At 64.4% G+C, this 113589-nt stretch carries 102 protein-coding genes (2 of these 102 running past the window's edge); 40 read left to right on the top strand and 62 right to left on the bottom strand.

The genetic code is table 11. The features are described 5' to 3' along the window. Both H5P29_RS03290 and H5P29_RS03285 read right to left on the bottom strand, forming a co-directional pair. A protein-coding gene (locus H5P29_RS03290; protein ID WP_246341065.1) for an ABC transporter substrate-binding protein crosses the window boundary here: on the bottom strand, positions 1-183 show its start. 780 nt of this gene lie to the left of the window's left edge; the window shows 183 of its 963 coding nt (coding positions 1-183); its start codon is at positions 181-183; its stop codon lies beyond the left edge, outside the window. Between the two features lie 30 nt (positions 184-213). Further along, positions 214-1212, bottom strand: coding sequence for a dipeptidase (locus tag H5P29_RS03285; RefSeq protein ID WP_067955435.1), 999 nt, complete (start codon positions 1210-1212; stop codon positions 214-216). A 119-nt stretch (positions 1213-1331) separates the two neighbouring features. Here H5P29_RS03285 and H5P29_RS03280 point away from each other — a divergent pair, with 119 nt between their 5' ends. Next, entirely contained in the window at positions 1332-2264 is a 933-nt protein-coding gene (locus H5P29_RS03280; protein ID WP_154385856.1) for a LysR family transcriptional regulator, read from the top strand. A gap of 264 nt (positions 2265-2528) precedes the next feature. Here the strand turns inward: H5P29_RS03280 and H5P29_RS03275 are convergent, their stop codons facing one another. Next, positions 2529-3410 carry an EamA family transporter gene (locus H5P29_RS03275; protein WP_083948717.1) on the bottom strand — a complete coding sequence of 294 codons (882 nt, stop codon included), beginning with the start codon at positions 3408-3410 and terminating at the stop codon, positions 2529-2531. 88 nt (positions 3411-3498) lie between these two features. On the opposite strand from H5P29_RS03275, the gene H5P29_RS03270 reads away from it, so the two are divergent. After that, positions 3499-3987 carry a MarR family winged helix-turn-helix transcriptional regulator gene (locus tag H5P29_RS03270; RefSeq protein ID WP_067955430.1) on the top strand — a complete coding sequence of 163 codons (489 nt, stop codon included), beginning with the start codon at positions 3499-3501 and terminating at the stop codon, positions 3985-3987. A 99-nt stretch (positions 3988-4086) separates the two neighbouring features. Here H5P29_RS03270 and H5P29_RS03265 read toward each other — a convergent pair whose 3' ends face one another. Beyond that, complete coding sequence (locus H5P29_RS03265; protein WP_154385858.1) at positions 4087-5253, bottom strand: cystathionine gamma-synthase; 1167 nt, start codon at positions 5251-5253, stop codon at positions 4087-4089. Then, positions 5250-6638, bottom strand: a complete 1389-nt coding sequence (locus H5P29_RS03260) for a pyridoxal-phosphate dependent enzyme (protein WP_154385859.1) — start codon at positions 6636-6638, stop codon at positions 5250-5252. The genes H5P29_RS03265 and H5P29_RS03260 overlap by 4 nt, the downstream gene beginning before the upstream one ends. 271 nt (positions 6639-6909) lie before the next feature. Between H5P29_RS03260 and H5P29_RS03255 the strand changes: the two genes are divergently transcribed. Continuing rightward, entirely contained in the window at positions 6910-7833 is a 924-nt protein-coding gene (locus H5P29_RS03255) for a MerR family transcriptional regulator (RefSeq protein ID WP_154385860.1), read from the top strand. 86 nt (positions 7834-7919) lie between these two features. Here the strand turns inward: H5P29_RS03255 and ilvD are convergent, their stop codons facing one another. Continuing rightward, complete coding sequence (gene ilvD / locus H5P29_RS03250; protein ID WP_154385862.1) at positions 7920-9761, bottom strand: dihydroxy-acid dehydratase; 1842 nt, start codon at positions 9759-9761, stop codon at positions 7920-7922. A gap of 141 nt (positions 9762-9902) precedes the next feature. Then, entirely contained in the window at positions 9903-10781 is an 879-nt protein-coding gene (locus H5P29_RS03245; RefSeq protein ID WP_154385863.1) for a MurR/RpiR family transcriptional regulator, read from the bottom strand. Positions 10782-11013: 232 nt separating this feature from the next. Here H5P29_RS03245 and H5P29_RS03240 point away from each other — a divergent pair, with 232 nt between their 5' ends. After that, positions 11014-12090, top strand: coding sequence for a Gfo/Idh/MocA family protein (locus H5P29_RS03240; RefSeq protein ID WP_154385901.1), 1077 nt, complete (start codon positions 11014-11016; stop codon positions 12088-12090). An 82-nt stretch (positions 12091-12172) separates the two neighbouring features. On the opposite strand, the gene H5P29_RS03235 is transcribed toward H5P29_RS03240, so the two are convergent. Next, positions 12173-12895 (bottom strand): hypothetical protein, encoded by a 723-nt coding sequence (locus tag H5P29_RS03235; protein ID WP_154385864.1) that lies wholly within the window; start codon positions 12893-12895, stop codon positions 12173-12175. Positions 12896-13131: 236 nt separating this feature from the next. Between H5P29_RS03235 and hrpB the strand changes: the two genes are divergently transcribed. The 3 genes from hrpB (at position 13132) to H5P29_RS03220 (ending at position 17822) form a co-directional block, all read left to right on the top strand. Beyond that, positions 13132-15594, top strand: coding sequence for an ATP-dependent helicase HrpB (hrpB, locus tag H5P29_RS03230; RefSeq protein WP_185910235.1), 2463 nt, complete (start codon positions 13132-13134; stop codon positions 15592-15594). 178 nt (positions 15595-15772) lie between these two features. Continuing rightward, positions 15773-17098, top strand: a complete 1326-nt coding sequence (locus H5P29_RS03225; protein WP_067955412.1) for an ActS/PrrB/RegB family redox-sensitive histidine kinase — start codon at positions 15773-15775, stop codon at positions 17096-17098. A 163-nt stretch (positions 17099-17261) separates the two neighbouring features. Continuing rightward, positions 17262-17822 (top strand): ActR/PrrA/RegA family redox response regulator transcription factor, encoded by a 561-nt coding sequence (locus H5P29_RS03220; RefSeq protein ID WP_067955409.1) that lies wholly within the window; start codon positions 17262-17264, stop codon positions 17820-17822. Between the two features lie 71 nt (positions 17823-17893). On the opposite strand, the gene H5P29_RS03215 is transcribed toward H5P29_RS03220, so the two are convergent. After that, positions 17894-18394: an MmcB family DNA repair protein gene (locus H5P29_RS03215; protein ID WP_067955407.1), complete on the bottom strand. Its 501-nt coding sequence runs from the start codon at positions 18392-18394 to the stop codon at positions 17894-17896. 296 nt (positions 18395-18690) lie between these two features. Here H5P29_RS03215 and H5P29_RS03210 point away from each other — a divergent pair, with 296 nt between their 5' ends. After that, entirely contained in the window at positions 18691-19311 is a 621-nt protein-coding gene (locus tag H5P29_RS03210) for a L,D-transpeptidase (protein WP_067955405.1), read from the top strand. A gap of 113 nt (positions 19312-19424) precedes the next feature. Here H5P29_RS03210 and H5P29_RS03205 read toward each other — a convergent pair whose 3' ends face one another. The 9 genes from H5P29_RS03205 to H5P29_RS03165 all read right to left on the bottom strand — a co-directional run bounded on the left by H5P29_RS03205 (position 19425) and on the right by H5P29_RS03165 (position 30039). After that, on the bottom strand, positions 19425-20000 hold the full coding sequence (locus tag H5P29_RS03205) for a NifU family protein (RefSeq protein WP_067955404.1): 576 nt from the start codon (positions 19998-20000) through the stop codon (positions 19425-19427). Between the two features lie 167 nt (positions 20001-20167). Next, entirely contained in the window at positions 20168-20659 is a 492-nt protein-coding gene (locus tag H5P29_RS03200; protein WP_067955402.1) for a universal stress protein, read from the bottom strand. 173 nt (positions 20660-20832) lie between these two features. After that, positions 20833-21900, bottom strand: coding sequence for a tryptophan--tRNA ligase (gene trpS / locus H5P29_RS03195; RefSeq protein ID WP_067955400.1), 1068 nt, complete (start codon positions 21898-21900; stop codon positions 20833-20835). A gap of 98 nt (positions 21901-21998) precedes the next feature. Further along, positions 21999-22859 carry a glycosyltransferase family A protein gene (locus tag H5P29_RS03190; protein WP_067955398.1) on the bottom strand — a complete coding sequence of 287 codons (861 nt, stop codon included), beginning with the start codon at positions 22857-22859 and terminating at the stop codon, positions 21999-22001. After that, complete coding sequence (locus H5P29_RS03185) at positions 22856-23779, bottom strand: Gfo/Idh/MocA family protein (protein WP_067955395.1); 924 nt, start codon at positions 23777-23779, stop codon at positions 22856-22858. Before H5P29_RS03185 ends, H5P29_RS03190 begins: the two co-directional genes overlap by 4 nt. Next, positions 23772-24317 carry a dTDP-4-dehydrorhamnose 3,5-epimerase family protein gene (locus H5P29_RS03180; RefSeq protein ID WP_067955393.1) on the bottom strand — a complete coding sequence of 182 codons (546 nt, stop codon included), beginning with the start codon at positions 24315-24317 and terminating at the stop codon, positions 23772-23774. The genes H5P29_RS03185 and H5P29_RS03180 overlap by 8 nt, the downstream gene beginning before the upstream one ends. 131 nt (positions 24318-24448) lie before the next feature. After that, on the bottom strand, positions 24449-26047 hold the full coding sequence (gene murJ / locus H5P29_RS03175; RefSeq protein WP_067955390.1) for a murein biosynthesis integral membrane protein MurJ: 1599 nt from the start codon (positions 26045-26047) through the stop codon (positions 24449-24451). Positions 26048-26093: 46 nt separating this feature from the next. Then, on the bottom strand, positions 26094-28889 hold the full coding sequence (locus H5P29_RS03170; protein WP_067955388.1) for a [protein-PII] uridylyltransferase: 2796 nt from the start codon (positions 28887-28889) through the stop codon (positions 26094-26096). A gap of 82 nt (positions 28890-28971) precedes the next feature. Next, positions 28972-30039 carry a glycosyltransferase family 10 domain-containing protein gene (locus tag H5P29_RS03165; RefSeq protein WP_083948315.1) on the bottom strand — a complete coding sequence of 356 codons (1068 nt, stop codon included), beginning with the start codon at positions 30037-30039 and terminating at the stop codon, positions 28972-28974. Positions 30040-30178: 139 nt separating this feature from the next. Here H5P29_RS03165 and H5P29_RS03160 point away from each other — a divergent pair, with 139 nt between their 5' ends. Next, the gene (locus H5P29_RS03160; RefSeq protein WP_067955384.1) at positions 30179-32671 is read left to right on the top strand and encodes a heavy metal translocating P-type ATPase; all 2493 of its coding nucleotides are present in this window, start codon (positions 30179-30181) and stop codon (positions 32669-32671) included. 204 nt (positions 32672-32875) lie between these two features. On the opposite strand, the gene H5P29_RS03155 is transcribed toward H5P29_RS03160, so the two are convergent. Then, complete coding sequence (locus H5P29_RS03155; protein ID WP_182575567.1) at positions 32876-35026, bottom strand: TonB-dependent receptor domain-containing protein; 2151 nt, start codon at positions 35024-35026, stop codon at positions 32876-32878. A gap of 517 nt (positions 35027-35543) precedes the next feature. On the opposite strand from H5P29_RS03155, the gene H5P29_RS03150 reads away from it, so the two are divergent. Then, entirely contained in the window at positions 35544-36389 is an 846-nt protein-coding gene (locus tag H5P29_RS03150) for an aldo/keto reductase (protein WP_067955381.1), read from the top strand. A gap of 19 nt (positions 36390-36408) precedes the next feature. Here H5P29_RS03150 and H5P29_RS03145 read toward each other — a convergent pair whose 3' ends face one another. Both H5P29_RS03145 and H5P29_RS03140 read right to left on the bottom strand, forming a co-directional pair. Continuing rightward, positions 36409-36714, bottom strand: coding sequence for a hypothetical protein (locus tag H5P29_RS03145; RefSeq protein ID WP_154385869.1), 306 nt, complete (start codon positions 36712-36714; stop codon positions 36409-36411). A gap of 72 nt (positions 36715-36786) precedes the next feature. Beyond that, a complete protein-coding gene (locus H5P29_RS03140; RefSeq protein ID WP_312870993.1) occupies positions 36787-39246 on the bottom strand; it encodes an EAL domain-containing protein in 2460 nt (819 codons plus the stop codon). Between the two features lie 218 nt (positions 39247-39464). Between H5P29_RS03140 and H5P29_RS03135 the strand changes: the two genes are divergently transcribed. Continuing rightward, positions 39465-39683: a hypothetical protein gene (locus H5P29_RS03135; RefSeq protein ID WP_067955378.1), complete on the top strand. Its 219-nt coding sequence runs from the start codon at positions 39465-39467 to the stop codon at positions 39681-39683. Positions 39684-39692: 9 nt separating this feature from the next. Then, the gene (locus tag H5P29_RS03130; protein ID WP_067955375.1) at positions 39693-40205 is read left to right on the top strand and encodes a Clp protease N-terminal domain-containing protein; all 513 of its coding nucleotides are present in this window, start codon (positions 39693-39695) and stop codon (positions 40203-40205) included. A 12-nt stretch (positions 40206-40217) separates the two neighbouring features. Here H5P29_RS03130 and H5P29_RS03125 read toward each other — a convergent pair whose 3' ends face one another. Both H5P29_RS03125 and H5P29_RS03120 read right to left on the bottom strand, forming a co-directional pair. Then, entirely contained in the window at positions 40218-40520 is a 303-nt protein-coding gene (locus H5P29_RS03125; RefSeq protein WP_067955372.1) for a hypothetical protein, read from the bottom strand. After that, a complete protein-coding gene (locus H5P29_RS03120; protein ID WP_210252524.1) occupies positions 40504-41052 on the bottom strand; it encodes a GFA family protein in 549 nt (182 codons plus the stop codon). Before H5P29_RS03120 ends, H5P29_RS03125 begins: the two co-directional genes overlap by 17 nt. A gap of 110 nt (positions 41053-41162) precedes the next feature. Here H5P29_RS03120 and H5P29_RS03115 point away from each other — a divergent pair, with 110 nt between their 5' ends. Then, complete coding sequence (locus H5P29_RS03115) at positions 41163-41804, top strand: TetR/AcrR family transcriptional regulator (RefSeq protein ID WP_067955371.1); 642 nt, start codon at positions 41163-41165, stop codon at positions 41802-41804. 29 nt (positions 41805-41833) lie between these two features. Here H5P29_RS03115 and H5P29_RS03110 read toward each other — a convergent pair whose 3' ends face one another. Beyond that, positions 41834-42892 (bottom strand): alpha/beta fold hydrolase, encoded by a 1059-nt coding sequence (locus tag H5P29_RS03110; protein WP_067955369.1) that lies wholly within the window; start codon positions 42890-42892, stop codon positions 41834-41836. 150 nt (positions 42893-43042) lie between these two features. On the opposite strand from H5P29_RS03110, the gene H5P29_RS03105 reads away from it, so the two are divergent. After that, complete coding sequence (locus H5P29_RS03105) at positions 43043-44065, top strand: AraC family transcriptional regulator (protein ID WP_246787044.1); 1023 nt, start codon at positions 43043-43045, stop codon at positions 44063-44065. 13 nt (positions 44066-44078) lie between these two features. Here the strand turns inward: H5P29_RS03105 and H5P29_RS32415 are convergent, their stop codons facing one another. The 4 genes from H5P29_RS32415 to H5P29_RS03090 all read right to left on the bottom strand — a co-directional run bounded on the left by H5P29_RS32415 (position 44079) and on the right by H5P29_RS03090 (position 46712). Next, entirely contained in the window at positions 44079-44462 is a 384-nt protein-coding gene (locus H5P29_RS32415; protein ID WP_246670802.1) for a dihydrofolate reductase family protein, read from the bottom strand. Continuing rightward, the gene (locus H5P29_RS32410) at positions 44459-44674 is read right to left on the bottom strand and encodes a dihydrofolate reductase family protein (protein WP_246670803.1); all 216 of its coding nucleotides are present in this window, start codon (positions 44672-44674) and stop codon (positions 44459-44461) included. Before H5P29_RS32410 ends, H5P29_RS32415 begins: the two co-directional genes overlap by 4 nt. A gap of 112 nt (positions 44675-44786) precedes the next feature. After that, positions 44787-45911, bottom strand: a complete 1125-nt coding sequence (locus H5P29_RS03095) for an epoxide hydrolase family protein (protein ID WP_083948311.1) — start codon at positions 45909-45911, stop codon at positions 44787-44789. Positions 45912-46046: 135 nt separating this feature from the next. Further along, positions 46047-46712: an AraC family transcriptional regulator gene (locus H5P29_RS03090; RefSeq protein ID WP_154385872.1), complete on the bottom strand. Its 666-nt coding sequence runs from the start codon at positions 46710-46712 to the stop codon at positions 46047-46049. 393 nt (positions 46713-47105) lie between these two features. Between H5P29_RS03090 and H5P29_RS03085 the strand changes: the two genes are divergently transcribed. After that, entirely contained in the window at positions 47106-48284 is a 1179-nt protein-coding gene (locus tag H5P29_RS03085; RefSeq protein WP_185910234.1) for an MFS transporter, read from the top strand. A gap of 65 nt (positions 48285-48349) precedes the next feature. Here H5P29_RS03085 and H5P29_RS03080 read toward each other — a convergent pair whose 3' ends face one another. From H5P29_RS03080 to mutS, 4 genes are all read right to left on the bottom strand, one after another. Then, the gene (locus H5P29_RS03080; RefSeq protein ID WP_067955360.1) at positions 48350-48571 is read right to left on the bottom strand and encodes a hypothetical protein; all 222 of its coding nucleotides are present in this window, start codon (positions 48569-48571) and stop codon (positions 48350-48352) included. An 89-nt stretch (positions 48572-48660) separates the two neighbouring features. After that, positions 48661-48978, bottom strand: a complete 318-nt coding sequence (locus H5P29_RS03075) for a hypothetical protein (protein ID WP_067955357.1) — start codon at positions 48976-48978, stop codon at positions 48661-48663. 74 nt (positions 48979-49052) lie between these two features. Continuing rightward, positions 49053-49451, bottom strand: coding sequence for a VOC family protein (locus H5P29_RS03070; RefSeq protein WP_067955355.1), 399 nt, complete (start codon positions 49449-49451; stop codon positions 49053-49055). Positions 49452-49475: 24 nt separating this feature from the next. After that, positions 49476-52124: a DNA mismatch repair protein MutS gene (mutS, locus tag H5P29_RS03065; protein ID WP_195763190.1), complete on the bottom strand. Its 2649-nt coding sequence runs from the start codon at positions 52122-52124 to the stop codon at positions 49476-49478. A gap of 216 nt (positions 52125-52340) precedes the next feature. On the opposite strand from mutS, the gene H5P29_RS03060 reads away from it, so the two are divergent. Then, a complete protein-coding gene (locus tag H5P29_RS03060) occupies positions 52341-54629 on the top strand; it encodes an NADP-dependent malic enzyme (RefSeq protein WP_154385874.1) in 2289 nt (762 codons plus the stop codon). Positions 54630-54931: 302 nt separating this feature from the next. On the opposite strand, the gene H5P29_RS03055 is transcribed toward H5P29_RS03060, so the two are convergent. Together H5P29_RS03055 and H5P29_RS03050 are read right to left on the bottom strand one after the other, a co-directional pair. Next, positions 54932-56851: an ATP-binding protein gene (locus H5P29_RS03055; protein WP_154385876.1), complete on the bottom strand. Its 1920-nt coding sequence runs from the start codon at positions 56849-56851 to the stop codon at positions 54932-54934. An 832-nt stretch (positions 56852-57683) separates the two neighbouring features. Continuing rightward, the gene (locus H5P29_RS03050) at positions 57684-58691 is read right to left on the bottom strand and encodes an adenosine kinase (RefSeq protein WP_154385877.1); all 1008 of its coding nucleotides are present in this window, start codon (positions 58689-58691) and stop codon (positions 57684-57686) included. Positions 58692-58860: 169 nt separating this feature from the next. On the opposite strand from H5P29_RS03050, the gene H5P29_RS03045 reads away from it, so the two are divergent. Then, complete coding sequence (locus H5P29_RS03045; RefSeq protein ID WP_154385878.1) at positions 58861-59583, top strand: sulfate transporter family protein; 723 nt, start codon at positions 58861-58863, stop codon at positions 59581-59583. 16 nt (positions 59584-59599) lie between these two features. Here H5P29_RS03045 and H5P29_RS03040 read toward each other — a convergent pair whose 3' ends face one another. The 4 genes from H5P29_RS03040 to H5P29_RS03025 form a co-directional block, all read right to left on the bottom strand. Beyond that, a complete protein-coding gene (locus H5P29_RS03040; RefSeq protein WP_154385880.1) occupies positions 59600-60406 on the bottom strand; it encodes an isocitrate lyase/phosphoenolpyruvate mutase family protein in 807 nt (268 codons plus the stop codon). A gap of 67 nt (positions 60407-60473) precedes the next feature. Next, on the bottom strand, positions 60474-61130 hold the full coding sequence (locus H5P29_RS03035) for an HAD family phosphatase (protein WP_182575581.1): 657 nt from the start codon (positions 61128-61130) through the stop codon (positions 60474-60476). Beyond that, a complete protein-coding gene (gene dut, locus H5P29_RS03030) occupies positions 61127-61606 on the bottom strand; it encodes a dUTP diphosphatase (protein WP_154385882.1) in 480 nt (159 codons plus the stop codon). The genes H5P29_RS03035 and dut overlap by 4 nt, the downstream gene beginning before the upstream one ends. A gap of 55 nt (positions 61607-61661) precedes the next feature. Next, positions 61662-62132: an Lrp/AsnC family transcriptional regulator gene (locus H5P29_RS03025; RefSeq protein WP_154385884.1), complete on the bottom strand. Its 471-nt coding sequence runs from the start codon at positions 62130-62132 to the stop codon at positions 61662-61664. A gap of 101 nt (positions 62133-62233) precedes the next feature. On the opposite strand from H5P29_RS03025, the gene H5P29_RS03020 reads away from it, so the two are divergent. From H5P29_RS03020 to H5P29_RS03005, 4 genes are all read left to right on the top strand, one after another. Next, a complete protein-coding gene (locus H5P29_RS03020; protein WP_067965826.1) occupies positions 62234-62449 on the top strand; it encodes a DUF6356 family protein in 216 nt (71 codons plus the stop codon). 5 nt (positions 62450-62454) lie between these two features. Then, a complete protein-coding gene (locus tag H5P29_RS03015) occupies positions 62455-63249 on the top strand; it encodes a class II glutamine amidotransferase (RefSeq protein ID WP_154385886.1) in 795 nt (264 codons plus the stop codon). 289 nt (positions 63250-63538) lie between these two features. After that, positions 63539-63949, top strand: coding sequence for a VOC family protein (locus H5P29_RS03010; protein ID WP_154385887.1), 411 nt, complete (start codon positions 63539-63541; stop codon positions 63947-63949). Next, positions 63939-64295: a DUF1801 domain-containing protein gene (locus H5P29_RS03005; protein WP_154385888.1), complete on the top strand. Its 357-nt coding sequence runs from the start codon at positions 63939-63941 to the stop codon at positions 64293-64295. Before H5P29_RS03010 ends, H5P29_RS03005 begins: the two co-directional genes overlap by 11 nt. 21 nt (positions 64296-64316) lie before the next feature. On the opposite strand, the gene H5P29_RS03000 is transcribed toward H5P29_RS03005, so the two are convergent. Beyond that, entirely contained in the window at positions 64317-64706 is a 390-nt protein-coding gene (locus H5P29_RS03000; RefSeq protein WP_067955332.1) for an SRPBCC domain-containing protein, read from the bottom strand. Positions 64707-64944: 238 nt separating this feature from the next. Here H5P29_RS03000 and H5P29_RS02995 point away from each other — a divergent pair, with 238 nt between their 5' ends. The 3 genes from H5P29_RS02995 to phnN all read left to right on the top strand — a co-directional run bounded on the left by H5P29_RS02995 (position 64945) and on the right by phnN (position 68716). Next, positions 64945-66051, top strand: coding sequence for a DNA alkylation repair protein (locus H5P29_RS02995; protein WP_067955330.1), 1107 nt, complete (start codon positions 64945-64947; stop codon positions 66049-66051). A gap of 126 nt (positions 66052-66177) precedes the next feature. Beyond that, the gene (locus H5P29_RS02990) at positions 66178-67770 is read left to right on the top strand and encodes a peptide chain release factor 3 (RefSeq protein WP_067955329.1); all 1593 of its coding nucleotides are present in this window, start codon (positions 66178-66180) and stop codon (positions 67768-67770) included. Between the two features lie 316 nt (positions 67771-68086). Beyond that, entirely contained in the window at positions 68087-68716 is a 630-nt protein-coding gene (gene phnN / locus H5P29_RS02985; RefSeq protein WP_067955327.1) for a phosphonate metabolism protein/1,5-bisphosphokinase (PRPP-forming) PhnN, read from the top strand. A 12-nt stretch (positions 68717-68728) separates the two neighbouring features. Here the strand turns inward: phnN and H5P29_RS02980 are convergent, their stop codons facing one another. The 7 genes from H5P29_RS02980 to H5P29_RS02950 form a co-directional block, all read right to left on the bottom strand. Further along, complete coding sequence (locus H5P29_RS02980; protein WP_154385889.1) at positions 68729-69838, bottom strand: DUF1513 domain-containing protein; 1110 nt, start codon at positions 69836-69838, stop codon at positions 68729-68731. A 12-nt stretch (positions 69839-69850) separates the two neighbouring features. Beyond that, complete coding sequence (locus H5P29_RS02975; RefSeq protein ID WP_067955324.1) at positions 69851-70930, bottom strand: imelysin family protein; 1080 nt, start codon at positions 70928-70930, stop codon at positions 69851-69853. After that, positions 70930-72540 (bottom strand): di-heme oxidoredictase family protein, encoded by a 1611-nt coding sequence (locus H5P29_RS02970; protein ID WP_154385890.1) that lies wholly within the window; start codon positions 72538-72540, stop codon positions 70930-70932. The genes H5P29_RS02975 and H5P29_RS02970 overlap by 1 nt, the downstream gene beginning before the upstream one ends. A gap of 11 nt (positions 72541-72551) precedes the next feature. Next, entirely contained in the window at positions 72552-73037 is a 486-nt protein-coding gene (gene bfr, locus H5P29_RS02965; RefSeq protein WP_154385891.1) for a bacterioferritin, read from the bottom strand. Next, positions 73003-73314, bottom strand: a complete 312-nt coding sequence (locus H5P29_RS02960) for a (2Fe-2S)-binding protein (RefSeq protein ID WP_083948303.1) — start codon at positions 73312-73314, stop codon at positions 73003-73005. The genes bfr and H5P29_RS02960 overlap by 35 nt, the downstream gene beginning before the upstream one ends. Before the next feature lie 78 nt (positions 73315-73392). Then, a complete protein-coding gene (locus tag H5P29_RS02955; protein ID WP_067955320.1) occupies positions 73393-74697 on the bottom strand; it encodes an imelysin family protein in 1305 nt (434 codons plus the stop codon). Positions 74698-74972: 275 nt separating this feature from the next. Continuing rightward, on the bottom strand, positions 74973-75158 hold the full coding sequence (locus H5P29_RS02950) for a hypothetical protein (protein ID WP_154385892.1): 186 nt from the start codon (positions 75156-75158) through the stop codon (positions 74973-74975). A 169-nt stretch (positions 75159-75327) separates the two neighbouring features. Here H5P29_RS02950 and H5P29_RS02945 point away from each other — a divergent pair, with 169 nt between their 5' ends. Then, positions 75328-76560, top strand: coding sequence for an NAD(P)/FAD-dependent oxidoreductase (locus H5P29_RS02945; protein WP_067955317.1), 1233 nt, complete (start codon positions 75328-75330; stop codon positions 76558-76560). Between the two features lie 54 nt (positions 76561-76614). On the opposite strand, the gene H5P29_RS02940 is transcribed toward H5P29_RS02945, so the two are convergent. Then, positions 76615-77160: a DinB family protein gene (locus tag H5P29_RS02940; protein ID WP_067955315.1), complete on the bottom strand. Its 546-nt coding sequence runs from the start codon at positions 77158-77160 to the stop codon at positions 76615-76617. Between the two features lie 66 nt (positions 77161-77226). Between H5P29_RS02940 and H5P29_RS02935 the strand changes: the two genes are divergently transcribed. Beyond that, positions 77227-77850, top strand: a complete 624-nt coding sequence (locus H5P29_RS02935; protein WP_312870997.1) for a TetR/AcrR family transcriptional regulator — start codon at positions 77227-77229, stop codon at positions 77848-77850. Between the two features lie 60 nt (positions 77851-77910). Here H5P29_RS02935 and H5P29_RS02930 read toward each other — a convergent pair whose 3' ends face one another. After that, entirely contained in the window at positions 77911-79185 is a 1275-nt protein-coding gene (locus H5P29_RS02930) for a 4-aminobutyrate--2-oxoglutarate transaminase (protein ID WP_067965823.1), read from the bottom strand. A gap of 188 nt (positions 79186-79373) precedes the next feature. Between H5P29_RS02930 and H5P29_RS02925 the strand changes: the two genes are divergently transcribed. Continuing rightward, positions 79374-79748 (top strand): YciI family protein, encoded by a 375-nt coding sequence (locus tag H5P29_RS02925; RefSeq protein WP_067955311.1) that lies wholly within the window; start codon positions 79374-79376, stop codon positions 79746-79748. Next, positions 79745-81034 carry an RNA polymerase sigma factor gene (locus H5P29_RS02920; RefSeq protein WP_067955310.1) on the top strand — a complete coding sequence of 430 codons (1290 nt, stop codon included), beginning with the start codon at positions 79745-79747 and terminating at the stop codon, positions 81032-81034. The genes H5P29_RS02925 and H5P29_RS02920 overlap by 4 nt, the downstream gene beginning before the upstream one ends. 115 nt (positions 81035-81149) lie before the next feature. Here the strand turns inward: H5P29_RS02920 and H5P29_RS02915 are convergent, their stop codons facing one another. The 8 genes from H5P29_RS02915 to H5P29_RS02880 form a co-directional block, all read right to left on the bottom strand. Further along, a complete protein-coding gene (locus tag H5P29_RS02915) occupies positions 81150-82025 on the bottom strand; it encodes a DUF2189 domain-containing protein (RefSeq protein WP_067955308.1) in 876 nt (291 codons plus the stop codon). A gap of 214 nt (positions 82026-82239) precedes the next feature. Then, the gene (locus tag H5P29_RS02910) at positions 82240-83145 is read right to left on the bottom strand and encodes a carbohydrate kinase family protein (protein WP_154385893.1); all 906 of its coding nucleotides are present in this window, start codon (positions 83143-83145) and stop codon (positions 82240-82242) included. A gap of 60 nt (positions 83146-83205) precedes the next feature. Next, complete coding sequence (locus tag H5P29_RS02905; RefSeq protein ID WP_067955306.1) at positions 83206-84450, bottom strand: Gfo/Idh/MocA family protein; 1245 nt, start codon at positions 84448-84450, stop codon at positions 83206-83208. Between the two features lie 21 nt (positions 84451-84471). Then, positions 84472-85488 carry a LacI family DNA-binding transcriptional regulator gene (locus H5P29_RS02900; RefSeq protein ID WP_067955304.1) on the bottom strand — a complete coding sequence of 339 codons (1017 nt, stop codon included), beginning with the start codon at positions 85486-85488 and terminating at the stop codon, positions 84472-84474. Continuing rightward, positions 85485-86474 (bottom strand): ABC transporter permease, encoded by a 990-nt coding sequence (locus H5P29_RS02895; protein ID WP_154385894.1) that lies wholly within the window; start codon positions 86472-86474, stop codon positions 85485-85487. Before H5P29_RS02895 ends, H5P29_RS02900 begins: the two co-directional genes overlap by 4 nt. Further along, positions 86471-87457: an ABC transporter permease gene (locus H5P29_RS02890; protein ID WP_067955300.1), complete on the bottom strand. Its 987-nt coding sequence runs from the start codon at positions 87455-87457 to the stop codon at positions 86471-86473. Before H5P29_RS02890 ends, H5P29_RS02895 begins: the two co-directional genes overlap by 4 nt. Beyond that, positions 87457-88956 carry a sugar ABC transporter ATP-binding protein gene (locus H5P29_RS02885; protein ID WP_067955297.1) on the bottom strand — a complete coding sequence of 500 codons (1500 nt, stop codon included), beginning with the start codon at positions 88954-88956 and terminating at the stop codon, positions 87457-87459. The genes H5P29_RS02890 and H5P29_RS02885 overlap by 1 nt, the downstream gene beginning before the upstream one ends. Before the next feature lie 82 nt (positions 88957-89038). Continuing rightward, on the bottom strand, positions 89039-90064 hold the full coding sequence (locus H5P29_RS02880; RefSeq protein ID WP_067965821.1) for an ABC transporter substrate-binding protein: 1026 nt from the start codon (positions 90062-90064) through the stop codon (positions 89039-89041). A gap of 211 nt (positions 90065-90275) precedes the next feature. On the opposite strand from H5P29_RS02880, the gene H5P29_RS02875 reads away from it, so the two are divergent. The 4 genes from H5P29_RS02875 (at position 90276) to rpe (ending at position 97658) form a co-directional block, all read left to right on the top strand. Continuing rightward, positions 90276-91115 (top strand): DMT family transporter, encoded by an 840-nt coding sequence (locus tag H5P29_RS02875; RefSeq protein WP_246787015.1) that lies wholly within the window; start codon positions 90276-90278, stop codon positions 91113-91115. Between the two features lie 345 nt (positions 91116-91460). After that, on the top strand, positions 91461-93446 hold the full coding sequence (locus H5P29_RS02870; RefSeq protein WP_371818602.1) for a hypothetical protein: 1986 nt from the start codon (positions 91461-91463) through the stop codon (positions 93444-93446). A gap of 11 nt (positions 93447-93457) precedes the next feature. Next, a complete protein-coding gene (locus tag H5P29_RS02865; RefSeq protein WP_067955271.1) occupies positions 93458-96736 on the top strand; it encodes an EB domain-containing protein in 3279 nt (1092 codons plus the stop codon). 247 nt (positions 96737-96983) lie between these two features. Beyond that, positions 96984-97658 (top strand): ribulose-phosphate 3-epimerase, encoded by a 675-nt coding sequence (rpe, locus tag H5P29_RS02860; RefSeq protein WP_067955269.1) that lies wholly within the window; start codon positions 96984-96986, stop codon positions 97656-97658. Between the two features lie 78 nt (positions 97659-97736). Here rpe and nagA read toward each other — a convergent pair whose 3' ends face one another. From nagA to H5P29_RS02840, 4 genes are read right to left on the bottom strand one after another with little or no spacing between them, the layout of a single operon-like run. Continuing rightward, a complete protein-coding gene (gene nagA / locus H5P29_RS02855) occupies positions 97737-98894 on the bottom strand; it encodes an N-acetylglucosamine-6-phosphate deacetylase (protein ID WP_154385896.1) in 1158 nt (385 codons plus the stop codon). Then, positions 98891-99901: an SIS domain-containing protein gene (locus H5P29_RS02850; protein ID WP_067955265.1), complete on the bottom strand. Its 1011-nt coding sequence runs from the start codon at positions 99899-99901 to the stop codon at positions 98891-98893. Before H5P29_RS02850 ends, nagA begins: the two co-directional genes overlap by 4 nt. 14 nt (positions 99902-99915) lie before the next feature. Then, positions 99916-100704 (bottom strand): GntR family transcriptional regulator, encoded by a 789-nt coding sequence (locus tag H5P29_RS02845; RefSeq protein WP_067955263.1) that lies wholly within the window; start codon positions 100702-100704, stop codon positions 99916-99918. Continuing rightward, positions 100697-101578, bottom strand: coding sequence for an N-acetylglucosamine kinase (locus H5P29_RS02840; protein WP_067955260.1), 882 nt, complete (start codon positions 101576-101578; stop codon positions 100697-100699). The genes H5P29_RS02845 and H5P29_RS02840 overlap by 8 nt, the downstream gene beginning before the upstream one ends. A gap of 197 nt (positions 101579-101775) precedes the next feature. Here H5P29_RS02840 and H5P29_RS02835 point away from each other — a divergent pair, with 197 nt between their 5' ends. The 6 genes from H5P29_RS02835 to H5P29_RS02810 all read left to right on the top strand — a co-directional run bounded on the left by H5P29_RS02835 (position 101776) and on the right by H5P29_RS02810 (position 108069). Continuing rightward, entirely contained in the window at positions 101776-102690 is a 915-nt protein-coding gene (locus H5P29_RS02835; protein ID WP_067955259.1) for an N-acetylmuramic acid 6-phosphate etherase, read from the top strand. A 36-nt stretch (positions 102691-102726) separates the two neighbouring features. Continuing rightward, positions 102727-103986, top strand: a complete 1260-nt coding sequence (locus tag H5P29_RS02830; protein ID WP_067955257.1) for an ABC transporter substrate-binding protein — start codon at positions 102727-102729, stop codon at positions 103984-103986. Positions 103987-104205: 219 nt separating this feature from the next. Continuing rightward, entirely contained in the window at positions 104206-105147 is a 942-nt protein-coding gene (locus H5P29_RS02825; protein WP_067955255.1) for a carbohydrate ABC transporter permease, read from the top strand. 7 nt (positions 105148-105154) lie between these two features. Continuing rightward, positions 105155-105994, top strand: coding sequence for a carbohydrate ABC transporter permease (locus tag H5P29_RS02820; RefSeq protein ID WP_067955253.1), 840 nt, complete (start codon positions 105155-105157; stop codon positions 105992-105994). After that, a complete protein-coding gene (locus tag H5P29_RS02815; RefSeq protein ID WP_067955252.1) occupies positions 105991-107055 on the top strand; it encodes a Gfo/Idh/MocA family protein in 1065 nt (354 codons plus the stop codon). The genes H5P29_RS02820 and H5P29_RS02815 overlap by 4 nt, the downstream gene beginning before the upstream one ends. 15 nt (positions 107056-107070) lie before the next feature. Further along, the gene (locus H5P29_RS02810; RefSeq protein ID WP_067955250.1) at positions 107071-108069 is read left to right on the top strand and encodes an ABC transporter ATP-binding protein; all 999 of its coding nucleotides are present in this window, start codon (positions 107071-107073) and stop codon (positions 108067-108069) included. A gap of 150 nt (positions 108070-108219) precedes the next feature. On the opposite strand, the gene H5P29_RS02805 is transcribed toward H5P29_RS02810, so the two are convergent. Next, a complete protein-coding gene (locus H5P29_RS02805) occupies positions 108220-109953 on the bottom strand; it encodes a hydantoinase B/oxoprolinase family protein (protein WP_154385897.1) in 1734 nt (577 codons plus the stop codon). Between the two features lie 226 nt (positions 109954-110179). Continuing rightward, positions 110180-112249, bottom strand: a complete 2070-nt coding sequence (locus H5P29_RS02800; RefSeq protein WP_154385898.1) for a hydantoinase/oxoprolinase family protein — start codon at positions 112247-112249, stop codon at positions 110180-110182. A gap of 186 nt (positions 112250-112435) precedes the next feature. Between H5P29_RS02800 and H5P29_RS02795 the strand changes: the two genes are divergently transcribed. Together H5P29_RS02795 and deoC are read left to right on the top strand one after the other, a co-directional pair. Next, positions 112436-113263, top strand: a complete 828-nt coding sequence (locus H5P29_RS02795) for a ferredoxin--NADP reductase (RefSeq protein WP_067955244.1) — start codon at positions 112436-112438, stop codon at positions 113261-113263. Positions 113264-113484: 221 nt separating this feature from the next. Further along, on the top strand, positions 113485-113589 hold the beginning of the coding sequence (gene deoC / locus H5P29_RS02790) for a deoxyribose-phosphate aldolase (protein ID WP_154385899.1). Its footprint extends 942 nt past the window's final position; 105 of the gene's 1047 nt are visible here — the first part of the coding sequence; the start codon lies at positions 113485-113487; its stop codon lies off the right edge, out of view.

The following is a 113589-nucleotide window of genomic DNA, read 5'->3' as shown; positions in this document are numbered from 1 at the left end:
GAAGCCGTAGGTGACGTCCTTGCCTTCGACGTAGCCCAATTCGCTCATCCGGGCCTTGAAGCCTTCGGCGACCTGGTTGAGCGCCGGGTGCTCGCCGAAGCTGGCGATCTCGACCAGTTTCGGGTCAGCCAGGGCTGCGCCATTCGCGGCGGTGAGCAAGGCTGCAGCGAGCAGCCACTTCATCAATTTCACGACACGCTCCTAAGGTTGGGATTACACGATGGAGGGGCGCCAGTTCTGTTCGGCGACCCGCAGGAAATTCTCGCCCAGCACGCCAAGTATGGCCGTCTCCGAATAACCATGGCGTTCCAGCGCTTCGACCAGTTCGGGCAGGACTTCGGGTTTGACATCGGCCCACGGCGGGCGCGGATAGCCGCGCAACGCCATCATCGGACCGGAGTCGTAGAGCTTGGTCATGAAGGGCTGGTAGAAAACGGTGTCGAGGCCGAGGCCGACATATTCGGGCCCGACGAGCTGGGCGACGTAATCGATATGGCGCATCAGCGCCGGAACGTCGGAACGGTTGTCGTCGGTCAGGAAGGCGCCGATGGAGTTGATGCCGACCACGCCGCCTCGGCGGGCGAGCGCCTTGATCTGGACGTCGTCGATGTTGCGCTCGTGGTTCTTCAGCGCACGTACGCTCGAATGCGAGAACACCACCGGCTTTTCCGATAGCTCGATGATGTCGAGCGACGTGTTGATGCCGGCATGGCTTGCGTCGAGCATCATGCCGACGCGGTTGGCCTCGGTCACGAAGGCACGGCCCAGCATGGAAAGCCCGGCATCCGAGGGCTCATGGCAGCCGTCGCCAAGCGGGTTGCGGGTGTTGTAGGCGACGATCATCCAGCGGATTCCAAGCCGGTACCAGCTGTCGATCATCGCTGGCTCGTGCGCGGCCGGGCCGGCCCCTTGCAGATGCAGGCCGATCGCCATCTTGCCTGACTGCTTGGCCGCGCGGATGTCGGCCACGGTTTCGATGAGCTGGTAATCGTGAGCGCGTTGCTCGAACCAGCGCCTTTGTTGGGAGAGATGCCGGAACGTCGGCTCCGGTCGGTCCCAGTCGGCGCCGATTGTGAGCGAGAGGAAGGAGAACCCCGCGTCGCGATAGCGGACCAGCATGTCGGGTCCTTCATCGAGACATTCGGGAGTCCAGCCCACGGCACTTTCCCAGACGACAGCCTTGGCGATGAGGTTGTTGGCTGAAACAGTCACGTCGTCTGCACCCGCTGAGCAATGAAATCCAAGCGGTCAGCTAATCGGCAATCTCGTCGTTGCGCTATTGCCCGGAATGGGTTTGATTGTTTCATACTTGAACCAATCAAGGCTCCGTCATGCCGACAACGCCCGATCCGTTCGACCTGATGATCTTTGCGCGCGTTGCGGAAACGGGCAGCTTCAGCGCCGCGGCCGAACGGCTTGGTCTGCCGAAGTCGACGGTGTCGCGGCGCATCACCGTCCTCGAAGCGCAGTTGGGCGAGCGCCTGCTCCAGCGCAGCACGCGGCGCAATTTCCTGACCGAGATGGGCCAGCGCATTCTCATTCCCGCCGAACAGATCATCCACGAGGTGGATGCCGTCATGGCCGTCGCCGAACACCGGCAGGTGACCCCGTCGGGGCGGCTGCGTGTCTCCGTCCCCGGCGACCTTGCCGCAATCTCGCTCGCACCGATGCTGGCTGAATTCAGCAAGGCATATGGCGAAATCCTGCTCGAACTGGATCTGTCGCCTCGTTATGTCGACGTCATTGCCGACGGTTTCGATCTCGCCATACGGATCGGTGGCGAAGCGCAGGACCTGAGGTTGACCACCCGGCATCTGGTCGACCTCGGCATCGGTCTTTATGCCTCGCCGCAGTACAGGGATCGCGCCGGCCAGCCCGATGCGCCCGAGGCCCTCGCACATCATGACGTGCTGGTGCTGCTCGCCGATGGCGTTCCGGTCAACTGGGTGCTGAACAAGGATGCCCAGTCGGTTGCCGCCGACATGTCGGGGCGGCGGGTCTGCGCGAATTCTTACGAGCTGCTGTTCCGCATGGCGCGTTCCGGCGCCGGCATTACGGCGATGCCCGATCTTTTCGCGCGGCCTTACCTGGCAAGCGGCGAACTCGTCCGCATCCTGCCGGCATGGAGTCTTGCCCCGGCCATGGTGCGCGCCGTCTTTCCGAGCAGGCAACTGATGCCGCGCAAGACGCGGGTCTTCCTCGATGCGCTTTTGGGCCATCTCAAGCCGCGTCCGCTGAGGACGGCGCAGCCACTGCCAGCCTAGTCGGCGATCGCCGGCAGTGTCGGCGGCGTCGCAACAAGCCGTCTGCGTGCCGAAGACGATGGCGTCATAGTCGGCAAGTTCGCTTGGTATGGCCAGGGGTGCCGGATGCCCGCCTTGAGCAGCATCGTTGCTTCGTCCATCAGCTAGGGAACGCGGCAGCACCAGGATCTTGGACGTGGGGATCTCCTTCTGCCGGCCGCCGCCGGAAGTGAAAAGGTTGCTGACTGTCTCGAGGGAGACGCCGCCTGAAGGCGGCGCATTTGTTCAGGCAGTGGCGAGCCTGGCTGGAGCCGGCTTTGCCTGCTGGGCGCGCTGGCTGAGCCAGACGCTGCCGAGCACCACGACCATGCCGAGGATCTGCGCTGCGCTGAGCGACTGGCCGAGCACCGACCAGCCGAGGATCACGGCGGTCATCGGGCTGAGAAAGCCGAGCGGTGAGACGACTGATGGTTCCAGCCTGGCGATGCCACGGAACCACAGGATGTAGGTCAGTGCCGCGCCGATCAGGCCAAGCCAGGCGAGGCCGAGCAGGTTGGGCATCGTCAGCGACGGCAGCGACGGCTCCTGCAGCAGCGCCACCGGGAGGAGCAGCAGACCGCCAGCCGTCAGTTGCCATGCAGTGAAGGTCAGCGGTGTGACTGGCGGCTGCCAGCGCCGGCTGAGCACCGTGCCGGCGGCCATCGACACGGCACCGGCGAGGCCGGCAGCGATGCCGATGGGGTCGAGTGCCGCGTGCGGCGTCAGGATCAGCAGCGCCACGCCGGCCATGCCGGCAAGGGCAGCCACGATCGACAGCGGGCGGATCGGCGAGCCGAGCAAGGCGCGTGCGAGCAGGATGACGATCAGCGGCTGGATCGCGCCGACGGTTGCCGCGACGCCGCCCGGCAGCCGGTAAGCGGCAACGAACAGCAGCCACCAGAAGACCGAGAAGTTGAGCGCGCCGAGCACCAGCACGCGGGCCCACCAGATGCCCTGCGGGAACTGCCGGACGAGCAGCAGTAGCAGCAGGCCGGCTGGAAGCGCCCTCAGCATGGCAACCGTCAGCGGGTAGCCGGCGGGCAGGAACTCAGTCGTCACGATATAGGTGCTGCCCCAGATCGCGGGGGCGATTGCAGTCAGCAGCAGGTCGGTGTTGCGCGTCGTCATGGCTGCATCTCTCTTTACATCGAGTATCTTGATCTCAAGATAATCCATATTCTCTTGACGTCAAGAGAAATAATCGGAATGGTGGGCCATGGATCAGGTTGACGACATTCTTGCCCAGTGGAACCGCGAACGGCCCGACCTCGACGTCGCGCCGATGGGGCTTATCGGCCGCGCCAACAGGGTGTCGCAGCATCTCGGCCGCGAGATGGAGAAGACCTTTGCAGCGCATGGGCTGAACTTCGCCAGCTTCGACGTGCTGGCGACGCTGCGTCGTTCGGGGCCGCCTTATGCGCTGTCACCTGGCGATCTCTCGGCGACGATGATGATCACCTCGGGCACCATGACCAACCGCGTCGACCAGCTGGAAAAGGCAGGCCTCGTCGAGCGTCGGCTCAACCCCGACGACCGCCGCAGTTTCATCGTCTCCCTGACCGACAAGGGCTTCGCCACCATCGACGCCGCCGTCACCGACCATGTCGCGACGCAGACGCGCATCGTTTCGATGCTGACCAAGGAGGAGCGGGTGGCGCTCGACGCGCTCCTCAGCAAGTTTTTGGTCGGATTCGAGAGCGTGTGACTTTGGCTACGGCCAGCTGGGAATTACCCCTCCCCACAAGGGGGTGGGAGACCAGCGTGCCGCCACGACATCTCGCCGTCTCGGGCAGGATTTGGCGGTTCACCCCGCCAGCGCCTGCTCCAGGTCGGCGATCAGGTCATCGCCATCCTCGATGCCCGCCGACAGCCGCACCAGCGAATCCGAGATGCCGATCGCGGCGCGCTTCTCGGCCGGGATCGAGCCGTGCGTCATCAGCGCCGGGTGCTCGATCAGGCTTTCGACGCCACCGAGGCTTTCTGCCAGCGTGAACAGCTGCGTGCGTTCGAGGAAGCGCTTGGTGCCGGCGAGGTCACGGTCGAGGTCGACCGATATCATGCCGCCGAAATGATGCATCTGCGCCTTGGCGATGGCATGCTGCGGATGGCTGTCGAGGCCGGGATAGATCACCCGGCGCACATCCTTGCGCGCTTCCAGCCAGCGCGCGATCTGGGCGCCGTTCTGCGAATGCCGCTCCATGCGCAATGCCAGGGTCTTGATGCCGCGCAGCGCCAGGAAGCTGTCGAATGGTCCGGAGATCGCGCCGATGGCGTTCTGCAGGAACTTCAGCTGGTCGCGCAGTTCCTTGTTGTCGCCCACCACCACGCAGCCGCCGACCATGTCGGAATGGCCGTTGAGATACTTTGTCGTCGAATGCACGACGATATCGATGCCGAGCTCCAGAGGGCGTTGGAGGTAAGGGCTGCAGAAGGTGTTGTCGGCGACCGAAAGCACGCCCTTGCGCTTGGCGATTGCGGCGACCCCTTCGAGATCGACGACACGCAGCAGCGGGTTGGTCGGGGTCTCGACCCACAGCATCCTGGTCTCCGGCCGGATCGCCGCCTCGACGGCGGCGAGGTCGGTGAAGTCGACGAAGCTCACCTGCAGCCCGGCGGTACGCTTGCGCACCCGCTCGAGCAGCCGGAACGTGCCGCCATAGATGTCGTCGGTGGCAACGATATGCGCGCCGGCGTCGAGCAGCTCGAACACAGTGCCGATCGCCGCCAGCCCGGAGGCGAAGGCGAAGCCGGCGGAGCCGCTTTCGAGGTCGGCAATCGCCCGCTCGAAGGCAAAGCGTGTCGGGTTCTGGCTGCGGGCGTACTCAAAACCCTTGTGCACGCCCGGGCTCTGCTGGCCATAGGTCGAGGTGGCGTAGATCGGCACCATGACGGCGCCCGTCGTCGGGTCGTGGCTCTGGCCGCCGTGGATTGTGCGCGTCGAAAATGCCAGCCGGTTCTTCTGCGTCGTCATTTTGCTCGCCTGAGATGGTTGATGAGGTCGACCCGAGTGATCAGCCCGACAAATTCCTCGCCGTCGAAGATGATCGCCACTTCGTTGCGGTCGAAGATCGGCAGCAGCGCATCGAGCGTCTGGTTCGCCTGCAGCGTGTGCAGGTCCTTTGCCATCGCCGTCGAGACGGGTGCGTTGAAGCGGTTCCAGCGGCTGTCATAGGGTCCTTCGACAACAGCCAGTATGTCGCTCTCGTCGACGATACCGACGAGCTTGCCGTCTTCCAGCACCGGTAGCTGCGACACGTCCCCACGCCGCATCCGGCCATAGGCCGTCAGCAGGCTGTCGCCAGGTCCGACGAACACCGTGCCGCCCTCGCGATGCGAGCGCGCCACCAGGTCGCTGAGATCGCCATGATGTTCGCGCTCGTCCAGCCCCTGTTCGGCCAGCCAGAAGTCGTCGAACACCTTGGATAGATACTTGTTGCCGCTGTCGCAGACGAAGGTCACCACGCGCTTTGGCGTCTTCTGCTCGCGGCAGTAGCGCAGGGCCGCCGAAAGCAGCGTGCCCGACGACGAGCCGGCCAGGATGCCTTCCTTGGCAAGCAGGTCGCGAACCGCCAGCATGCTTGCCTTGTCGTTGACCGTGTAGGCGCGTCTGACCAGCGACAGGTCGCAGTTCGGCGGCACGAAGTCCTCGCCGATGCCTTCGACGGTCCAGCTGCCTGCCTCTTCCATCTTGCCGGTCTTGACCAGCGGCGCCAGCACCGAGCCCAGCGGATCGGCCAGCACCATCTCGGTCTTGGGCGACACTTTGGCGAAGAACCGCCCGAGCCCGGTCAGAGTGCCGCCCGAGCCGACACCCACCACCACCGCATCGACATCGCCTTCCAGCTGTTCCCAGATCTCGGGGCCGGTCGTCGTCTCATGTGCAAGCGGGTTGGCCGGATTGGCGAACTGGTTGACATAGAACGAACCAGGGATCTCGGCGGCGATCTTTTCCGCCATGTCCTGGTAATATTCGGGATGGCCCTTGCCGACGTCGGAGCGCGTCAGCCTGACCTCGGCGCCGAGCGCGCGCAGGTGCTGGATCTTCTCGCGGCTCATCTTGTCGGGCACGACGAGGATGATGCGGTAGCCCTTGGGGATACCCACTTGCGCCAGTCCGAGCCCGGTATTGCCAGCGGTCGCCTCGACAATGGTGCCACCGCGCTTGAGCTTGCCCTCGCGCTCGGCCGCGGCAATCATCGAAAGTGCGATGCGGTCCTTGATCGAACCGCCGGGGTTCTGGCTTTCGAGCTTGATGAACAGCCGGCACAGGCCGGTGTCGAAACGCGTCAATTCGACGACGGGCGTTTCGCCGATCAAATCGAGCACGGACCTGAAGGGCGGGTTCAAGCGGCTCATGGCGGCGTCTCCCTCGGCAGGCAGGTTCATCGGAATATCCCATGTCGGGCGGGCGGACACCAGCCGCCCGGAAGCGTGTTGCGGCCGTTTGGCCATCCTGGCCGCATTTACCGGTGCTGCCCCAAACGAACAAAGGCAGGGCTTTTCGTTTCGTGCGAAAGCTTGAGAAGGAAATTCTCACGCGCCAGCTTTGGTTCCGTTTGCGGGCAATACATTTCTCTTTCCGGCTGTTGTTGACTCTCCACTTGGTGGAGCACCTAGAAGGGCTGTCATGGACGACAGGATCTACACCATCGGTGAGCTTTCCAGGCTGAGCGGCATCACCGTTCGCAAGCTCCGTTTCTACTCGGACAGGGGGCTTTTGCCTCCGACGGTCAGGGCGGAGAGCGGCTACCGCATGTATTCGGGCGTCGATCTCGAACGGCTCGGGCTCATCCTTGCCCTGCGCGATGCCGGCGTAAGTCTCGCCGACATCGGCAAGATTCTGTCCAACCGCCTCGCCATCTCGGCCGTGCTGGAGCTCAGGCTCCAGGCGCTCGAGGCGGAAATCAAGTCCAAGCGCCGTGTCGCCGCCGCCCTCAGGGCGGCCATCCGGGTTCCCGACCCGACAACAGACGACCTCAGGAGAATATGGACCGTGACAAAGCTCTCCCAGACTGAATTTCGCGCCGCCATCGAGCGCTTCTTCGAAGACGTGGCCTCCGAAGCCAATGTCTCGCCGGAATGGAAGAGGCAGATGATCGACGCTTCGACACCCGACCTGCCCGACGACCCCACGCCCGAGCAGGTCGACGCCTGGACCGAGATCATGGCCTTCGTTTCGGACAAGGAATACGCCATGGAGCTGCGCAACAGCATGTCGTCGATGTGGGACGGCGCGTTCGATCCCGCGGCCTATGCCGAGGCTTCCACTGCCATCTTCGCCCGCGTCCGCCAAGCCATGGACAAGGGCGAGACACCGGGGTCCGAAACCGGCAAGGCGATCGCCCGAGACTGGCTGGCCAGTTCCGCCAAGGCGATGAACAGGACACCCGACAAGGCCTTCCTCGACTGGCACGACAACCAGTACCGCAAGTACCATTCGCGGTCGGCGCGCTATTACGAACTGCTGCGCATCCTCAGGGGCGACCGCCAGCCCGACACGATCAGCGAGGAATGGAGCTGGATCAACGCCGCCATGGCCGGGGCGCTGTAGCCTGGCGGCCATGCTGGTTTGCGGGAGCTGCCAAACAACAAAGGGCCCGCGATGCGGGCCCTTTGCATTGATCTTTCTTTCAGGACTTATTCAAACTCGCCGAGGTCGCGGACGGCGCCGCGGTCGGCCGAGGTGGCAAAGGCGGCATAGGCCTTCAGTGCCTTGGTCACCTTGCGCTTGCGCACTTCCACCGGCTTCCAGCCCCTGGCATCCTGCTCGGCGCGGCGGGTGGCGAGCGTCGCTTCGTCGACGCGCAGGCTGATCGTGCGGTTGGGGATGTCGATGTCGATCATGTCGCCCTCGCGCACCAGCCCGATCGTCCCGCCATTTGCCGCCTCAGGCGAAACGTGGCCGATCGACAGGCCTGACGTGCCGCCCGAGAAGCGGCCGTCGGTGAGCAGCGCGCAGGCTTTGCCCAGGCCCTTCGACTTGAGGTAGCTGGTCGGGTAGAGCATCTCCTGCATGCCGGGGCCGCCCTTCGGACCCTCGTAGAGGATCACCACCACGTCGCCGGCCTTGATCTCGTTACCAAGGATCGCCTTGACCGAGGCGTCCTGGCTCTCGAACACGCGAGCGGGTCCCGAGAATTTCAGGATCGACTCGTCGACGCCGGCTGTCTTCACCACGCAGCCGTCGCGCGCGATGTTGCCCTTGAGTATGGCGAGGCCGCCGTCCTTGGAGAAGGCATGTTCGGCCGAGCGGATCACGCCTTTTTCGCGGTCGAGGTCGAGATCGTCCCAGCGCCGGTCTTGGCTGAATGCTGTCTGCGTTGGTACGCCGCCCGGGGCGGCGAGGTAGAAGTCGCGCACCGCCTGGCTCTTGGTCCGCGAGGTGTCCCAATGATCGATGGCTTCGCCGATCGTCGCCGTGTGCACGGTCGGCAGGTCGCGGTTGAGCAGGCCGGCTTTGTCGAGCTGGCCGAGGATGGCAAAAATGCCGCCGGCGCGATGCACGTCTTCCATGTGCACATCGGCCTTGGCGGGCGCCACCTTGCACAGCACCGGAACCTTGCGCGACAGCGCGTCGATGTCGTCTTGGTCGAAGTCGATCTCGCCTTCATGGGCCGCCGCCAGGATGTGCAGCACTGTGTTGGTCGAGCCACCCATGGCGATGTCGAGCGCCATGGCGTTTTCGAATGCCCCCTTCGAGGCGATGGAGCGCGGCAGCACGCTCTCGTCGTCCTGCTCGTAATAGCGCTGGGCGAGGTCGACGATCAGGTGACCGGCCTCGACGAACAGCCGCTTGCGGTCGGCATGCGTTGCCAGCGTCGAGCCGTTGCCGGGCAGCGACAGGCCAAGCGCTTCGGTCAGGCAGTTCATCGAATTGGCGGTGAACATGCCAGAGCAGGAGCCGCAGGTCGGGCAGGCGGAGCGTTCGATCACCTTGACGTCTTCGTCGGTGACCTTGTCGTCAGCGGCGGCGACCATGGCGTCGATCAGGTCGAGCGCATGGGTCTTGCCGTTGAGCACGACCTTGCCGGCCTCCATCGGGCCACCCGAGACGAACACCGCCGGGATGTTGAGCCGCATTGCTGCGTTCAGCATGCCGGGCGTGATCTTGTCGCAGTTCGAGATGCAGACCATGGCGTCGGCGCAATGCGCGTTGACCATGTATTCGACGCTGTCGGCGATGATCTCGCGGCTCGGCAGCGAGTAGAGCATGCCGTCATGGCCCATGGCGATGCCGTCGTCGACGGCGATGGTGTTGAACTCCTTGGCCACGCCGCCGGCGGCCTCGATCTCGCGGGCGACCAACTGGCCGAGGTCCTTCAGGTGTACGTGACCCGGCACGAACTGGGTGAAGGAGTTTACGACAGCAATGATCGGCTTGCCGAAATCGGTGTCTTTCATGCCGGTGGCGCGCCAAAGGCCACGGGCACCCGCCATGTTGCGGCCGTGGGTGGTGGTGCGCGAACGATAAGCAGGCATGGGGGCTCTCTCATACAATAGATGGCTAACAGTGGGATTGAGCCACTATCGCCCTTGCGTCAACCATTTTTCGCCTGAGCAGGCGTCTGGCATGACGACCGCGGGCAGCTGCCATGCATTTCGTGCAGTGCAGGCGCGGTTTCAAACCTTGGCGTTGGCCGATTTCCGGCCCTTGCGGCCGCGCCGCAGCTCGGCGACGCCGACGGTCAGGCCCATCGCCAGCGCCATGGTGGCGGCCAGCGAGCGGAAGCCGCCGAAATCGGCCTCGGCCACCTCGAACCACACGCTGGCAAACTGCGCCAGCGGCGAGAATGCGCTGTCGGTGATGGCAACGACAGGCACGCCGTTTGCGGACAATACCCGCGCCTCCTCGACGGTTGCCGAGGCATAGGGCGAGAAGCTGATGGCGATGACGGCGTCCCTTGGCGTGGCGAAGGAAATGATCTCCGGGCTCAGCCCAGAGGCGGATTCGATCAACTGGCTGCGCACGCCGAGCTTGCCCAGCGCATAGGCGATGTAGCTGGCGACAGGATAGGAGCGCCGGCGGGCCAGGATGTAGATCGTCTCGGCGCCGTTGAGCAGGTCAACGGCGCGGTCCAACGTCTCGTCGTCGATGTTGCGCGACATCACGTCGATCGACTTGCTGGCTGCTGCCAGGAAGCCATCGACGATGCGACGATTGCTGGTGCCGTCGTCGGCATCGCCGCGCACCACCGTCAGCCGCTCCTCATAGGACGTCGTGCGCTCCCTCAGGCGCTCGCGGAAAACCTGCTGCAGGCTGGTGAAACCGTCATAGCCGAGGTGCTGCGCGAAGCGGATCAGCGTCGAGGGCTGCACGCCAGCCGAACTGGCGATGCTGGCGGCGGTGCCGAAGGCGATCTCGTCGGGATTGTCGAGGGCATAGGCCGCCACCTGGGCGATGCGTTTGGGCAGACTTTCCCTGCGGTCGAGGATCAGCGCCCTCAGCGCCTCGAAATCGCGCGGCAGTGCCTCCGAAACCGTGTCCGCCATGTCGTCCATTCCGCCTCCGCCTATCCCACCATAACCGTGCCGCCGCGGGCTGTCCAAATAAAATGAACTGTATGTTCCATTTTCGCAAAAATTCGACTATTCAGTCCGCCGTGAGCATGATCTCAAAGCAGGAGAAGATCATGCTTCGGCAAAATGCCCGAGCCCCATTCCGACGGGATGCGAGCTCTATAAACCGGGAGAGCGTGAAGTGACAGGCGTAGGTCTTATCGGAACCGGCTTCATGGGCAAGTGCCATGCGCTGGCGTGGAATTCGGTGCGCACGGTGTTCGGCGACGTCGACAAGGTCAGGCTCGTCCATCTCGGCGAGGCCAATGCCGACCTCGCCGCCCAGCGCGCTTCCGAACTCGGTTTCGAAAAGTCGTCGGGCGACTGGCGCGCCGTCGTCGCCGATCCGGAGGTCGACATCGTCTCGCTGACCACGCCCAACCAGTTCCATCCGGAGATGGCCATCGCCATCCTCGAAGCCGGCAAGCATCTGTGGTGCGAAAAGCCGATGGCGCCGACATTGGCAGAGGCTGAAGCCATGGCCGCGGCTGCCCGCAAATCGGGCAAGGTGGCCGTGCTCGGCTACAACTACGTCCAGAGCCCGGCCATCCGCCACATCAGGCAGCTGCTCGACGAAAAGATCATCGGTGACGTCAACCATCTCCGCGTCGAGATGGACGAGGACTTCATGGCCGATCCCGAAGCGCCGTTCTTCTGGAAACACGAGGCCAAGTCAGGCTACGGCGCGCTCGACGATTTCGCCGTCCACCCGCTGTCGCTGATATCAGCCCTGTTCGGCCGCGTCGGCCGCGTCATGTGCGACATGGCCAAGCCCTATGCAGATCGCCAGGTCGCCGGCGGCGGCCGCCGAGCGGTCGAGACCTATGACATCGCCTCCAGCCTGATCCATCTCGAAAACGGCGTCTCCGGCACGCTGCTGGTCAACCGTTCCGCCTGGGGGCGCAAGGGCCGCATCCAGGTCCAGATATTCGGTTCCAAGGGCTCCATCGTCTTCGATCAGGAGCGCTTCAACGAAATCCAGCTTTATGTCACCTCGGACCGCCCGACCGAGCAAGGCTACCGCACCATCCTCGCCGCCCCCGTCCATGAGCCCTACGGCAAGTTCATCCCAGCCCCCGGCCATGGCCTCGGTTTCAATGACCTCAAGACCATCGAATGCCGCGAACTGCTCGCCCGCATCGCCGGTCAGCCGGCGCGTGTCATCGACTTCGACGAGGGCCTTGAGATCGAGCGCACGGTGCACGCCATGGCGCAGTCCTTTGCCGAGCAGAAGTGGGTGAAGGTAAGGTAGGCAAGTCTCTCAAGACTTGGGTTCCTCGCCCCACACCGTGGGAGAGGTGTCACGGCAAAGCCGTGACGGAGAGGGGCCTTTTTCAGCAAACGCCACTTCGCCGAGCGGCGTTCGGCCATCCCACCTGCACGACATAAGCCGCCAGCAACATCGCGGCGTTCATCTCCAGCACTTCCTCGACGGCGGCGAGCGCGCGTGATGAGGCTGCGATGTCGATCGCCTGCGCCAGCCCGATGAAGCCGACATGCAGAAGGAGCAGCGCATGGCCCGACAGCCATGTCGTTGTCCCCGCCATGCCTTGCCTGATGTGGCGCAAGGCGAGCAACACCAGCCCTGCTGACAGCGCGAGTATCAGCGCGACCAGAAGCCAGGCGAGGCCGTGGCTGACATCGCGCAACATGCGGTAAGCAAGGATCACGAGGTCGTGGAAACCGTCGAGTTGTCCGCCGCCATAAAGCCCCGGTGGCTGGAAGCCGAACAGGCGGGCGCCGAAGCTGGTCTCGTCTAGCAGCTCGGCAAACCCGATCAGGCCGGCAAGCACGACCGTAACCCTGGGACCACGTCGCAGCGTCGAAGCCGCGGCGCCAAACACGGCGGCAGCCAGGAAGAGCACCGTCCCCGTCTCGACGATACCGTCTTCCTTGAGCAACAGGTGACGGATGCCGGGCGCAACGATCGCCGCAAGTGCCGCAGCGGTGGTGACGGCGCCGACGAGCGCCAGCGCCACCATGAGAAACCGGATCTGGTCGCTCCGCCGCGGATCCGGCGTTGCGCCGGCAAGTATCGGATGCGCAAATTCTGCCACCGGCCCCCCTGTTGTAAGACTGTCACCAAAGCGTCACGCTACGCTTCATTCCGGCGAAGCAAGGGCGGGGCCGATCACTCTTGGCGACCGTCTGTGACGAGCCGGCTTCATTTCGCGCAAGTGTCGGCCAGGTCTTGCGCCACCTTGTCGGGGTGTTGCGATGTTGCCTCGCCCCGCTCGTGCCTGATATTGCCCGGCTTGCCGTCCATGCGGCGTAAAAGGCCGGAACGTAACTGATGATCAAGCTCCCCGACCTGCCGGTGGCGGCGGTCCTGCCGCAACTTGCCGAGGCACTTGCGGCCGGCAATAGCGCCGTGCTGGTAGCACCTCCCGGCGCCGGCAAGACCACGCTGGTGCCGCTGGCGCTGCTCGCTGCGCCCTGGCGTGGTGATGGTAAGGTCGTGCTGCTCGAGCCGCGGCGGCTAGCTGCCCGCGCCGCCGCCCGCCGCATGGCTTCGCTGCTCGGTGAGGAGCCGGGTGGCACAGTCGGCTACGCCATGCGCATGGAAAACAAAGTCAGCGCGAAGACGAGAATCCTCGTCGTCACCGAGGGGGTGCTCGCCCGCATGATCCTCGACGATCCCGAGCTGCCGGGTGTCGCCGCCGTCTTGTTCGACGAGTTCCACGAGCGTTCGCTCGACGGCGATTTCGGCCTCGCGCTGGCGCTCGACGTGCAGGGCGCGCTGCGACCCGATCTCCGGCTGATCGTTATGTCGGCGACGCTCGACGGCGCCCGCGTCTCGAAGCTGCTCGACGGCGCCGAGGTGATCGAAAGCCAGGGCCGCAGTTTCCCTGTCGACATCCGTTATGACGAGCGCCCGGCGGGCGTTGCCATCGAGGACGCCATGGCCAAGGCGATCCGTGACGCGCTCGCCGACGAACCCGGCAGCGTGCTTGCCTTCCTGCCTGGCCAGCGCGAGATCGAGCGCACCGCCGAGCGCCTCGATGGCCGTGTCGGCGCGGATGTCGACATCGTGCCGCTCTATGGCATGCTCGACGGCAAGGCCCAGGACGCGGCGATCAAGCCAGCGCCGGCAGGCCGCCGCAAGGTGGTGCTGGCGACCGCAATCGCCGAGACCTCGATCACCATCGACGGCGTCCGTGTCGTCATCGATTCCGGCCTGTCGCGGCTGCCGAAATACGAGCCGGCGAGCGGCCTGACCCGGCTTGAGACGGTGCGCGCCTCGCGCGCCGCCGCCGACCAGCGCGCCGGCCGTGCCGGCCGCACCAGCCCGGGTGTCGCCATGCGCCTGTGGCGCGCCGAGCAGACCGCAGCATTGCCTGCCTTCTCGCCGCCCGAGATTCTCGAGGCCGACCTCTCCGGCTTCCTGCTCGATTGCGCCGCCTTTGGCGTTGCCGACCCGACGACGCTCGCCTTTCTCGACCCGCCGCCGGCGCCTGCTTTGGCCGAGGCGAAGGCGCTTCTCGTCGAGCTCGAAGCCATCGACGCCGACGGCCGGCTGACGGCGTCCGGCCAGGCGATGCGCAAGCTGGCGCTGCCGGTCCGTCTCGCCCACATGGTCGCCGAAGCGGCGCGTCAAGGGGCGGCGCTTGAGGCGGCGCAGCTTGCCGTGCTGATGACCGAGCGCGGTCTCGGCGGCGACAGCGCAGACCTCGAACGCCGCCTGCAGCGCTTCCGCAACGAGCGCTCGCCCCGCGCCAATGCGGCGCGGCAACTGGCGGAGCGGCTGGCGCGGCAGGCAGGCGCTGCTGGGCAGCCGTCAGGTGATGCGCCCACCCCTGGCGCTCTCCTGCTGCTTGCCTGGCCCGACCGTGTCGCCAAAGCGCGCGGCGAGCGTGGGCGCTTCGTGCTGGCCAATGGCAGCGGTGCAGCCGTCGACGCCGCCGATCCGCTCGCCGGCGAGCAATATCTCGTCGTCGCCGACCTGCAGGGCAAGGCCCAGAACGCCCGCATCTCGTCCGCCGCTGCCGTCTCCGAGGTCGACATCCGCACCGTCCTTGCCGCGCATCTGGAGCGGAAGACAGAGGCCAGTTTCGATAGGGAAAAGCGTTCCGTCCGTGTCCGCGAAACCGTCCGCATCGGCGCAGTCACCTTGTCCGAACGCATGCTGCCGGCACCCAAGGGCGAGGAAGCCGACGGCGCCATTCTGCAGGCCCTGCGCACCCATGGGCTTGGGCTGCTCGACTGGGGCAAGGAGGCGGAGACGCTGCGCCAGCGTCTGACCTGGCTGCATCGCGGTCTCGGCGAGCCCTGGCCCGACATGTCCGACGAGGCGCTGCTCGATCGCCTCGAGGATTGGTTGCTGCCTTTCCTGTGCGGCGAGGCGTCCTTTGCCCGCATCGGCGCCGGCGTGCTCCACGATGCCCTGTTGTCGTTCGTCCCGCACGACCTCCAGCGCAAGATCGGAACGCTCGCGCCGACGCATTTCAGCGCTCCGTCCGGCAGCCATGTGCCGATCCGTTACGATGGCGAATGGCCGGTGCTTGCGGTGCGCGTGCAGGAGCTGTTCGGCATGGACAAGCACCCCTCGATCGCCGGTGGCACGGTGCCGCTGACGCTCGAACTGCTGTCGCCGGCGCACCGGCCGATCCAGACCACGCGCGACCTGCCCGGGTTCTGGCGCGGCTCCTGGGCCGATGTGCGCTCCGACATGCGCGGCCGCTACCCCCGGCATGTCTGGCCCGACAACCCGCTGGAGGCGCAGGCGACCGCTCGCGCAAAGCCGCGCGGTACCTGAAACATGATCCCGAACCGAAGGTCGGCGTAGCGAAAAGCGGATGCCGGTTTTCGGCCAGGATCAGGCGCAAACAACTGAGCATGATCCCGAAAAGTGGATACCGGTTTTCGGACAAGATCATGCTCGAACGACAAGCCAGGGCTTGGCGCGGGCGCGCCTTGCAGCGCATATAGCTGGCATGAACTCACTGATGCGCGCCCCCGACCTCCAGCAGAGCCACCGGCTCCGGCTCAACACGCTGATCCGCCTGCGTTGGCTCGCCATCGTCGGCCAGAGCTTTACCGTCGTCGTCGTCGCCTACTGGCTCGAATTTCCGCTGCCGGTCAGCCTGTGTTTCGCGCTCATCGCCAGCTCCGCCTGGCTCAACCTGTTCCTCGCCTTCCGCTATCCGGCGGCGCACCGGCTCAACCCCTTCGCCGCTTTCGGCATCCTCACCTTCGACAGCCTGCAACTGGCCGGGCTGCTGTTCATGACCGGCGGACTGACCAATCCCTTCTCGCTGTTGATGACGGTGCCGGTCGTCATTTCGGCGACGTCGCTGCCGCTGCGGTTGACCGCCATGCTGGCGGTCGTGGTCATCGTCATGGTCAGCCTGCTCGCCTTCTTCCACCTGCCGCTGCCCTGGTATGACGGCATCGTGCTGGCCATGCCCTTCATCTACACAGCCGGCATCTGGATCGCCGTCGTCTGCTCGATCGCCTTCACCGCCATGTATGCCTTCCGCGTCGCCGACGAGGCGCGACTGCTCGCCAATGCCCTTGCCGCCACCGAGCTGGTGCTGCAGCGCGAGCAGCATCTGTCGGCGCTCGACGGCCTCGCCGCCGCCGCCGCCCATGAGCTCGGCACGCCGCTTGCCACGATCACGCTCGTCGCCAAGGAGATGGAGCGTGCCCTCGGCAACGATCCGAAATTCGGCGAGGACGTCACGCTGCTGCGCAGCCAGAGCGAGCGCTGCCGCGAAATCCTGAAACGCCTCACCAGCCTGTCGTCGGAGGGCGAGGAGCATCTTGCCCGGCTGCCTTTGACCTCGCTGGTCGAGGAGGTCATTGCCCCGCATCGCGATTTCGGCATTTCGATCAAGCTCGACCCCGGTGATCGCATCGGTCCGGAGCCGGTCGGCCACCGCAATCCGGGCGTCATCTACGGCCTCGGCAATCTGGTCGAGAACGCCGTCGATTTCGCCCGCAGCCGCGTCACCATCCGCTGGAGCTGGGACGACGAGGACGTCAGCTTCGTTATCATGGATGACGGTCCCGGCTTTCCGCCGGAGATCATCGACCGCATCGGCGAACCCTACATGTCGACCCGCCAGGGCGCCGAGCCGGGCGGCGGCTTGGGGCTCGGGCTGTTCATCGCCAAGACGCTGCTTGAGCGCTCCGGCGCCGAGATCAGCTTCACCAATTCGAGCGGCCCGGGCGAGGGCGCTGTTGTCGAGATCTCCTGGCCGCGCGCCGCCTTCCTGAGCCGGCTGCCGGTCGGCACGACGATGTTCGACACTGCCTGAACGGGGACTGCCAAGGGTGCTCCGGACAGCCGGAAACCTTGCGGCAGCTGGTTTTGATCGTCACGGGAATGGCGCTGGCATTGGACATCGGCGCTTTGCACCTATATCTGCATGGAAAAACCATAAGAACGACTGGGATCAACGACAAAAAGGATCAAAGGCGATGACCACCCAGGACATTGCATCCGGGTTGCCAGGCGAAGACCATTCCCTGCTGCTCGTCGATGACGACAAGCCATTCCTGACCCGCCTGGCCCGCGCCATGGAAAGCCGCGGCTTTGCAGTCGACACCGCCGAAAGCGTCGAGGAAGCCGTCGCCAAGGTGCGCAGCAACCCGCCGGCCTATGCGGTGGTCGACATGCGGCTGGGTGATGGCAATGGCCTCGACGTCGTCTCGGCCATCCAGGAGCGCCGCGAAGACACCCGCACCGTCATTCTCACCGGCTACGGCAACATCGCCACCGCCGTCACCGCCGTGAAGCTCGGCGCCATCGACTATCTCTCCAAGCCGGCCGATGCCGACGACGTCTATGCCGCGCTGACCAACTCGTCGGGAGAGCGCGCAGCACCGCCGGAAAATCCGATGTCGGCGGATCGCGTCCGCTGGGAACACATCCAGCGCGTCTACGAGATGTGCGAGCGCAACGTCTCGGAAACCGCGCGCCGTCTCAACATGCACCGTCGCACGCTCCAGCGAATCCTCGCCAAGCGGGCGCCGCGGTAAGCAGATAAGGGAATAGGGGAGTAAGGGAGTAAGGAATAGTAAGGCCCGAAACCGATCTCTCTACTCACCTATCACTCGCTTTCCCCCTCCAGCGCCGGCACCGAAACGCCGGCCAGTTCCGCCGCCAGCAGGCGGGCAGCGCCGGCACGGGCGATGCGCAGCATCAGCGCCTTGCGTGTCGCCGCCACCATACGGTGCTCGGGTGCGTCGCGCATGATTTCGGCGCCATAACCGTCGGAGAGAATGAAGCCGCACTCCTCGGGGAAGATCTCGGCCGGTACCTCGGGATGGGTGGCGAAGAAGAAGCGGTCGGAATGCAACCGGTAGTCGGGCCATTTGCGGTCGACGCGAAAATCCTCGATCGACGACTTGATCTCGATGATCCAGATGTCGCCCTGGCGCGTCAGCGCCACGAGGTCGGCGCGCCTGCCCGTCGCCAGCGACAGTTCCGGCAGCACATGTGCACCCATCTGCATCAGAAGACGCTGCACGCCGCGGCGTACCAGCATGGCTCGCTCGGACTGGCGACCATCGACGAGAGGGTTGGAAGCAAGAGGCGAAATGATCGGCATGGACCGATCATCGCATCATTTGTTCACGTTTTGAACCCACTTGCTGGATTATTCCAGGCAGGCTGATGCCGCGCAGCCATACGTAGCTTCAGGTTGCATCATTGCGGCCTGTCGTTGAATCTGTTGGATTTTCCCGCGATGCGTGTTGCCGAAATGCCATAACCTGTGCCTTACGTTGGGTTCCGCGGGGCTTTGGGTGCACGCAAGGCTTGGCAAGCAAAATGCCTGACCGCTAAGAATGGTGGCAAAAATGAGGCCGAATCGGTCCGGATCCGCTCTTGCTTGGGAACCCCTAGATGCGATTGAAGTCTCTTGCCATTGTCGCCGCCCTGGCGCTGACCACCGCACTCGCCGGCTGTTCGACAGACGGCGTGTCGCGCATGTTCTCCAACGACTATGGCGGTCGCGTCGATGCCGGCTACCAGCTGCCGACGATTCCGATCAGCAAGGTCCCGCGCCAGTTCCATCGCCAGATCGTGCGCTACGAGACCGACGAGCAGCCCGGCACCATCGTTGTCGATACCGCGCAGAAGTTCCTCTACCTCGTCCAGCCCGAAGGCAAGGCCGTGCGTTATGGCATCGGCGTCGGCCGCGAGGGTTTCGAGTGGCAGGGCACGGCCCGCATTGCGGTCAAACGCGAATGGCCGGTGTGGACCCCGCCGCCGGCGATGATCAAGCGCCAGCCCGAGCTCGCCAAGTGGTCGGGCGGCATGCCCGGCGGCCCCAAGAACGCGCTCGGCGCCCGCGCCCTCTACCTGTTCAACAAGGGGGGCGACTCCGGTTACCGCCTGCACGGCACGCCGGAATGGAGCTCCATCGGCAAGGCCATGTCGTCGGGCTGCATCCGACTGATGAACCAGGACATCATCGACCTCTACAACCGCGTCGAAGTCGGCGCCAAGGTCATCGTGAAATAACTGCGGGCCGTCCAGGCAACACGGACGACGCAAACGAAAAACCGGGCACTTTGGCCCGGTTTTTTGTTGTCTTGAGTACCGGTTGCGTCAACCGGCCGGGCTGGTGGCCTCGATCAGGAAACCTGCTCGACCTGCTGCACTTCGGGTACGAAATGGCGAAGCAGGTTCTGGATCCCGTGCTTCAGCGTCGCCGTCGACGACGGGCAGCCAGCGCAGGCGCCCTTCATGTGCAGGAACACGGTGCCGTTCTCGTAGCCGCGGAAGGTGATGTCGCCGCCGTCCTGGGCAACAGCCGGGCGCACGCGCGTATCGAGCAGTTCCTTGATCGTCACAACGATCTCGGCGTCGGCCTGGTCGAAGAACTCGTTCTCGTCGTCATGATGGCCGCCGCCGCCGGCTGCCTGACCGGCCATGACAGGCACGCCCGACATGAAATGTTCCATGATCGAGCCGAGGATCGCCGGCTTGAGGTGCTGCCAGTCGGGGCCGTCCTTGGTAACGGTAATGAAGTCGTAGCCGAAGAACACGCCGGTGACGCCGGGGATTTCGAACAGCCGGCCGGCCAGCGGCGACGCCGCACGCGCGCTGTCGGCGTCGCGGAAATCGGCCGTGCCTTCGAGCAAAACTTCCTTGCCCGGCAGGAACTTCAGCGTCGCCGGATTGGGGGTCGCTTCGGTCTGGATGAACATGGACGTGTCTCCGTGCCCGCGCGCGCGGGATGTCTCAGTTTGGAATAGTTCTAATTAAGCTTTGCACGGCCGACATTCAAGCCGCTGGCGCGCCTCCGCGCCAATATGTTGCGCCCAGACTATTGGGCCACAAGTCCATGAGGCCAGGCAGCTATCGGGCCAGACGCCTAGGCCAGGCTGTCGATATCCTCGTCCGACAGGTTCTGCGGCACCACCGTCACCGGGATGGGGAAGGCAGCAGCCTTGCCGGCGATCGAGGCGACAAGCGGGCCGGGGCCTTCCTTGCCGGCACCTGCCGCCAGGACCAGGATAGCGATATCCTGGTCGTCTTCAATCAGCTTGTGGATCTCTTCCGCCGGCCGGCCTTCACGCACGACGAGCTCCGGCTCGATGCCGAGTGTCTCGCGCACCTTCGCGGCGTGGCTGTCGAGGGCTGCGTTGGCGGCAGCGGTTGCCTCCTCGCGCATGATCTTCTCGACGCCCAGCCAGTGCTGGAAGTCATCGGGCTCAATGACGTAGAGCAAGACCAGCACGCCGCTGGTGCTTCTGGCGCGCTTGGAGGCGTAGGCCACGGCGCGCTCGCATTCCGGCGTGTCGTCGATGATCGCCAGGAATTTGCGCCGGTGGCCGGCTTCCTTGCTGAGGCGTTTGGAGACCATGTTCTACCCGTGTTGCGCCGCGTCCCAGAGCACGACCCCGAAAAGTGGAAGCCCATTTTCGGACTAGATCATGCTCAGACAAATGAGCCCCATTTCGAACTTTTCGGAATGGAACCGGCTCCAATCTGCCACCGGCGTCGGCTGCCCGCAAGCAGCCAGCGCCGATGATGCTGTCAGTCGCCGAGCAGGCCGATGATGTTGCGCACGTCCTTCATCGTCGTTTCGGCGATGGCGCGGGCGCGGTCGCCGCCGTCACGCAGCACGGCGTCGATATGGCCGGGGTCGGCCATCAGGCGGCGCATCTCGCTGGCGATCGGCGACAGCTTCTCGACAGCGAGGTCGGCAAGGGCTGGCTTGAACACCGAGAACTGCTGGCCGGCAAACTGGCTGAGCACCTCTTCCTTGGTCATGTCGGCCAGGCCGGCATAGATGCCGACCAGGTTTTCCGCCTCGGGGCGATCCTTCAGTTCGTCGAGCTCGCTCGGCAGCGGCGCCGGGTCGGTCTTGGCCTTGCGGATCTTCTTCGAGATGGTGTCGGCATCGTCGGTCAGGTTGATGCGCGAAAGATCCGACGGGTCCGACTTCGACATCTTCTTCGAGCCGTCGCGCAGGCTCATGATACGCGCCGCCGGCCCGCCGATGATCGGCTCGGTGATCGGGAAGTAGCCGTTGACCGTCTCTTCGCCCACCTGCATCTCGACGCCGATGCCGAGATCGGCGATGCGGGTCGAGAAATCGTTGTTGAACTTCTGGGCGATGTCGCGGGTCAGCTCCAGATGCTGTTTCTGGTCCTCGCCGACGGGCACGTGTGTGGCGCGGTAGAGCAGGATGTCGGCAGCCATCAGGCTCGGATAGGCGAGCAGGCCCAGCGAGGCGTTCTCGCGGTCCTTGCCGGCCTTGTCCTTGAACTGCGTCATCCGGTTCATCCAGCCGATGCGCGCCACGCAATTGAAGATCCATGCCAGCTCGGCATGCTGCAGCACGCGCGCCTGGTTGAAGACGATGTGCTTCTTGGGATCGATGCCTGAGGCCAGGAACGCTGCGGTGATCGAGCGTGTCTGGCTCTGGAGGTCGTTATGGACGAGCTGGGCGGTCAGCGAGTGCAGGTCGACGACGCAGTAGATGCATTCGTTGGTATCCTGCAGGGCGACAAACTTGCGAATGGCGCCGAGATAGTTGCCGAGATGGAGATTGCCGGTCGGCTGGACGCCGGAGAAGATGAGCGGTTTGAAGGCGGTCATGATGGATCCCGTGGCTTGTGGAGGGCCGTTTCGCGCGCGGCGAAATTCGAGTGGCGCTTATGAACGATGGCGCTCTTGCTATCAAGAGGGCGGGGCTATCAAGAGGGTCGGCGCCACCTGTGAACGAGGTTCTCGACATGCGCGCCGAGTAGCTTCGCCTGGCCGGCGAGGCGCACAAGCAGCGGATCGTCGGGCGAGGTCCATCCGTGGTGCGCAGTGCGGATCGCCTGTTCGAGCGCAACTCGCAATTCGGCGCTGTCGCGACGCTCGAACAGATCCTTGAGCTCGGCAACGCGCTCCTGTGCTGTCCAGTCGGTTCGTGCCGGCGAGGCGATATGTATCGAGGTCGCTTCCAGTCCAGATGCGAAGCGCAGGCCGGGCTGGCGCAGAAACTTCCGCCACATGAACTGGTCCGTGTAGGTCCCGGCTGGTGCCGGGCTCCAGCCGACGGGCAGGGCACGATAGGCGCTCATGCGATGGCCGCCTACGGTCAGGCCAAAAAAGGCCTTCTCGCCATCGCGCACCTTTTGCCAGCAGCCGGGCTCGGCGAAACTGCCGCCATAGACCACGAACTCGTTTCGGCCGTGCACGTTGATCTGCACCATGTGGCCGAAATCATGCCGCTTCAGCAGCTTGGCCAGGCTGGCAAGGTGGCTGCGCAGCCACAGGTCATCGTCGCCACAATAGGCGACGATCTCGCCGCGCGCCTCCTGCAGAGCCACGTGCCGGTGCGCCTCCCCGTGGCGCTGGCCTTTGGGAAAGTCGAAGTAGCGGATGCGCGGGTCGCTCCGGGCAAGGTCGCCGACGACGTCGCGTGTCTCTGCGGATGCGCCGTCGCCGACCACGAAGAGCTCGAAATCGGAAAAGCTCTGGTCCTGGATGCTGCGGATTGCGTATCCAATCAGATGCGCATGGTTGTGCGTCGGCACCAGCACGGTGGCAAAGGGCTTGCGGTTCACTCGGGCAGCCCGGCCATGCGCCTGATATCGCAGACGCGCTCGACGATCGCGGCGCCTTCGGCGGCCGAACTCATCGGCGCCGGTCCACCATTGAGGTGGCGGAGGAAGGCGGCGAGTTCCGCCTCGAGCGGCATATTGTTCTGGATCGCAACCTCGACCTCCGGCGCATTCAGATCGTTAGGGCTTCCCTGGCGCAGGATCAGATGGTCGTCGAAGCTGCCGTTCAGCGTCACCGTGCCATTGGTACAGGACAGGATCACCGACCGCCGGTTGACCGGGTGGTGCGCCGAGGTCTCGATCACCACGCGCGGCCCGCCGTCGCGGCCGAGCACGGCGACGAGACCGCTGGACGCCGGTCCAAGTCCGTCCGCGAACGCCGTTGCTACAGGTGGGACCTCGCCAAGGACATGCAGGCATATCGACAAGTCATGCGGCAGCAGGTTCCAGATCGGGTCGACCTCGTTGTGGGTCATCGACCAGCCGAGCCGGTACAGCCTGAGTCCCAGGACGTCGCCGATCTCGCCGCTTTTCGCAAATCGGGCGATGCGTTCGATTCCGGCGTGATAGCGCCATTTGTCCATGACGAAGAGGCGGTCGGCAGCCTTCTCAGCCAGCAATCGGGCCGTCGCCCGGTCCGAGGTCAGCGGCTTTTCGACAAACAGCGGAATGTTGCGCGGCAGGAGGCTGAGCAGCACCGCGCCATGGCTGTCACTCGGCGTGGCAACAACGGCGCCCTCGACCTCGGGCAGTTCATCCAGCGTCGGGACAATGTGGTCTGCACCGTTGGCTACGGCATTGGCGCGCGATCTTTCGCCAGGTGCCACGCATGTGACCTTGGCACCCAGCGCTTTCAGGTCGCGCAGGATCAGCTTGCCCCAACCGCCGCAGCCGATCAGACCGAGATGCGGGGCCTCACGCACGGCTGGCGCTCATTTGCGCGCGCACAGCCAAGTACTGTTGCGTCATCTCGGCGGCGGAACCCGCAGTCGTATCACGCGGCGACAGGGCAGGATCGCGGATGTCCCAGTCAAGGCCGAGCGCCGGATCGTCCCAGCGGCAGCCGATTTCGTCCACAGTGTTCCAGTAGTGCGAAACCGAATAGCAAAGGCTGGAAACTTCAGGAAAATGGAAGCCATGGGCGACGCCGGGCGGGACTAGTGCTGCCTGCATTTTCGAACCCTTGAGCGTCACCGTCGTTGCCATGCCATGAGTCGGCGATTCCGGGCGAATGTCCGAGAGCGCGAGCACCAGCGTGCCTTCTAGGCAGACGAGATAGTCGGAGTGGATCACGTGCACATGTACGCCGCGCAGAACGTTGGCCTGGCTACGTACGAAATTCCACTGCACGGGCTCGATGCCGGCATCCCATTCCTGGCGGAAGATTTCCGTCAGGTTCCCGCGATCGTCGTCATGGGTCTTCAGGTCGCGAACAACGCATCCCAGCGGAAGTTTGATCATCGCTATGCTTCCCCACTGCCCCTGGCGCAGCTCTTGCCATGCCGCGCGTCGTGACTCCCAGCGTCTGTATCTGTCCGGTCGATGCAGAAAGCAATGCTCAATCGGCCCGTAGGCTTACGTAGGCACGGCAATCACTCAGATTCGGCCGGCGTTGGCGCAGGCTTGGCGCGATTGCGTTTGATGTTGCGCCGGATCATGCGGGCATCCGCGCCGCCGATGCCGAAGGCGACGCTGAAATAGATGATCATCGCAGCAGCCACCAGCACGCCGAGCGCCGCTGCCTGGGTATAGACGGGGGCCGCCGACCCCAGCCATTGATCGGCCTCGCCCGTGGCGAACCACAGTCCGCCGGCCATGATCGCGGAGGCGACGACAAGGCGCGGTATCCGTTTCATCAGTGCTGCGTCGCGATCCCACTGGCCGCGCCAGACCAGCGTGCCGAGCAGCATCGCCGCGTTGACCCAGCCGGCGATTGCCGATGCCGCAGCAATGCCGGGCGCACCCCAGGACGGAAACAAGGTCAGCGCGACCGAAATGTTCACCGCCACCGAAATGGCGGCGAAATACATCGGCGTGCGTGTGTCCTCGCGTGCGAAGAAGCCGGGCGTGAACGCCTTGATCAACACGAATGCCGGCAGGCCAAGGCCGAAGATGGCGAGGATCGATGCCACCACCGGCGTGCTGTTCGAGGCGGCGAAGGCGCCGCGCTCATAGAGCACACGCACTATCGGCTCCGACATGACCAGCAGGGCCGCGGCAGCGGGGAGCGTCAGGAACAGCGTGAACTCGACCGAGCGGTTCTGCAGGTTGGCTGCCTCGACCTTGTTGCCTGCCTTCAGCGCCCGCGACAGCTCCGGCAACAGCACGATGGCAACGGCGACGCCGACGACGCCGAGCGGCAACTGGTAGACGCGGTCGGCAAGGTTCAGTGACGACACGGCACTATCCTGGCCCGAGGCGATGGCCGTCCCGATCAGCGTGTTGATCTGGGTGATGCCGCCAGTGATCGCCGCCGGCAGCGCCAGCCACAGCAGGCGCTTGACGTTGGGCGTCAGCCTGGGCCGGCGGAAGCCGATCGATATGCCGGCATGGCGCACCGCGATCCAGACGATGATCAGCTGCACCAGACCGGCGGCCAGGACGCCCCAAGCCAGCGCGTAGCCGACGGTCAGCCCGTCATGGCCGCGATACCAGGCATTGGCCAGGACGCCGACGAGGATGATGTTGAGAAACACCGGCGCGATCGCCGCGGCGAAATAGCGGCGCAGCGAGTTCAGCATGCCGCTCATCATCGCCGCCAGCGACATGCAGATCAGATAGGGGAACATGATGGTGGCGAGCGCCACCGTCAGGTCGTACTTCTCGGGATTGTCGGCGAAGCCGGGAGCCACGACGAAACGCACGATCAGCGGCATCGCCAGTTCCATGGCGATGGTCAGTACCAAAAGGGCCGAAAACAATACGCCGAACACTTCCTCCGAAAAGCGCTTGGCGCCCTCCGTGCCGTTGGCCTCGATCTCCTTGGCAAACAGCGGCACGAAGGCGGCGTTGAAAGCGCCCTCGGCAAACAGCCGGCGGAAGGTGTTGGGGAACTGGAATGCGGCATAGAAGGCGTCGGCCACCGGCCCGGTGCCGAGGGCCGCCGCCATCAGCATCTCGCGCGCAAAGCCCAGCACCCGGCTCATCAGCGTGCCCGAGGCAACGGTCGCGAATTTCTTGATCAGTGACATGGGGCGCGACGATGCCTTGCGGATTTGGGCGGGATCATGGCTGGCGTCATTCGGCCGCCGCCGCCTTGGCCTTGGTCCGCTCGGCGCTTGCGCCCTCGAGGGTGGCGATCAGGCGGGTACGGATATTCTCGAGCCGTGTCGGGTTGTCGATCTTCTGGCCGGTCAGGTCGGTGACGTAGAAGGTGTCGATCACCTTCTCGCCGAAGGTGGTGATGTGTGCCGAGGCGATGTCGAGCGACAGGTCGGACAGCGCGCCCGTGATCTCCGACAGGAAGCCGGGGCGGTCGAGGCCTTCGACCTCGATCACCGAGAAACGGTTCGACAGCGCATTCCGGATTTCCGCACGCGGCTGGATGCGGAAGGTCTTCTGGCCGCGCTTCGGCTTGGCCCGCTTGGCGATCATCTCCGGCAGCCAGGCCCGGCCCGACAGCACGTCCTCGATCAGCTGGCCGACACGTTCGGCGCGCCGACGCTCGTCCTCGTCGCGGTCGAATTCGCGGCTGATCAGGATGATGTCGAGCGCCCGCCCATCGGCGGTGGTGAAGATCTGCGCGTCGACGATGTTGCCGCCGGCAGCCGCACAGGCGCCTGCGATCACCGACAGCAGGCGCGGATGATCCTGCGCCAGGATGGTGATCTCGGTGACGGCCTCGAATTCGTGGGTCCGCACCATTGTCGACAACTGCTTGCCGGCCGCATCGGCGCCGCGGATGAACTCGGCATGACGCTTCTGGTCTTCCAGGTCGACGGTCAGCAGGTAGTTGTCATAATGCAGCTTGACGTATTTCCGCCGCGCCGCCTCCGGCCAGTCGGAAAGTGCCGCGGCCAAAGTCTCGCGTGCCGCCGCCGTGCGCTCGGCCCGCGACAGCTCGGAAAAGCCACCGGTCAGGAGGAGCTCGGTCTCGTAATACAGCGTGCGCAGCAACTGGCCCTTCCAGCCGTTCCACACGCCCGGGCCGACGCCGCGGATGTCACAGACGGTCAGGATCAAGAGCAGCTTCAGCCGCTCGACCGACTGCACGACGTCGGCGAAATCGTCGATGGTCTTGCGGTCGTTGAGGTCGCGCGTCTGCGCCGTCATCGACATCACCAGGTGGTTCTCGACCAGCCAGGCGACGGTCTCCGTGTCGGTCGGCGACAGTCCCATATGCGGGCAGATGCGGCGGGCGATCTTGCCGCCGGCCTCCGAATGGTCCTCCGGCCGGCCCTTGGCGATGTCGTGCAGCAGCACCGCGACATAGAGCACCTCGCGCTGCTTCTTCAGGCCGCCGATCAGCGAATGGCTGAGCGGATGGATCTTGGCGCCGTCGCCATGCTCTATCTCGGAGAGCACGCCGATGCAGCGCAAGAGGTGCTCGTCGACGGTGTAGTGGTGATACATCGAGAACTGCATCATCGCGACGATCTTGCCGAAGTCGGGGATCAGCCGGCCCAGCAGTCCGGCCTCGTTCATGCGCCGCATGTTGAGCTCGGGGCTGCGGTCCGAGGTCAGGATGTCGAGGAAATAGCGGTTGGCTTCCTCGTTGCGGCGCAGGCCCTTGTCGACGAGACCGAGCGAGCGGGTCAGAAGCTTGAGCGCATTGGGATGCAGCTCCAGCCCGTGCCGGTCCGCGAACCAGAAGAAGCGCAGCATGTTGACCGGGTCGCGCGAAAACACCTTGTCGTCGGCGACGTTGATGCGCTGGTTGTCGATGATGAAGTCGCTGGTGCCGGCGAGCTTGCGCCGTCGCCTGGAAAAGCCCTGCAGCAGCCCGTGGAAGCCCGGCGCGTCTTTGGCCTGTTCCTCTTCCAGGGCGGCGCAAAAGATGCGAGTCAGGTCGCCCACTTCCTTGGCCACCAGGAAGTAGTCCTTCATGAAGCGTTCGACCGCCGAAAGCCCGGGCTGGGTGGTGTAGCCGAGGCGCTGGGCGATCTCCCGCTGGATGTCGAAATGCAGCCTTTCCTCGGGCTTGCCGGTCAGGAAATGCATGTGGCAACGCACCGCCCAGAGAAAATCCTCGGCCTCGACGAACTGGCCGTATTCGCCCTCGGTGAACACGCCCTTGTTGATCAGCTCGGCGCCGGTGCGCACGCGGTAGTAATATTTGGCGATCCAGAACAGCGTGTGCAGGTCGCGCAAGCCGCCCTTGCCGTCCTTGATGTTGGGTTCGACCAGATAGCGGCTCTCGCCCGCCTTGGCGTGGCGGCCATCACGCTCGGCGAGCTTTGCCTGCACGTATTCGGGGCCGGTGCCTTTCACCAGCTCCTTGTCGAAGCGGTCGATCAGTTCGTCGCAGAGCTTCTGCTCGCCCCAGATGAAGCGCGCTTCCAGGATCGCCGTGCGGATGGTGATGTCGCTGCGCGACAGGCGGATGCATTCATCGATGTTGCGGGTGGCGTGGCCGACCTTCAGCCCCATGTCCCACAGCATGTAGAGCATATATTCGACGATCTGCTCGCCCCACGGCGTCTGCTTGTAGGGCAGCAGGAACAACAGGTCGATGTCGGAGCCGGGCGCCAGCGTGCCGCGGCCATAGCCGCCAACGGCGACGACAGCCATGCGCTCCGCCGAGGACGGGTTCTTGGCGCGGTAGACGTGGGTGACGGCGAAATCGTAGAGGACGCGGATGATCTCGTCCATCAGGTGCGAGATCCGCACGGCACAGAGTGTGCCGCCGCCATCGTCCATCAGCATGTTCTCGGCGATCTTCTTGCCGGCGGCGATGTGGTCCTTGAACAGCTGCAGCGCCTTGGCGCGCACGGCCGGGTCGGTACCGTCGCCGTCGCTGGTCTGCGCCGTCAGTTCGCGGCGCAGCGCGTCCGCGTCGATCAGCTCTTCGAGTTTGAGCGGAACTTTGTTCATCTGCCTCGGCTGGCCTCGCCCTTGTGGCGGCGTCTATAGCGTGATTTTCCAGCCATGTGTATGGCCGACGTCGGGGCCCCGTTCAACCTGCGGCCGCGCGCTGCTTGGCTGTGGCCCGCCCCAGCGCGGCGCGCAGAATTGTTGCCCACCGCCCTGCGATCGCCGTCTCGTCCAGGAACGCTCGCGAATACGCCGTCAGCGGGCTTTGCGCGAAGAACGCTTCATAGAGCGCCGGGTCGCGATCGGCCCTCACCGTCCGCCGCGCCACCGAAATCAGCGTCAGCGGCACGGCCAGCTTGCGCATCAGGGGCGACCGTGCCAGCGGCTGCCAGCCGAAGGCAAGCCCGTCGCAGATGCGCTTTTCATGCGCATGCCAGTTGATGAAGCAGCGCTCGTCGAAATCCTCTGCGACCCGCGGGTTGCCCCAGTAGATCGGCACGCTGCCGGCGAGCATAGCGTCGACGAGCTTCTCGGTCGTGTAGCCGGCAGCGCTGCTGTTTTCGAAGGCGATGGTGAAGCGCCTGTCCCTGAGAAACGCCAGCTTGTCGTCGCGCGAGTTGCCGATCGGCGCGCAGTTGCGCTGCACCCGGCCAGGTGCGTCGACCCGGCGGTAGAGCGACAGGGCCCGGAACAGCCAGCGGCGCAGCTTGGCGCGCTTGTTGCCATAGATGAAGGCGCAGAAATGTGGCCTGTTGGCGCGCTGTTCGGGTGTCTCGGGCGGCAGTCCCGTCAGGCAGTGCAGGATCGAATCGCCGCCGCTGCTCCAGACGTAAAGCGGGTAGCGCATGTAGCGCTCGTTGCCGATATCGGCTTCGTAGTCGAAGGCCAGCGCCCACTCGCAATGGTCCATCAGCGGCGTTGCGTTTTCGCCCGTCAGGAAGACGCGCTCATAGTCGCCGGCGGGCACGTCGGGCATGCGGGTGCGGCCGACATTCTGATTCTTGGGCGCGAACGGTCCGATCAGCACGAGGTCGGCCTGATCGAGCTCGTCGCAATATTCGATCGCCACGCCGCAGGCCTGCGCCCACGGCGCGACATAGCTCTCGACGGCGCGACGCGGCGGCATGTCCTGCCAGAAATGGCAGCAATGGACCTTCACCACGGCTTGGCCGGGCAGGGACGTCGCGCTGGTTACGGCTCTATCGGTCATGCTGCATCTGTACTCGCGTAAGGTCGCCCCGGCATCGCGCAGCCCGGCCGACGTTCCATCCTGTGGAAGCCTTGACCTTCCAGCAGGTGGAACATCTACCTTACTGGCCCATGCCGCTGCATATACTGGATTTCTTGAGATGAAACATACTGAAGATCACGCCGGACACACCCACCATGGCCACGGTCACGGCGCGGCGCCCGAAACGGTGGTTCGCGACGCCGTCTGCGGCATGACCGTCGATCCCGCTGCCGGCAAGCCGTCGCTCGAACATGGCGGCCGCCTGTTCCATTTCTGCAGCGCCTCGTGTCGTGGCAAGTTCCAGGCGGCGCCCGACAAATATGTGAGCGCCAAGGACCCGGTCTGCGGCTTGGACGTCGCCCGCGACTCGGCCAGACACTTTCTCAAGCACGAAGGTTCCGGTTATTACTTCTGCTCGTCCTCCTGCGCGGGCAAGTTCACAGTCGAGCCGGCAAAATACACCTCCGGCAAGCCGGCCGCGGCGCCGGCGCCCAAGGGGTCACAATACACCTGCCCGATGCATCCCGAGATCGTCAGGGACAAGCCCGGCTCCTGCCCGATATGCGGCATGGCGCTCGAGCCGATGATGCCGTCCGCCGACGACGGTCCAAATCCCGAGCTTGTCGACTTCACCAGGCGTTTCTGGATCAGCGCGGTCCTGTCCATCCCACTTTTGATCATCACCATGGGGCCGATGGTCGGCCTGCCGACACGTGACTGGATCGGCGAGCCGCTCGCTTCCTGGCTCGAGCTGATCCTGGCAACGCCCGTTGTGCTCTGGGCAGCGCTGCCCTTCTTTCATCGCGGCCTGGATTCGTTCCGCAACCGCAGCCCCAACATGTGGACGCTGATCTCGCTCGGCGTCGGCGCGGCCTATCTCTATTCGGTCGTGGCCACGCTGTTTCCCGACCTCTTTCCACACCAGTTCCGCGGCCATGGCGGCTCGGTGCCGGTCTATTTCGAGGCGGCCAGCGTCATCGTCGCGCTCGTCTTCCTTGGCCAGGTGCTGGAGCTCAGGGCGCGCGAGCGCACCGGTTCGGCCATCCGCGCGCTTCTCGACCTGGCGCCCAAGACGGCGCGTCGCATCGCCGCCGACGGCTCGGAAACCGAGGTCCCACTTGAGGAGGTCGTCAGCGGCGACCGCCTGCGCATCCGCCCCGGTGACGGCGTTCCGGTCGACGGCATCGTGCTCGAGGGCCGCTCGTCGGTCGACGAATCGATGATCACGGGCGAGCCGGTTCCGGTCGAAAAGGTCGAGGGCGAGCGCGTCACCGGCGGCACGCTCAACAAGAACGGCTCGCTGATCATGCGCGCCGACAAGGTCGGTGCCGACACGGTGCTGTCGCAGATCGTCGACATGGTCGCCAAGGCCCAGCGCAGCCGCGCGCCAATCCAGGGGCTCGCCGACCGCATCTCGTTCTATTTCGTCCCTGCGGTAGTGGTCATCGCGATCATCGCCTTCATCGTCTGGGCGCTGATCGGGCCCGAGCCGAGCATGGTCTTTGCCATCGTCTCGGCGGTGTCGGTGCTGATCATCGCCTGCCCCTGCGCGCTCGGCCTCGCCACGCCGATGTCGGTCATGACCGCCACCGGTCGCGGCGCCCAGGCCGGCGTGCTGATCAAGGATGCCGAGGCGCTGGAGCGTTTCGCCAAGGTCGATACGCTGATCGTCGACAAGACAGGCACGCTGACCGAGGGGCGGCCGCAGTTGACCGACGTGGTCGCCGCCGACGGCATCTCGGGCGATGAGTTGCTGTCGCTCGCCGCCGGGCTCGAAAAGGGATCCGAGCACCCACTTGCCGAGGCCATCGTCGACGGTGCATCCAAGCGTGGTGTCACCGTGCCGGACGCGCAGGACTTCGAATCGATCACCGGCAAGGGCGTTTCGGGCACGGTCTCCGGCCGCAAGGTGGCGCTCGGCAATGCCGCCATGATGGCCGATCTCGGGCTTGAATTCGCTGGCCTCGCTTCCCGCGCCGACAGCCTGCGCGCCGAGGGCAAGACGGCGATGTTCGTTGCCGTCGACGGCAAGCCGGCCGGCATCGTCGCTGTCGCCGACCCGATCAAGACATCGGCGGCTGTCGCCATCCGCGAGCTGCACGACCTCGGCCTCAGGATCATCATGGCCACCGGCGACAATGCCCGCACGGCAAAAGCTGTCGCTGAAAAGCTCGGAATCGACGAGGTTCGTGCCGACATGCTGCCGGAGAGCAAGAAGGCGCTGGTCGACGAGTTGCGCGCCAAGGGGCAGGGTGTGGCCATGGCCGGCGACGGCGTCAACGACGCGCCCGCACTTGCTGCCGCCGATGTCGGCATCGCCATGGGCACCGGCGCCGACGTCGCCATGGAGAGTGCCGGCATCACCCTGGTCAAGGGCGACCTCGGCGGCATCGTCCGGGCGCGCAAGCTCGCCCGGGGCACCATCCGCAACATCAAGGAAAACCTGTTCTTCGCCTTCATCTACAACGTGCTGGGTGTTCCCGTCGCCGCAGGCGTCCTATTTCCGGTCCTCGGCACGCTTCTGTCGCCGATGATTGCCGCCGCCGCGATGAGCCTGTCGTCGGTGTCGGTCATTGCCAACGCGCTGCGGCTGAGGGCGATCAAACTCTGAGATGCGGCCTCCAACGAGGAGATGTGAGTGTTCAGAAAGATCGTGCTCGCCCTGATGGCGACGGGAATGCTGGTTGCCGTTCTGCTCGAAACCGCGCCGGTCTGACCCAACCGGTGTCGACGTTGCCTGCGGCATCATCCGCAGGCGGCCAGCGCCGAAGCTGAGGAGCAGGGGCACCCCGCTCCTCGCCGGTTGGCGGCGCCGTCAGAACTGGGTCGTCAGCCCCACCGTGATGGTGCGCCCTCGGCCGGTCTTGTCGCCCATCTCGCCCGACACCGCCGGGCTGTAGGCCACGTTGGTCAGGTTCTCGACGTTCAGGAACGCCGTGGCGTTCTTGTTGACCTTGTACGAGGCATAGGCGTTGAACAGCGTATAGGCCTCCTTGGTTGCAGTATCGCCGAAGCCAACCGCATAGCGGCTGCCGCCGACATGGTTCATCGTCGCGCCGATTGTCAGTGCTTCCTCGAAGGCGCGGATGCCGACATCGACGGAGACCTTGCTCTCCGGCAGGAAAGTCGAATCGCCATTGCCGATGCCGGCGCCCCAGCCAACCGGCTGGTTGTTGCTCGCCTGGGTGTAGGAGAGATTGACGTAGGCGATGCCGGCATCATAACCGCCCTCGACCTCGAAGCCCCGTGAGTGCGTCGTTCCGGGAACGTTGACCCAGATCGCCCGTTCGTAAGGGTCGCCCGGGATATTGATCAGATTGTTGACGATGTAGTTGTCGATGGCGTTGTTGAAGTAGTTCACCTTAAGCCGCAGCTCGTCGCCGCCATAAAGCAGGTCGTTCCTGACGATATTGGCGCCGATCTCCCAGCCCCTTGATGTTTCCGGGTTGAGGTGGAAGTTGGAGTACTGGCCACCGCCGACGCCAGATCCGATCGGAACCAGCGCCCACAGCGCCTCGCGCGCCGAGGGCGGCCTGAAGGTGTGTGAGTAGGTCACATAGGGCTGCAGCCAGTCGAGCGGCTTTGCCGACAGCGTGATCTTCGGGTTCAGCGCGGATTCGTGCCTGGAGACATCGACATTGCCACCGGTCGGCGGGCAGAAGCCGATATTCGGTTTGCACGGGCTCTGGCGACCGCTCAGGTCCCAGTAGTCGTAGTTGAGGCCGGCGTTCAGCTCGAAGATACCCTGTGACAGGGTGAGGTCGGAGAAGGCGCGCGCCTTCTGCATGTGCCCGGGCGGATTGGCGCCGCGGAACAGGTTGACCTTGTAGTCGTTGGACGAATAGGCCGCGCCATAGTCCCAGCGCGCGCTGAGCTCGTCGGTAATGTCGAACCGGCTGGTATTGGCGATGTCGAAGCCGAAGCCGAAGTCGCGCGTGTTGCGCTTGCGGTACGATCCGCCCGTCGTCGGATCGTAAGACATGTCGGTGCGGTTGTAGTAGCCGTTGATCCTGAGGTCGATCCAGTCGCCGCCGGGCTGGTATTTGTAGTTGGCCGTATAGGTCGCGTTGTCGACACCCCAGTTGTAGCCCGAAACCAGGAAGTCGTTCTTGTACCAGCGCGCGCCCAGCCTTAGGTCGTGCACGTCGTCGGGCTGGAAGTGCAGCTTCACCAGGCCGGACCCGGGCTTGTTGCTGGCGTCGGGCCTGTTGTAGGTGCCGTCGCCACGCTGGTAGTTGCCATGCTCGCCATAGCTGAACGCGCCCAGGATAGAGGCTTGGCCACCTCCGGCCAATTCGGTCTGGACACCTGCCGCGGCCATCCCCGAAGCGCCATAGCCATTGCTGCCTGCCTTGACGGTCGTCTTGACGCCCCGGTCCTGGCCTTCGAGCACGACGTCGTCGAACTCGATGGTGCGGAAATTGACCGCACCTGCCAGCGAGCCCATGCCATAGGCGCCATTGACCGCGCCGCGTTCCGCGCCGATGCCGGCAAGAAGGTTGGTGTCGATGTAGAGCAACTCGCCGCCGGTGGAGGCGTGGCCTGCGGTGTTCCTGAAGGTCTGGGGCACTCCGTCGATCATCGTGTTAACGCGGCCATCGGCTTCGAAGCCGCGGATGTTCACCGACACGCCGGGCTGGCTCGACGACATGCGGGTGAACGTGCCCGGCATGCTGCGAACGATGGCATTGGCGTCACCGCCAAATTTCTCCTGGACGATCTTGCCGTCGATGACGCTGACGCCACCTGATGTCTGGAAGGGCGCTTTCGTATCGCTGCCGGCGCTGACCGTGATGGGTGGCAGCACCAATGGGCTCGTTGCCGGCGCCTTCCGGTCTGACTTGACCGGCTTGGGCGGCTGCTCGGCGCCGTTGGGGGACTGGGCATTCGCCACGCTGAGGGCAATGGCGCTGCACACGGCCGCCAACGCGACAGTGCTGCAACGGATGATGTGATGATTGTTCACTGTGTTCCTCGGAATGCTGGGAATCAGTGGCTTGCTCTGGAGAAAGAACTGCTAGCTTCTGATGCGCGTCTTCTCGGAAGACGACTTGGCGCCTGATTGATGGGATGAGCCCAGGCTCTCAACGCGCCATTGAAAACACTGGCAATGAGCGCCCAAACACAGGCGGTCGGCCTCTCGTCCAGGCATCCGAGAGAAGACATCGAAATTTCAGTATGTTGTTTGACCACCCCGTTGGCCGGTCGACGGCCATGAAGCTGAGCTACATTAACTTGATATTTGTAGTCAAGTTTTATGCGAGGCGATTTTGCGTCGCCCACAGGCGCATGCGGACGGCTATATCAGTGCCTTCCAGCTGCCTGAGACAGCCGCTGAAGACGAACCCATAGGCTTTGTTGCCGTAACTGCGCGGCATCGGTCGTCATCCTGCAAAGCGGTTTGAAAAGACGAGCAACGCGTCGACGCTGTAGCCAACGTGGCCCGGTGCGGTAAGCTGACACAAATCGCCGAGGAGACTGCCATGCCTTCACCGTCCGCAATCACGACGCTGCCCTCGGGCGAGGCCGTGCCGACCCTCGGCCAGGGCACCTGGATGATGGGCGAGGACCGCAGCCGCGTCGCCGACGAAGTCGCCGCACTTCAGCTTGGGCTCGATCTTGGCGTCACCTTGATCGACACCGCCGAAATGTATGGCACCGGCGGTGCGGAAAAGGTGGTGGGCGAGGCCATTGCAGGGCGCCGCGACGAGGTGTTCCTCGTCTCCAAGGTGCTGCCGTCCAACGCTTCGCGCAATGGCGTCATCCGCGCCTGCGAGGCGAGCCTAAGGCGCATGCACACCGACCGGATCGATCTGTACCTGCTGCACTGGCGCGGCGGCGTGCCGCTGTCGGAAACCATCGCCGTCTTCGAGGAGCTGCGTCAGTCGGGCAAGATTCGCCACTGGGGCGTCAGCAATTTCGATGCCGATGACATGGAAGAGATGAGCCGTCTGTCCAAGGGCGGCGCCTGCCAGTCCAACCAGGTGCTCTACAACCTCACCCGCCGCGGCATCGAGTTCGATCTGTTGCCGCAGTGCCGGGGCCTCGGCATGCCTGTCATGGCCTATTCGCCCGTCGAGCAGGGTGCGCTCGCCGGCAACAAGGGTCTCCAAGGCATCGCCGCCCGCCATGAGGCGACCGCCGCGCAGATCGCGCTCGCCTGGGTCCTGGCCCAGTCAGGCGTCATAGCAATCCCCAAGGCGACGCGCCTCGAGCATGTCAGGCAGAACGCCGCTGCGCGCGATATCAGGCTGACCGGGCAGGATCTGGCCGAACTCGACCGCCTGTTCCCGCCGCCATCGCGCAAGCGTCCTCTGGAGATGATCTGACCGTTTTGGCCGGCGTCTGTCAGCTCGCCTTGACGGAACAGATACCGTTGGCGCCGCCCTTGCCGGTGTAGGAGACGCTCGGCGAGCTATCGGGATTGATGCTCAGCGAGATGGTCACGCCGGCGCCCTTGATCTCGAAGTAGTTGTCGTTGAACTTCTTCAGCGCGCCTTCCTTGCCGTTGATGTAGACCGGCCCGCCTTGGTCGGCATGGACCTCGATGTTGCCGGGGCAGGTGGCGTTGAGAAGCGGGATCGACGCATGCGCCGGCGTTGCAAGCTCAAGGGCTGCCGCCAGGGCAGACACACCAGCCAAAGTCTTGTTCATTTCATTCCCCCATGTCTGGACGACATCAGGCATTGTTGCGCTGCTGCGACCGTGCCGCAAGCGCACATGGGCTCAGCTTGCCAGCGCCACGTCGGGCGCACCGATCCTTGCCTCGAAGCTGCGGCTCTTGATGCCGACATAGTGCTCGCCAAATGGCCGCGGCTTGGCGATGCCAAAGCCTTGCGCATAATCGACGCCGATGTCGCGCAACGCCCTGGCAATGTCGTCGTTCTCGACGAACTCGGCGATGGTGCGCTTGCCCGTCACTTCGCCGATATGCTGGATCATCTCGACCATGGCGCGGTCGATGCGGTCGACAAGCATGTCCTTGACGAAGCCGCCGTCGATCTTGAGGTAGTCGACGGGCAGGGCCTTGAGATAGCTGAACGACGACATGCCCGCACCGAAATCGTCGAGCGAGAAGCGGCAGCCATGCGCCTGCAGCGTGGCGATGAAGCGGGCCGCCCGGTCGAGGTCGGCGATCGCGCTGGTCTCGGTGATCTCGAAGCAGATGGTCGCGGGCGAAATGCCGCTGCGGGCAAACTGCTCCAATACGTAGTCGGCAAAGCTGTCGTCGCCGAAGCTCGCGCCCGACAGGTTGATGGCGCAGGTGGTGATCGGTGAAGCGTCGGCCGTCTGCCGGGCCAGGATGCCGAAGGCCTGGCGCACCATCCAGCGGTCGATCAGCGGCATCAGCCCGTAGCGCTCGGCCGCAGGGATGAATTCGCCTGGTGCAATCAGCTTGTCCTCGGCATCGGCCAGCCGGACCAACAGCTCGACATGGGCGCCTGCCGCGCCATCGCCATGCAACGGCACGATCTCCTGGGCGAAGATGCGGAAACGGTTCTGCTCCAGCGCTTCGCGCAGGCGCTGCACCCAGGCCATCTCGCTCAGCCGCTGCTCCACCTCCATGTCGCCGATCTGCTGGATCTGGATGCGATTGCGGCCGCGCTCCTTGGCCATGTAGCAGGCGACGTCGACGCTGCGCAGAATCTCTTCCAGCGTCATGCTGGCATCCGACATTCCAACCACGCCGATGCTGACGCTGATCTTGAAAGCGCGTCCCGCCCAGACGAAGTTCAGCTCGTCGACGGCCTGGCGCAGGCTCTCGGCGGTGCTTGCCGCGAGCTCCTCGGGGCAGTTCTCCATCAGGATGCCGAATTCGTCGCCACCCAGCCGTGCCAGAAGATCGGTCGGGCGCAACCGGCTGTGCAGTGCCGCCGACACCTTGCGCAGGAGTTCGTCGCCGGCCGCATGGCCGCAGGTGTCGTTGACGATCTTGAACTGGTCGAGGTCGAGATACATCAGCGCGTGCACCGCCGGGCGCTTGGCCAGGGCTGCCAGCGACGCGTTCAGCCGCGCCTCGAATTCGCGGCGGTTGGCCAGCGAGGTCAGCGTGTCATGGCTCGCCTGCCACGACAGCTGCGCCATGAATTCCTGTTCCTTGGTGCGGTCGTGGAACACCAGCACCGCGCCCGCCACCTTGCCGTCGACATAGAGCGGCGCTGCCACCAGCGACACTGCGACGCTCGAAAGGTCCGGCCGCATCAGTTGCTGCGGCACGCCGCTGCCGCCGACCGCTTCGCCCGAAAGGACGCGTGCGATGAAGCCGTTGTCTTCTTCGTCGCTCTCTTCGCTGACCAGCCGGAACAGCTGGTCGAGTGGCTTGCCCTTGGCGCTGGCGCCATGCCAGTCGAGCATCGCCTCGGCCGCTTCGTTCATATAGTCGAGCCGGCCCTCGGCGTCGGTTGCAACGACGGCCTGGCCGATCGAGGCCAGCGTGATCTGAGCGCGCTCCCGCTCGGCATTCAAAGCGCTTTCAAACGCCCGGCGCTGCTCCAGCAGATTGCCCGTGCGCCGCATCGCCAAAAGGATCAGGGCGCCTGCGGTTACCACGTTGACGCAGAGCAGCAGCACGGTGATGTCGCGCGAGCCGCGCCCGAGCGAGACGGAGAAGGCCTCAGCCAGCGGTGCCGTCTCTTCGTGCAGACGATGGATGTCCTTCTTCCACGCCGCGAGCTGTTCTGCCGAGGCACTGCCGCTCGAGATGCCGGCATGCATGGCCTCGCCGAGTGCCGCGATCTCCAGGATCTTCGGATCGGCGTCGATCCAGCGGTCGACGGCATTGGACAGGTAAGGCACGTGGCGGAAGTTCTTGAACAGCCAGATCAGGCCGGGATTGTCGTTGGGATGGTTGCCGCCGCGAAGGAAGCCGTCATAGGCGGCGTCATAGTCGAACAGCGGTTTTTCCATCGCCAGGCGCGCGTCGCGGTCGGCAAGCGGCACCGCAATGGCGTGGCGGAAGCGTTCGAAATAGTTGGCATCGCCGGAATTGGCATAAAGCGTCAGATAGTAGATCGCGTCCTTGTGGCCTTTCGACCAGGCGCTTTCGCCTGCAGCATAGGCGCGCACGGCAGACAAGGTATAGAGACTGGCACCGGCAATGACGGTCTGTATCAGGACAACGGCGATGAAGGGCCACAGCAGCCCGATGAGCTGAAACCTGGATCTGATGTCGCGTTGTCTCGTCACATGTATGGCGAACGAACTCGCCCCCCAGCTTGTTCTCCTCGCGTTTGCGGCGCGAATAGTTGCAATACCTATATGAGCAAGCTTTAAAATTCCTTTCCCTGTAAGGTTCAAAGCACTATCCAGTACATTGACGTAGGGTAAGGTATTTCCGGCCTGCTGCCAGCGATCTTCCGTCAACTTGGGTTGACGGAATTGCCTACGTCAACTAATGTTGACGAATGGTTGATCTGAACGCCCTGCATTTGCCCGATGATCCCGACGAAGCGCTGGCCGCGGTGGTTGCCTTGCGACGGCTGGCCGACACGCTCGAGCGGCGCGCGGTCAGGTCGGCGCTCGGGCAGGGCTGGTCATGGGCGCGGATCGCCCAGGCACTCGGCGTCAGCAAGCAGGCCGCCCACAAGCGGCTGTCCGACATCGGCGATGGGCCGGAGAGCTAGGAGACGAGAATGTTCAGCCGCATCAAGGCGCGTTTCAACGACATCGGCACGATCGGCACGCTATGCACCGGGGCGGAGCAACATGCGTTGCGGGATCATCAGCGCGAGCCGGGCGCCGAGCACTTCCTGCTCGCCGCGCTCGACCTGCCCGACAGCACGGCGCGGCAAGCCTTCGCAGCGGTCGGCGCGGATCCCGCGGCGCTGCACCAAGCCATCGCCCGTCAGTATGGCGACGCCCTTGCCGCCATCGGCCTGGATATCGCTTCGTCGTCGTCGGCCGGGTCGGAGCGGCTGGCCGCACGCCCCGGCGCATTCAATGCGTCGGCCTCCGGGCAGGAGGTCATGCAGGCGCTGGCGGCAAGCCGAAGCCAGCACGGCCCGCTGCTCGGCGCGCATGTCGTTGCCATCGTTGCCGGCATGCCGCACGGCGTTGCCGCCCGCGCCTTGCGGGCGATGGGCATCGACCTTGCCCAACTCAGATCCGCCGCCGAAGCTGTCGCCGGCGCCGATGCGCGTCCCTGAGCCGGGACGCGCTCACTTCGCCCGGTGAAGCCGGAGCGGCTTGGTCGCCTCGCGCTGGATGACGCCTTGTGCTTCGAGGTCGAGCTGGGCTGCCTTCAGCCACCAGCCGGCCTTGTCGCCGCCGGGAAACAGCTCCTCGGACAGGATCGGCAGCACCGCCGCCTTGGTTTCCGCCACGGTCAGGCCCGGCGTGGTTGCCGGCAGCACCTCAAGCAACGCGTCGCGCATGGCGGTGTATTTTGCCTTGTCGACACGCACGACATGGTTGGGCGAGACGATGTTGCGGATCTCGATCTTCTCAGCCGCCTTGGACATCGAGCTCTCCCTTTACATATTCGATCTTGGGGGCGCGAAAACCCATCGCCGCCCAGGCAGACAAAAGCCGCCACATGAAGCGGCCGGAATGCTTGGCATAACTCGGCAGGCTGTCTGTGAATTCGACGCCGGACCTGCGGTCGGCGGTCATCGTGCGCATCTCGGCCGGTGGCCGGTCGGCGGGGTCGATGCGCTCGCGATAGACCGACAGCCAATGCCCGCCCTTGAACTCCAGAAACATCGGCGAGTTGCAACAGGAAGCCACCACGCGCCGGGTCGGCGCCGTCCGGCTCAGCCGGTGTTCGCGCAACAGCTCGGCGCCATGCGCACAGCGGATCCGGTCTTTGCGGTAGAGCGTGTAGTTCGTGCCGCCGTCGCTTTCGAGCACCGGCGCGCCGCCGGGTAGCGCGGCGAAAATCCCGCCTGCCTTCTGGCAGCTGGAGCAATAGCAGATCGCGCCGACGATCGGCGTGCCGCTCGCCTCGAATGCCACCTGTCCGCATCTGCAGGCGATCCGTCGCATGTCAGCCATCTCATCACCTCGTCCGTCGATTTAAAACTAAACTGGACCGTCCAGTTTGATTTGTCAACGGCTTCGGCTTATGCTCGACATCGCAGCTGCCGATACAGGGACGTGCATTGATGAAGACCGCCAAAACGCGCCAGGAACGGACACGCGACACCATCCTCGATGCCGCCGCCGGCCTGTTTCTCCGCAACGGTTTCCTTGGCGCCAATATGGACGAGATCGCAGCGGTCGCCGACGTTTCCAAGCAGACCGTCTATGCCCATTTCCACAGCAAGGAAGCCTTGTTCCTCGATGTCGTCAGGGGGCTGACCGGCGTTGCCGGCGACGTCCACCAGGAGCAGGTCGCCGACCCCGTCGACGACCGCCCGATCGCCGATTACCTCCAGGAATTTGCCGAACTTCAGCTCACCATCGTCATGACGCCGAAGCTGATGCAACTGCGGCGGCTGGTCATCGGCGAGGTCGAGCGCTTTCCGGAACTGGGCAGGGCGCTGCATGCGCTCGGCCCGCAGCGCTCGATTACCCGCCTGTCGCGCGCCTTCGAGCGCTACCGCAGGCTCGGCCAGATCGAGGCCGACGACCTCGAGGCCGCGGCGTCGTTCTTCAACTGGCTGGTGATGGGGGCCCCCGTCAACGACGCCATGCTTCTGGGCGACGACGCCATCCTGCCCGCCGCGGCCTGCCGCGGCCACGCTGCCGAAAGCGTGCGCATCTTCCTCGCTGCCTTCGGCCCGCGCGCCACGCATCGGGCATAGGCGCCGGCTGGTGGCCGGCGCCGCAGGGTTCATTGACCTGATGCCATCAGGTCGCGCACCAGCGCGTCCTTCACCAGCCCGATCAGCTCGGCATGCAGTTCGCCGCGTGGTCGGCCGGCCTCGTCCGAACAGATCGGATCGAACTCGCCAAACGACTTGAGCAGTTCGGCCGCACCGTCCTTGCACTCGGGCAGGAAGCTGAAATGCGTCGCACCCGCCACGGTCGCATAGGTCCCCTTGGACGTCAGCTTCGCGAGTCCATCGGAGATGACAGCCAGCGGAATGCCTTCACCCTCGCCGAGATTGATGAAGTGCATCGGGATCGCGATGTCCTTCAGGCTGTCGGGGTCATAGGCCTGGGCGAGGCCGGGATCGGCCAGCACCGCCGTCTTGATCCGCTGGTCGAGGTTCGACTGCTCGAAGCGCGCCTGATCGATGCGGCGCAGGTCTACCTTGTCGACTGTAATCTTCTCGTCATTGACGTAGCCGACGCCGCTTACAAACCAGGCGCAGTCCCACTTCTTGTAGCTGTCGCAATAGCGGGCATAGGCCTCGAGATTGGCGCGCGCGCCCGAAAGCTCCATGGCACTGGCACCACCGAGCGAGAAGCCGACGATGCCGATCCTGTCGGCATCGATGACGCTGCTCCAGGCCGGATCCCTGGCCAGTGCGTCGATGACGGCGGACAGATCGGCCGTGCGCTGCCACAGCTTCGGCGTTTCGGCCGGGGTGGAAAAACCGCTGGTCGTGCCCGGATGGTTGGGGCCGGCAACGACGAAACCCGCCTTGGCAAGCTCGGTGGCGAGCCAGCTCATCGCCTGCACGCGGCTGCCCGATCCATGCGACAGCAGCACCAGCGGATGGCGGCCCGGCACCACGGGTGCATCAATGCTGGCTGCCGCGCCCTTGAACACCTTGTTGTCGCCGACAATTGTCGGCTTGCCGCCGACGGCTGCCGGATACCAGACGGTCACGGATAGATCGCGGCCGGTCTGCGGCACCGACATCTCTTTGACGCCCGCTTCCGAAGCGAAGCAGGCGGAGACGAAGCCGATGAGGGCGGGAATGGTGGTGAGTAACTGGAGCACGGGAACCTCGCTCTGTTTGCGGATGAAGACGAGCGAGCAATGGCGAAATTGACCTTTATCGGCGTCCTCGATCGCGATTCAGGTCGTGCTCGATCGCGATAGAGGCCATGATCGGCTGTCTGCTCTCCGGTGGGATTCGCCTTGATCTTCGTGCCCTTGTCCTTCGTCGCCGCCCTGTTGCTGGTCATCCTGCTCGTCGCAGCATTGCGCGCCCGCGAAACATCAGGCGGCAACACCGCCTTCCTCGTCCTCGTCGCGCTCTGCGCCGTGCAGTCGGTCGTCGTCGGTCTGCGCTGGGGCTATCATGTCGAGGCGGCGCGCTACGTCCAGCCGATCCTGGCAAGCTGCCTGCCGCCTTTGGTGCTGTTCAGTTTCCGCACCTTGCTCCAGCGCGACGATACCCAGGGCGGTGCCATACGCTGGCTGCACGCCTTGCCGCCTCTGGTCATGACTGCCATCGTGCTGTTCGCGCCCGCCTTTATCGATGCAGCACTTGTCGTGCTGTTCGTCGGCTACGCAATCGCCGTGCTGCACCTCGGACGCAGCGGCCCGGACGCTCTGGTCGAGGCGCGCCTCGACAGTGCGGTCGCCGCCCACCGCGCGCTGGTCATCGCCGCCGTCGCGCTCTGCCTGTCGGCCCTGTTCGACCTTGGCGTGCTGCTTGCCTTCGAAAAATGGCAGGGCGCAAACGCCGCCGTCATTGCCAGCAACGCCAATCTGCTCGGCCTGTTCTTCATCGGCCTGACCGCCTTCGTCGCCTCGCGCGCCCATCCCTCGGCACCGACCCAGACCAATCCACCCGAGCCGTCGCCGTCCGAGCAGGACCGCGAGGTCCTCGACCAGGTCCAGCGCCTGCTGATCGACCAGAAGCTCTATCGCGACGACAATTTGACCCTGTCCAGGCTGGCCCGCCGCGCGGGCGTGCCGGCGCGGCAGATCTCGGGCGCCATCAACCGCCTCGCCGGCAAGAATGTCTCGCAGTACATCAACGACGTCAGGATTTCGGAAGCCTGCCGCCTGCTCAGGGACACCGACATGTCGGTCACATCGGCCATGCTCGATGCCGGCTTCCAGACCAAGTCCAACTTCAACCGCGAGTTCCGCCGCGTCACCACGCTGAGCCCCGCCTCCTGGCGCGAGCAGAACCGGCGCAGGGCCGCGAACGCCGCTTGAACGGCCGTCATCGTCACGCCGCGCGGTAGGTCTGCGCCACGGCACCGCCTGGAAAGGCTCTCGAACTCACCAGCTCGAGCCGGGCCGGCGCGGCGAGTTCGGAAAACAGCGGCAGGCCCTGGCCAAGCGCCACAGGGACGACCAGCAGCGCGAAGCGGTCGACCAGCCCGCCGGCGACGAGGCTGCGGGCAAAGCTGACCCCGCCATGGGCGACGATCGGCTTGCCCTCCTGCGCCTTCAGCCTGGCGATTTCCTCCGCGAGATCACCGCTCGCCACATAGGCCTGCGTCCAGCCCTCCGCGCCGGCTTGCGGCGCAGCCTGCGCGGTCGCCGTTGTGGCGTTCGCCAGGATTGGCGGCCCCTGCCGCGAGAACACCGCCTTGGGGATCTGGTTCATCGGTGCCGCGACTGGTCGGTGGACGTTGGCCACCAGGCGGCCATGCCAAGGAAGGTGCGGCTGCCCATGATGTGCAGGCTGACGTTCCACAGGAACTCCATGCTCCACGCCTTGGCCTCCTGGTCGGTGCCGAACATCCAGCCGTTTTGCCCGTCCAGGTCGCTGACGAAACCGTCGACCGACATCGACATCTTCAACACCAGCTCTCTCATCGCCGTCTCCTTCGTTGCGGTCCTGACCCGAGGACGCACGGGAACGACAGATACCGACAGCGCGCGGCCATTTCATTGGCCGCGCGCTGTCGCATTCCGCAATCTCAGGCAGCTAGCGCTGCAGCCCGGCAAAGAAGGCCGCGACCTCTTCCGCCCAGACCTCAGGCACTTCCATCGCCGCAAAATGGCCGCCGCTGGCAAGCTCCGTCCAGCGCAGGATCGTGTTGCCTTCTTCGCCGTAGCGGCGGATGGCGACCTCGTCGCGGGCAAAGACGGCAACGCCCGTCGGCACGCCCGAATTCGGCTTCGGCGACCACGCCTCGGGATCATGCGCATTTTCATAGTAGAGCCGGGTCGACGAGGCAGCGGTTCCGGTGAACCAGTAGACCAGCACATTGGTCAGGAACCGGTCGAGCTCGACGGCATCAGGGCTGTCGCCGAAGCCGGCAAACATGTCGCCCAGCCAGGCGATGAGACCGGCCGGCGAGTCTGAAATGCCATAGGCTAGCGTCTGCGGCCGGCTCGACTGCAGCGCATTGAAGCCGAAGCGTTCGGCCATGAACTGTTGCAGGCGCTGCAAACGGCTCTTCTCGGCATCGCTGAACATGGCGATCTCGCTGGGATCGATGGGCCCAAGCGGAATGAAGCCCATCGTCGCCGCGTTGACATGCACGCCGATGACCCGGTCAGGTGCTGCCCGGCCGATGGCAGGTGCGATGATCGCACCGGCATCGCCGCCCTGCACGCCGAAGCGCTTGTAGCCGAGGCGCGACATCAGCTCGAGCATGGCGCTGGCGATGCGGCCGTCATTCCACCCGGCCTCGCGTGTCGGGCCGGAGAAACCGAAGCCGGGCAGCGACGGGATGACGAGATCATAGCCCGCCGCAGTCAGCGGCCCGATCGCGCCGAGGAACTCGACGAACGAGCTCGGCCAGCCATGCAGCAGGAGCAGCGGTACGGCATCGATAACCCCCGACTTCACATGCAGGAAATGGATGGTCTGGCCGTCGATCTCGGTGACGAACTGCGGGTTGGCGTTGATCGCTGCCTCCTGCGTGCGCCAGTCGAAGCCGTTCTTCAGCCGCTCGATCGCACGGGTGACGAAACTGGATGCCATGCCGTAGCTCCAGCCGGTGCCTGGAATCTCGTTGGCGAGCCGAGTGTTGGCGAGCCGCGCCTTGAGGTCTGCCAGATCGGCTTCAGAAATGGCGATCTTGAAAGGGGTGATGTCAGACATTGCCGCGTGTCCATTTTTTGCTATGTGCATGACCCCAGCGAAAATCGTGCGATCTCAGGGGGCCGTTCACAGGGTTGAAAGTGCATCCTTTCTAGCCGGCGGCATGGTCTTGCGGATTGAAGATTTCCGACAGTTTCAGCTGCGCGCGGCCTGCCCGGGGGTGACGCCCATGATCGCCTTGACCGAGCGGATCATGTGCGGCTGGTCGGCATAACCCAGCGCAAAGGCGACGTCCGCCGCCGGCCGGCCCTGTTGCAGCAGCGCCACCGCCTTCTGGGCGCGTTCGATCTGCGTGAAGGTCTTGTAGGTGACGCCGGTCGTCTTCAGGAAATGCCGCTGCAGCGTCCGCTCCGACATCGCCATCGGATGGCCCGAGACGATTGAGGCGACCACCCGGTTGTCCTCGACGATGGAGTTGCGCACCAGCTTGCGGACGAAGCCGTCGACCGTTTCGAAGGTCGGGATCTCCAGCACGTCGGAGCCGAGCCGGAAGCGGTCCTTGCCGATCAAGTCCAGCACCACACCCTGGTCGCGCATGACCTCGCCCGGCATCAGCGGCATGAAGCTGCTCGGCTTGAAGGCGATGGAAAGGATTTCGTCGCCGGCGGCATAGTCATGGGTGACGGCAGCCGTGGTCAGCCCGGTGCGCAGCACGGTGGTGGTGTCGGCATTCCTGAAAATGACCACGTCCCAGCAGCCATCCGGCTGGATCTGCATCGAGCCGCCGGTCGCAAAGCTTGTCCGCGTCACCGACTCGACGAACGGCGACGACCAGCCTTCCAGTGTCACGACCTCATGCATGTCAGCCGCCGCGCTCCTCGCGGGGGCAGTGTCGCCGGAGTTGGCTGATGAGGCAAGGGTGCACTGGCCCCGAGGTGGCGCTGGTCGACACCGTTGGGGCTATGGCCGATAGCTGTTGGCTCAAGCCTTTTCGGACGCCGGCCGCAGCTTGACACGCCGGTGACGGCGGGTAGTTTCCTGCCCGCGAGGTAACGTCCTCTCCCGCCAGGGAAAGAATGTCCGGGAACGGCCCGGCCCAATCAAAGGGCTTGTTCATGTGCCGTCATCATCTGTCCTCGCGCCTTGTCCTGAAAACGGCCGCCTCATGGCTGAGACGCTTCGGGAACTCCGGCCCGCGTATCGTGCTGCCGGGCATGAACCGCGTCCGATGATGTCGGTGGTATCAGCTTCGAGATGACCGAACTTGGCGCCCCTCCCCCCAGTGACGTCGCTTCTGAGCCTCTCGACAGGCCTCTGAGCCGCTGGCCGCTGCTCCGCTGGTTTGCCTCATCGGCGACATTGAACGTTCCCCAGGCTTCCGCGCCGGTGGCGTTCTCGCTCGTCGCCTTGGGCCTCACGGGCGACGCACGGGGCGGCGCCGCCATGATCCTGGCCATGACCCTTGCACAGGTCGTCGGCGCCATCCCGATTACACGGCTCGGTACGAACCGTTCAGCCGCGACCTTCCTGAGGCTGTTGGTGGCCTTCCGCACGCTCGCCTTGGCTGCTGTGGTTTTGTGCGCGCATTACCAGGCGCCGTTTGCCTTGCTTGTCGTCTTCGCGGCTGTGGCCGGCTTGGTCAACGGCGCGGCATTCGGATTTTTGCGCGCGTTGCTCAATCACTTCACATCTGCTTCGCATCTGCCCCGAACGCTCGGCATTGCAGCCACCCTCAATGAGCTGACCTTTGTTCTTGGTCCGGTGGTGGCGTCCGCCCTTGGCGCCGTCTCGCCCGTCTTTGCCCTGCTCGCGCTGACACTGCTCGGTGCCATTCCGGCCCTGCTGGTGCCGCAGGCGGGCAAGAGCCATGTCGAGCACGCGCCTCATGCCGAGGGTTCGGTGCTCTGCCCCTCCATCCTGCTGTGGCTCGTCTGTGCGGCTGCAGGTTCGTCCACGGTCGCGGCCATCGAAATCGGAGCCGTCGCGCTCGCCCTGAAATTCGGCTACCCACCGACGCTGGCCATCCTGTTCACGGTGCCGCTGTGCCTGGCCTCGGTCGCGGGTGGTATCTGGGTCAGCGTGCGCAACCGCATGGTAAGCAGCAGGGCCGTCGTTTTGCTGCTGTGCGTCTTGACGCTTGGAGCCGCACTCGCCGCACTCGGACCATCGCTTGTGACCACGGTCGTCGGCGCCGTCCTCATCGGATTGGTCCTGGCGCCTCTCGGCACCTACTACTCGCTCGTTCTCGACCGGCTGGCCCCGCCACGCAGGCGACCCGAAGTGTTCGCCTTGCTGCGCACGTCGAGTGCCATAGGCATCATTTTTGCCAGTGCAGTGCTGACGGCAGCGTCCCTGTCGAGCGCGCTGATCGTCGTGGCGGCCACGATGTTCGCGGTGACGCTGACGGTAGCATTCGCGACCCTCCGGCGCTGAACTGGAGCCGTCAATCAAGCCTGAGGTCGGAAGCCGCTCGGCTCCAAAACCGCGTCGCCGGCGGCTTAGTCGTGGGTGACAGCGGCGGCGGTCAGGCCGGTGCGCAGCACGGTGGTGGTGTCGGCATTCCTGAAGATGACAAAGCAGTCACGACAGACGATCGGGCGCGATGCTGAGCGCAGCCTCGAGGCTGTGTGCACTCGCCGAGCTGCCGCCAAGTCGGGTGAAAATGCCAAGGCAGAGGGCACCGCAGCGATCAGCTTGTCGATCCGGTCAGAATCCACCATGCCACGGCCCTTTCGCGATCCAGCGCCGCCTTGAGCAGTTCGGCAGAGCGGGTACAACCGGGAGGCTGCGGGCAGCGTAGAGGGCCGCGTTATTTCTCTCGCTTTTCGGTCTTCAGGTTCGGAAGGTCGGGTCGCCTGGATTTCACCCCGGCCTCCTTCAGGGCGGTGTAGCCGACCTTTTTGAGAAGCTTCTCCGTTTTGGCGCGCTCCTTGTCGAGAGCGCTCTGACCTCTGACCTTGGGCATGCGTCCTCCATCGGGTTGGTTGGCTGGCAAGATCGCCAGCGCGCACAATGTCAGCATTGGCGCAGCGGCAGAGAGAACGTCAATGACCCAAATGGACCGCCTGCCGCCATCGGTTGCAAATTCGCCCATGCCACAGCGAATGAGGCCGTTCAAACCGCGCATGCCTGGTCGGCTTTGCCGGCCAGCGGTCCCGGCAGAACTCCGGGGCTTGAGTTGCAGGCGCGTCCGGCGCGCGCCTAGACGGCCTGGTTGAACACCGCCTCGATAGGATGCCCGTCCGGGTCGATCACGAAGGCGGCAAAATAGGTCGGGCCGTAATGCGCCCGCAGACCGGGCCCGCCATTGTCTTTGCCGCCATGGGCAAGTGCTGCCGCATGGAACGCCGCGACTGCCTGCCGGTCGGGTGCGGCGAAGGCAAGGTGGAAGCCGGGACCGGGCGGGCGCTGGCCTTTGCTGCGTTGCTTGAGCGCCAGCTTGTCACCGCCGCCTGCGACACCGTAGCCGACGGCCTGGTCGTCGGGGCCGGGCGAGAGGTCTTCCCAGACCCTGACATAACCGAGCGGGGCAAGGGCCGCGTCGTAGAAGGCTGCTGCGCGGTCGATGTCGGAGACACCGAGCGAAATGTGATGAAGCATGCCGTCTCCGCTCCTAACCGCTGCTTAGCTCGCCGCCAGCCCCTTCAGCCTATACAGCGCGTCCAGTGCCTCGCGTGGGGTCATTTCGTCGGGGCTCAGCCCCTCCAGTGCCTTGGTCAGTGCGTCATTGGCGACGGGTTTGGCCGCCTCGCGTTTCACCGCCACCGAGAACAGCGGCAAATCGTCGACAAGCTTGTTGGCTTTCCCGGAGGTTTCGCTTTCCTCGAGCTGGTGCAGCACCTCCTTGGCGCGCGCCACGACAGCGTCGGGCAGGCCGGCGAGGCGGGCCACCTGCACGCCGTAGGAGCGGTCGGCAGCACCCTTGCCGACCTCGTGCAGGAAGACCACTTCGCCTTCCCACTCCTTCACCCGCATCGTCACATTGTGCAGGCGGCCGAGCTTGCCGGAGAGTGCCGTCAGTTCGTGGAAATGGGTGGCGAAGATGGCGCGGCAGCGGTTCTTTTCGTGCAGATATTCGACTGCCGCCCAGGCGATCGACAGGCCGTCGAAGGTGGCGGTACCCCGACCGATCTCGTCGAGGATGACAAGCGTGCGCTCGCCCGCCTGGTTGAGGATGGCGGCGGTCTCGACCATCTCGACCATGAAGGTCGAGCGCCCGCGCGCCAGATCATCCGAGGCGCCGACGCGGGAGAACAGCCGGTCGACCACGCCGATATGCGCACGCTCGGCGGGTACGAACGACCCCATCTGGGCGAGGATGGCGATCAGCGCGTTCTGGCGCAGGAAGGTCGACTTACCACCCATGTTCGGACCGGTGAGCAGCCAGATGGCGCCGTTCCTGTCGTTGCCGTCAGGCGACAGCGTACAGTCATTGGCGACGAAGGGAGCTGCCGCCTCGCGCCTCAGCGACTGCTCGACCACCGGGTGGCGCCCACCAAAAATGTCGAAGGCGAGGCTGGCATCGACCTCGGGCCGGCACCACGCCTCGTTCTGGGCGAGCACGGCGAGTGCCGCCGACACGTCGAGCACGGACAGCGCGTCGGCGCCTGACCGGATCGCCTGGGCGTGGGTCACTGCCTCGCCGACCAACTGGTCGAAGGCCTGGAGTTCGATGGTCAGCGCCCGGTCGGCTGCATTGGCGATCTTGGTCTCGAGGCCGGCGAGCTCGGTGGTGGTGAAGCGCATCGCATTCGCCATGGTCTGGCGGTGGATGAAGCGCGCCTTGGCCTCGTCGCTGCCGTTAAGGGCCGTCTGGTTGTTCGCCGTCACCTCGATGTAGTAGCCGAGCACGTTGTTGTGGCGGATCTTGAGCGAGCGGATGCCCGTCTCCTCGATCAGGTCGCGCTCCATGCCGGCGATCACCCGGCGCGACTGGTCGCGCAGCGCCCGCATCTCGTCGAGTTCCGGATGATAGCCGGCGCGGACAAAACCGCCGTCGCGCTTGAGAAGCGGCAGCTCCTCGCCCAGCGCCACGTCGAGATGGTCGGCGAAGCCTGTGGGCAGGGCCGATATCGCCGCGATCGCCGCCGCCAGCTGCTTCGGCAGGGAAGCGCCCGCAAACAGCCCGGCAATGGTGCGCGCCGCCGAGAATCCCGAACGCAGCGCGCCGAGATCGCGCGGCCCGCCGCGGTTGAGCGCCAGCCGCGACAGTGCGCGCGGCATGTCGGCGACGCCCTTCAGGCTGAGCCTGAGCGCATCGGTCAGCCGCGTTTCGCCGGTGAAGAACGACACCGCGTCCAGCCTGGCGCCGATGGCTTCGGGATCTGTCAGCGGCGACATCAGCCGGTCGGCGAGCAGGCGCGCGCCGCCGCCCGTCACCGTACGGTCGATGGCGCGGAACAGCGAGCCGTCGCGGCCGCCCGACAGGGTGCGCAACAATTCGAGATTGGTGCGTGTCGCCGGGTCGATGAACAGCGTGGTGCCCGACTGCTCGCGCTCGGGCCGCGACAAAGGCGGCCGCTCGGCCTTCTGGGTCTTTTCGACGTAGGCGATGACGCCGGAGATGGCCGACAGCTCGGCGCGCGAAAACGCACCAAAACTGTCCGGCGTCGCCACGTCGTAGAAACGGGCGATGCGGCTGGGTGCCGAGGTCGAATCGAACAGGCTCGGCGGCTGCGGGTTGACGATGCGGCCGACCAGATCGAAGCTCGGGCGCAGCTCCTCGTCATGGAAGGCAGGTTCGGCGACGATCAGCTCGCGCGGGTCGACGCGGAAGATGTCGGCCGAAAGCCGTTCCGGCGTCGTCTCGGCGACGCGGAAGATGCCGGTCGATATCTCGATCCAGGCGATCGCCAGGCTGGCTTCGCCCGCGCCCTTGACCCGCCCCAGCGCCATCAGGAAATTCGATTCCTGCGGCGCCAAAAGCTTGTCTTCGGTGATGGTGCCAGGCGTCACCAGCCGCACCACGTCGCGCTTGACCACCGACTTCGAGCCGCGCTTCTTGGCTTCCGCCGGGTCTTCCACCTGCTCGCACACGGCGACCCGGTAGCCTTGCCCGATCAGCTTCTGCAGATAGTCGTCGGCGGCATGGATCGGCACCCCGCACATCGGGATGTCCTGGCCCTGGTGCTTGCCGCGCTTGGTCAGCACGATGCCGAGCGCGCGCGAGGCCTTCTCGGCGTCGTCGAAGAACAGCTCGTAGAAGTCGCCCATGCGATAGAACAGCAGCGAATCCGGGTTCGCCGCCTTGATCTCCATATACTGTTCCATCATCGGCGTCGGCGCGGCATGCACCGGGGCTTCGGCCCGGCTTTCCCCTCCGGCTTCCGCAAAGTCAGCTTCCGCAGCGATTATCGGTCGATCGTTCACGCCTGAACCTTCGAAAAAAGGAAATTCCCTCGTCTGCTTGGCGGTTTACAGCGCCGATGTGTAGCCTTAATCCAAAACGCTCCACAAAAAGAAATCTAAGGGACAGGAACGCTTCTCACCATGGCAACTACCAGGAAACCCGACAATTCCGGTCCCTCCGTCTCCGCTCAGGAAGCGCTCGACTTCCACGCCATGGGCCGCCCGGGCAAGCTCGAGATCAATCCGACCAAGCCGATGGCGACGCAGCGCGACCTCAGCCTCGCCTATTCGCCCGGCGTCGCCGTGCCGGTGAAGGCCATCGCCGAGGATCCGTCCCGCGCCTTCGACTACACGACGCGCGGCAATATGGTTGCCGTCATCTCCAACGGCACCGCCATCCTCGGCCTCGGCAATCTCGGCGCGCTGGCCTCCAAGCCGGTCATGGAGGGCAAGGCGGTGCTGTTCAAGCGCTTCGCCGACGTCGATTCCATCGACCTTGAGGTCGACACCGAGGACGCCGACGAATTCATCAACTGCGTGCGTTTCCTCGGGCCGTCCTTCGGCGGCATCAATCTCGAGGACATCAAGGCGCCCGAATGCTTCATCATCGAGCAGCGCCTGCGCGAGCTGATGGACATCCCCGTCTTCCATGACGACCAGCACGGCACCGCCATCATCGCCGCCGCCGGCCTGATCAACGCGCTCGAAATCACCGGCCGCGACATGAAGACGGCCAAGCTGGTCTGCAATGGCGCCGGTTCCGCCGGCATTGCCTGCATCGAGCTCATCAAGTCGATGGGCTTCACGCCTGACAATGTCATTTTGTGCGACACCAAGGGCGTGGTCTACCAGGGCCGCACCGAAGGCATGAACCAGTGGAAGTCGGCGCATGCGGTCAAGACCGAGGCGCGTTCGCTGGCCGACGCCATGGACGGCGCCGACATCGTCTTCGGCCTCTCGGCCAAGGGCGCGCTGACACCGGCCATGATCCAGTCCATGGCCAAGAACCCGATCATCTTCGCCATGGCCAATCCCGATCCGGAGATCACGCCCGAGGAAGTCGCCGAGATCCGCACCGACGCCATCATGGCGACCGGCCGTTCGGACTATCCGAACCAGGTCAACAACGTGCTCGGCTTCCCCTACATCTTCCGCGGCGCGCTCGATGTCCGCGCGACAACCATCAACGACGCCATGAAGGTCGCCGCCGCCAACGCGCTGGCCGAGCTCGCCCGCCAGGATGTACCCGACGACGTCGCCGCCGCCTATCAGGGCAACCGGCCGAAATTCGGCCCCAACTACATCATCCCGGTGCCGTTCGACCCGCGCCTGATCTCGGCGATTCCGATCGCTGTCGCCAAGGCCGCCATGGAATCGGGTGTCGCCGGCCGGCCGATCCTCGATCTCGACAAATACGCCAACGAGCTCTCCGCCCGCCGCGACCCGATCGCCTCGACCTTGCAGCGCATCTACGACCGCGTCCGGCGCCAGCCCAAGCGCATCGTCTTTGCCGAGGGCGAGGAAGAGCAGGTCATGCGCGCCGCCGTGTCTTATGTGAACCAGAAGCTCGGCACCGCCATCCTTCTCGGCCGCGACGACATCATCAAGGAAAATGCCCGGCAGGCCGGCATCGACCTCAACAAGCCCGGCCTCGAGATCATCAATGCGCGGCTGTCGCGCCGCAACGCCATCTATGCCGACTTCCTCTACGAGCGTTTGCAGCGCAAGGGTTATCTGCTGCGCGACTGCCAGCGCCTGATCAACAACGACCGCAACCACTTCGCCGCCTGCATGGTCGCCCTTGGTGATGCCGACGGCGTGGTCACAGGCGTCACCCGCAATTACTCGACGGTGCTGGAAGACGTCCGCCGCGTCATCGACGCCAAGCCCGGCCACCGCGTCATCGGCGTGTCGATCGTGCTCGCCCGCGGCCGCACCGTCATCGTCGCCGACACCGCCGTCCACGATATGCCGAACGCCGAGCAGATCGCCGACATCGCCGAGGAAGCCGCCCACTTCGCCCGCCGCATGGGCTATGAGCCGCGCGTCGCGATGCTCGCCTACTCGACCTTCGGCCACCCCGCCGGCGAGCGCTCCGAGCGTGTCCAGGAGGCGGTCAAGATCCTCGACAAGCGCCGCGTCGATTTCGAATATGACGGCGAAATGGCCGCCGACGTCGCCCTCAACCACCGCCTGATGCAGCAGCAATACCCCTTCTGCCGCCTCTCCGGCGCCGCCAACGTGCTGGTCATGCCGGCCTTCCACTCGGCGGCGATCTCGACCAAGATGCTGCAGGAACTCGGCGGCTCCACCGTCATCGGCCCGCTGCTGGTCGGCTTGAACAAGCCGGTCCAGATCGTCTCGCTCAACGCCAAGGACAGCGACATCGTCAACATGGCGGCGATCGCGGCGTACAACGCGGGGACTTGAGAAGCGGCCGGCCCTGAGCGGTAGCGAAGGGCCGATCAATCGACAACGATTTGTCGATTGAAGCGACTCAAGGCCCGGAGCCATGGCGGAGGGCATAGCGCTGCCGCCCTCCTTGCGCCGTCTGCCGATTGGGCAAAGGCGCCAAAGCTGCCAATCTCCCTCCTTGTGGGGCAGATGCCCGGCAGGGCAGAGGGGGGGCGAAGGATCGCGAGGTTGCCGCCGTTCCTCACACTCCCACGAAAGGGGACGAGCGAAACCGAGCGCTCTCGGGCCAGCGAGGGCTCAATAGTAAGGAGTTGCGTCTAGCAATGGGATGGCCGTTCCAGAAGCTCCTCTATTACAGCTTTTGCCTCTATGGGTATCAGGTCGGGATTATCGCCTAGGACATTCTGGATGACGTGCTCGATCAGCCTGCCAGATTGGTTCTTTGTAATGCCCTTCAGGAAGGGGAATGCTTCTACAATCATCTTTTCAAGAGCATGATCGTCGGTTGTGAAATATCGACTGTCCATGACCAACGACAAACCACCTACGTATTGCGCTATCGAAGTCGCTTCAGGTGGCGTCTCAAAGACCCTCGTTGTAACTGCATCTATCATGCCTTGGAACAACACTTGGCCGCCAGTTATCAGCTCGAAATAGCTCATCTCCGCCGGAATGCAGATTGCGGCCCTGTTCTCAGGGAAGTCTCGGCAGATGGCGATCCCCAAAAGCAATGGGTCGAGAATCACATTCTCAATTCCATTTCGCCTTCCATGCGCAATTACGGATATTCGCTCGCTTGGATTGTGCTTCCCATCCCAATCCAGCAAGCCAAAAACCGACATGTTGCCTGCAACAGTCAGTTCGTTGACAAGTCGGCGCACTACTTCACATCCAGTGTTGGTGTCGCCGCTACCCCTAGTGCGAGTGCCAGTCGCAACGAATTCCAATGAACGATCCGACTGAATTCGTGTCTTCAAGAGCTTGTATAGAGAGTCATATATTTTTGCGTCGCTTGGACTTTCGACAAAAACCTGTCTTCTCCCATCATAGGAGAGGGCTAGAGTGGGGACTCCTACTGTAAGCAGGTTTAATGCATTTGATTTAGATATTGCCGAGATACCGGGCTTATCTGGGAGCATTACATGGAGACAACCTTCTGGCGCCAGTGCTACGGTAGAAGGGGAATGAGTTGCTAGTATTACGTTGACTTTATGTTTTTCGACAAGCGTATCGACAATCGTATCGATTAGATTTTTTGTCATTGCCGGGTGAAGTGGGGCGTCTATTTCATCAAGAAGCAATATTTTTGGGTATGTTGTAAGTTGACGTTTGTCATCGGCATAATAAAGGCATAACGCAAACGACATAAGTATTTTTTCGCCACTTGATAGATCTAAGAATTTTATCTCAGTTTGTGTATTTTCCTTAGTTAATTTTGGCTCGAAGGGTGTGTTCGAGAATTCGTCCGGTTGATTGATTCTAAATTTTAGGCCGGCAGTTTCAATCGCGCTGTTTACGAACTCCCAAGGAGGCATCATATAGCGGTCTCGGAATTCCTCATCCGACAGTGCTGAGACATCGGTGCGTCCCTTGATAATGGCTAATTGCTTAACTCGGTTCTTTAGCTGGAGATCGCGATAGGCAACAAATAGTCGGGCGAAAGATTGTTGGAAAAGTTCTGCGGCGCCCCAGGTTGGTGTCTCGTCTGCCAAGAAGTCGTCGCGATCTAAAGCCGACAAGGGTTTTTTCCGTAGCGTGGAGACCTCTTGTGCTATTGGTAAGTGCGACGCGCCAGATTGAGCAATAAATCGATCAAATAGATCTATGATGCCAGAAAAATTCTTTATTTTATCAGGTTCAGATCCGGGTTCAAATAGCGACTTATATTCCTCTATACTATTTACGACCATTCCATTTGAAGCAAACTGAGGCGAAATTTTCTCAAATCGAAGGGTTTGGAGTTTTTCAATGGCCTTCCATGCTTCCATTCGTTCGGTAATTACACTGTGACCGTCGTACTCTCCAGTGTCTTTTGGTATCATCGTGTTCCAGTCAAAGAATCTCACTTCCGCACTGGCATCTTCAATGCAGTCAACAGAGATACTTCCTGCTTGTATCGCTTTGAGTAGATGTGTTTTGCCTGTCCCATTCGCGCCTGTAATAATAGAGAACGATGGAAGATCGGCTTCTGGGAAGGATTTAATAGAGCGGTACGGTTTCTTGAATGCGAGCTTCACTGTCGGACAATCCTCTGCAGTTCTTGCGATTAGGCACGACGATATCACAACAAGGCGTAAGTCTAGGTGTCCAGATTGAGAGTCCTGTTGCGTCGCATCTGTGTGCCGACATTAGGCGCTTGCGGTCGCATTGAGACAGGGCCAACTGTCACCATCTGTCAGCAATCAGCGTGGATATCCGCCCCCGTTTTTCCACGCCCCTCCGCCTTCCCGTCCGATCCCCGCGGTTCCTCCCACGGGAACGCCGGTCGCGACGATGACATGCGGCGAGGAGCCGGCGCCTCCGGCGATGGGCTGACGTAGCCAGTTGCCGGGGGAGATCCCGTCCGAGGGTTCCCCTCCGGGCGGGTGCGCTGAACGATGCGCTAGTGGGGCAGGGGCGAAAATGCCTGTGCTTCGAGAAGCGGAACGGGCGGAGACAGAAATCGCCGGTGGAGCGCGGGTTCGCGCCATTACTCAGCATTCGGCAGCACGGCCCCGCTTCCCGGATTTTTCTCCGAGACAGAAGCGTTCTTTGACAATGGCCAAGCGCGAAAGTGAGCATGGCAGTCGAGAAGTACGCCAGCGACGAAGGCCGCGATCCTTCGCGCCCCCCTCTGGCCTGCCGGCCATCTCCCCCACAGGGGGGGATTGGCAGCTTCGGTGCAGCGCATTTCCTGCAATGGTGGTGATTGGCGAAGGTCGAGGTGACATCATGATCTCCCCACCTGAGGGGGAGATGGCCGGCAGGCCAGAGGGGGGCAACGTAGGGCGGGACATGCGCGAGGCCTGTGCCGCCCCTCATCCGCCCCTTCGGGGCACCTTCTCCCCGTAAACGGGGCGAAGGAAGATCTCAGAGCAGCCCCGCCTGCTCGGCTTCGCGTTTCAAATTCTGCCGTGGTCGCGGGCCGATTTGCTGGATGACCAGGCCGGCGGCGAGCGAGCCGAGGTCGCCGCAGTCCTTGAGCGAGCGGCCTTGGGTGTAGCCATAGAGGAAACCGGCGGCATAGAGGTCGCCGGCACCTGTCGTGTCGACCAGCTCGCGGATCTCGGTCGCCTGGATCATCACCGTCTCGTCGCCGCGCACGATGACCGAGCCCTTCTCCGAGCGGGTGACAGCGGCGATCTTGCAGTCCTTGCGGATCAGCGACAGTGCCTCGTCGAACGACGACGTCTCATAGAGCGACTTGATCTCGTGGCTGTTGGCAAAAACGATGTCGACGGTGCCCGAACGCATCAGTTCGAGGAACTCGGCGCGGTAGCGGTCGACGCAGAACGAATCTGACAGCGTCATCGACACTTCGCGGCCCGCCGCATGCGCATGTGCTGCCGTCATGCGGATCGCTTCCTTGGCCAGCGGCGGGTCCCACAGATAGCCTTCGAAATAGGTGACCTTGGCACCGCTTGCCTTGTCCGCCTCGACGTCGTCTGGTCCGAGCTCGACGCAGGCGCCGAGATACGTGTTCATCGAACGCTCGCCGTCGGGGGTGACGAAGATCATCGAGCGCGCCGTCGGCGGCGTGCCGTCGAGCGGCCCCCCTTCAAGAGGTTTGGTGTCGAAGGCGACGCCCTGGGCGTGGATGTCGTGGCTGAAGATCTCGCCGAGATGGTCGCGGGAAACCTTGCCGAAATAGGCGGCGCGGCCGCCGAAGCTGGCGATGCCGGCAGCGGTGTTGCCGGCCGAGCCGCCCGAGGCCTCGATCGCCGGGCCCATGCGGGAATAGAGCAGTTCGGCGCGCTCGGCGTCGATCAGGTTCATCGCCCCCTTGATGATGCCGTTGTCGGTGAGAAAGGCCTCGTCGCATTGCGCGATGATGTCGACGATGGCGTTGCCGATGCACAGCACGTCATATTGGCTCATCAGGGTCTCCGCGGCGCTTTGGCCGTAAAAAGGGGCCGAGGGGTCGGCAAAACGGATTGCGTTTAGCGGCTCGCGGCCCGTTTGCCTACCGGCAAATTGGCGAGAGCCGCTTGAGGCCGGCCCCGCGGCACCTTATCTCAGCGCGGAAACAGGGAGACGTAACCCCAACATGATCCTCGACGCCGCCCGCACCGCCGCCGGCCAGCTCTTTTCGGCCGAGTTCCGCACGGTGTTCCTGAAGACGCTGGGACTGACGCTGCTGGCGCTTGTCGCGCTGTGGTTCGGCATCCGCGAGGTCTTCGACTGGCTCGCCTGGCCGTGGATCGACGCCATGCTGCCCGGTCTGCCCGCCTGGACCGGCTGGCTGGGCCTGATCGCGGCTGTTATCGCCGGCGTCGGCCTGGCGCTGGGGCTGGCCTTGCTGATTGCGCCGGTGACGGCGATCGTCGCCGGCCTGTTTTTGGACGACGTCGCCGAGGTCGTCGAAAAGACCAACTATCCCGCGGAGCGCCCGGGGCAGCCGGTGCCGGCATTGCGCGCCATCGTGCTGGCGATCAAATTCTTCGGCATCGTCATATTGGGCAATCTGTTGGCGCTGCTTCTGATGTTCATCCCCATCGTCAACATCGGCGCCTTCTTCCTGGTCAACGGCTATCTGCTCGGCCGCGAGTTCTTCGAATTCGCCGCCATGCGCTTCCGCTCCGAGCAGGACGCCAAGGATTTGCGCCGCCGCAATGCCGGCACGGTGTTCATGGCCGGCCTTGTCATCGCAGCCTTCCTCGCCGTGCCGATCCTCAACCTTCTCACCCCGCTCTTCGCCGCGGCGATGATGGTGCATCTGCACAAGAGCGTGTCGGCGGCCGAGCGCCGGCCTGAAATGGCGCGGGCGTGAAGATGATAAGGGGCGTTCAGCTCTCGCGGCCGAACATCGCCTGCAGCTTGGCATAGGCGATGCCGTCGCGGGAGAATTCGAACGTGCCCTGGCCCAGCATCTCGCGCGACGCCCGCTCCATCATGCCGAAGGCGTAGGCGGTCAGCTTCGAGCCGAGCGAGATGCGCTTGGCGCCCGCCTCGGCCAGCACCGCGACCGAGAAGCCCGGCACTGCCAGAACGTTGACCGGTTTCGTGACAGAGCTGCACAGCGTCCGGATCATTTCGATGTCTGATATCCCGGGGGCATAAAGCACGTCGGCCCCGGCCTTCTCGAAGGCCTGCAGCCGCTTGATGGTGTCGTCGAGATCGGGGCGGTTCCAGAGGAAGTTTTCCGACCGCGCCGTCAGGACGAAGTCACCCTTCAGCGCCCGCGCAGCCTCGGCTGCCGCAGTGACGCGCTCGACGGCATGCGAAAAATCGTAGATCGGCCGGTCAGGCTCGCCGGTGTGGTCCTCGAGCGAGCAACCGGCAAGGCCTGCTGCCTCGGCGGCAAAGACTGTTTCACCTGAGCTTTCGGGGCTGTCGCCCTTGCCCTTCTCGAGGTCGGCCGAAACAGGCAGCCCGGTGGCGTGCGCCAGATCGCGGCAGTGGTGGATCATCTCCTCGAAGCCGACATCACCGTCGGGCCGCCCGCGCGAGAAGGCATAGCCGGCGCTGGTCGTCGCCAGCGCTTCGAAACCGAAGGAAGCCAGAAGCTTTGATGTGCCGATGTCCCACGGATTGGGAATGATGAAGGCGCCCGGCGCCTTGTGAAGTTTCCGGAAGACCGCGCCCTTGTCCATGTCATCGCCCTCGATCCGAACCGACGGGCAATATTAGACCGGCGCGCCGGAGGGCTCAAACCCTGTTTCAGGCGATCGGGATCAGTCCTGCCAGTTTGCGCATGTCGTCGAACAGCACGGCGCCCGCCGCCTTGAGGCCATCGCAGTCGGAGTGCGGGTCGCGGTGATAGCCGAACACCCGCATGCCGGCGGCACGCCCCGCCTGGGCGCCGGCGACGCTGTCCTCGATGACGATACAGTCGGCTGGGGCAAAGCCCATCGTGCCGGCGGCGTGCAGGAACAGGTCTGGAAACGGCTTGCCGCGCTCGACCATGGTGGCCGAAAACAGCACGTCGTGGAAATAGGGCAGCAGCCCGGTCTGGCCGAGCGTCATATGCATCTTGTTGACCCGTGCCGACGACGCCACGCAATAGGCGATGCCGGCGGCCTGCACGGCGGTGACGAAGGTCTCGACGTGCGGGATCGCCTGGACGCCTGACGCAAACAGCTCCGGCAGCTCGCGGTACCAGCGCTCGACGAAGTCAGGCCCAAGGCTGACGCCCGTCGCCTCGACCTCCTTCTGCACCGACACCAGACTGCGGCCGACGAACTGGCGGCGGCAGTCCGCGTAGCTGACGGGATAACCCGCCTCGGTCAGCCAGGCCGCGAGCCGCTGGTTGGCCAGCGGCTCTGTGTCGACCAGCACGCCGTCGCAGTCGAAGATGACGAGATTCGGCTTGTTCACGCGGTGCCCGTGGAGCCGAAGCCGCCGGCGCCGCGCGACGTGTCGCCGGCAAGCGTGCGCTCCTCGACCCCGGCGCGGGTCACCGATGCGATGACGATCTGGGCGATGCGCATGCCGCGCTCGACATAGAAGTCTTCGTCGCCATGGTTGATCAACAGCACCTTGACCTCGCCGCGATAGTCGCTGTCGATGGTACCCGGCGTGTTGAGGCAGGTGATGCCGTGCTTGAAGGCAAGGCCGGACCGCGGGCGAATTTGACCTTCGAAACCTTCCGGAATTTCGAAGATCAGGCCGGTCGGCACCAAGGCGCGCTTGCCGGGCAGGATCAAAAGCGGCCGGTCATCCGGCACCGCGGCGCGCAGGTCCATGCCGGCGGCACCCGACGTTTCGTAGGACGGCAGGGGCAGCTCGCCCGAATGCGGCAAGCGGACGATCCCGATGACGGGGGCGGAAGAGGTTGCGGCGGTCGATGTCATGGCGGCGATCCTATGGGACAGCGTCCAGAAGAGGTCAATTCACAAGAGGTCGCACTCAGCGAATTTCCACCGGCACGACAGTCGTTTCGCGGATCTCCTCCATGACGAAGGAGGCCGACACATCCGACAGCGGTACCTTGGCGATGAGGCGCTGGTAGAGACGGTCATACGCTTTCACATCGGCGACGCGGGCACGCAAGACATAGTCGAGATCACCCGACATGCGATAGACGCCGGTGATCTCGGGAAACGATGTCACGCCGGCGCGGAATTTGGCCAGCCACTCGGGATCGTGGCTCGACGTCCGCACCAGGATGAACACCGAAAGGCCGAGGCCGAGCTTGTCGGCGTCGACGAGCGCCACCCGGCCGGTGATGAAGCGCTCATCGTCGAGCCTTTTGACCCGGCGCCAGCAGGCATTGCGCGACAGGCCGACGCGCTCGGACAGCTGGTCGACCGAAAGCGTGCCGTCGCGCTGCAGTTCGGCGAGGATTCTTCGATCAATCGTATCGAGTTCTCCAGACATTTGGGATGATTGTCCCAATATTCGACAAATGGCAAGGACGGATTGGGACCGATGAACCTCTCTCCCGTGCGACGATACTCATGTCAGCCAGGGAGGTTCTCATGTCCGCACGCATCGCAAAGCTGTTCACGGCTCACCCCGAGGCGGTCGACGAGAGCTATTTCGAGCACATGCGTTTTGCCGGCTGGTTCGCCGGTCAGCTGTTCCTGGCAGCGGGCGCGGCACTCATTCACGCTTTGTTACCCTTCCTGTTCGAATCTACTGCCAGCACGATCATCCGCCGGCTGTACGAGCGGACACACAATCGGGGACGTTGAAGCGCATGTGCCGGTGGGCCGCCTATATCGGTGAAGAGGTCTTCCTCGAAGACATCGTGACGGCGCCGTGCCATTCGCTGATCGCACAGAGTCATTGCGCGCAGGAGGCCAAGTCGCCGACCAATGGCGACGGTTTCGGGCTTGCCTGGTATGGCGACAGGCCGGAGCCGGGCCTCTATCGCGACATCCTGCCGGCCTGGTCGGACCCCAATCTGAAAAGCCTGTGCCGGCAGATCAAGTCGGGCCTGTTTCTCGCCCATGTCCGGGCATCGACCGGCGGCGCCACCAGCCGCGCCAACTGCCACCCCTTCATTTCGGGACGCTGGAGCTTCATGCACAACGGCCAGATCTCGGGCTTCGAGAAGATCCGGCGCCGGCTCGAGGCCAGCATCAACGACGATCTCTACGAGCAGCGCCAGGGCACGACCGATTCCGAGCTGTTTTTCATGCTGATGCTGGAAGAGGGGCTCGACGCTGATCCGCAGGGCGCGGTCACCCGTGCCACCGGCCGTGTGGTTGCTGCCGCACATGGCGCCGGCATTGATCCGCAGCTGAAGCTGACTGCCGCTTTCAGTGACGGCACAAGCCTGTTTGCCGTGCGCTTTGCCACCGACGGACATGCGCCGACGCTCTACACCCGCGACGGCGAAACCGGTCGCTGTATCGTCTCCGAACCCTTCGACCGCGAAGGACAGAGCTGGCAGGCGGTGCCGCCGTCGAGTTTTGTCGCCATGACGCCTGATGAAATGACCGTCCGCCCGTTCCAGCCGGCATTGGCGCAACTCGCACTGGCCGGCTGAAACCGGCGGCCTGCAGGCGACGTTTAGGCGGAACGAGATCGACGCCTACGCGTAGACGTGTCCAGACCAATGCGTCGGCACTTGCGCTTTGCCCAATGTCTGCGCGGCTGTCCCAAGTGTCAGTTTGACCGGCCGCTGTCCGATTTGTTCAAGATCGAAGCGGGCCGAAGTGTATTTTCCAGGGACATCCGAAGGGATTTCTGCTGCCAGCCTTGGCTTGTTGCCGCTGCGTTTGGCGAAGCCTCGAAGACAGCAGATCTCGCCAGTCAACTCACCGCGAGCTTGCACAATGCGCCCGACAACTGCATCTCTCTGCATCACGACCAAACGCGTCGTCGAGACTCGCGACTTCTACATCAGGCATTTTGGCGCGCGAGCGGTGTTCGATTGCGGCTGGTATGTCAGCCTTGAATTTGAGACAGGGCTTTCGCTGCAATTCATGGAGCCGCAGGGAGAACAACCCACATGCGACACGGCGGGCCTGACTTACAATTTCTGCGTCGACGACGTCGATGACGAGCATCGCGCAATGACAGCCGTGGGGCTGGTGCCTGTCATGCCGATCGAAGACCATCCCTGGGGCGATCGCGGCTTTGCGATCCGGGACCCCAACGGCATCACGCTCTGCATCTACTCCAACCGCGAACCATCCCACGAGTTCAGGCAGTTCTATGCGCCACGGATTGACCATGGCCTGTGATCGCGTTCTAGCCTTCCTGGACGAGCTGCAGGATCAGCGGGCAGATCACTTCGCTATTGTGTCGCGGCTGCGCGAGATCGTGCTGCAGGCCGGTCCGTCCATCTCCGAGGAGGTCAAATACGGCGGCATCCTGTTTTCGGCGCGTACGCCGTTTTGCGGCGTCTTCTCATATGCCGGTCATGTTACGCTGGAACTCAGCCAAGGTGCGGCTTTGCCGGACACGCACGGCGTGCTTCTGGGGCAAGGCAAACTGCGACGCCACATCAAGCTCTTCTCGGTGTCGGACATCGAGGACCGGCATGTCACTCACTATGTCGCGCTGGCGCGCCAGGCCGCAGACGCCTGAAAGGCGTTAGCCGCGCTGCCGTCAATGATGCGTCAGGGCGCGGTTCATCGGCTCCCAGTACATTTTCGCCCAACCTTCATCGAGCGCTGCATGCGCCGAACGTGGGTAGCCGGCCTGGTCGAAGGTCAGTCTCGTGCCGGTGCCGTCGGCCTGCAGTTCGAAGCGCACGATCGAATAGGTGCCTTCGGGCCAGACGCGGGAACGCCAAGCCTGGACGATGCGGCGGTTGGGCACCAGTTCGACATTGCGCGCCTCGATATCGCCGCCGAACATCGAGACTTCGCCGCCCTCATGGGGCGAGATATGGGCCGCCCGGCCACCCGTCATGGCCTGAAAGCGGGCGGAATCGAGCAGCAGTTCATAGATGTTTCTGGGTGAGCCCTTGAGATGCACTTCCTGGTGGATGGTCATGTCGACCTCCTGGAAAGGCGCGATGTGTCACGCGCGTTGAGAATATTTTCCGCCCGTCCGGCAGTAACGTCAACGGCGGTTTGCGACGACGAAAGCGCCGTCGTCGACTGTCTCCTGACAGTGCCTTGGCAGGAGAGGGATTGTAGTTTCGAGGTCCGATTCGTATCTGCGCAACGAGCCCTTCGTCCGAATGGACGCCCAAGGGCCGGCGCGGGGGCGCCATGCAGGACGGAAACAGATGACGGAAGACCAGACGCTAGCCGCCCCGGCACTCAAGGAAATCTTCGATCGCGACCGCCTTCGCCACATTGCCACCGAGACGGCGTCCATCTCGGCTGCTTTCGATGCGGAAAAGTTCATGGCGCTGGCGACCGCCAATCTCGACGATCTCGGTATCATGCAGCGGCTGCGACAGACCGCGACCAGCCTGCACGGCGCCCTGCCGGGCAGCTTCGAGCGTGGCGTCGATGTGCTTTACGAGCTGGCGCCGCGCATCCAGCACAGCTTCGCCTCGATCGTTCTGTCGGAATATGTCGCGCTTTACGGCAAGGGCCATGTCGACCTGTCGATGCAGGCACTGCACTATTTCACCCGCTTTGGTTCGGCCGAATTCGCCATCCGGCATTTCCTGGCCATGGATTTCGATGGCACGCTGAAGGTGATGCGCCGCTGGGCACTCGACGACAACGAGCATGTGCGCCGCCTGGCCAGCGAGGGATCGCGCCCGCGGCTACCGTGGTCGTTCCAGCTCAAGCAGCTGATCAAGGATCCGTCGCCGACGGCACCCATCCTCGAGACGCTGCGCAGCGATCCCAGCCTCTATGTGCGCAAATCCGTGGCCAACCACCTCAACGACATTTCCAAGGACCATCCCGACCGGGTGATCGACCGCATCTCGGCATGGGACATGGACGACAGGAACACTGCCTGGATCGTCAAGCACGCGCTGCGGACGATGATCAAGAAGGGCGATCCCCGCGCACTTGGCGCGATCGGCACGACGGGCAAGCCGATGGTGCGTGTCGACACCTTCGCGGTCCAGCCGGCGGCGATCCTGCTCGGCGGCCGCATCACGCTCAAGGCCAACATTGCCTCGACCGCCGAGACGGCACAGCAACTGGTCGTCGACTATGCCGTGCACTACGTCAAGAAAAGCGGCGGCAGCTCGAAGAAAGTGTTCAAGCTCAAGGAGATCAACCTTGCGCCGGGCAGCCAGAAGGAACTCTCGATCAGCCAGGCGGTGCGCGACTTCACCACACGCAAGCACTATCCCGGCCATCACTTGATCGAGCTGATCGTCAATGGCGAGACGGTGGCCGAGGGCGGCTTCGAGCTGAAGGGGTAGAGGCCAGACGTTGACGTCGCACCTCCCCCCATTTGAGGAGGGAGGACCTGAACATCCTGCATTGCTCCAATTCCTCGACAGGCACGGCCTCGGCTGTTAGAAGCCCGCCATCACAAGGAATCCCCGATGGCTGAAGACATCGAAAAGGCGGTGGCGCGCCGCCGTACGTTCGCGATCATCGCCCACCCTGACGCCGGCAAGACGACGCTGACCGAAAAGCTGCTGTTGTTCGGCGGCGCGATCCAGCTCGCCGGCGAGGTCAAGGCCAAGAAGGACAAGATCCAGACGCGCTCCGACTGGATGAAGATCGAGCGCGAGCGCGGCATTTCGGTCGTCACCTCGGTGATGACCTTCGAATATGGCGACAACGTCTTCAACCTGCTCGACACGCCCGGCCACGAGGACTTCGCCGACGATACCTATAGAACGTTGTCTGCGGTCGACAGTGCTGTCATGGTCATCGACGCGGCCAAGGGTATCGAGCCGCGCACGCTGAAGCTGTTCGAGGTCTGCCGCCTGCGCGACATCCCGATCATCACCTTCGTCAACAAGATGGACCGCGAGGCGCGCAACACCTTCGAGATTCTCGACGAGATCGAAGAGAAGCTGGCGCTCGACACCGCCCCGATCACCTGGCCGATCGGTCAGGGCAAGACCTTCTCCGGCACCTATCACCTCGCCCAGAACGCGGTGCGCCGTGGCGACGCCGAGGCCGAGCGCACGCCGGTGCATGGTCCCGATTCCAACCGCGCCGCCGGCCTGTTGCCGGACAATGAGCGCCCGGCGTTTATCGAGGAACTGGAGCTTGCCCGCGAGGCCTGCCGCCCGTTCGACCTGCAGGCGTTCCGCGAAGGCCATCTGACGCCGGTCTATTTCGGTTCGGCCCTGCGCAATTTCGGCGTCCGCGACCTGATCGAGGCGCTTGGCGACTTCGGCCCCGCGCCTCGGGCTCAGGAGGCCGACACGCGCAAGGTCGAGGCGACGGAAGAGAAGATGACGTCCTTCGTCTTCAAGATCCAGGCCAATATGGACCCGAACCACCGTGACCGTATCGCCTTCGTGCGTGTCTGCTCCGGCGAGCTCAAGCGCGGCATGAAGGCCAAGCTGGTCCGCACCGGCAAGCAGATGAGCCTGTCAGCGCCGCAGTTCTTCTTCGCCCGTTCGCGCATCACCGCCGACGAGGCTTATGCCGGCGACGTCGTCGGCATCCCAAACCACGGCACGTTGCGCATCGGCGACACGCTGACCGAGGGCGAGGACATCCTGTTCCGCGGCGTTCCCAACTTTGCGCCCGAAATCCTGCGCCGCGTCCGCCTCGGCGATGCGATGAAGGCCAAGAAGCTGAAGGAAGCGCTGCACCAGATGGCCGAGGAAGGCGTCGTCCAGCTGTTCCAGCCCGAGGACGGCTCGCCTGCCATCGTCGGCGTCGTCGGTGCGCTGCAGATCGACGTGCTCAAGGAGCGCCTGTCGGTGGAATATACCCTGCCCGTCGATTTCGAGATGGCGCGCTTCTCTGTCTGCCGCTGGATTGATGCCGACGACAAGGCCGACCTGCACCGCTTCATCGAAAGCCATCGCGGCGACATCGCGCGCGATCTCGATAACGACCCGGTGTTCCTCGCTCAGCACGAATTCTCGCTCAATTACGAGGCCGAGCGCTGGAAGATGATCCGCTTCGCCGCGATCAAGGACTATCAGGTCCGCGACAAGGTCGCCTGAACAAGGGTGCCAGGGGCGGATTTGCCGCCCTGCATCTCGTTTCGTCATTCCGTCATGTAAATCGCCTAATGGCATCGCAGTGCCGCCGCCTGCCCGTGGTCCAAGCCATGGGGCGTGACAGGTCAGCACTGGAGATGTTCAATGCGCCGAGCTTGCTGAAAAGGGCCGGCGCCGCCAGGGCGCGGGGGCACTTGAGCGCCGTGCGTCCGGGTGGACGCACAAAGGACGCTCCAAGGCTTAAAGTGGCGCATCGTGCTTTCCGAAAATCGAGAGCGATTTTCGGGCCGATGCGCGGACATGGAGGAAATGACGTCGCATGATGGTTTCAGCATTGATCGAGCGTGAACTGACCCGCGTTGGCTCTCCTGTCCGCTACGGCGTCTTCGTCGCCGTCGTTGGACCCAGCGGTGCCGGCAAGGACACGCTGATTGCCTATGTCCGAGAGCGCCTGACCGACGACGACCATGTCGAGTTCGCCCGCCGCGTCATCACCCGCCACAGCGACGGCGCGACCGAGGATCACGACACGCTGGCCGACGCCGCCTTCATCGAGGCTGACGCATCGGGCGCCTTTGCGCTGTCCTGGGAGGCGCATGGTTTGCGCTACGGCATTCCAGCTTCCGTCGACGATGCCATTTCGGTCGGCCACGTCGTCGTTGCCAACACCTCGCGCGGGGTCATCCCGGCGCTACGCCAGCGCTACGCCAATGTCGCCGTCGTCGAAATCACCGCAGCACCCGAAATCCTGGCCACCCGGCTTGCCGCGCGCGGCCGTGAATCGCGCGGCGAGGTGCTGGCGAGACTGGCGCGTACCGCTCCGCATGATCTCAGTGGTCCCGGCCATGTGGTGATCGACAACAGCGGCCCGGCTGAAATCGCCGGCGAACGCTTCCTTGCCGTGTTGCGCAAGGCCGTCGCCTTCTCCGACGTATCCGGCATGATATAGGTAAGTAAAGACTTACGTATTTCGCGGATCGATCCGCAGCATGTGGTTGTCCCAGACATGCTGGGGATCGTCGGTCTTTTTGCCGTCGGGATCGACGACAAGGCCGGCGCCCGTGGTGGCGAGGAAACCATCGCGGTCCGGCGCCAACCCGCAAACCTCGACCAGATCGGCATTGGCCACGACCTTGCCCGTCTTGGCCTCGATCATTGCCCAGGCGTTGCCTTGCGGCGAAGAGACGGCGATCAGCCCGGCGTCGCGATTGGCCGCGACCGAGCCGATATAGTTGCGGAAACCGCCGAGGATGTCCTCGGGCATGTCAAGCATTTCCAGCTCCTTGCCGCGCGCGGCTCGGCCGATCAACAGTGGCTTTTCCGTTGCCGGCCCCTCGTGCTGGCAGCCGAACCAGACGGTGCCGTGGGCGTCGATGTCCATATGCCGGATCGACAGTTGGTGAAGCTTTTCCGGCAGTTCGTGTTTCTCGATCAGATCGCCCGAGACGCGGTCGACAAGCACGAAGGACGGCCTCATGGTCGGAATGTTGAGCTTGGCGCGGCCGAAATCCGGATGGGTCTCGATGCCGCCATTGCAGATGGCGAGCGTGCGCCCGTCGCCAAGCAGGATCAGCTCATGCGGGCCGACGCCATGGGTCGGGAATTCGCTGAGGCGGCGGAAGCCGTCGCGCGCGTCATAGACGCCGACCATGCCGGCGGCGTTGTCGAAGTCGTTTTCGGTGACGTAGAGCAGCGCGCCATCGGGCGAGAATACGCCATGGCCGTAATAGTGGCGGCCGGCGATGCTCGGGATGGTCAGCGGCGTGTCTTTGCCGGTGTGGTCGAACACCAGCATGAAGGTGCCGGGCTGGCGCGCAAACACCACCGACTTGCGCGAGACGGGATCGAATGTCACGTCGTGTCCGCGCCCTGGCAGGGTGACGCTGTGCAGGATCTTGCCGGCCTCCGACAGGATCGCCACGCCATACTCGCCGGTCCTGGACTGGTAAGCTGTGGCGAACATTGCGTCGGTTTCGAGTGCCAGTGCGCGCCTGGCGGGGCTGAGCGAAAGCACGAAGCCTGCTCCAGCTGCCTTGAGGAAATCGCGACGGTCGAACAGCGGTGTGCGCATTGTCCTGGCTCCTCAGTCGCCGTCGAGCGACGAGAAACCGGCAGTCAGTCCGAGGGCCCCGGAAAGCCTGGTGCCGAACTGCTCCGACAGGCTCGACGTCACCAGCGCGAAATAGCCGAGCTTCTCGCGTTTGGCGGGGTCGGCAAGGGCCGCATCGATCGGGCCGGTGACCGCAGCCGCCGCTGCCTGTGCATTGGCGAATTCGAAGCCGATCGACTCGGCAACCCAGCGCTCGTCGGCCGGCACCAGCTCGCCGAATTTCGAAGCGGCGAAAAGCGCTTCCATGCCCGCGATGTTGCCGGCAAGCGAGGCGCCCGTGCCTTGAGAGCGCCAATAAAGCGCCTGCTTCGGCTTGTCGGACGCGGCATTCTTGCCGAAAAAGCCATTGAGGCGCACGTCGCGCACCAGCTCGAGCCCGTTGACATAGACTTCGAGCAGTTCGGTCAGCGCTTCGGTGTCGTCGCGGTAGAGCGGATTGGCAGCACCCGGGTTCTTCCACTGGCTGGCAAAACCCTTGTCGTCGCGCCATGCGGCGTCGACCTCGGCGGCAATGGCCCCGATGTTGCCTGATATCGCCTGGCCATAGGCGCAGCGATAGGCGGCCGAGGTGCCGGAAAGCTCATCGGCGGCGGTGCCGAACAGCACGAATTCCAACGCGCCGAGCCCCTGCATGGCAACGCTCTTCTGGCCGAGAGTGGCTGCGTCGGTGGCGGTGGCATCCTTGTCGGCAAGGGCCGACTGCACCTGCTTCAGCCCGGTTCCCTTGCGGTCTGGCCAGAACAGCAGGCGCTCCAGCCGGTTCTGCTCGGTGATTGGTCCGAAGCGGATGATCTCGATCTCCGACCAGGTCGCCGTGGTTCTGGCGAATGCCGCGCGCGCTGCAGCAAGCGTGTCGGAAGACGGTTTTGCACAAAGCGTAACCATAGACTTACTGAGATCGGCAGTCGTGCCGACCAGCCGGCCATAGGCCGGGCGGATGAAACCGTCGATGGCGTCAGTGATCACCTTGGCCGACGCCTCGCTGGCGTAAGCGGCGGTCGACGGCACGAACAGGCAAAAAGCGAGGACAGCAGCCAGGGGACGTCCAGCCATCACAGCGACTCCAGGAACTTGATCAACGCATCGCGGTCCTGCGGCGGCAGCGCGGCAAAGTGGTCTCGTGACTTCTGGCCTTCGCCACCATGCCAAAGGATCGCCTCGGCCAGATTGCGGGCCCGACCATCGTGCAGGAAGAAGGTATGGCCGTTGACCGTCTTGGTCAGGCCGATGCCCCACAGCGGCGGCGTGCGCCATTCGTTGCCGCTGGCGTCGCCGACCTGCTGGCCGTCGCCGAGTTCGTCGCCCATGTCGTGCAGCAGGAAGTCGGAATAGGGCCAGATCAGCTGGAATTTCTGCGCCTTGTTGGGCGCATCGCGGCGCGTGACGAATTTCGGCATGTGGCAGGACGCGCAGCCGGCCTCGTAGAACATCTGCTTGCCGCGCAGCACTTGGCGGTCGTCGATGTCGCGCCGAGCCGGGACGGCCAGGTTCTGCGAATAGAAGGTGACCAGATCCATGATCGGGTCGGGGGCTTCGCTGCTGCCGAGCCGCTCCTGCACGCCATTGGGCTTCTCGAGACACGCCGTCTGGGCGTCGGTGCAGTCGCCCCAGTGCCTGGGCACGTCGGGCGTCGAGATGCCGATGTCGCCGGCAAAGGCATCGGCCGATTGCTGGCGGATCGACGGCGCCGACGCCTTCCAGCCGAAGCGGCCGAGCGTCAGCTCGCCTGATTTGTGGTCGCGCACGATGGAGGCCTTGCCCGAAATGCCGTCGCCGTCCTTGTCGTCGGGATCGGCATTGGCAAGGATGTCGGCGGGATGGATCTGCTCGACGAGGCCCAGGCCGATCATCGGCGGCGTGATGCGTGGCGACAATGTCGTCTTCGGGTCCATCGCACCATAGCCGAGGTCGGTCACCGAATAGATCGGCCAGCGCAGCGTCGTCATGGTGTCGGAAAGCTGGACCGGAAACTGCTGGTAGGAAATCACCATCCGGCCTTCGCTCTTGAGGCCGGGCACGGCAAGATCCTGGAACTGGCCGCCATAGGTGGGATCGGGGAAGTTCAGCACCTTGCGCTCGACGATCGCGGTTTTTTCTTCCGCCGTTTCGGCCGTGCGGGCGAGCCTCAGGAACATTGAGGTGGCGTCGGAATTGCCTTCCGGCGGATGGCCGCGGCCGTCCTTGAGGTGGCAGCTCTGGCAGGCGCGGGCGTTGAACAGCGGCCCCAGCCCGTCGGAGGCCTGGGTCGACGACGGCGACGACACCCATAGCTTGCGGAACATGCCGTTGCCGAGCTTGAAGGTGCCTTCTTCCTCGAAGGTGATGTTGGCCGAGGATTGCGAGAACGCATCCTGGTTGACGCGCTTTTCCGAAGTACCGGCTCCGCCCTGCATGCGCTCGAACTGTTCGGGTTTGCTGAAGTCGGTGGTCGGCCGGACGATGTTGTCGACGCGCGCCTTGTCCTTGGGATCGAGGTCGGTGCGTTCGGTGGCCAGGCCGGCGGGGACCGCTTCGCCTGAAATCACCACCGTTGCCGGCAGGGCCGCTATCAGGCCGGCCAACAGCAGGAGGCGAAGCGCTGTCGCGCTCCGCTGTCGTTTTATCTTGTCGTCGGGAAACTTGCCGGTACGTGCGCGGCGCGTGGTCAGAAAAGTGCGCCGCATTCCGGCATGTCCTATTCGGCCTTGTCAGCTGGTTCGGCGTTGAGCTGGCCGTACTTCTCGTCGCCGATCTCGGCGAGCAACTGCAACTGCGTCTCGAGGAAGTCGATGTGACCTTCCTCATCGGCGAGCAGTTCCTCGAAGAGCTTCATCGATACGTAGTCGCCATGCTGCGAGCAGATATCCCGGGATTTTTTGTAGGAAGTGCGGGCGTCATACTCTCCGGCGAGATCGCTCTCGAGCACTTCCTTGAGGTTCTGGCCGATACGCAGCGGCGAGATGGACTGCAGGTTGGGATGACCTTCGAGGAAGATGATGCGCGCGATCAGCTTGTCGGCGTGGTGCATCTCCTCGATCGATTCCTCACGCTCTTTCTTGGCGAGCTTGCCGTAACCCCAGTCTTCAAGCAGGCGGTAATGCACCCAATACTGGTTGACGGCGCCGAGCTCGAGGAAAAGCGCCTCGTTAAGCCGCTCGATGACCTGTTTTTCGCCCTTCATTTGCCTTGCTCCCAAATTGAACGCGCAACTCTCTGACGCGGTCCAGGTGTGAAACGACATCCACCTCGCCCGATTCCGAACGAGCATGATAAGCTTCGGTAATCCGAATTATCGTTTCGACCACATTTGGGAAGCAGCCGCAACAACGTCCGCGCTTCTGCAGCGTATGATAGACCTTCGCGGGCACGATCAGTGTCCACGGGTCCCGATCCAAAAGCTCGACGATTGTGTCTTCGATCTCCTTTTGGGTAATCAGATTGCAATGGCAGATAAGCATGGTTTCGAACGACCGTGGCTGACGGCGCGCTCCCTTTGGCGCGCCGTTTGGCTAGAGAAACTTAGGCGCGGCAAGCCCTCACTGGAAGACCTTGTCAGGCGAATCCAGGCTGTCCGAACCTTCGAATGCGATGGCGTCGAGCTTGAGCGCGGCAACCGCGCGCTCGATCGACTTGGTCTGGTCGACCAGCGCGTCGATGGCCGCCTGCACCGTGGCGTTGCCTTCGGTGTTGCCTTCGCCGATCTGCTGGTCATAGGCCTCGCCGCCGACGGCGCGGGCCTGGATCGCTTCCATCTTGGCGACCGTGGTGTCGAGCTTGCCGCTGAGCTCGGTGTCGAGCCCTGCGTCCGCTTCCTTGACCATGTCGGAGACCGACGGGCCCTCGACGGTCGAGCCGTCGATGCGCTTGTAGCTGCCGTGATAGGCGTTGCGGATGCCGACGGCGTCATAGAGATGCGAGATATGGGTGTTGTCGGAGAAGCAGTCATGCTCCTCTTCCGGATCGTGGAGCAAAAGGCCGAGCTTCATGCGTTCGCCGGCCAATTCGCCGTAGGACAACGAGCCCATGCCGGTCAGGATGGTCGAAATGCCAGCCTTGGCGTCGCCGTCGAGAAGCGCCTTGCGGGCCGCGCCGTCGGCCTTCCAGTTGCCGACCATCTCCTCGAGATCGGCGACGAGCAGGTCGGAAGCGGCGTTCAGATACTGGCCGCGGCGGTCGCAGTTACCGCCGGTGCAATTGGCGGTGTCATAGTCGGTGTAGGGACGGTTGCCGGCGCCGGGTCCGGTGCCGTTCAAATCCTGGCCCCAGAGCAGGAACTCGATGGCATGATAGCCGCTGGCGACGTTGGCCTCGATGCCACCGGCTTCCTGCAGCGTGCCGGCCAGCAACTCGGGCGTGATCTTGGAGGCATCGACCTTCTGGCCGTTGATCTCGATCGACGGGTTGGCGATGACGTTGGCGGTGTAGAGCGAGTTCTCGTCGGACTCGGTGCCATAGCCCTTGTCGACATAGTCGATCAGGCCTTCATCCAGCGGCCATGCGTTGACGCGGCCTTCCCAGTCGTCGACGATCGCGTTGCCGAAGCGGTAGACTTCCGTCTGCTGGTAGGGGATGCGGGCAGCCTTCCAGGCTTCGCGCGCTGCCTTCAGCGTCTCGTCCGACGGCTTGGCGATCAGCGCTTCGATGGCTGTGTCGAGTGCCTTGGCTGATGTCAGCGAGTCTTCGTATTTGGCAAGCGCAATGTCGGAATAGGTGGTGAGAACGGCCTTGGCGTCGGTTGCGGCCTTGGCCGGCAGCACGAAGATCGCGGCGGTCAGCGCGGTCGTCGCGGCAATGGCGGCGAGCCTGCCGTAGTGACGGTTGCGCGAGATGGATGCAGGCATGGTCTCTCCTCAGTGAACCAGTTGGCGCCGGCAAGCGCCTGGAAATCGTGTGCCGTCAGCATTTCTTGCTGGATCGGCGGCATGGCATCGAAAGAAAGCTCAGGGGCGATCCGGCCTCGGATATGCGCGTGGTTCGAGGCCCTGATAGGGCGCAGCGCGACCAAGCTGCAAACAGCCGCGCCATGGCGCGGTTCGACGAAGGCAGGCACCCAGATAGCTCCAATCGAAAGGGTTAAAGGCCCAGACATCAAAGACAGGCGCTGTAAAGCACGACTTCATAAAAGCCGAGCGCCATCAAAAGTCAACGCAATTTCGGCTAAAAGCGTAGCGGTATCAATAGTTTGGAATGATTCTAAACTGTTTCTGTCCAGTTTTTTGCAGAGCTTCTTGAGGCCAAGCTGTTGATTTGTCGAGACATGGCGCGGGACCTGCCGAGCAGCACCCGGCACCCGCTGCGACATCAGGTAGCGCCACGACGCGGGATGATCAGGGGGCCACGCCTGGCACTATCTGGCCCGCCTGTACGATATGAAATCCTGCCTGTCGGCCATGAAATCACGTCATGACCCCTTGCGGCGGGAGCCCCTAGCGGTCATTTCGGTAGAGGTTTCCGGTGTTGCAGAGGCGAGCATGAAGAACGGTGTGGTGATTGTCGGGGCCGGCCATGCCGGCGTGCAGGCTGCAGCCAGCCTTCGCGAGGAGGGCTACGACGGGCCGGTCATTCTGCTCGGCGACGAGAAGGAGCTGCCCTACCACAAGCCGCCGCTGTCCAAGACCTTCATCAAGGATGCTGCCGCCCAACCGCAGCCCTTGCGCGGCGAGGTGTTTTACACCGGTCACACCATCGACTTCCGGCCCGGAACCCTGGTCGAACGCATCGATGCCGCGGCGCGCCGGCTCGAACTCGCCGGCGGCGGTGACCTTGCCTATGACCAGCTGATCCTTGCCACGGGTTCGCGCCCGCGCTTGCTGCCGCTGCCGGGGGCCCATCTTGCAGGCGTGCTGTCGCTTCGCTCTGTGGCCGATGCCCGGCTGATCCGCGAGCAGAGCGCTGCCTGCGAGGAAGTCGTCGTCATCGGCGGAGGCTTCATCGGCCTGGAGATCGCCGCCACGCTCGCCGCCGGCGGCCGCAAGGTGACGGTGATCGAGGCGCTCGACCGCCTGCTCGGCCGCGCCGTGGCACCCCTGATCGCCGAACATGTGCGCCAGCGCCTGACGGCATCGGGTGTCCGCATCCTGCTCAAGACCACCATCGAGCGCATCGAAGGTGAGGACGGCCATGTCGCGAGCGTGCTGACCTCTTCCGGCGAGCATCTGCCGGCGAAGATGGTGATAACAGGCATCGGCGTCGTGCCCAATGTCGAACTGGCCGAGACGGCGGGGCTGGCGATCGCCAACGGCATCCGCATCGACACGGCCATGCGCAGCTCGGTCGAGAACATTCTCGCCATCGGCGACAACGCCAGCTACCGCCATTGGCAGACCGGCAGCGACGTGCGCCTGGAATCGGTGCAGAACGCCACTGACCAGGCCAAGCTCGCCGCCCGCACGGTTCTTGGCCATCCCGGTGACTACGTCGCCGTACCGTGGTTCTGGTCCGACATTGGCGACATGAAGTTGCAGATGGTTGGCCTGACCGCCGGCAGCGACCGCCAGATCCTGTCGGGCGATCCGGCCGAGAACCGCTTCTCGGTGTTCCATTTCATCGGCGACCGCCTTGTCGCCATCGAATCCGTCAATCGTCCCGCCGACCACATGCTCGGCCGCAAGATGCTCGGCCTCGGCTTCTCGCCGACGACGGAGCAGGTGGCGGGTGGGGCCGAGGCGCTCAAGGCTGCACTGGCGGCGCTGCCGGCGGGGTAATCGCTCGAGAACCCCGCTGGCAAGCCAATCGACCCGTGGATTTGAGGACCCGCGCTAGCCTGAGACTGCTGCTGTTGTGGCGGATGTCGGTGCTTGGCTGCCTTGCAGGCGGCGCGCCGGTTCCGTCTGGTGGAGATAGACGGCGAGCGTATCCCATGGCGGCATGATGGACAGCTGCGACAGGATGCGGCCGACCTCGCCGCGGTGATAGCCGCCGTGCAGGATGACATGGCCCAGCATTTCTTCCCGCGACATGTATCCCTTGTCGCCGTCGGTGAACATGAATGCCAACCGCTCGGTCAGTCGGCCTGATGGTACATGCGCGACATAGTCGAGATACCACCGGTCCGAGTCAGTGACGGCCGACCGCAAGTCCGCAAGGGCCGGTGTTTGCGCGACATTGTCCGAGGTGTAACGGTGCGTCTCGCCGCTCAGATGCGCGGCAAAAATCCGGGCGACGACATGGTAATGGCTGATCAGCCGCAACGCCCTGGCCAGCTCCGCCCCCTGCCGCTCCGGGTCGAGTTCCTCGAGCTTGCCGAACAGATCTGCATTGGCCCAGGTGTGATAGCCGAACAAGGTGTGCAGAAGACCGCTCATCGCGAGGCTCCTTTTGTCTGTGTGCAAATGTGAGTAACGTCCTGATGATCGTCCGGAGCAGCCCAAGTGTCTACTCGCATTGCGAAATCGAACTCCCCGATGCGCAAGCTGCCGCGGCAGGGCCGTTCGCAAGCGACCGTCGAGGCGATCATCGAGGCCGGGGCTCACATTCTGGGCGAGAAGGGCTGGGACGACTTCAGCACCAACAAGGTTGCCGAACTGGCGGGTGTGAGCATCGGATCGCTCTACCAGTATTTTCCCGACAAGCAGTCGCTGGTCGAGGCCATTCGGCGCCGCCATCTCGACGATTGCCTTGCCGTCATGCGCGGGTCGCTGCGCGAGGGAAAGGCTGTCGAGCAATTTGCCGAGGATCTCGTGCGCGACATGTTCGCGGCGCACAGCATCAATCCGGGGCTGCATCGCAAGCTTCTCGACGAGGCTCAGAGCTCCGAGAGCATGAGGGATCCCAACAGTGCTTTCGAAGCCGAGTATCTCGGTCACTACACCGCCGCTGTCGCCGCTTATCGGACCTCGCGATCGGGGGCGAATGAGCGGGTTGCCGGCATGGTCCTTTCCGACCTGATGGACGGCGTGGTTCACAACGCCGCCCGTCGCGGCTTGCTCGGCTCCGAGGAGCTGAAACAAGAGCTGATCCGGCTGGTGCGGGCCTATCTCACAGTTGCGGACTGAACGGCGGCTCCGGCACCATTCATGTGATGCCGGAGGAGACCTTTTGCATCGGCAAGCAGCTTATGTCCGCACTTCCCGGATCGACGCCTCCAGAATATCGAGCGCCTCGGTCAGGACGTCGTCCTGGATGGTGATTGGCGCGAGGAAACGGATGACGTTGCCGTGGACGCCGCAGGTGAGCAGGATCAGGCCCTTGTCGAGCGCCTTGAGCCTGACGGCGTTGGCGAAGTCGGCCGAGGGCAGCTTGGTCTTTGCGTCGTTGAACTCGACAGCATTCATGAAGCCGAGACCGCGGATGTCTGATATCTCCGGCACGTCGTCGCGCAAGGATTCCAGCCGCTGCTTGAGCCGCGCGCCGAGCTGATTGGCGCGGTCGCAGAGTTTTTCGTCCTCGATGACGTCGAGCACGGCGTGTGCTGCCGCGACACCGATCGGGCTGCCGCCATAGGTGCCGCCGAGGCCGCCGGGATTGGGCGCGTCCATCAGTTCGGCGCGGCCGGTGACGGCGGCCAGCGGGAAGCCACCGGCGAGGCTTTTCGCCATCGTCATCAGGTCGGGCGCGACGTCATGATGGTCCATGGCGAACATCTTGCCGGTGCGCGCAAAGCCGGTCTGAACCTCGTCGGCGATCAAGAGCATGCCGTGCTGGTCGCAGATCTTGCGCAGCGCCGTCATGAAGTCGCGCGGCACCTCGTAGAAGCCGCCTTCGCCCTGCACCGGCTCGATGATGATGGCCGCCACCCGCGCCGGGTCGACATCTGCCTTGAACAGCCGGTCGAGCGCCGCCAGCGCATCGGCCGTGGTGACGCCATGCAGCGGCACCGGGAAGGGCGCATGGAACACATCGGCCGGCATGGCGCCGAAGCCTGCCTTGTAGGGCTGCACCTTTCCGGTCAGCGCCATGCCCATGAATGTGCGGCCGTGGAAGCCGCCGGCAAAGGCGATGACGGCCTGGCGGCCGGTGGCGTTGCGGGCGATCTTGACGGCGTTCTCGACGGCTTCGGCGCCTGTCGTGACGAAGATCGTGCGCTTGTCGCCCTTCATCGGCGCGATCGCGTTCAGCCTTTCGCCGAGCCTGACATAGCTTTCATAGGGCACGACCTGATGGCAGGTATGGGTGAAGCGGTCGAGCTGTGCCTTGACCGCCTCGATGACGCGCGGGTGGCGATGGCCGGTGTTGACGACGGCGATGCCGGAAGAGAAGTCGATGTAGCGGCGGCCTTCGACATCCCAGATCTCGGAGTTCTCGGCGCGGTCGGCATAGACCTGCGTCGTCATGCCGACGCCGCGGGCAATGGTCTGCATCTTGCGCTGTGAAATTTCGGCGTTTTTCATCGGTGATCCTCCAACCTCGCCGGCACCTTGCAGGCGCCAAACCGGCGTCATATCTGCACCTCTCCCGGTTTTTCACAAGCCGTCACGGTGATCGCAGGCATTGGTCCTCGCCGACGGCAAAAAAAGTTGCCGACGCCTTGTCGGAATTGCACATTCTCGCGCGTCCTAGTCATGAAGGAACTGAAAAGATGCTCTACGCCATCCTTTGCTACAACAACGAAGACGTCGTCTGCGCCTGGTCCAAGGAGCAGGACGACGAGGTGATGGCGCGCCTGCAGGTGGTCACCGGCAAGCTGCGCGACCAGGGCAGGCTGGGGCCGGTGGCCCGGCTGATGCCGACGACGGCTGCCACCACCCTGCGCAAGACCAAGGACGAACCATTGATCATCGACGGGCCCTTTGCCGAAACCAAGGAGCAGTTCCTCGGTTTCTACGTCGTCGATTGCGAGACGCTCGACGACGCCGTGGCCGTGGCCAAGGACCTGGCGGAAGCCAATCCTGGCGGCGGCTCTTACGAACTGCGCCCGATAGGCGCATTTTTCCCCGGAAAAGAGGCAGCATGACCGACCCGGCCTGGATCAACACGGCACTTTCTTCCGCCCGGCCGCAGGCCGTGGCAGCCTTGCTTCGCTATTTCCGCAACCTCGACACGGCGGAAGAAGCGTTCCAGGAGGCCTGCCTGCGCGCCTTGCGCACATGGCCGGAGAAGGGACCGCCGCGTGATCCGGCCGCCTGGCTGATCTTCGTCGGCCGCAATTCCGGCATCGATGCTGCCCGCCGCCAGAGCAAGCAGGCGCCGCTGCCGGCCGAAGAGCTGGTGTCCGACCTCGAGGACGCCGAGGCCGACATCGCCGAACGGCTCGACGGCCAGCACTATCGCGACGACATCCTGCGCCTGCTGTTCATCTGCTGCCATCCCGATCTGCCGGCGACGCAGCAGGTGGCGCTCGCCCTGCGCATCGTTTCCGGCCTGTCGGTCAAGCAGATCGCCCGCGCCTTCCTCGTCGGCGAAAGCGCCATGGAACAACGCATCACCCGCGCCAAGGCGCGCATCGCCAATGCCGACGTGCCGTTCGAGGCGCCTGGCCCGGCGGAGCGCTCGGAGCGCGTCGCGGCCGTACTTGCCATGGTCTATCTCGTCTTCAACGAAGGCTATTCCGCCGGTGCCACCGAGATCGCCAACCGCGCGCCGCTGTGCGAGGAAGCGATCAGGCTGGCGCGGCTGTTGCTGCGCCTGTTCCAGACCGAGCCCGAGGTGATGGGCCTGACCGCGCTGCTTTTGCTCCAGCATGCCCGCGCTGCCGCCCGCTTCAATGCCGAGGGCGAGCTCGTGCTGATGGAGGATCAGGACCGCACGCTGTGGAACAAGGCGCTGATCGACGAAGGCCTGGCGTTGATCGACAAGGCGATGCGCCACCGTCGACCCGGCCCCTACCAGATCCAGTCGGCGATCGCAGCACTCCATGCCCGCGCCGCCCGGCCCGAGGATACCGACTGGGCCGAGATCGACCTGCTTTATTCGGTGCTGGAATCGATGACGCCGTCGCCAGTCGTCACGCTCAATCGCGCGGTTGCTTTTGCCAAGCTGCGCGGACCTGAGGCGGCGCTGAAGCTGATCGAGCCGCTGGCGCCGAAGCTGTCGGGCTACTTCCACTTCTTCGGTGTGAGGGGTGGGTTGCTGATGCAGCTCGGCCGCACCGACGAAGCGCGCGAAGCCTTCGACAGGGCGATCGCACTGGCCAACACCGCAGCTGAAGCCGCCCACATCCGCATGCATCTCGATCGGCTCTCAGTGCCGTCGCCGGCAGCGAAGCCGAAGGCCAAGGCGCCAAGCCGTCAGCTGCATTAGTCGCGCGGGTCCAAGTATCCACGCGGCGATGTCGATGCCGCGCGCCAGCACCCTCAGCCCATCACAGCAGACAACCTTCTCCCCCGTTACGGGGAGAAGGTTGCGTCAGATTCGGCTAAGACCCGCGCAGCCAGTACGGGAAGTGCCTGTCTTCCCCCTGCTCGGGAGACGGAGGCAGCGGCGTCTTCTTGTCGGCCGGAACGTCCACGACCTTGCGATAGAGGTGCCAGGTCGCATGACCGAGCACCGGAATGACGACGGCGAGGCCAGCCAGGAACGGCAGCGACCCGATCAGCAGCGCGACGGCGACGATCAGGCCCCACAGAAGCATTGGCACTGGATTGTCCCGCACCGCCCGTGCCGACGTCTCGATCGCGGCATAGGCACCGACATCGGCGTCGAGCAGCAGCGGAAAGGCGACGACGGTGGTGCAGAGCACGACCAGGGCGAACAGGAAGCCGATCAGATTGCCGAGGAGAATCAGCGTCCAGCCGCGCTGGGTGGTGAAGAGATCGCTGAAGAACGCTGCCATCGACAGCGGGGCGTCGGCTCCGTAAAGCCAGCTGTAGAGCGCCTGCGCGACAAAAAGCCAGGCGACGAACAGCGCGAGCAGCATGATGCCGATGGCCACCATTGCCGGGATGGCCGGCGAATGCCTGACATCGAAGGCATGCCTCCAGGATGTGTCGAGGCCCTGCTCACGCCTTCGGCTGATCTCGTAGAGGCCGATGCCGAAGAAGGGACCCAGTAAGGCAAAGCCGGACATCAGCGGGAAAATGAGCTGCAGGGCGTTGCCGCCCGACGTCCATGTGATCAGGAACACCCCGACGATCGGGTAGATCAGGCACAGGAAAACGTAATGCGACGGCTTGTCCCAAAAGTCGTCCAAGCCACGTCGCAGCGCGTCGAACACATCAGCGACCGTTATCCGCCGGATGGCGGGATGCTCGATCGTATTGGTGGCGCCTGCGTACACATGGAAACTTGCCATGACCACTCCTCCGTTGGGGTGGGTCGCGGCCTGCGCTTGGCATGAGTGGTCACGCCAAACCGCGACCTTCACCTGGACAAATCATAGCGTGCTTCGAGAGATTTGACGACCCTGCGCGACCGTGCAGCTGATGGCTCACGCAAAGGTCATCGAACAAGGTGGCTTTGCCCGCCGCCGAAGCGGTCCAGGCAGAGTGCGTGGAGGCGTTCTGGCGTCAGCTGCAATAGCGGCGCGGAAAGGTCGAGATCGCCCGCGCGGCGATGTCGGTGCCGCGCGCCAGAGCTTCGGCAAGCGTCCGGCCCTTGGCGAGCGCCGCGAGGAAGGCAGCGTTGAAGGTGTCGCCGGCGCCGACGGTGTCGATCACCTGGACCTTCGGCGATGCGGCGTGGAAATGTGCCCCGTCGGCATAGGCATGCGCGCCTTCGGCTCCGTCCTTGATGACGAGCGTATGCGAAGGGCCGATACGCCCGGCCAGAAGCTCGGCCGCGCCTTCGAGATCGTCCATGCCGGCAAGCCCCTTGGCTTCCTCGGCATTGATCAGCGACACGTCGGCAGCGGCAATCCATTCGCCCAGACGCTGCATGTTGGTCGCGCTCCAGCCGGCGGGTGGCCAGCCCGGATCGATCGCCGTGCGCCAGCCTCTGGCCGCAAGCGCCGCCAGAAGCTTGATGGTGCCTGCCTCGATGGCGGGCATCAGGAAGCCGCCCGAGATCAACGCGAAGGCGTTTTCGCCTGGCGCCCCGGGCAGGCGTTCAATAAGGTCGTCGAGGCTGGCGCGCTGCAAATGTCCGGGCGTGGTGAAAAACACTCGGTCGCCACCCTTGTGGACGATGCCGACGGTGAGCGTCGTCTCGCAGGGTTCGACGATCCATTCGGTCGATGGCTGGTCGAACTGGCCGCTCAGCCACGCGCCGTTCGAGTCGTTGCCGACCGAGGCGATCATGCGGTGTGCGACCTGCATGCCTGACAGCGCCAGCGCGGTGTTGCCGGCCGAGCCGCCCGGCCGCATCTCCGAGCGGTCGACCATCACTTCGGTGCCGACGGCAGGCCAGCCGTCGACCTCGCCGAGCACGAGGTCGACATTGACATTGCCGAGAACCAGCAGCGGCGGAACGGTCATGGGATGGCCTGTGATGCAAGAGAGCGGCCACACACATGGCCCGGCCGCCGAATGGTCTGGTCAGGCACCAATGCGGGCCACGACCGGGACATAGTTTTCGAGTTCCGGAGCCGGGAAGCTGACCGAACCGGAAATCTCCGCCGAGCGGTAGAGCCCCATCAGGATCTCGACCACGGCGAGCCCGTCATGGAAGGTTTCCATCGGCGTCTCGCCCTTGCGGAAGCACTCGACCATGTGTCGGTTCTCGTCGGTGTAGCCATAGACGCCCGCTTCGTCTTCCAGCACCGGCATCAGACCCTGTTCGGCATTCTGCTTCTCGACAAGGTCCTCGCCTTCTTCGCCCTTGACCTCCCGCGACATGAATATCTTGAGGCCGGTGTTGAGCGAGTTGAACTCCATCGCATATTCCGGCCCGAGCAGTTCGAGCTGGATCCGCAGGCCGGCACCGACATAGGCCCAGGAGGTCGTCGCCTCGATCACCAGCTCGTTGCCGTCCTCGTCCTCGAGCAGGATGGTGCCGCGGGCGAAATCTTCGGACGGGCGGTTGCGGTAGTCCACCTCGCTGCCGAAGCGCTTGCGCAGCTGGTCGGCATAGTTGGGTCGCGTCCATTTGAGATTGGCGACGGTGCCGCTCACCTGCTTGATGGTCAGCGACTTGCGCGGGGCACCCGGCTTGGTCAGCAGATGGCGGGCGACCTCGACACTGTGGCACATCATGTCGGACAGCACGCCGCCGCCCTGCTTGTCGCCCTGCCAGAACCACGGCTCGTGCGGACCGGAATGCTCTTCGGCCGCGCGTGCCAGATAGGGCCGACCGGTGGCCGAGGCGGCGCGGCGCCAGATAATGTCCTTGCCGCGGATGACCGGCGTGCAGAACACCTGATTTTCAAGATAGCCGTGATTGAGGCCGGCGTCCTCAGCCAGGCGCAGCATCTCGCGCGCCTCGGCGATGGTCCGCGCCAGCGGCTTTTCGCAGGCAACCGCAATCACCTTGCTGCGGCCGGCCTTCACCTCGGCATGCAATGTGCGCATCACGTCGAGGCGGGTGTAGTTGGGCGACAGGATCCAGATCGCGTCGACATTGTCGGCGTTGACGAGCGATTCCAGGCTATCGTGGCTGGTGCAGTCGCCCAAGCCGAGTTCGGCAACGCGGCTGGCGAAGCGGGCGCGGTTCTCGGCCTTGCGGCTGAACACGCCGGTGACATCGACATTGCGCACGCCGAGCATGCCCTTGAGGTGGAATTCCGCGATGAAGCCGCTTCCGACGAAGCCGACGCGCAGCCGCTGTTTGGGCAATCCGGTCATGTGAGGTCCCCTAGACTGAAATCATTTCGGCGCCGGCGCCGTGGTGCCGCGGACCTTGAGCGTTGTCGGCAGCATCACCGGCTTGCGCGGCGTGGCACCGCCCGACAGCAGGTCGAGCAGCATGGTCATGGCGGCGCGGCCGATGTCGGTGCGCGGCTGGCTGACTGTCGTCAGCGGCGGATAGAAGGCTTCGCTCAGGAACAGGTCGTCGAAGCCGACGACCGAGACCTGGCCGGGCACGTCGAGGCCGAGCTTGCGCAATTCGTGGATCACGCCGAAGGCCATTTCGTCGTTGGCGACGAAGATCGCCGTTGGCGGCTCGGGCAGTTCGAACAGCGCCCGGCACAGGCGCTGGCCGGTGTGCAGCAGATAGTCGCCGCGCTGCTCGTAGCCGTCCGGGATGGCGAGGCCTGCGGCCTGCATTGCGGCGCGATAGCCGTCGCGGCGGTCGACGCTCATGATCTCCGGCACCGGGCCGGAGACATGGGCAATGCGCCTGTGGCCAAGGCCGATCAGATGCTCGACGGCGTTGCGGGCGGCCGCCGCGTTGTCGATCATCACATGCGGGAAGGCGGCGTCCTGGATTTCCTCCAGCGCCACCACGATCGGCGCGCCGCCTTCGACCGAGGCGACAAAACCCTCGCGCCGGGGCAGCTTGCCGGTCATCAGGATCATGCCGTCGGCATGGCCGTCGCGCAGCATGTCGAAATACTCGATTTCGCGGTCGGAGTCGTTTTCGGTGTTGCCCATCAGTACCGAATAGCCGGCGGCGCGGGCGGTCGCTTCGACACCCTTGAGGATCTCGAGGTAGAACGGGTTGCCCACGTCGCGTACCACCATCAGCACCGCCATCGCCTTCTGCGTGCGCAGGTTGCGGGCGCTGACATTGGGCCGGTAATTCATCTCGCGCGCCATGTCGCGAATGCGGCTCAGCGTCGGCTCGGCGACGAGGCCGCTGTCGGAAAGCGCGCGCGACACGGTGGCTGCGGAAACGCCCAGCCGCTCGGCGATGTCCTTGATCTTGGGTCGCTCGTTCATGCGCGCATCGCTCTGCCACGGCCGTAGAAGAGCATCAGGATCAGCAAGGTCGCGCCGAACACCATCTGCCGCCCGGATTCATCGATATGCACTGTCGTCAGGATGCTCTGGAGAACGACCAGCAGCACGGCGCCCGCCATCGTGCCCGTGTAGCCGCCCTTGCCGCCCGACAGCGGTGTGCCGCCGAACACCACCGCAATGATCGAAGGCAGCATGTACTGCTCGCCGACATTGGCGAAGGACGAGCCGGAATAGCCGATCAGGCACATGCCGGCGACCGCGGCGAAGGCGCCCGACAGCATGAACAGGGCGATGCGGGTGCGCTTCACCGGGACGCCGGCCATGAAGGCCGCCTGCTCGTTCGAGCCGATGGCGTAGATACGGTGGCCGAACACGGTGCGGCCGAGCATGAAGGCCATCAGCAGGCTGATCGCCACCCACAGCCAGATGATACCGGGCAGGCCGAAGAGGAAAGGCTGGGTGACGAACTGCGACAGACCGGGCGCGGCGCGTCCCGAGGGGATGCCGTTGCGGATGACGACGAGAAGACCTTGCAGCACGCCGAGCATGCCGAGCGTCATGACCAGCGGCGGGATGCGCAGCAGCGTCACGCCGAGGCCGTTGAACAGGCCGATCACTGCACCCGCGGCGATGCAGCCGAGGATCGCCGGCAGGATGCCGCTATCCGCACCGTTCATCAGATTGCCGCCGATGATGGCGCTGAGCGAGACGACGCCGCCGACCGACAGGTCGATGCCTTCGCGGCCGCCAAGGATGACCAGGTTCTGGCCGGCGGCGACGATGCCGAGCAGGGCGGCGACGATGAGCAGGCGCAGGATCTGCTGACCCGAGGCGAAGCCGGGCGACAGCGCCTCGCCGAGCAGCAAGAGCGCGGCGATGAGGGTCAGCGCCACGACAAGCGGCTGCTTGAGGAAGGTCAGCACCGGCGAGGGGGCTGCCGCTGGCGTTTGGGTTGCTGCGGTCATGCGCGTGCCCTCCGTCCGACAAGGATGCCCGCCATCAGGGCGACGAGAATGGCGAGGCCCTGGACCAGGTTCTGCCATTCCGACGGCGTGCCGACGAAGAACACCAGCGAGTTGATCAGCCCGATGATCAGCGCACCGATGATCGAGCCGACGACGGTGCCGAAACCGCCCGACAGCGCGCTGCCGCCTAGCACCACCGCCGCCACAGAGAACAAGGTCATCTTGCCGCCGACAAGTGGGTCGCCGCTGGCCGTGTCGCCGGTGATACAGAAGGCGGCGAGCGCCGCAAACAGGCCGCAGAGCGCGTAGCCCTGGACGCGGGTCTTCGTCACCGGCAGGCCGCTCTGGTAGGCAGCCTGCGCATCGTCGCCGACCGCGAGCAACTGCGTTGCGAGCCTTGTGCGGGCAAGCACGTAGAGCACGATCGCCAGCAGAGCCACGGCGAAATAGACAAACGGAATCTCAAAGAAGCGTCCGCCATAGGTACGCCAGAAGGCGGCGGGCGCCGGCGTGCCGGCCACCGGCATGACGTAGAGCGCCAGCCCGGTGAAGAAGATCGAGGTGGCGAAGGTGGCGACGATCGCCTGCAGCCGGAGCGCCGCAACCACGATGCCATTGATAATGCCACAGGCGAGGCCAACGAAGAGCCCGATGCCGAGCGCTGCAACCACCGAGAAGCCGCTGCCGCCCAGCTTCTCCATCGTCACCACGATGACGACATTGACCAAAGAGACGATGGCGCCTGCCGACAGGTCGATGTCGCCGGCATAGACGACATAGGTCTGGGCGATGGCGAGCATCATCAGCGCCAGATAGGTCTTGGTCAGGCCGGTGATGCCGGCAAAGCTTACGCTGCGCGGCTGGTAGAGGCCGTTGAGCGCAAGCAAGACGATGGCGATGACCAGCGCCGGCAGGAACGGATGGCGCTCGACGAGGCGCTTCAATCCGCCCGGCTTGCTGGAGGGAAGGGACGCGGCTGTCATCACGCGGCCTCGTAAGCTGCCTGGTAGAGATTGTAGCGCGTTCTCTCGGCGCCGGTGAGTTCGCGGCGCACCGCACCGCCGTTGAAGACGAGGATGCGGTCGGCATTGTTGAGCAGCTCGGCATCCTCCGAGGAATAGAGCACGATGCCCATGCCCTCGGCGGCGAGCTGGCGGATCAGCGCGAACAGATCTGCCTTAGCCGACAGGTCGATACCCTTGGTCGGATCATCGAGCAACAGCACGTCGGGCCGGTCGATCAGCCAACGGGCGATGACGATCTTCTGCTGGTTGCCGCCCGACAGCGAATTGATCGAGTAGCCGAGCCCGGCAAATTTGGTGTGCAGCGCCTCGAGCGCCGGCTTGACCCGCTCGGCCAATGCCGAGGGTCGGGCGAGGAACAGCTTCTGGCGGAGATAATGGATCGGCGTGACGTTTTCGAGGATCGGCCGGCCCTGGATCACGCCATCGCGGCTGCGGTCGCCGGAGACATAGGCGAGGCCGCGTCGGATCGCCGCGCGTGGGTCAGATGGCGTAAAAGTCGAACCCGCCAATGTGAGCGTGCCGCCATTCGAGGGAGTGGCGCCGAAGATGGCGCGCAGCACCGCCGACTGGCCCTGGCCATGCAGGCCGCCGAAACCAAGAATCTCACCTTTGGCGACCTCGAAGCCGACATTGGCGAAACCCTTGCCGAAGAAACGGGAGACCGTCAGCACCGGTGCCTTGCGATCGGCGGCCTCGGCCGGCGGTGCGCTGGCGCCGGGCGCCAGCTCGTCCTGGCCGCCGACCATCAGCCTGATGACCTCGCCGGGATTGGTGTCGGCGATGTTCTTGGTGCCGACCGTCTCGCCGTCGCGGATGACGGTGACGCGGTCACCGATGGCGAAGATCTCATCCATGCGGTGCGAGATGAAGATGATGCTGCGGCCCGCGGCCTTGAGGTCGCGCAGGATGTCGAAGAAGCGGTCGACCTGGGCCCGGTCGAGTGCCGATGTCGGTTCGTCGAAGATGGTGATGGGTGCTTCGGTCGCCAGCGCCTTCATGATCTCGACCAATTGGCGCTGGTCGGCGCGCAGGTTCTCGACCACTGCCTCGGCCGAGAAGCCTTCGCCGGAAACGGTGTCGAACAAAGCGATGTAACGCTGTGCCCGGCTCTCCAGGGCTGCGCGGTCGACGAAGATGCCGCCCGGCATGTCGGGCAGGCAGATGTTTTCTGCAACTGTCCGATGTCCGGCCAGGCTGAGCTCCTGGTAGAAGATGCCGATGCCTGATGCGCGTGCGGAATGCGGGCCGGTGATGGTGACCGGCTTGTTGTCGATCAGGATCTCGCCGCCGTCCGGCCGCACGCTGCCGGCCAGCACCTTGCACAAGGTGCTCTTGCCCGAACCGTTCGAGCCGATCAGCACATGCACTTCGCCTGCCTCGACCGTTAGGTCGCCGCGGCGCAAGGCCAAGGTAGCGCCGTAAGCCTTGCTTACGCCGCGCATGATGAGTTTCGACATGGTGGTGGCTTCCCGGTGCTTCGTCGGTCGCGGGGACGCGGGCCTGTGTTCAGGTGCCGCGTCCCCCGTCTTGGGAGGAAGCTTACTTGAAGAGCTTTTCGGCGTCTTCGATGGAAAGCTGGCTGGTGTAGGAATAGTAGCCCGGCTTGCCGTCTACCGCCTTCGCAGCGTCAGCGAGGTTCTTGCTGTCGATGAACGGGATCGGCAGGTACATGGCGTTCTTGTACTGGCCAGCCGTTGCCGGCTCCTTCAGTTCCTTGCCCTGCAGCATCAGCACGGCGACGTTGAGTGCCGAGGCCATGACGCCGGGCGGGTTCACCGAGGCGCCCGAGTTGAGCTTGTCCTTGGTCCAGATGTCGATGAAGTCCTTGCGGATCTCGCCGGTGGCGGCGATCGACGATTCCTTCTTGGCATCGATGATCGACTTCCAGGCGCCCGCCGCCATGCCGTCCTGCACCCAGACGCCGTTGATGTCGGGGTAGGTGGCGAGCAGGTTCTGCATCGCCTGCTGGCCCTGGGCCTGATCCCAGTTGGCGTTGACTTCGTTGACGATCTTGATGTCGGGATACTGGCCGAACACTTCCTTGTAGCCGGCGACGCGCATCTCGTTGGCCGGGTGGCCGGCGACGCCGTTGATCGCAACGACATTGCCCTTGCCGCCGAGCGTTTCGGCGAGCCACTTGGCGCCGGCCGCACCCCATGCCTTCTGGTCGATGCCGACATAGGTGGCGTCAGGCGACGACACTTCGGCGTCGGTCGAGATTACCAGGATGCCGGCTTCCTTGGCCTGGGCGAAGACCGGGTCGAACGCCGTCGGGCTGTTCGGGTTGATGATGATGGCGTTGACGCCTTCGCTGATGAAGTTGCGGACATGCGCGATCTGGCCGGGCACGTCGACATTGGCGCTCTGCACCACGACCTCGACATTGACGCCCTTGTCCTTCCAGGCAGCCGCTGCGGCCTGGGCTTCCTCGATCATCTGCGTGCGCCACTCCGAGCCGACCCAACCATTGGACAGGCCGATCTTGTAGTCGGCCGCCTGGGTCGAGAACGCCGATACGGCCAGTGCCGCGACGGTGGTGAGCGCCAGTGCTGAAAATTTCCTCATGAACTCCTCCCGATGCACAGAAAAACTACTGCAAGGGATCATATGCTGAAAATGTAATCGATTTCAATCGCGATTTTCCGGCATTCTGGCGGGGTGATGTCGAAACGCCGACCGCGACCAGTCGCTCCCGGCATGTTACGTTCGCGCAGCTGGTCCAATGGCGGATCCGGCGGCGTCGATGCAGTCGCCAAATACAGACGAGGTCCGTTCCGTGACCATTCTGCTGACGGTGCTGGCGATGATCGCTTTTGCGGCCAACTCGCTGCTGGCGCGTTCAGCTCTCGACGGCGGCGCGATCGATGCGGTTGCCTACACCGCGATTCGCCTGTGCTCCGGCGCGGCGGCGTTGCTGCTGCTGATCTCCTGGCAGCGCGGCCGCAGCATCTTTCGAGCCCCGCCCGGCAACTGGCCGTCGGCTGTCGCCCTGTTCGCTTATGCCTTGGCGTTTTCGCTTGCCTATCTCCGCCTTGGCGCCGCGGTGGGGGCGCTTGTGCTTTTCGCGTCCGTCCAGGGCACCATGATCTTTTGGGGCATTATCAGGCGAACCCGGCCAACCCTGCGCGAGCTTGCCGGGTTGGTCATTGCCTTTGCGGCTTTCCTCTATCTCGTGCTGCCCGGCCTCAACGCTCCTGATGCCATCGGCAGCGTGCTGATGGTGGTTTCGGGCATTGCGTGGGGCATCTACTCGCTGCGTGGCCGTGGCTCGGCGAGCCCCCTTGGCGATACCGCCGGCAATTTCCTGCGCGCCGCCTTGATCTGCATCCCACTCGCCCTGCTGCCCACCTTCGGCGCCGGTGTGACCGCGCGCGGCGTCTACCTCGCCGCCGCCTCAGGCGTCGTTGCTTCCGGATTGGGCTATGCGATCTGGTACCGCGCCTTGCCCGGGCTCACGCCGACCCAGGCCGCCGTCGTCCAGCTGACGGTCCCGGTCATTGCGGCGGCGGGCGCCACGGTATTCCTGTCCGAGGTTCTGTCGGCGCGCCTGGTGCTTGCCAGCATCTGCATCCTGTCAGGTGTCGCGCTGGCGATCACGTCACGCCGTCCAGGCTGAAAAACGTCGACCCCGGTCCAATCCGGCGTGAACCTTTCCCTGCTCGGCCGCGACCCATGCGCAGGCCCCGCATGATGCGGCGTCAGCAAAGGAAAGAAGCCAATGACCACAGACACCAGGTGTTGCGGGTCACCGCGAGCACCCGGAGCACGGCGCGACCACCGCCTCAGGGAGAGGGTGGACGCGTTGGGCTTCGGGCTTGTTCCATTGACCCAAGGTAAGCCCCGGCGTATCGTCGCGCCGAGGGACATTCTAAGGACTGCAAGGGAGGAAAGTGCCGGGTATCAGCGCTTTGCACTTGCTTGCGCGCCAGCACCTTCTTCCACCCAACTCGGGAGAGGTGCCATGCCGTGCTTTCGTGGTGGTTCCGGCGCGCTCGCGCGACCTGCCGAACCGTCCAGCCTCCGCCTGAGGGCACTGGCGCTCAATGCCGGCATGGCCGCCCTGGCGCTTGCCGCCGGCCTGTGGCTGGCGCCACCCGCACAGGCCCAGGAAACGCAGATCATCAATCCCGGATCGATGGCGGTGACCGGCTTTTCCGGCACCGTGATCCCTGGGTTCGAGGAAGGGCTGCCACCCGGCGTCGATCCGGTCGACGAAACCTTCATCGACACCGAGCGCGCGACCTTGCGCGTTTTCGACGTCACGGCACTTGGCGGACCACCCTCCGGCCAACTCGTCAACACGCCGCAGCCCTTCGAGGTCCTGGCCAGCCAGATCGGCCAGGTCTTCGCCCTGACCTTTGACGATGGCGTCCGCAACGGTACCCCGTCAGGCGTACCCGACCTCTACGCGGGCGCGACCTCGCTGCACGGCATTCGCATCGTCACGCCCGACGCCGACGCCGACGGTCGGCCCGAGCGCGAGCGTCGCGGCAAGGCCGGCGCCACTTTCATGGCCGGCCAGTTCGGCGAGGAGAATGGCGGCGGACCCGGCACCATCTGGCGCATCGACGGCATTTCGGGTGCCGTCAGCAAATTCGCCGACATCGACACAAACAGCGGTCCCGGCATTGGCGACGTCACCTTCGACAAGGTTCATCGCCAGTTCTTCGCCTCCGATCTCGACACCGGCCTGATCCACCGCATCGACGCAACGGGCGCCGCGGTCGACACCTTCGACCACGGTGTTGAGGGGCGTCCGGTGCGCGGACTGGCGCCGACGGCCGACGACGGCGCGGTGATGGATATCGAAGGTGCCGCCTTCGACAGCGAGGACGCAGGCACCTGGGGCTACACCCAGGACGAACGTCGGGTCTGGGGCACAGCCTTTTATGGCGGCCGCGTCTACTACGCGGTCGGTGACAAGGCCGAGATCTGGTCGGTCGGTATCGCCCGCGACGGCAAATTCGCCGGCGATCCGCGCTGGGAGCTGACGGTTACGGCCGACAAGGACCTTCCGGTCACCGACATCGCCTTCGACAACAAGGGCTTCATGTATCTGGCCCAGCGCGGCGAGATCGAAAACCGCTACGACTACAGCCAGTTCGCCGACACCGGCGATGGCGAGGTCATCCGCTACTGGCGCGAAAGCCCCGACGATCCGGCGACCGAAAGCATCTGGGTGCCGGTGCCGCAGGAATATGCCGTCGGTTTCCCCGAGGGCAATCGCCAGTCGGCCGGCGGCATCGACCTGCAATATGGCTATGACGCGCAGGGCTTCCTCAACCCCAACGCCTGCACCGACACCATCGTCAAGACGGGCGACAAGCTGAGGGACAATCCGGCCCTGGCCGAGCAGCTCGCCGCGGGCGGCCCGTTCGCCGTCCATGGCGTGCAGATCACCTCGACCTCGCTTGTGAAGCCGGCCAACGTTCCGCCCTTCGGATCGTGGTTCGTCGACTTCGACAGCTTCTATGAAGACCCCGAGGTCGAAGGCCATGTCGGCGACGTCGAGATCTGGCGTCCTTGCGAAGGCCGCGCCGGCTATTACGAGCAGCTGCCCTATCCGGGCGATTACCCGACGCCGCTGTGGCCGCCGGATTTCCCGCCGCCGGGCAACATCCCGCCTTGCCTCGACGTCGAGGCGGTCGAGTATTTCTGCACCCCGGCCGGGCTCGAGGCCGATCTCTATGTCCGTGACGTTGCAGGCATCGGCGGCGATTCCGTCAAGGCCGATTCCAGGACGCCGGGCGTTGGCGTCACACCGCTTCAGCAGACCAAGGCTCCGGGCGCGCCGTTCACCATCGGGGTGACGGGGCACTTCCCCGGCGACACGGTCAATGTCGGCCTGTGCTTCTACAAGCAGTCCGACGCCGACAAGGGTGGCTATTACCCTTGCTGCAAGGTGGTGGTGCCGCTGGCAACGCCCGCCGCAAGCTGCGAACCGTGAGGGAGGGAGAGATGACACTTCACACCTCCGCCCCGCTCGCCACGCAGAGCAACCCAACCGTCATGGAGACGATCATGAAACCCCTGTCCTTTGCCAGGCGCGGCGCGCGCTGGCTGGTGGCAGCAGGGATCGCGCTCGCCGCCATGCCCTTGTCGCCGGCAGCAGCCCAACCGCTGCCCGAGGTCGTGCCTGAATTGAGGCTCGACCATGCCGTACCGCATCCCGGCCACGACGACGTCGTGCCGTTCTTCACCAAGAAGGGCGTCCAGCGCAATTGCGACTATGTCATCTACAACCTGCGTTTCGGCGCCCGCGGCAATCCGGAGAAATTCTTTGATCCGGCCTTCGCCAACGGCCTCAAGGCGTTGCGGATGGACTTCCGCGACCAGGTCGCCGCAGGGTTGACGATCGTCGACGTCCAGGCATCAGGTGACGGCACCGATGCCGTCGGCGGTCCATTGCCGGCAGCGACCATCGGCACCACGACCAACCCCAACGATACGGCCACGATTTCCGACTTCCGCCTGTCGGCGACCGATCTCGACGGCGTCGGTGCACCCAACGAGCGCTACATCGACATCCGCATCACGGCTCTGATCGACCACGCCGCCTTCCCGGCGCCCGCGGTCGTCGACAATCAGGGCTTCGTCAAGCTTTCGGCAGGCCCCGGCTCGATAGAAATCCCCTCGCACGATCCGTCCAAGCCCGACGACGGCGACTTCCGTACCGGCGAAAAGACCTCTATCCGCATCGACGTCACCGACTGCGAGCCGCCTCCGCCCCCGCCTCCTGGCGGTGACGGGCCGTGCTTCAAAGTCGAACGCGGCGATGTCGATTGCGTGCCCGGCGGCGGCGCCTACATCTACAACATGCCTGTCGGACCCGAGATGGCCGGCCGCTGGGTGCAGCTTCGCACCACCACGCCCGGCATCACCATCGATCCGCCGCTGCAGCTCGTTCCGCCTGGTGGCGGCGTGCTGCACTGGAAGATCGAAGGTGCCGGCCCAGGTGATGTCGTGCATCTGATCGTCACCGGCATCGAGACCTATGCCGGTCCGGAAGAAGGTGTCGGCCTGTGCTGCACCCAGACCGTCGATATCGTCATTCCGCCCGACCTCAGGTGCCCGCCCGAAAAGCAGCCCGACATCAAGGTCGAGAAGCGTGCCGACGTTGCCCGCTGCACCTATCTTGGCGGCTGCAACTTCACCATCCGCGTTACCAATGTCGGCGACGGCCCTTACAACGGCAAGATCGTGCTCGACGAAGTGACCTTGCCAGGCAATGCGACGATAGATTCCGGGCCCAATCCGCCCTGGACCTGTCTGCCGGCAACCAGCCCGATGAGCTGCGAGCATCCCGCGACCACACTCGATCCCGGCGAGTTTGTCGAACTCAAGATCGGCTTCAAGCCCGGACCAGGCTGGGAGGCACGCTTCATCCGCAACTGCGCCGAGTACGACTACACGGCGAGCGGCAAGCCCGAGGCGTTTGGCCGTACCGACAACGACAAGGCCTGCGCCACCATTCCGATCTGCAAGCGCGGCGATCCCGATTGCCGTCCGCCTGTCGAGAAGAAGGTCGACCTGCGCATCACCAAGGACCCACGTTCGGTGTCCTGCAGCGCCGCCGGTGTCTGCAGCTTCCTGATCCGTGTCTACAACAACGGCACCCAAAACTATGTCGGCCCGCTGACCGTGATCGACGACTATCCCACGGGAGCGCCGGCGTCCTCGACCTTCGGACCAACCCCGCCCTGGGCCTGCGGTCCGGCCGGCCCCGGTCAGTTCCGCTGCGATCATCCCGGCGTGGCGCTGGTGCCGGGCGCGTCTGTGCCGCTCTCCGTGGTTGCCATCGTGCCGGCGGACTACCAGTCCGACACGATCCGCAACTGCGGTGAAGTGCAGGCGATCCCTGATGAAACGGTGCTGGCCAACAACAAGGCCTGTGCCGAGATGCGCATCCCGCATCCGGGGCGCCCGAAGCTGAGCGTCCAGAAGACCGGCGATCGGCTGTGCCGGACCGGCCAGCCCTGCACGTTCGAGATCACCATCACCAACAGCGGCACCGGTCCCTTCAATGGCTCGGTCCGCATCGGCGATGCGATCGGCGTGGACGGGCTCGGCCGGCTGGACGGCGTTGCTATCAGCTCGATCGAACCGCCCTTCGGCTGCTCGCCGGAACCGACGACGCTGCCGCTGTCCTGTGTCGCCAACGTCAGCCTCGGCGCCGGCGAAAGCCGTTTCCACAGGGTGACGGTGGTAATCCCGGACGATGGTCGCCTTGCCAACTTCCCGCGGCCGGCGCCGGCCCAGAACTGCGTTGCCGTGCTTCCGCCCGACACGCCGGTTCGCGGGCTCGATATGGCCGGTGGCACGGCAGTTCCGGGCGGCCTTGGCGGCAGCCCCTATGCCTGCCACCGCTTCCTGATCCACCATGAAGAAAAGCAGCAGTGCTCGGAAGGCTTCGTGCTCAACCAGGCAGGCCGCTGCGTTTGCCCGGAGGGGACGAACTTCCGCAATGGCCAGTGCGTGCCCGATGGCGGCACGGTGACGCCGGTTCCGCCGGTCAAACCGCAATGCCGCCTGTTGCCGGGCCAGATCCGCACCGAAGACGGACGCTGCATCTGCCCGCGCGGCACGGAACTGTCGAATGGCAAATGCGTGCGGCCGGAGCAGCCGCCGGAACGGCAGTGCAAGCTGCTGCCCGGCCAGATCCGGACACAGGACGGAAGCTGCATCTGCCCGCGTGGCACCGAGCTCAAGAACGGCCGCTGCGTCAAGGATGTGCCTCCGGTGCGCCAGTGCACGCTGCTTCCGGGCCAGATCCGGACGCAGGACGGACGTTGCATCTGCCCGCGCGGCACCGAGCTGAAGAACGGCCGCTGCGTCAGGGATGTGCCGCCGGTACGTCAGTGCACGCTGCTGCCTGGCCAGATCCGGACCAAGGACGGGCGCTGCATCTGCCCGCGCGGTACCGAGCTGATCAGGGGCGCGTGCCGCAAGGCACCGACGGCGCAGTGCCCCGATGGCACGTCGCTGGTGCGTGGCCGCTGCGTGCCTGATCGTCGGGACACCGTCTGCCGCCGCGGCGAGGTGCTGGTCAACGGCCAGTGCATGACAATCGAGCGTGAATGCCCGCGCGGCACGGTCGGCCAGTATCCGAACTGCCGCCCGCGCCAACGTCCGACGCTCGAGATCATGCCGATCAACCCGGATGTGTTGCGCGGCCTGATCCCGCAGAGGCAGCAGCAGCCTCAACGGCCCAGCAACAACAAGATCATTCCGCAGTGATCGGAGCGAACGCATGGACCCCCGCCGGCCTTGGCCGGCGGGGGTCTGCTTTTCAGGCCTGAGGGGCACCATTCTTTGAGTGGCGGCCTGCTTGGCTTCTTTTCCGCAACTACGGTCGGAAAACCGCCGCACATCTCCCCGGAATTGCTCTTGGCTGCGATGTGGCGGGATTCTCGGCTCGACAAGGGCGGCCGCTGCCATTAGGCAGTCCGGAAAACCGGCTCTGCCCCTTTCGAAAGGCCTGAACGTGAGCAACAAGACCCTGATCGCGCCGTCGGTGCTGTCGTCCGATTTCTCCAAGCTCGGCGATGAGGTCGAGGCGATCGTCGCCGCCGGCGCCGACTGGATCCATCTCGACGTCATGGACGGACATTTCGTCCCCAACATCACCTTCGGCCCGCCTGTTATCAAGGCGATCCGCAACCGCACCGACAAGGTGTTCGACTGCCATCTGATGATCCAGCCCGCCGACCCGTATCTCGCGGCCTTTGCCGATGCCGGCTGCGACATCATCACGGTTCACGCCGAGGCCGGCCCGCATCTCGACCGCTCGCTGCAGACCATCCGCAATCTCGGCAAGAAGGCCGGCGTCTCGCTCAACCCGTCGACGCCGGAATCGGTGATCGAATACGTGCTCGACCGCCTCGACCTGGTGTTGCTGATGACGGTCAACCCGGGTTTCGGCGGCCAGGCCTTCATCCCGGCGGTGATCGATAAGGTCAAGCGCGTCAAGGCGATGATCGGCAACCGTCCGATCGACATCGAAATCGACGGCGGCGTCACGCCCGAAACCGCACCGCTGGTCACCGCCGCAGGCGCCAATGTGCTCGTCGCCGGCAATGCCGTGTTCAAGGGCGGACCCTCGGCCTATGCGGCAAACATCGAGGCGATCCGGGCTGCTGCCGACAAGGCTGTGATCTGAGACTTGGGGGGAAAGGCTCCCTCTCTCCGTCACGGCTTCGAAGCCGTGACGGAGAGAGGGAGCTTCCCGGCCCGCTGGCTAAGCCTCAAACACCTTCTTGCCGTCGATCCACGTTCCCGACACGTCGAGCTCGTCGGTCAGCTGCACGGCGTTCGCCGCATAGCCCTTGGCGAGTCGTCCGAGGCGATGCTCCTGCTTGACCGCTTCGGCCGGGTAGAGCGAGGCCATGCGGATGGCTTCTTCGAGGGAATAGCCCATCTTCTCGTGCATGAAGCGCACCGCCGAAATCATGTCGAGATCGGCACCCGCAAGCGTGCCGTTTTCCAGCGTCAGGCGGCCGTTTTCGCGCTTGATCGTCCGGCCGTTAAGCTGGAACGACGTGAGGTCGGTGCCGATGGTCGCCATGGCGTCGCTGACGAGGAAGATGCGGGCAGGGCCGTTCTTGGCCTTGAGCGCAATGTGCATTGCCGCCGGGTCGACATGGATGCCGTCGGCGATCAGGCCGGCCGAAAGCGTCGGAATGTTGACGGCAGCGCCGACGAGCCCGGGCTCGCGGTTGCCGATCTGGCTCATGGCGTTGAACAGATGTGTCGCCATCGAAGCGCCCGCCTCGGCATAGTCCTTGGCGGTGCGGTAGCTGGTGTCGGTGTGGCCGAGGCTGATGACGATGCCGGCATCCGACAGCAGCTTGACCTGCTCGGCCTTGACCGATTCAGGCGCAATCGTCGTCAAAAGCACCGGCATCGACGGCCGCGCGGCAATCAGCGCTGCCTCGTCTTCGGCATCCATCGGGCGGATCAGTTGCGGGTCGTGCGCGCCCTTGCGGGCGAGCGACAGATGTGGACCTTCGAGGTGCAGGCCGAGGAAGCCCGGCACTTTCCGCTTCGCGGCTTCCACGCCGGCGGCGATCGTCGAGCGGGTGATCTCGCGCGTGTCGGTGATCAGCGTCGGCAGCACCGCCGTCGTGCCGAAGGCCATCTGCGCTTTGCAGACGATTTCGAGCGTGTCGACGTCGGGCTTGTCATTGAGCATCAGCCCGCCGCCGCCATTGACCTGCAGATCGATGAAGCCGGGGACGAGCATTGCGCCCGCCTCCGTGACCTGCACGCCCGCGGGAATGTCGCGGCGCGCGACGATGCCCTCGATGACGCCGTCCGCGATCAGCAGCGCGGTGTCCTGGTGCCAGGCGTCACCGTCGAAGATGCGCCCGGCTGCAATGGCAAGACGGTCGCTCATATCGTTTCGGTCACTTTGCGCAGGTTGGGCGGAGTGTCGGGATTGAGGCCGCGATGGCGGGCGAAGGCCTCGACGAAACCGTAGAACGAGGCGATCAGCATCAGCGGATCGGTGAGCGGATGGCCGGTGGCGACATGCTCCAGCACCTTGGCCTTCTTGGCCAGAGACGAAGTGATGTGGATCGCTGCACCACGCTCGGCGAGGCCGTCGGCGGCGTCCGCTATCGACGGCTCGGAGGCGTCGCGGGCAGCCAGCGCCAGCACCGGGAAACCGGGGTGCACCAGCGCCAGAGGGCCGTGCATCACTTCCGCCGCGCTGTAGGACTCGGCGTGCATGGCGCAGGTTTCCTTGAACTTCAGCGCCGCCTCGTTGGCGATGGCAAAGGACGGACCGCGGCCGAGGATGAACAGCGAATTGCCTTCGGTCAGCTCGCCGGCAATGCCCATCCAGTCGCAGTCGACAGCCTTGGCGAAGTGCTCCGGCAGCGCGTTCAGCGCGGCGAGCAGCTTGTCGTCGCCGGTCCAGTGGGCGAGCACGGCAAGGCCCGCAACAGCCGAGTTGACGAAGGTCTTGGTGGCAGCGACGCTCTTCTCGACACCGGCGCGAATGTCGATGGCGTGCTCGGACGCTTCGGCCAGCGGCGAGCCGGCGGTGTTGGTCAGCGCGATCGTCAGCGCGCCGCCTGATCGGGCACCCTCGGCCATGGCGACGATATCGGGGCTCTTGCCCGACTGCGAAATGGCGAGACAGGCCGAGTCGGCGAGCTTCAGCCTGGCGCCATAGATCGACGAGATCGACGGGCCGATGGATGCCACCGGCAGGCCGGCATTGAGCTCGATCGCATATTTGAGGAAGGAGGCGGCGTGGTCGGAGGAGCCACGGGCGACCGTCGTGACGAAACGGGGATTGGCGCGCTTCAGGTGCAGGCCGGTCTCCGCCAGTTCCTTGGCCGAGCCTTCCAGCAGGCGGGCGGTCGCTTCTGGGATTTCGGCGATTTCGCGCCGCATATGGGTAGTCGCGTTCAAGTAGCTTCTCCTTCTTGCCCATCCGGGCCGGGCAATCTCAGTTCCGCGACGAAGTCATAGGCGTCGCCGCGATAGATCGACTTGGTGAACTCGATCACCTTGCCGCTGGCAAGGTACGAAATGCGCTCGATCTGCAGGCAGGCCGAGCCAATGGGCACGGCCAGGAGCTGTGCCTCGGCTTCGCCGAGATTGACGGCGGAGATGCGCTGCACGGCCCGGACCGGGCGATGACCGGTCTTACCAAGAGCCATATAGAGCGAAGATGTCACTTCGTGAGGGTCTGGCAGCACCGAAGCCGAAATTGTTGCGCGCTCGATGGCGAGCGGCGTCTCGTCGGCGATGCGCAGGCGGCTGAGTCTGGACACCAGCTCGCTGGCCGAGAGCCCAAGCACCATCATCTCGTCCGGTGAGGCGGTGTAGATGCCGCGGTCGAGCCATTGCGACCGCGCGGCCATGCCGCGCCGTGCCATGTCTTCGGTGAACGAGGTCAGGCGCGACAGCGACTGTTCGACGCGCTCCATGCGTGGGGCAACGAATGTGCCCGAGCCGTGGCGCTGCACCAGCACGCCCGACTTCACAAGGTCCTGCACCGCCTTGCGCACGGTGACGCGCGAAATGTCGGCCTGGGCCGCAATATCGCGCTCCGAGGGCAGGGCGTCGCCGGGACCGATCAGGCCGCGCTTGACCGCTTCCTCGATGTTCTTCTTGAGCTGGAGGTACAGTGGCGCGCCAGACTGGCTGACGTCGCGCAGGGCGGCGAAAATGCGTTCGGCACCGTCATCCATGGTGACCTCCCGCTTTGCGGAATTTCTTCACCGCCATCTGCACGGCGCCGCCGAGCGCGTCCTGCAGCGGCGGATGCATGATGGTGCGATAGCGCTTGGAAAGCAGCGGTGCATAGAGGCCGGCGAGCCCGCCGAGAAGGCAGAGTCGTTCGCTGGGCGCGAGATCGAAAACGGCGAGCGTTTCCTCGACGTCGGCAACGGCGCGCTCGACAAGCCTCTGTCCGACAGCGTCGCCTTTTGCTGCATGCTCGAAAACCATCGGCGCAAACTGGCCGTAGTCTCCGGGCTTCGCATTGGTGGTGAACTCGACAATGTCGCTGGGGTTGTCGTTGAAGCGCTCCAGCATGATGTCGGTCAGTGCCGAGCCGGCATGGATCCTGTCGTAGACCAGCAGGCTTTCCTGCAGCAGGTCGCGGCCGATGCGCGCGCCACTGCCGAGATCACCGATCTGAAAGCCCCAGCCGCCGAGGGGGTGGAACTGGCCGAGCCTGCGACCGAGGTAGACGGTGCCGGTGCCGAGTGCCGCGATCGCGCCGTCATGGTCGCCGAGCGCGCCTTCCAACGAAATCAGCGAGTCATTCTCTACGGAGCTGTTTCGAAACGGCAGCATGGCTTCAAGCCGCTGCTTGTAGTCGCCGACATTGGCGCCTGCGAGGCCGAGCACCGCGTCGGCATTGGCGATCAATGCCGGGTCCTGGCCGGCATCCACGAATGCCTGGCGGGCTGCCTCGACGATATTGTTGCACGCACCGGCAAGGTCGGTGCGGATATTGGCCGGCCCGCCACGCCCGCGGCCGATGATATCGCCGCTTGCATTGGCCAGAGCGGCCCGGCAGCCAGTGCCGCCACCATCTATCCCGAGCACAAGATCCACGGTGTTTTCTCCTCGAGGCTGATAATACCAATAAAATACCAATAGCCAAGTGCTAAATTCCGGATGGCGGAGACTGATGGCCATTCAATTGAATTTTAGGGGATTTTTGAATTGCCTTGCGCTGCAGTAAAGGAATTTGTTAACGGCGCTGGACAAGTGGTATTTTTTTGGTATTGTCGATGAAAGGGAGAGACAGAATGGCGCCAAGGCGTACAGAAGCGGTGCACAAGGATGCCGGGGGCATTGATGCCCAGGCACCCGATTCCGTTCTTCGCCTGCTTGCCGATGCGCAGATCGAAGCTGCGCGCGCCGTTCACGCCGCCATCCCCGCAATTGCCCAAGCCGCTGAAAAGATTGCTGCCTGCCTGGCGCGCGGCGGTCGTCTCGTCTACGCGGCGGCCGGAAGCTCTGGCCTGATGGCGCTGGCCGATGCGCTCGAACTGCCCGGCACCTTCGGCATCCCGCGCGAGCGTGTCTTCATTCTTCTGGCTGGCGGCCGCGAGGCGCTGGTCAATCTCGCCGGCGGTCCCGAGGACGATGTTGCCCTGGCCGCCAGCGACGTTGCCGGGACCGGCCTGGAAGCGGGCGACTGCCTTGTCGCTGTCTCGGCCAGCGGCTCGACGCCTTATGCAATGAGCGCGCTCGAAGAGGCGCGGCGCCGCGGTGCCGCGACCATCGCCTTCGCCAACAATGCAGGCGCGCCGATGTTTGACCGCGCCGATGTTTCCGTGCTGCTGGCGACGCCGCCGGAAGTCGTTGCCGGCTCGACCCGCATGGGCGCCGGCACGGCGCAGAAGATTGCGCTCAACATGATGTCGACGCTGGCCGCGATTCATCTCGGTCATGTCCATGACGGCTACATGGTCAATTTGCACGCCGACAACATCAAGCTGCACGAGCGTGCGGCGCGTATCGTTTCGGCCATTTCAGGCTGCGATACGGCGACTGCCCAGGCCCTGCTCGCAAAGAGCGGCGGTTCGGTCAAGCTCGCCATCCTTTTGGCTTCCGGCGCGTCCAGCCCGGAAGCGGCGAACCAACTTCTTGAAGGGGCGGACCAACGGCTCAGGTCCGCACTTTCGAAACTCGAGGGGAGCAGTGGCTCTCATCAGTAGAGGCCCGAGAGAAAGTACAAAACAGGGAGAACTGAAATGTCTAACAGGTTGCTTACTGGACTTCTGATGGCGTCCAGCATTCTCGGCTCCGCCGGGATCGCTCTCGCCCAGGACAAGACGCTGACGATCGAAAGCTGGCGTAACGACGACCTCGCCATCTGGCAGGAAAAGCTGATCCCGGCCTTCGAGAAGGCCAATCCGGGTATCAAGGTCACCTTCTCGCCGTCGGCTCCGACCGAGTACAACGCCGCCCTCAACGCCAAGCTCGACGCAGGCTCGGCTGGTGACCTGATCACCTGCCGTCCGTTCGACGCTTCGCTCGAGCTGTTCAAGAAGGGTCACCTCGCCGACCTGACCTCGCTGAAGGGCATGGAGAACTTCTCCGACGTCGCCAAGTCCGCCTGGCAGACCGACGATGGCAAGGCCAGCTTCTGCGTGCCGATGGCGTCCGTCATCCACGGCTTCATCTACAACAAGGACGCCTTCGAGAAGCTCGGCATTGCCGTGCCGGCGACCGAGGACGAGTTCTTCGCAGCGCTCGACAAGATCAAGGCCGACGGCACCTACATCCCGATGGCGATGGGCACCAAGGACCTCTGGGAAGCCGCGACCATGGGCTATCAGAACATCGGCCCGAACTATTGGAAGGGTGAGGAAGGCCGCCTGGCGCTGATCAAGGGCGATCAGAAGCTGACCGACGCCGACTGGGTTGCGCCTTATGCGACGCTGGCCAAGTGGAAGCCTTACCTCGGCGACGGTTTCGAAGCCCAGACCTATCCGGACAGCCAGAACCTGTTCACCCTCGGTCGCGCCGCCATCTATCCGGCCGGTTCGTGGGAGATCGCGACCTTCAACACCCAGGCTCAGTTCAAGATGGGCGCCTTCCCGCCGCCGGTCCGCAAGGCTGGTGACACCTGCTACATCTCGGACCACAACGACATCGGCATTGGCCTCAACCCCAAGAGCGCGAATGCCGAAGCCGCCAAGACCTTCCTGACCTGGGTGGCTTCGCCAGAATTCGCGTCCATCTATGCCAACGCGCTGCCGGGCTTCTTCAGCCTGAACTCGGCCGCCGTGAAGATGGAAGATCCGCTGGCCCAGGAATTCGTCTCCTGGCGCGAGAAGTGCAAGCCGACGATCCGCTCGACCTACCAGGTCCTGTCGCGCGGCACGCCGAACCTCGAGAACGAAACCTGGGTCAAGTCGGCCAACGTCATCAACGGCACCGAGACCCCGGAAGCTGCTTCTGCCGAACTGCAGAAGGGCCTCGACAGCTGGTACAAGCCGGCTAAGTAAGATGCGGCGGGCTTGATGCTCGCTTGGGAGGGCGCCGCTTTGGTGGCGCTCTCCATTCCCTCGGCGATTTCGAACCTCGCGGAATCGGCAAGAGGGGTTGAATGCTCGCGCACAAAGATGCGCTACTGCTTCCCAGGCCATTGGCGGGAAGCCCGCAGAGGTCCATCCTCGCTATGATGAACAACGGCCTCCCAAACGGCCGGACCCAGGGATTTTGACATGTCGCAGCAAAGCCTAGAGCATAGCCAAGACAGAAGACCAACGCGTTGGCACATCGCCGTGTTCCTGGCGCCTGCGCTGCTGGTCTACACCGCGGTGATGATCCTGCCGCTGTTCGGTACCTTGCAGCTGTCGTTGTTCCGCAATGTCGACAATGCCCAGGTCTTTGCCGGCTTCGACAATTTCCGCACCCTGTTCGGCGATCCGCGCTGGTCGGCTTCGTTCTGGAACGCACTCGGCAACAACACCTGGTTCTTCATCATCCATATGCTGGTGCAGAACCCGATCGGCGTGGTCCTTGCGGCCCTGCTGTCGAGCCCCAAGCTGCGCTTCTCGGCCTTCTACCGCACGGCGATCTTCATCCCGACGCTGCTGTCCTTCGTCATCGTCGGTTTCGCCTGGAAACTGATCCTGAGCCCGCTCTGGGGCGTCGCGCCCAATCTGCTCGACCTCGTCGGCCTGAAGAGCCTGTTCGTGCCCTGGCTCGGCAAGGAAGAATACGCGCTGACCGCGCTCAGCCTGATCTCGGTCTGGCAGTTCGTCGGCATCCCGATGATGCTGATCTACGCCGCCATGCTGTCGATACCCGACGAGGTCATCGAGGCCGCCGAATGTGACGGCGTCACCGGTTTCTCGCAGTTCTGGAAGATCCAGCTGCCGCTGATCCTGCCCTCCATCGGCATCATCTCGATCCTCACCTTCGTCGGCAACTTCAACGCGTTCGACCTGATCTACTCGGCGCAGGGCGCGCTTGCCGGTCCAAACTACGCCACCGACATCCTGGGTACGTTCCTCTACCGTACCTTCTTCGGCTTCCAGCTGCAGATCGGCGACAAGAACATGGGCGCCACCATCGCCTCGATGATGTTCTTCATCATCCTCGCCGGCGTCTGCCTGTACCTGTTCCTTATCCAGACGCGGCTGCGCCGCTACCAGTTCTGAGGGCGTCATGAGCAAGGCTGCCTCCTCCCTGCCACGCACCATCGGCGCCCATGCGGTGCTGCTGACCTACACCGCGATCGCGCTGTTTCCGGTGATCGTCATCGTCGTCAACTCGTTCAAGTCGCGCAACGCCATCTTCCGGTCGCCGCTGTCGCTGCCGACATCAGAGACCTTCGACCTGATCGGCTACACCACCGTGATGGCGCAGGGCGACTTCTTCCTCTATTTCCAGAACAGCCTGATCGTCACGGTTGCCTCGCTGTTCTTCGTGCTGCTGTTCGGCGCCATGGCGGCGTTTGCGCTGTCGGAGTACCGCTTCAAGGGCAACACCATGATGGGCCTCTATCTGGCCCTCGGCATCATGATCCCGATCCGCCTCGGCACGGTCGCGATCCTGCAGCTGATGGTGGCGTCGGGCCTGGTCAACACGCTGACCGCGCTGATCCTGGTCTACACCGCCCAAGGCCTGCCGCTCGCCGTCTTCATCCTGTCCGAATTCATGAAGCAGGTGTCGGACGATCTGAAGAACGCCGGCCGCATCGACGGTCTCAGCGAATACCGCATCTTCTTCCGCCTCGTCCTGCCGCTGGTCCGTCCGGCAATGGCGACGGTTGCGGTCTTCACCATGATCCCGATCTGGAACGACCTGTGGTTCCCGCTGATCCTGGCGCCGTCCGAGGCGACCAAGACGGTCACCCTTGGCGCCCAGGTGTTCATTGGCCAGTTCGTCACCAACTGGAACGCCGTGCTGGCGGCACTCTCGCTGGCGATCCTGCCGGTGCTGATCCTCTACTTCTTCTTCTCGCGGCAGCTGATCCGCGGCATCACTTCCGGAGCCGTCAAGTGACAACTGAAAAGCCCCTTCGCGTCGTCGTTGCCGGCCTCGGCAACATGGGCCGCAGCCACGCGCTGGCCTATCACAACAACCCCGGCTTCGAGATCGCAGCCCTGGTCAATCGCTCCGACGTGCCGCTGCCCGAGGGCATGGAAGGTTACGGCATCCAGCGCTCCTTCGAAGGCGCGTTGCGTGAACTCAGACCAGACGTCGCCTCGATCAACACCTATTCCGACAGCCATGCCGATTATGCCGTCATGGCAATGGAGATGGGCTGCCACGTCTTCCTGGAGAAGCCGCTGGCAACAACGGTCGCCGACGCCGAGCGGGTCGTCGCCTGCGCCAAGGCCAATGGTCGCAAGCTGGTGATCGGCTACATCCTGCGCCACCACCCGTCGTGGATGCGCCTGATCGGCGAAGCCCGTGCGCTTGGCGGTCCCTACGTGTTCCGCATGAACCTCAACCAGCAGTCCTCGGCCCATAAGTGGGATACCCACAAGCAGCTGATGAAGACGACCTCGCCGATCGTCGACTGCGGCGTGCACTATCTCGATGTCATGTGCCAGATCACCGATGCCAACCCGGTCGAGGTGCGTGGCATGGGCCTGCGCATGACCGACGAGATCGCGCCCGACATGTACAATTACGGTCACCTGCAAGTGCTGTTCGCCGACGGTTCGGTCGGCTGGTACGAGGCCGGCTGGGGCCCGATGATGTCGGAGACGGCGTTCTTCGTGAAGGATGTGATCTCGCCCAAGGGCAGCGTCTCGATCGTCGTCAACGAGGCGGCCACCAAGTCGGACGACGTCGATTCCCACACCAAGACAAGCATGATCCGCGTCCACCGCGCCGAGCTCGGCGCAGACGGCAGCTTCGTCCATGCCGACGAGGACCTGTCGATGAAGGACGAGCCGGGCCATCAGGGCCTGTGTGATCGCGAGCAGGCCTTCGTGCTGAAGGCCATCCGCGAGGACATCGACCTTACCCGCCACATGGACGATGCCGTCAAATCACTGCGCGTGTGCCTCGCCGCGGACGAAAGCGTCCGCACCGGCCGCCCGGTCAAGCTTTAACAGGAAGGAAGACCTGTGGGTTCTCTCAAGATCGAAAACGTCAAGAAGTCCTTTGGCCCTGTCGACGTGCTGAAGGGCATCGACCTCGACGTCAAGGACGGTGAGTTCGTTGTCTTCGTCGGCCCGTCGGGCTGCGGAAAGTCGACGCTGCTGCGCATCATCGCCGGCCTCGAGGACGCGACCTCGGGCAATGTGCTGATCGACGACGCCAGGGTCACCAACGCCCCGCCGTCGAAGCGCGGCATCGCCATGGTGTTCCAGACCTACGCGCTCTACCCACATCTTACCGTGCGCGACAACATGGCGCTCGGCCTCAAGCAGGCCGGCACGCCGACGGCCGAGATCGACAAGCGCATTGCCGCTTCTTCGGCCATGCTGTCGCTGGAGCCCTACCTCAAGCGTCGTCCGGCCGAACTCTCGGGTGGCCAGCGCCAGCGCGTCGCCATCGGCCGCGCCCTGGTGCGCGAGCCCAAGCTGTTCCTCTTCGATGAGCCGCTGTCGAACCTCGACGCCGCCCTACGCGTCAACACGCGCCTCGAGATCGCCCAGTTGCACAACCGCCTCAAGGCGACGATGGTCTACGTCACTCACGACCAGGTCGAGGCGATGACGCTGGCTGATCGCATCGTCGTGCTCAACGCTGGCCGCATCGAGCAGGTCGGTGCGCCGATGGAGCTCTACAACAAGCCGGCCAACCTGTTCGTTGCCGGTTTCATCGGCTCGCCAAAAATGAACTTCATCGAAGGTGCTCGCCTCGGCGAAACCGTCAAGACGGTCGGCGTCCGCCCCGAGCACATTTCGGTCAGTCAGACCGAGGGCGCATGGAAAGGAACGGTGGTCCATGCCGAGCATCTCGGCGCCGACACCAACGTCTTCCTCGAAACCGAAAAGGCCGGCCTCATCACCATTCGCCTGTTCGGCGAGTACCAGACCGGCCCCGGCGCCACGCTTTATGCCACGCCCGAGCCAGCCCGCACCTATCGCTTCGGCGAAGACGGCAAGGTTCTGGGCTGACGATTTGATGCGGCGGGGAGGGCGGCTACCCCCTCTCCGTCACGGCTTCGCCGTGCCACCCTCCCCCACTCCGTGGGGGAGAGGAAACGCCAATCTCGAAGGGCGCAATCTGCCAGAACTCGGTTCCTCGCCCCCTCAACGGAGAGGCGGTTACCGCCGCCTCAGATGGGCAGTCGCTTCGGCATCCACCCCATCATTCCCAATCACCACTCCGAACATGTCAGCCGCCTGCTCGCGCGTATAGTAGCCGAGCCCGATATCACGCAGCACCAGGTCGGGATCGCGCTCCAGCGGATCGCCATAACCGCCGCCGCCCGGCGTGCCGACCGACACGCGGTCGCCTGATTTCAGCGGAATGTCCTGCTCCTTGGACAGATGCGGCGGCACATGCGCCGCACCGTCGCGAAACACGGTCACCGAATTGACCATGCCATCGCGCCCGCCGAGCGCGCCCTGCGGGCCGGTGCGGCCGTGATCCATGACGAAGGAGGCGCGCGCCGCGCCACGCAGCAGCTCGATCTCGTAGGCGAGGCCGAACCCGCCGCGCTGTTTGCCGGCGCCGCCAGATCCCTCGCGCAAGGCATAGTGTCGGTAGAGCACGGGATAGGCCTGTTCCATGATCTCGACCGGCGGCGATTTCGAGATGCCGATGGTCGAACAGCCGTTGGACAGCCCGTCATGACTTGAATTGCCGCCATAACCGCCGCCCGAGATCTGGTACATGACATAGTCGCGGCCGCGCGCCGGATCATTGCCGCCGAGCGCGAAATTGCCGCTCGAACCGGCGGGTGCCGCCGTCACCTTGTCGGGAGCCGCCTGCACCATGGCGGCGAAGACGGCCTCGGCGATGCGCTGCGACACTTCCGCCGCGCAGCCCGAGACGGGGCGAGGGTAGCGCGCATCCAAGAACGTGCCCTCCGGCCGCTTGACGATCAACGGCTCGAAGGCGCCCGCGCTGATCGGCACATCGGGAAAGATGTGCCGCATGGCGAGATAGACCGAGGACAATGTCGTCGCCAGCACGCTGTTCATCGGCCCGGCGCAAGGTGCAGACGAGCCGGCGAAGTCGAAGGTCAGCGTGTCGCCGGCCTTGGCGATCGACAGCGCGATGGTCAGCGGCGCATCGACCACGCCGTCGGAATCGACGAAGGCCTTTGACCGGTAGATGCCGTCGGGCAGGGCAGCGATATGCGCCCGCATCTGTTCCGCCGCGCGTCGGCGCAGTTCGGCGATCGCCGCCGTGACGGTGTCATCACCGTAACGATCGAGAATCTGGAACAGCCTCTCCTGCCCCACATGGAGCGCCGCCGCCTGGGCGCGGATGTCGCCGATGCGCTGGTCGGCCACCCGGATGTTCGAGCAGATGATGGCGTAGATCTCGGGGTCCATCACCCCTTTCTTGAACAGCTTGACCGGCGGCAGGCGCAGGCCCTCCTGTTCCACTGCCGTCGCGGAGGCGGAAAAGCCGCCTGGCACGGCACCGCCGATATCCGGCCAGTGACCGGTGTTGGACAGCCAGCAGAAGACTTTTCCCGCACGCCACACCGGCATGGCGAAACGCACGTCCATCAGATGCGTGCCGCCGAGATAGGGGTCGTTGACAACATAGATGTCGCCTGGCTCGGGCCGCAGCACACATCCGTCCGCTATCATCTCGATGATGGTCTTGGTCGAGTGCTGCATGACGCCGACGAATACCGGCAGCCCTTGCGACCCTTGCGCGATCAGCGCGCCGTCGATCGCCGAATAGATGCCATCCGAGCGGTCGTTGGCCTCGGCGATAACGGGCGAAAACGCCGCGCGCGAAAACGTCAGGTCCATCTCGTCGCAGGTCTGCTGCAGCGCTGCCTGGATGACGGAAAGAGTGATGGCGTCGAGGGTCATGACGTGGGCTCGCTTGGCGCCAAGCAGGTCGACCCCCACTCCGCCTCGCTGCGCTCGGCACCTCTCCCCCGTTCGACGGGGGAGAGGAAAAGAGCTTCGACGGGGGAAAGGAACGGAGTCGCTGAGGAGATGACGAGCGCCCCGATCGCCGCCGGTCTTTCCTCTCCCTCGGGCAGGGCGAGAGGTGCCGAGCGCAGCGAGGCGGAGTGGGGGTGCTTGCGCGAAATCATCTCCCCACCTCAATGATGATGTTCCCATCCCGGTCCGAGCAGGCCCGGTCGCCTGGTTCCAGCACTGTGGTCGCGTCCATCTGCTCGAGGATGGCCGGTCCCAAGATCTCGGCGTCGAGCGGCAGTTTCTCCCTGAGATAGACAGGTGTGTCGTGCCAGCTGCCGTCGAACCACACCGGCCTGATCTCGCGCAGCGCTTCCGCCAGCGTCGCCGCCCGTCCGGCCGGGTCGATCAGGCGACTGAGGTCGACCTCGGGTCGGGCGCCCGTCACCGATGTGTTGAGGTTGACGAGATTGGCGCGGATCTCCGGCAGTTCGACCTTGAAACGGGCGAAATAGGCCTTCTCGAACAGCGCTTGCAACGTCGCGCGGTCGACATCCGCCGAGGGCAGCGGCACGTTGACGATGTGCGTCTGCCCGACGAACTGCATGTCGGCGGAGTGGCTGACGCGAATGCTGTTCGGCCGCACCGCCTCCTGGGCGATCAGCACCTCGCCTGCCGTGCGATGCCCGGCGAGAATGTCCCGCGCCCGCTTCTCGTCGAGCAGCGCGACGGGCTGGTTGACCGTGTTGACGAAGTCGTGGCGCAAATCGGCGACGACGCAGCCGAGCGCATTGGTGATGCCGGGCCGCGCCGGTACCAGCACCCGCGGCAGGCCGAGTTCGCGGGCAAGCGCCGTTGCATGAAGCGGGCCGGCGCCACCGAAGGCAAACAGCGTGAAGTCGCGCGGGTCGTGGCCGCGCGACACCGACACCATGCGGATGGCGCCTGCCATCTTGATGTTGCCGAGCCGGAGCACCGCCCCTGCCGCCGAAATACCATCAAGCCCGGTCGCCTTGCCGATCCTGTCGTCGAAGATCTGGCGCACGGCCTCGGCCGTCACCGGCGCGTCGACTGCGAGCAGCCTTTTCGGGTCGAGCCGCCCGAGCACCAGATTGGCATCGGTGATCGTCGGCTCGGTGCCGCCGCGACCATAGCAGATAGGGCCGGGATTGGCGCCGGCGCTCTCCGGCCCGACCTGGATCAGCCCGGAGGCGTCGACACGCGCGATCGAGCCGCCGCCGGCACCGACTGTGTGCACCGCCACCATCGGCACATGGATCGGCATCGCATATTCGATCTCGATCTCGTTGGAGACCGCGGGCTCGGTATTGAGGATCAGTGCGACGTCGGTCGAGGTGCCGCCCATGTCATAGGTGACGAGATGCCCGAAGCCGGCACGCCGTCCGGTATGGGCTGCGGCGATGACGCCGGAGGCAGGCCCCGACATGACGGTCTTTGCCGCCTCGCGGGTGACGAAGTGCGCCGAGATCATGCCGCCATTGCCGTTCATGATCAGGAAGTCGCGGCCGTAGCCGCGCGTGGCCAGCTCGTCGCGCAGCCGCCCGACATAACGTTCGAGGATCGGCTGCACGGCGGCGTTGACCGAGGCGGTGACCCCGCGTTCGAACTCGCGTGCTTCCGACAGCAGCGAGTGCCCGGTCGTGATGTGGCCATTTGGCCAGGTCTCCGCCGCGATCTCCGCGGCGCGTCGCTCATGCGCAGGGTTGGCGTAGGCATGCAGGAAATGGATGACCAGCGCCTCGCAACCGGCGGCGACCAGCTGGTTGACTGCCTGCCGCACCTCGTTCTCGTCGAGCGGCTCGCGCACCCGCCCCGAGGCTTCGACGCGTTCGGTAACCTCGAACCGGAGATTGCGCGGGATGACAGGCACGAACACGCCGGTCATGCCATAGGGCTGCGGCCGGGTCCGCCTGCCGAGTTCGATCACGTCGCGAAAGCCGCGCGTCGTGATCATGCCGGTTTTGGCCAGCCTGCGCTCGAGGACTGCGTTGGTGGTGGTGGTCGTGCCATGCACGATGAGGTCGATGTCGGCGACGGGAAAGCCTGTTGCGGTGAGCGCTGCGATCACACCATGGGCCTGGTTCTCGACCGTTGTCGGCGTCTTTGCGATGTGGACCGCCCCGCCATCCCTGCCGTCGATCAGCAGCAGGTCGGTGAAGGTCCCCCCGACGTCGATGCCTGCCACGACATTTCCCGCCTCTGCGGGAATATTCTCGTCCATGGACTAATCCCGAAAAGCCCGGACTACGTTCCTGTGCCAGTTTAGAAAGGCGTTTTATGCCACAATCTTGACGCTGATATCATTTGTATACTAATTAATAACCCGAACAAGGTCCCATTATTTGCCTGTATTTCCGCTGCGCGCCGGGTCTGGAAACGTCGCCGCGCCGGGCGAGAGGTTTGATCGATGAACACCGCAGCAGCGCTGAAGACGGCCGAAGCCAAGCCGCTTCAGTTCCCAATCCCTGCCAATGTCTACGCCGAAACGGTGGTTTCGGTGAAACATTACACGGATCGCCTCTTTTCCTTCCGCATCACCCGGCCGCAGTCGCTGCGCTTCCGTTCGGGCGAGTTCGTCATGATCGGCCTGCCCAACGCCGAAAAGCCTGTTTACCGTGCCTATTCGGTGGCAAGTCCGTCCTGGGACGACGAAGTTGAGTTCTTCTCGATCAAGGTGCCGGATGGTCCTCTGACCTCCGAATTGCAGAAGATCGTTCCCGGCGACACGGTCCTGATGCGCCAGAAGTCGACCGGCACGCTGGTGCTCGACGCGCTGACCCCGGGCAAGCGCCTTTTCATGATCTCGACCGGCACCGGCATCGCGCCCTTCGCCAGCCTGCTGCGCGATCCTGATACCTATGAGCGCTACGAGCACGTCTTCCTTACCCACACCTGCCGCGACGTGGCCGAGTTGACCTATGGCCAGGAACTGGTCGCCAATCTCGAAAGCGACCCGCTGATCGGCGAGCTGACCCATGGCCGCGTCACGCTCTACAATTCGACGACGCGTGAGGAATCCGAGCGCATGGGCCGCATCACCGCGCTCATTTCGTCGGGCAAGTTCTACAGCGACCTCGGCATCGACAAGCTCGATCCCGAAACCGACCGCATCATGATCTGCGGCTCGATGCACATGCTGAAGGACGTCAAGGAACTGGCTGAGAGCCTCGGCTTCGTCGAGGGCTCGCTGAATGAGCCGGGCAGCTTCGTCGTCGAGCGCGCCTTCGTCGGCTGACGCTTCCCTCAGTGCCGGATCGCCTGGCGGTCCGGCGTTTTGACCATCCGGTCAAAATAACGCTTCGCCGTTTCGATTTTTCGTCTAACTTCCGCCCCGGGGACTCGTGGAGCATAGCTACACGGGCTATTCTTGTTTTGCCGCGACGAAAGCATGGCTTTCCGTCGACGGCTCTTGAGATGTCGCGCCGACGACAAGGCGTCCGGAGGAAAGGCAGTCACATGAGCGGCGAGCTGCGCGAAGCCGAGAACCCGTCGTCCGCTATTGTGACCCCCTTGCCGGCGCGGCTGGCTGCGAATGTGGCCGACGGGCACGCCATTGCGCGC

Source organism: Aminobacter sp. MDW-2, assembly GCF_014250155.1.
GTDB classification, from domain to species: domain Bacteria; phylum Pseudomonadota; class Alphaproteobacteria; order Rhizobiales; family Rhizobiaceae; genus Aminobacter; species Aminobacter ciceronei.
Note: the sequence above shows the minus strand (reverse complement) of the source record. Positions and strands in the feature narration are given on the sequence as shown.

Excerpts from the sequence above, each read along its gene's own strand:
- H5P29_RS03280 (WP_154385856.1), top strand. The coding sequence starts at position 1,332 with ATGCCGACAACGCCCGATCCGTTCGACCTGATGATCTTTGCGCGCGTT.
- H5P29_RS03275 (WP_083948717.1), bottom strand. The coding sequence starts at position 3,410 with ATGACGACGCGCAACACCGACCTGCTGCTGACTGCAATCGCCCCCGCG.
- H5P29_RS03270 (WP_067955430.1), top strand. The coding sequence starts at position 3,499 with ATGGATCAGGTTGACGACATTCTTGCCCAGTGGAACCGCGAACGGCCC.
- H5P29_RS03265 (WP_154385858.1), bottom strand. The coding sequence starts at position 5,253 with ATGACGACGCAGAAGAACCGGCTGGCATTTTCGACGCGCACAATCCAC.
- H5P29_RS03260 (WP_154385859.1), bottom strand. The coding sequence starts at position 6,638 with ATGAGCCGCTTGAACCCGCCCTTCAGGTCCGTGCTCGATTTGATCGGC.
- H5P29_RS03255 (WP_154385860.1), top strand. The coding sequence starts at position 6,910 with ATGGACGACAGGATCTACACCATCGGTGAGCTTTCCAGGCTGAGCGGC.
- ilvD (WP_154385862.1), bottom strand. The coding sequence starts at position 9,761 with ATGCCTGCTTATCGTTCGCGCACCACCACCCACGGCCGCAACATGGCG.
- H5P29_RS03245 (WP_154385863.1), bottom strand. The coding sequence starts at position 10,781 with ATGGACGACATGGCGGACACGGTTTCGGAGGCACTGCCGCGCGATTTC.
- H5P29_RS03240 (WP_154385901.1), top strand. The coding sequence starts at position 11,014 with ATGGGCAAGTGCCATGCGCTGGCGTGGAATTCGGTGCGCACGGTGTTC.
- hrpB (WP_185910235.1), top strand. The coding sequence starts at position 13,132 with ATGATCAAGCTCCCCGACCTGCCGGTGGCGGCGGTCCTGCCGCAACTT.
- H5P29_RS03225 (WP_067955412.1), top strand. The coding sequence starts at position 15,773 with ATGAACTCACTGATGCGCGCCCCCGACCTCCAGCAGAGCCACCGGCTC.
- H5P29_RS03220 (WP_067955409.1), top strand. The coding sequence starts at position 17,262 with ATGACCACCCAGGACATTGCATCCGGGTTGCCAGGCGAAGACCATTCC.
- H5P29_RS03215 (WP_067955407.1), bottom strand. The coding sequence starts at position 18,394 with ATGCCGATCATTTCGCCTCTTGCTTCCAACCCTCTCGTCGATGGTCGC.
- H5P29_RS03210 (WP_067955405.1), top strand. The coding sequence starts at position 18,691 with ATGCGATTGAAGTCTCTTGCCATTGTCGCCGCCCTGGCGCTGACCACC.
- H5P29_RS03205 (WP_067955404.1), bottom strand. The coding sequence starts at position 20,000 with ATGTTCATCCAGACCGAAGCGACCCCCAATCCGGCGACGCTGAAGTTC.
- H5P29_RS03200 (WP_067955402.1), bottom strand. The coding sequence starts at position 20,659 with ATGGTCTCCAAACGCCTCAGCAAGGAAGCCGGCCACCGGCGCAAATTC.
- trpS (WP_067955400.1), bottom strand. The coding sequence starts at position 21,900 with ATGACCGCCTTCAAACCGCTCATCTTCTCCGGCGTCCAGCCGACCGGC.
- H5P29_RS03180 (WP_067955393.1), bottom strand. The coding sequence starts at position 24,317 with ATGATCAAACTTCCGCTGGGATGCGTTGTTCGCGACCTGAAGACCCAT.
- murJ (WP_067955390.1), bottom strand. The coding sequence starts at position 26,047 with ATGTCACTGATCAAGAAATTCGCGACCGTTGCCTCGGGCACGCTGATG.
- H5P29_RS03170 (WP_067955388.1), bottom strand. The coding sequence starts at position 28,889 with ATGAACAAAGTTCCGCTCAAACTCGAAGAGCTGATCGACGCGGACGCG.
- H5P29_RS03165 (WP_083948315.1), bottom strand. The coding sequence starts at position 30,039 with ATGACCGATAGAGCCGTAACCAGCGCGACGTCCCTGCCCGGCCAAGCC.
- H5P29_RS03160 (WP_067955384.1), top strand. The coding sequence starts at position 30,179 with ATGAAACATACTGAAGATCACGCCGGACACACCCACCATGGCCACGGT.
- H5P29_RS03150 (WP_067955381.1), top strand. The coding sequence starts at position 35,544 with ATGCCTTCACCGTCCGCAATCACGACGCTGCCCTCGGGCGAGGCCGTG.
- H5P29_RS03145 (WP_154385869.1), bottom strand. The coding sequence starts at position 36,714 with ATGAACAAGACTTTGGCTGGTGTGTCTGCCCTGGCGGCAGCCCTTGAG.
- H5P29_RS03135 (WP_067955378.1), top strand. The coding sequence starts at position 39,465 with ATGGTTGATCTGAACGCCCTGCATTTGCCCGATGATCCCGACGAAGCG.
- H5P29_RS03130 (WP_067955375.1), top strand. The coding sequence starts at position 39,693 with ATGTTCAGCCGCATCAAGGCGCGTTTCAACGACATCGGCACGATCGGC.
- H5P29_RS03125 (WP_067955372.1), bottom strand. The coding sequence starts at position 40,520 with ATGTCCAAGGCGGCTGAGAAGATCGAGATCCGCAACATCGTCTCGCCC.
- H5P29_RS03120 (WP_210252524.1), bottom strand. The coding sequence starts at position 41,052 with ATGGCTGACATGCGACGGATCGCCTGCAGATGCGGACAGGTGGCATTC.
- H5P29_RS03115 (WP_067955371.1), top strand. The coding sequence starts at position 41,163 with ATGAAGACCGCCAAAACGCGCCAGGAACGGACACGCGACACCATCCTC.
- H5P29_RS32415 (WP_246670802.1), bottom strand. The coding sequence starts at position 44,462 with ATGAACCAGATCCCCAAGGCGGTGTTCTCGCGGCAGGGGCCGCCAATC.
- H5P29_RS32410 (WP_246670803.1), bottom strand. The coding sequence starts at position 44,674 with ATGAGAGAGCTGGTGTTGAAGATGTCGATGTCGGTCGACGGTTTCGTC.
- H5P29_RS03095 (WP_083948311.1), bottom strand. The coding sequence starts at position 45,911 with ATGTCTGACATCACCCCTTTCAAGATCGCCATTTCTGAAGCCGATCTG.
- H5P29_RS03090 (WP_154385872.1), bottom strand. The coding sequence starts at position 46,712 with ATGCATGAGGTCGTGACACTGGAAGGCTGGTCGTCGCCGTTCGTCGAG.
- H5P29_RS03085 (WP_185910234.1), top strand. The coding sequence starts at position 47,106 with ATGACCGAACTTGGCGCCCCTCCCCCCAGTGACGTCGCTTCTGAGCCT.
- H5P29_RS03080 (WP_067955360.1), bottom strand. The coding sequence starts at position 48,571 with ATGGTGGATTCTGACCGGATCGACAAGCTGATCGCTGCGGTGCCCTCT.
- H5P29_RS03075 (WP_067955357.1), bottom strand. The coding sequence starts at position 48,978 with ATGCGCGGTTTGAACGGCCTCATTCGCTGTGGCATGGGCGAATTTGCA.
- H5P29_RS03070 (WP_067955355.1), bottom strand. The coding sequence starts at position 49,451 with ATGCTTCATCACATTTCGCTCGGTGTCTCCGACATCGACCGCGCAGCA.
- mutS (WP_195763190.1), bottom strand. The coding sequence starts at position 52,124 with ATGATGGAACAGTATATGGAGATCAAGGCGGCGAACCCGGATTCGCTG.
- H5P29_RS03060 (WP_154385874.1), top strand. The coding sequence starts at position 52,341 with ATGGCAACTACCAGGAAACCCGACAATTCCGGTCCCTCCGTCTCCGCT.
- H5P29_RS03050 (WP_154385877.1), bottom strand. The coding sequence starts at position 58,691 with ATGAGCCAATATGACGTGCTGTGCATCGGCAACGCCATCGTCGACATC.
- H5P29_RS03045 (WP_154385878.1), top strand. The coding sequence starts at position 58,861 with ATGATCCTCGACGCCGCCCGCACCGCCGCCGGCCAGCTCTTTTCGGCC.
- H5P29_RS03040 (WP_154385880.1), bottom strand. The coding sequence starts at position 60,406 with ATGGACAAGGGCGCGGTCTTCCGGAAACTTCACAAGGCGCCGGGCGCC.
- dut (WP_154385882.1), bottom strand. The coding sequence starts at position 61,606 with ATGACATCGACCGCCGCAACCTCTTCCGCCCCCGTCATCGGGATCGTC.
- H5P29_RS03025 (WP_154385884.1), bottom strand. The coding sequence starts at position 62,132 with ATGTCTGGAGAACTCGATACGATTGATCGAAGAATCCTCGCCGAACTG.
- H5P29_RS03020 (WP_067965826.1), top strand. The coding sequence starts at position 62,234 with ATGTCCGCACGCATCGCAAAGCTGTTCACGGCTCACCCCGAGGCGGTC.
- H5P29_RS03015 (WP_154385886.1), top strand. The coding sequence starts at position 62,455 with ATGTGCCGGTGGGCCGCCTATATCGGTGAAGAGGTCTTCCTCGAAGAC.
- H5P29_RS03010 (WP_154385887.1), top strand. The coding sequence starts at position 63,539 with ATGCGCCCGACAACTGCATCTCTCTGCATCACGACCAAACGCGTCGTC.
- H5P29_RS03005 (WP_154385888.1), top strand. The coding sequence starts at position 63,939 with ATGGCCTGTGATCGCGTTCTAGCCTTCCTGGACGAGCTGCAGGATCAG.
- H5P29_RS03000 (WP_067955332.1), bottom strand. The coding sequence starts at position 64,706 with ATGACCATCCACCAGGAAGTGCATCTCAAGGGCTCACCCAGAAACATC.
- H5P29_RS02995 (WP_067955330.1), top strand. The coding sequence starts at position 64,945 with ATGACGGAAGACCAGACGCTAGCCGCCCCGGCACTCAAGGAAATCTTC.
- H5P29_RS02990 (WP_067955329.1), top strand. The coding sequence starts at position 66,178 with ATGGCTGAAGACATCGAAAAGGCGGTGGCGCGCCGCCGTACGTTCGCG.
- phnN (WP_067955327.1), top strand. The coding sequence starts at position 68,087 with ATGATGGTTTCAGCATTGATCGAGCGTGAACTGACCCGCGTTGGCTCT.
- H5P29_RS02980 (WP_154385889.1), bottom strand. The coding sequence starts at position 69,838 with ATGCGCACACCGCTGTTCGACCGTCGCGATTTCCTCAAGGCAGCTGGA.
- H5P29_RS02975 (WP_067955324.1), bottom strand. The coding sequence starts at position 70,930 with ATGGCTGGACGTCCCCTGGCTGCTGTCCTCGCTTTTTGCCTGTTCGTG.
- H5P29_RS02970 (WP_154385890.1), bottom strand. The coding sequence starts at position 72,540 with ATGCGGCGCACTTTTCTGACCACGCGCCGCGCACGTACCGGCAAGTTT.
- bfr (WP_154385891.1), bottom strand. The coding sequence starts at position 73,037 with ATGAAGGGCGAAAAACAGGTCATCGAGCGGCTTAACGAGGCGCTTTTC.
- H5P29_RS02960 (WP_083948303.1), bottom strand. The coding sequence starts at position 73,314 with ATGCTTATCTGCCATTGCAATCTGATTACCCAAAAGGAGATCGAAGAC.
- H5P29_RS02955 (WP_067955320.1), bottom strand. The coding sequence starts at position 74,697 with ATGCCTGCATCCATCTCGCGCAACCGTCACTACGGCAGGCTCGCCGCC.
- H5P29_RS02950 (WP_154385892.1), bottom strand. The coding sequence starts at position 75,158 with ATGTCGCAGCGGGTGCCGGGTGCTGCTCGGCAGGTCCCGCGCCATGTC.
- H5P29_RS02945 (WP_067955317.1), top strand. The coding sequence starts at position 75,328 with ATGAAGAACGGTGTGGTGATTGTCGGGGCCGGCCATGCCGGCGTGCAG.
- H5P29_RS02940 (WP_067955315.1), bottom strand. The coding sequence starts at position 77,160 with ATGAGCGGTCTTCTGCACACCTTGTTCGGCTATCACACCTGGGCCAAT.
- H5P29_RS02930 (WP_067965823.1), bottom strand. The coding sequence starts at position 79,185 with ATGAAAAACGCCGAAATTTCACAGCGCAAGATGCAGACCATTGCCCGC.
- H5P29_RS02925 (WP_067955311.1), top strand. The coding sequence starts at position 79,374 with ATGCTCTACGCCATCCTTTGCTACAACAACGAAGACGTCGTCTGCGCC.
- H5P29_RS02920 (WP_067955310.1), top strand. The coding sequence starts at position 79,745 with ATGACCGACCCGGCCTGGATCAACACGGCACTTTCTTCCGCCCGGCCG.
- H5P29_RS02915 (WP_067955308.1), bottom strand. The coding sequence starts at position 82,025 with ATGGCAAGTTTCCATGTGTACGCAGGCGCCACCAATACGATCGAGCAT.
- H5P29_RS02910 (WP_154385893.1), bottom strand. The coding sequence starts at position 83,145 with ATGACCGTTCCGCCGCTGCTGGTTCTCGGCAATGTCAATGTCGACCTC.
- H5P29_RS02905 (WP_067955306.1), bottom strand. The coding sequence starts at position 84,450 with ATGACCGGATTGCCCAAACAGCGGCTGCGCGTCGGCTTCGTCGGAAGC.
- H5P29_RS02900 (WP_067955304.1), bottom strand. The coding sequence starts at position 85,488 with ATGAACGAGCGACCCAAGATCAAGGACATCGCCGAGCGGCTGGGCGTT.
- H5P29_RS02895 (WP_154385894.1), bottom strand. The coding sequence starts at position 86,474 with ATGACCGCAGCAACCCAAACGCCAGCGGCAGCCCCCTCGCCGGTGCTG.
- H5P29_RS02890 (WP_067955300.1), bottom strand. The coding sequence starts at position 87,457 with ATGACAGCCGCGTCCCTTCCCTCCAGCAAGCCGGGCGGATTGAAGCGC.
- H5P29_RS02885 (WP_067955297.1), bottom strand. The coding sequence starts at position 88,956 with ATGTCGAAACTCATCATGCGCGGCGTAAGCAAGGCTTACGGCGCTACC.
- H5P29_RS02880 (WP_067965821.1), bottom strand. The coding sequence starts at position 90,064 with ATGAGGAAATTTTCAGCACTGGCGCTCACCACCGTCGCGGCACTGGCC.
- H5P29_RS02870 (WP_371818602.1), top strand. The coding sequence starts at position 91,461 with ATGCCGTGCTTTCGTGGTGGTTCCGGCGCGCTCGCGCGACCTGCCGAA.
- H5P29_RS02865 (WP_067955271.1), top strand. The coding sequence starts at position 93,458 with ATGACACTTCACACCTCCGCCCCGCTCGCCACGCAGAGCAACCCAACC.
- nagA (WP_154385896.1), bottom strand. The coding sequence starts at position 98,894 with ATGAGCGACCGTCTTGCCATTGCAGCCGGGCGCATCTTCGACGGTGAC.
- H5P29_RS02850 (WP_067955265.1), bottom strand. The coding sequence starts at position 99,901 with ATGCGGCGCGAAATCGCCGAAATCCCAGAAGCGACCGCCCGCCTGCTG.
- H5P29_RS02845 (WP_067955263.1), bottom strand. The coding sequence starts at position 100,704 with ATGGATGACGGTGCCGAACGCATTTTCGCCGCCCTGCGCGACGTCAGC.
- H5P29_RS02835 (WP_067955259.1), top strand. The coding sequence starts at position 101,776 with ATGGCGCCAAGGCGTACAGAAGCGGTGCACAAGGATGCCGGGGGCATT.
- H5P29_RS02830 (WP_067955257.1), top strand. The coding sequence starts at position 102,727 with ATGTCTAACAGGTTGCTTACTGGACTTCTGATGGCGTCCAGCATTCTC.
- H5P29_RS02825 (WP_067955255.1), top strand. The coding sequence starts at position 104,206 with ATGTCGCAGCAAAGCCTAGAGCATAGCCAAGACAGAAGACCAACGCGT.
- H5P29_RS02820 (WP_067955253.1), top strand. The coding sequence starts at position 105,155 with ATGAGCAAGGCTGCCTCCTCCCTGCCACGCACCATCGGCGCCCATGCG.
- H5P29_RS02805 (WP_154385897.1), bottom strand. The coding sequence starts at position 109,953 with ATGACCCTCGACGCCATCACTCTTTCCGTCATCCAGGCAGCGCTGCAG.
- H5P29_RS02800 (WP_154385898.1), bottom strand. The coding sequence starts at position 112,249 with ATGGACGAGAATATTCCCGCAGAGGCGGGAAATGTCGTGGCAGGCATC.
- H5P29_RS02795 (WP_067955244.1), top strand. The coding sequence starts at position 112,436 with ATGAACACCGCAGCAGCGCTGAAGACGGCCGAAGCCAAGCCGCTTCAG.